This window comes from Streptomyces sp. NPDC002734 (assembly GCF_040295685.1).
GTDB lineage: Bacteria > Actinomycetota > Actinomycetes > Streptomycetales > Streptomycetaceae > Streptomyces.
In genome coordinates, this window is the sequence record NZ_JBEOVU010000002.1 from 55,137 (window position 1) to 168,790 (window position 113,654).

The window sequence follows — 113,654 nt, forward strand, 5'->3', positions numbered from 1 at the left end:
GACCATCTCGCCGAGCTTCAGCTTGTCGTCGTGACTACCGCCGCCGGCCTGCCGGTTGGCCTCGGCCAGGGAGCGCACCTCGGCGTCCTCGGCCATCACCACGTGCAGGACGGCCTCCTCGTCGTGGTTGGCCTTGACGTTGTACTCCGCCTTGCCGTCCAGGGCGCGCAGCCGCTCCCCGTAGTGGGCGGAGCGCTCCGACAGGACCCGCAGCACCGACTCGTCGTCGGGCGCGACGTTGCCGAACCGCATCGGCAGCACGCAGCCGCCCGCGCCGGCCTCGGCGAGGATCGTCTGGTGGGCCAGGAGGTCGCGGCGCTTGGGACGCAGGTCCTCCGGCGCTTCTCCGACCACGGCGATCAGGTCGCCCTCCTTCAGCAACCGCACCGGGTTCGGCGGGTCGCCGACGCCGCCCATACCCTCGGGCAGCGAAGGGTGGGACGCCGAGGCGATCCCGTAGACGTAGGTGCTCACTTCTCGTCCTCCTTACGTCGGGACGACGCGGGTTCCTTGCTTCCCTCGCGGCCCTGCCGGAAGGCGTCGGAGATGCTGTCGGCGGCCCCGGAGAGCGCGCCCTTGGTCTTGCCGTGGGCGCCCTTCTCGGTCATGTCGCCGACCAGGTCGGGCAGTCCGGGGTTCTTGCGCGGTCCGGACTCCAGGTCGAGGCGGTTGCACGCCTCGGCGAAACGCAGGTACGTGTCCACGCTCGCGACGACGACACGTACGTCGATCTTCAGGATTTCGATGCCGACCAGGGAGACGCGAACAAACGCGTCGATGACGAGGCCCCGGTCGAGGACGAGTTCAAGCACGTCGTAGAGGCCGCTGCTGCCGCCCCCACCACCGCTCTGCTGTGCCGGTACAACCGTCACGAGTGCTCCTCACTGTTTCCGGGCAGGGCTCCGCAAGGCATGCGGGCCCCTGCCCTGTCACGGGAAGTCGGGCGAACGTCCTGGGCTCGATGCGCCGCGGTCAGCGGCGGTTGCCGTCCGAACGTCCGCGTTCGTAGCGCCTGATGCGCTTGTAGCCGGTGAGCATGCCGTCCGGGTCGAGGTCGACCTGGTAGGTCCCCAGCAGGCTCATCGTGTCGGGGACGCGCTCCAGTTCGAGCACCTCCACCTGCAACGACCAGCCGTCCTCGGTCCTTTCGAAGGACGACACCGACTCGGCGGCCATCCCGGTCAGCTCCTCGAGCTGACCCCGCGCCTCACGGAGCACTTCCGTGGGTCGCGGCCGGCGCTGCTCCGGCTCCTTCTTCTCGGTCTTCTCGGTCTTCTCGGCCGATTCGGTGTCTTCGGCCTTTTCGGTGTCTTCGGTTTCCTGCTTGTTCGTCATGGCCACCTCTGTGAGTGCGGATGACCGGTGACCCTGACGGCAAACCTCCCGATGCACACCGACCGGACGCCGATGCGGACTTCCCGTGACAGCCCCCGTCGGGCCGCTTCACACATGGGTCGACCTCGTGTCGGTCCGACGGGGGCGGGTGGGCCTCAGCCCGTGACGCCCTGCTCGGTCAGCAGGCGCGCCGAGGCCGCTACGGAACTCGCGTCGATGCCCGCCTCGCGCAGCTGCTCCTCGGGGCTCGCGGAGCCGGGCATGGACCGCACGCCCAGCCGCACCAGCCGCGGCGGCGGGGCCCCGTCGTCGAACGCGGAGGCGACCGCGTCGCCGATGCCGCCCTCCTCGTGGTGGTCCTCCACGGTGAGCAGGCAGCCGGTCTCCGCGGCGGCCCTGCGCAGCGTCTCGCGGTCCACGGGCTTCACCGAGTACAGGTCGATCACCCGCACGGCGATGCCCTCGCCGGCCAGTTCGTCCGCGGCCTTGAGCGCCTCGTGGACGGTCACGCCGGCCGCGACCAGGGTGAGCCGGTCCTCGTCCGAGGAGCGCAGCACCTTGCTGCCGCCGACCGGGAACTCCTCGTCGGGGCCGTAGAGGACGGCGCCCTTGCCGCGCGAGGTGCGCAGGTAGCGGATGCCGGTGAGGTCCGCCATGGCGGCGACCAGCTTGGCGGTCTGGTTGGCGTCGCACGGGTAGAGCACGGTGGAGCCGTGCACCGCCCGGAACATCGCCAGGTCCTCCACCCCCATCTGCGAGGGGCCGTCCTGGCCGATGGACACGCCCGCGTGCGAGCCGACCACGTTGATGCCGGAGTCGCTGACCGCCGCCATCCGCACGAAGTCGTAGGCGCGGCTCAGGAACGCGGCGAAGGAGGACGCGAAGGGCACCCAGCCGCGCGCCGCCAGTCCCACGGCGGAGGCGACGAGCTGCTGCTCGGCGATGTAGCACTCGAAGAACCGCTCCGGGTGCTCCTTGGCGAAGGCCTCGGCCCGGGTGGAGTCGCTCACCTCGCCGTCCAGGGCGACGACGTCGCCCCGCGCGGTGCCGAGGGCGGCGAGCGCCGCTCCGTAGGCGTCCCGGGTGGCTGCCTCCTCGCCCTTGTCCCAGCGCGGCAGTTCGGGGGCGCCGGTGCGCGGGGCGGGCCTCGCGGCGGCCTTCCGGGGTGCCCCGACCTCGACCCGCAGGTCGCGTTCGCCGCCGAGCTCGGCGATGGCCGCCTCGGGGTCCTTCAGCGGCTTGCCGTGCAGTCCTTCCTTGTCCTCGGCCGCGGACACGCCGCGCCCCTTGAGGGTGCGGGCCAGCACGACGGCGGGCTGGCCGACGGTGGAGGAGGCCTCGCCCAGTGCCCGCTCGATCGCCTCGGCGTCGTGGCCGTCCACCTCGACGGTGTGCCAGCCGAAGGCCTTGAACCGGCGCGCGTAGGCGTCCAGGTCGTGGCCGTGGCGGGTCTCGCCGCGCTGGCCGAGCCGGTTGACGTCGACGATGGCGGTGAGGTTGTCCAGGTGCTCGAAGGACGCCTGCTCGGCGGCCTCCCACACCGAGCCCTCGGCCAGTTCGCTGTCCCCGCACAGCACCCACACCCGGTACGGGGCCTTCTCCAGCCGCTTTCCGGACAGGGCGATGCCCACGCCCACGGGCAGGCCCTGGCCCAGCGAGCCGGTGGCGGTCTCCACCCAGGGCAGCCGGCGCGGCGTGGGGTGACCCTCGAGGCGGCTGCCCTGCTTCCGGAAGGTGAGCAGTTCCTGGTCGTCGATGGCTCCAGCGGCCTTGTACGCGGCATACAGCAGCGGCGAGGCGTGGCCCTTGGACAGCACGAAGCGGTCGTTGCCGGGGTCGCCGGGGTTGGCGAAGTCGTAGCGCAGGTGGCGGGCCAGCAGCACGGCCATCAGGTCGGCGGCCGACATCGAGGAGGTCGGGTGGCCGGACCCGGCGGCCGCGGCGGCGCGCACGCTGTCCACCCGCAGCTGCTGTCCCAGCTCGGCGAGGTGGGCGGCTTCGGCGGGGTCGAAGGCGTCGGTGGGGGCGGGTGCTCGGTGGTCGGTGTGCATGGATCCCCTCGGATTCGGCGTTGCCGTGACCTCATCCGCGTCCCCCTGGCCGGGTGGCCGAAACGGCCGGGGCTCACTCCGGCGGGCGCATCCGGAAGTCGTGGCGGGCCGGCAGGGGCTCGTCCGTGCAGGCGGCCCACAGGCGGCTGACCGTCTCCGAGCCCTCGCGCAGGTCCGCCACCTCGAAGTCTTCCTCGAAGACGGCACGGGCGGCTTCCCGCCGTCCCTCGGCCAGCAGGAGCTCCACCTCCAGCAGCCGGAAGCGTCCCCGTTCCCGCGTCCGGGCGGGCAGCCGCTCCCAGACCTCGCGGGCCCCGGCCGTCCGGCCGACCCCGAGCAGTGCCTCGGCCGTCTCACGGCCCAGCGCCGCCAGGGCGGGCTCCCACCTGGCCGGGGCGGTCTCCTCGCCGCCCGCGGCCGCGCGGCACAGCGCCTCGAAGGCCTCGTCGTAGCGGTCCGCGGCCCGCTCGGGGTGGTTCTCCTCCTGGTCGGCGACCGCGGTGCAGCGCAGCAGGGCCCAGTGGTCGGGCGCCGCCTTCAGCCCGCGCTCCCAGCTCCGCACGGCCTGCGCGCGGTCCCCGGCGTGCCACTGGGCCAGGCCCAGGTGGTACTCGGCGGTGGCGGTCGCGGCGGCGGTCTCCAGCATGTCCCGCCAGTGCGGCGCGACCGGCGTCACGTACGGCGGGCCGGCCTCCGGGTCCTCCTCGGGGAGCGTGCCCTTGCGCAGCAGCTCGAGCCAGGGGCGCTGCTCCTCCCCCAGCGTCCCGGGAGCGAAGGGCGTCCCGGGCAGGGTGAAGCCGCCGCGCAGCACCTCCAGCGCGCCCCAGCCGGAGCCGGTGGCGAGCCGCTCGCCCGGTTCGGTGTCCGCGGCCGGCGCCCAGGCGGCGTAGGCGGCCTCCACGTCGGCGCGGGGCAGCACCGCCTCCAGCCGCTCCTCCGCCGAGGCCAGGGCCCGGCCCCAGTCGTCGCCGTGCGCGGCCGCCGGGTCCACGTCCAGCGGGCCGTACGCCTCCAGCCAGGACACCTCGCTCTCGGCGTCCAGTTTGACGTGCTCCAGCTGGGTGCGGGCGAGCCCGGCCTGGATCTCGCAGTAGCCGCCCGTGCCGGGCTCGGTCAGCCACTCCTGCCAGCGCCGCCCGCCCGGGCCGCTGCCCCAGACGAACAGCTTGCGTCCGCGCAGCGTGTCGGTGGAGGTCTGTACGAGTCCGCGCCCCGCGTCGTCGAGGGCGGCTATCCACCCGCGGCGCCCGTCGGGCACGTCGTAGAAGTAGTCGGCCGGGAAGACGCTGTTCAGTGGCCGGGTGCGGTCGACGCCGTCGTAGGCGGGCACCTCGACCCTGCGGAGCCGTCGCGTGTAGCCGAAGTGCCAGGCGGCGTCGGCGGGGGCGAGCACCCGGCGCTCCTCGGGCACGGCGATGTTGGACCACCAGTAGGTGGGGACCGGCCGCTCGTGCGGGTTGCGGATCCGCACGCCGACGTACAGGAAGTCGGAGCCGTCCGGCAGCCACAGGTCGACCTGGAACGGCAGGTCCCGCAGCCTCTCCCACTCCCACAGCCGCAGCATGACCCCGCCGTCGGGCGCGGTGACCCGGGCGGCGTGCAGCGGGGAGCAGGACAGGGCGGTGTGCCCGGTCGCGCCGATGTTCCACTCGATGCCGCCGGAGTACCAGGCGCCGTTCAGCGCGAAGCAGGCGGGCTGGAACACCGGGTTGCGGTACAGCAGTTCGCGGCCGGTGGGCTTGTGGACCAGGGAGGCGATCCGGCCGCCGAGCGTCGGCAGCACGGTGACGCGGAGCCGGTCGTTCTCCATGACGACCGCCTCGAAGGGGCGGGGCTCGCGGCGGCGGTCGTAGCCGTCGCGCACCCGCTCGGGGAGCAGTCCGGTCAGCGGGGCGTACCCCATCTGCCGGGCCATGTCCCGCGGCAGGCCCTGCCGGTCGCGGTCCTCGACCTGGTGGACCTCGTCCAGCGGCTTCAGCGGCGGCAGGGGGTTGTCGGGGCCCAACTCGGCGGCGGGCAGCGTCAGCACCTCACGGCGGATGGTCGTCACCCGACCATGGAAGCGGCCGGACGGCTCCGGCGCCAGAGGCCGGTCGGTCAGTCCTGGATCATCTCCGCGGTGATCGCCCAGCGTTCGTGGTCGCGCCAGGCGCCGTCGACGAACAGCATGCGGGGGGAGAACCCCTCCTTGGCGAAGCCGGCGCGGCGGGCCAGCGCGAGCGAACGGGTGTTGCCGGGCTGGGCGTTGATCTCCAGCCGGTGCAGGTTCAGCGGCGGCGCGAAGGCGTACCGCACGAGGGCCCGCAGCGCCTCGGTCATCAGGCCGCGGCCGGCGGACCGCGCGAACGCGCCGTAGCCGAGGGCGCCGGAGCGGAAGGCGCCGTGCACGATGTTGTTGACGGTCACGTACCCGGCGAGGGCGCCGTCCCGCGCGCGGTCGCAGACGAGGAAGCTCTCCTTGTCCGCGCTCTCGACGATCCGTTGCGCGTAGGCGCGGAACGCGTCGGGGGTGTCCGGCGGGAACAGCCACGGGTGGTGCAGCTCCCGGCTCTCCGCCGCCCGGGCGGTGAACTCGGCCTCGTCGGCCAGGGTGAGGGGGCGGAGGCCGATCCGGTCGGTGACGGCCACGTACGAGCTCTCGCGCATGTGGATCACCCTACCGAGGCCCGGGCTCCGCAGCGGCGTCGCCGGCGACCGTGCCGCTGGACGGCCGGCACGCGGCACGGCACGACGCTGCGGCCCCGAGCCCTGCGCCCTCCCGGGCCGCCCCCTGGGCGGCCCGGCCGCCCGCGGGAACGGCGGAGGCACGCCCCACCGCCCAGGGCGAAGGCCCGGGTCAGGCCAGGGCGGGCCGCTCCAGGGTCAGGGTGCGGGTCTCGGTGTCGAGGGTGGCGGCGACCCCGAAGGGGATGGTGAGGGCGCCGTCTCCGTGGCCGAAGCCGAACTCCTCGGCGACGGGGACGCCCAGTCCGCCGAGCCGGTCGGCGAAGAGCGTCCGCAGGTCCTCGTAGGGCCCGCAGCCCAGCCAGGAGCCGAGGACCACGCCGGCGACGCCGTCCAGCCACCCGGACCGCAGCAGCTGCGTGAGGATCCGGTCCAGCCGGTACCGCTCCTCCTCGACGTCCTCGATCATCAGCAGCCCGCCCCGCGCCCCGGCCCGCGCGTGCGGCGTGCCCAGGTCCGCGGCGAGCAGGCTGACGCAGCCGCCGAGGGTGACCCCGCGGGCCCGCCCGGGCACCAGGGTGCCGCCGGACCCGGTGATGACCTGGGTGGTCTCCGGCTCGAAGAGGGTGGCCCGCAGGTGCTCGCGGGCCTTCTCGTTCTTGAGGAAGTCGACGCCCGCGGCCATCGGCCCGTGCAGCGTGACCAGCCCCATGCGGGTGGCGAACGCCTCGTGCAGCGCGGTGATGTCGCTGAAGCCGACGAAGACCTTGGGCCCGGCGGCCCGCATCGCGGACCAGTCGAGCAGGTCGACCATGCGCTGCACGCCGTACCCGCCGCGCGCGCAGATGACCGCGTCGACGGACGGGTCGCACCAGGCCGCCTGGAGATCGGCCGCGCGGTCCGCGTCCGTCCCCGCCAGGTACTCGAACTCCTCGTGGCGGTCCCGTACGTGGGGCATCACGACGGGGTCGAGGCCCCAGCCGCGCAGCAGGTCGAGCCCGCCCTGCAGCCGCTCGTCGGGCACCGGCCCGCTGGTGGCCACGATCGCCACCCGCGCGCCCGGCGCCAGCCGCTTCGGTCTGGTCGACTCCCGCACGTTCCCCTACTTCCGCAGTTCCAGCGCCGGCACGTCCGGCGCCTCGAAGCCGAACACCTGGGCGTACAGCGACAGTTCCGCCTCCAGCGCCCGGACCATCGTGTCGGCGCGCCGGAACCCGTGGCCCTCGCCCTCGAAGGCGATGTAGGCGTGCGGGACGCCCCGCCCGCCGGCCCGGACCCGCTCGAGGAACCGCTCGCTCGCCGCGGGCGGGCAGATCGGGTCCTCCAGCCCCTGGAGCAGCAGGAACGGCGCCTCGATCCGCTCGGGGCTCTCGCCCGGCGAGCGCTCGCGGTACCGCTCGGGCACCTCGGCCAGCGGACCGACCAGGGACTCCAGGTAGCGCGACTCGAAGTCGTGGGTCTCGCCCGAGGCCCACGAGGTCAGGTCGAGCACCGGGTAGATGACGGTGCCGCAGGCGTAGACGTCGGTGAAGGCCAGCGAGGCGGCGGTGGTCCAGCCGCCCGCGCTGCCTCCGCGCACCGCCAGCCGGCCGCGGTCGGCGACGCCTTCCTCGGCGAGGGCGAGGGCGGCGGCGGCGCAGTCCTCGACGTCGACCACGCCCCACTGCTCGCGCAGCCGGTTGCGGTACTCCCGTCCGTAGCCGGTGGACCCGCCGTAGTTGACCTCGACGACGCCGATGCCGCGCGAGGTGAAGTAGGCGATCTCCAGGTCGAGCACCATGGGCGTCCGGCTGGTGGGGCCGCCGTGCGCCCAGACCACGTACGGCGGCAGCTCGCCGTCGGGGCCGGTGACCTCGGGGTGGTGCGGCGGGTAGACGTGCGCGTGCACCTCGCGGCCGTCGGCGGCGGTGAAGACCCGCGCCTCGGGCTCGGGCAGGTAGGCGGGGTCGACGCTGTCGTGGTGGGCGGAGCCGATGACGCGGGCGCTGCCGAGGCGGGTGTCCAGCTCGACGACCTCGAAGGAGCGCTTGGCGCCCGCGCCGACCGCGACGACGCGGTCGCCGTGCACCGCGAGCGCGGCGGCGAACTCGCTCCACGGCCCGGCCGCGTCGACGACCTCGCAGGACTCGGGGTCGAGCACGCCGAGCACCTGGGCGCCCTTGCCGTGGAGCACGGCGACCAGGCCGCACTCCAGCGGCGCGAACCAGCGGCTGCCCGGCGTCCACACCGGTCCGCCGAACTCCTCCTCGCGGGCGCAGACGGGCTCGCCCTCGCGGTAGAGGTTCCACCAGCCGGAGTGGTCGCTGCTCCACATCAGGCGGCCGTCGGCGGTCCACTCGACCTGGGCGACGGACTCCTCCTCGCCACCGGCCATCACCCGCGGCATGGTGAGCAGGCCGTCCTCGGTGATGTCGGCGACCACCAGTTCGGTGCCGTCCCACGGCATCCGGGGGTGGTCCCAGGCCAGCCAGGCGGCCCGGGCGCCGTCCGGGGAGACGCGCGCGCCGGTGACGAAGTGGTGGGTGGGGCGGGACAGTTCCCGCAGGGCGCCGCGGTCCTCGGCGGCGCTGCCGTCCAGCGGCACCGCCACGTGCAGGCGCCGCACGTCGGAGGGGCCGTCGCCGGTGTACTCCTCCAGCAGGCACCAGACCTCGGCCCGGCCGCCCGGCCCCTCGCGCACCTCGGGCTCGGCCCAGCGCAGGCCGCCGCCCACCGGGGAGAGGGGGGTGAGCGGCTGCGGTTCGCCGCCGCCCTCCCCCTCGTAGCGGTAGAGCCGCTGGTCGGCGAAGTTCACGAAGACGACGACCGCCCGTCCGTCCCGGACGGTCCCGGTCCAGGGGCGTCCGCCGTACTCCACCACCCGGCTGCGCACGTTCCACGGCGGGGGCAGCACCGATTCCTCGGTGCCGTCGGCGCGGCGGCGCACCAGGGCGCGGCGCCCGGCCTCGGCGGGCCGGGGCTCGGTCCACCAGACCTCGTCGCCGACGAAGCCCGGGTACTGCGGGGCACCGTCGTGGTCGGCGGCGAGCCCCGCCCCGATCGGCGAGGGCCACGTCCCGTGGGCCAGTTTCCGCACCTTGTCCCCCATCTCTGTCAGGCCGTCCGCAGGAAGCGGTCGAGTACACGGACGCCGAAGTGCAGTCCTTCGACGGGCACCCGCTCGTCCACGCCGTGGAAGAGCTGCTGGTAGGCGAAGCCTTCGGGCAGCCAGACGGGGGCGAAGCCGTAACCGGTGATGCCGAGCCGGGCGAACTGCTTGGCGTCGGTGCCGCCGGACATGCAGTACGGCACGGTGTGCGCCTCGGGGTCGTGCTCCTCGACGGCGGCGCGCAGCTTGGCGAAGGTCGGGGAGTCCACCGGGGCCTGGAGGGCTCCCTCGCGGTGGTAGTACTCCCAGTCGACGTCGGGGCCGGTCAGCTCGTCCAGGGTGCGCTCGAAGTCCTCCTCGCCGCCCGGCAGGAAACGCCCGTCGACGTGCGCGCCGGCCTCGCCGGGGATCACGTTGACCTTGTAACCGGCGTCCAGCATGGTCGGGTTGGTGCTGTTGCGCAGGGTGGGCTCCACCAGGGCGGCGGCGGGGCCGATCTTCACCAGCAGCTCGTCGACCTGGTCGGAGTCGTCGAGGTCGTAGCGCGTGGCGTCGATGCCGTAGACGGCGGCGAGTTCGGAGATCGCGGCGCGCACGGTCGGGGTGAGGTTCAGCGGCCAGCTGTGCTCGCCGAGCCGGGTGACCGCCGCGGTGAGGCGGGTGACGGCGTTGGCGCGGTTGACCTTGGAGCCGTGGCCGGCGCGTCCGCGCGCGGTGAGCCGCAGCCATCCGGTGCCGCGTTCGCCCGCGCCGATGGGGTAGATCCGGGCGCCGGAGCCGTCGTGGAAGGTGTAGGCGCCGGACTCGCTGACGCCCTCGGTGCAGCCCTCGAACAGCTCGGGGTGCTGGTCGGCGAGGAAGCCGGAGCCGTCGACGGCGCTGTCCTCCTCGTCGGCGGTGAAGGCGATCACGATGTCACGGCGGGGCCGCACGCCCTCGCGGGCCCAGGAGCGGACCACGGAGAGGATCATCGCGTCCATGTTCTTCATGTCCACGGCGCCGCGGCCCCAGAGCACGCCGTCGCGGATCTCCCCGGAGAAGGGGTGGACGGTCCACTCGGAGGCGTCGGCGGGCACCACGTCGAGGTGGCCGTGGACCAGGAGCGCGTCCGCCGAGGGGTCGGTGCCCTCGAGGCGGGCGACGACGTTGGTGCGTCCCTCGGTGCGCTCCAGGAGGGTGGGCTCCAGGCCCGCCTCGGCGAGCCTGGCCGCCGCGTACTCGGCGGCGGGGCGCTCGCGGCAGTCGCCGCCGCCCCGGTTGGTGGTGTCGATGCGGATCAGGTCGGACGCGAAGGTCACGACCTCTTCGAGGGCCTGCTGATCAGCCATACGTCTCCTCCACCGCGGCCGAGACGATCGTGGTGACCGCCTTGAAGGTGCGGATTGCGTCGTACATGTTTGCTTCGGTGTAGGCGACCTTGCGCTCGCCGACCCGGTCCACGCCCGGCACGACGGTTGCCGCGTCGGCCAGGTGTTCCGCGTCGAACTCCACGGCGACGGTACGCGGGCCGGCCGTCACGGGCTCGTGACGGACCGCCAGCGACACCGCCTCCCGGGCGGCCGCGCGGATGTCCGCGTGGGTCCGGGCGGGCGTGCGGCACACGGCCGCGTAGCGCGACACGTGGTCCTTCACCGCGACCTTCCGCGCCTCGGGTGCGTACCCGAGGGCGTCGTCGCACGCCACGTCGTCGCCGGTCACCAGAATGACCGGTACCCCGTATTCGGCCACCACATGGGCGTTGAGCAGGCCTTCGCTCGCGCGGACGTCGTCGAGCCAGACGCCGGTGAGCTGGTTGGCGAGGTAGGTGTGGGCGAGGACACCCTCCATCCCGGCGCCGCCGTGGTAGCCGATGAAGGCGATGCCGTCGACGTCGCCGTGCTGGACGCCCTCGACCATGGAGAGCGACTTGTGCCGGCCGGTGAGCATCTCGACCCGGTCGTCGAGCTGCTCGAGCAGCAGGTTGCGCATGCTCCAGTGGGCCTCGTTGACGAGCACCTGGTCGGCGCCGCCGTCGAAGAAGCCGAGCGCGGCGGCCTGGACGTCCGAGGTGAACATCGGGCGGCAGCGTTCCCACTGGGGGGTGCCCGGCAGCACGTCCGCCGGCCAGGTGACGCCGGTGGCGCCCTCCATGTCGGCGCTGATGAGGATCTTCATCGGTCGCTCCGTTCCTGCCGGTCACACGCGTGCATGGGCGTGAGTGTAGACCGAAGGGGTCACGGCGCGATCTTCCCCCGTGCCGGTCCGGCGGGGAAGCCCCCGCCGGACCGGAGCAGGTCAGTCCTGGTGCCCGAGCTGCAGGTCGCGCTCGGTGCGGCCGCCGCCGGCCACCTGGAGGACGGTGGCGACCGGGGGGTACCCGGCGGCGATCACGGTGTACTCGCCGGAGGACAGGTCGACGAAGCGGAAGGTGCCGTCGGATCCGGTGGTGAGGGTGTCGACGACGTTGCCCGCGGCGTCCAGCAGGGTGACCCGGGCCTCCTCCACCGGCCGCCCGCCGCCGCCCCGGACCACGCCGCGCAGCACCGCCCCGCCGGCCAGCTCGATGTCCTGCCGGGTCTCCCGGGACGCCTGCACGGTGACCGGCAGGGCGGTGGGCCGGTAGGCGTGGGCGCTGGCGGCCAGGGTGTACTCGCCGGCCACCAGGTCGCTGATGACGTAGCCGCCGTCGAAGCCGCTGCGGGAGGCGGAGACCACCTCGCCGTGGACGTTGGTGAGGGTGACGGTGGCGTCCCGCACCGGGGTGCCGTCGGCGGTGGTGACGGTCCCGGCGAGGCGTCCGGCGCCGCCGAGCACCACGTCCATCTCGACCGGCCGCTCCCCCACCGTGACCTGCACGGCCTGCGGCTGGTGCCCGCCGGCGGCGGCGATCAGCACGTAGGAGCCGGGGCCCGGGGTGGCCAGCGCGTAGCGTCCGTCCTCGCCGCTGGCGCCGCGCCCGACCTGCTGCCCGGCGCCGTCGATCAGGGTGAGCGCGGCGCGCGGCACCACCGTGCCGTCGGCGTGCCGGACCGCGCCGCAGACGGCGATCCCCCCGCCGTAGGGGGCCCGGGCGCCGGGCACCGAGGCGGTCACCTCGACGGTGAGCGGGACGGAGGCCGCCGCGTAGGGGGCTGCGGCGGCCGCGGCCGCCGGCTCGGCGCCCTGGGGGTCTGCGGCGGGGACGTTGTGGGACACCAGCGGTTTCTCCTTGAGGAAGCAGGCGATGATCAGGCCGAGCACGAGGACCGGCACCAGGTAGAGGAAGATCCGCGGCATGGCCTCGGCGTAGGCCGCGATGTACGCGTCGCGCTGCGGCGCGGGCAGCGCGTGCACCATCTCCGGGCTGACGGACTCGGTGTGCGGGGCGGCGGCCGCGCCGCCGGGCAGGCGGGGCAGCCGCTCGGCGAGGGCGTCGGTGAACCGGTCGGCGAAGAGGGTGCCGAAGACGGCGGCGCCGACGCTGCCGCCGATCTGCCGGAAGTAGTTGTTGGCGCTGGTGGCGGTGCCCAGGTCGGCGGGGCGCACCGAGTTCTGGACCGCGAGCACCAGCACCGGCATCACCAGGCCGATGCCCGCGCCCAGCACGAACATCCACACGCTGTAGGTGATCCGCTCGGTGCCGGTGTCCAGGAGCGACAGCAGCCACATGCCGGCGGCGGAGAGCGCGCCGCCGAGGATCGGGTAGATCCGGTAGCGGCCGGTGCGGCTGATCAGCTGCCCGGAGAGGACCGAGGCCCCGACCACCCCGCCCATCATGGGCAGCATCAGCAGGCCGGACTCGGTGGCGGTGGCCCCGTCGACCATCTGGAGGTAGCTGGGCAGGTAACTGGCCGCGCCGAACAGCGCGATGCCGACGACCAGGCCGACCAGGGCGGTGACGTTGAAGACGGAGTCGCGGAACAGCCGCAGCGGGATGAGGGGTTCGGCCGCGAACCGCTCGGCGACCACGAAGAGCGCCGAGGCGGCGACGGCGCCCCCGGCCAGGCCCAGGATCTCCGGGGAGTCCCAGGCGTACTCGGTGCCGCCCCAGCTGGTCAGCAGCACCAGGCAGGTCGACGCGGCGACCAGCAGGATCGTCCCCACGACGTCCAGGCGGGGCCGCACGGCGGGCTTGGGCAGCTTGAGCACGGCGGCCACCACGACCAGCGTGACCAGGCCGAAGGGCACGTTGAAGTAGAAGCACCAGCGCCAGGAGTGGTGGTCGGTGAAGTAGCCGCCGAGCAGCGGTCCGGCCACCGAGGCCAGGCCGAAGGAGGCGCCGATCAGGCCCATGAAGCGCCCGCGTTCGCGGGGCGGCACGATGTCCGCGATGATCGCCTGCACGCCGATCATCAGCCCGCCCGCGCCGATCCCCTGGACCGCGCGGAAGGCGATCAGCTGGTCCATGGTCTCCGCCCGTCCGCAGGCGGCGGAGCCGATGACGAAGACGACGATCGCGAAGAGGAAGACGCCCTTGCGGCCGAAGAGGTCGCCGAGCTTGCCGTAGACCGGGAGCACCACGGTCGAGGTCAGCAGGTAGGCGGTGATGGCCCAGGACATCTTGTCCATGCCCTGGAGGTCGCCGACGATCCTCGGCAGGGCGGTGGCGACGATCATCTGCTCCAGCGCCGCGAGCAGCAGCGCGAGCATCAGTCCGGCGAACACCAGCCGCACGCCGCGCGGGGTGAGCCGCGCGGGCGGGTCGGCGGACGCCTGCACGGCGGGGAGCGGAAGGGTGTCCTCGCCGCCCTGCGCCGGCGCCCCGGTCCGGTCCCGCGGCCCGGCCTCGTCCCGCAGCAGCGCGGTCCCGCCCGTCACGCCCACTTGCGCCCTCCCGTTCGTCGCACGTCACCAGGCGAACGGCAGCGAAGGATTCGGGTTACGCAAGTCACTCGAAACGGTGAGGGCAACGGGGCTTCGGGGCAGGGGTGTTGACCGTTCGGCCCGGCCGGGGTGATCCCGGCCGGGCCGACGAACGCATGGAGGAGGTCACTCCACCTCGGCGGCCAGCCGCGCGAGGACGGCGTCGTGGATGCGGGCCAGGCCCTTGGGCGCGAAGGTCTTCTCGAAGAAGCCGCCGATCCCGCCGGCCCCGTTCCAGACGGTGCTGACGACGACCCGCGAGCTGCCCTCGCCGGCCGGGGTGACCCGCCAGGTGGTGACCATGGAGGAGTTGCGGTCCGTCTCGGCGAGCTCCCCGGCGGACGGCTCGGTCACCTCCAGGAGGCAGTCCCGCACCCGCTTCTTCGTCGCCTGGAGCTTCCAGTGCACGAGGGTGCCCGCACCCTTGCCCCCCTCGCGCACCTCGTACTCGCTGTACTGCTCGGGCAGCAGCTTGGCGCGCGTGCCCTCGTAGTCCGCGAGAGCGGCGTACACCTCCTGCGCGTTCGCCGCGACGACCCGCTCGGTCGTGGCCTCCACCTGCGCCATCGCTTCCTCCAGCTCCTGGGGATCCAGCACGTCCGGCGCCAGCAAACCACCCCCGCGTACACCCGCCAAATCGGCGGCACGCCGCCCGCCGGACAGCTCGGCAGGTGCCGATCGCACGATCAAGGGAACACTTGTTCTATTATCGCTGTTCGACACGACCGAAGCGAGGCCTGCATGCGCTGGGAGAACCTCACGCCGGAGTCCGGGCAGACGGACCCCGCCCTGTTCGGGGCGGACTCGGTGACCACCCGGACCTTCGACACCCCCGAGTTCCGCGGCGTCACCTTCCACGAGATCAGGGCGCGCTCCATCGTGAACCGGGTTCCGGGCGCGTCCCGGATGCCGTTCGAGTGGACGGTGAACCCGTACCGCGGCTGCACCCACGCCTGCGTCTACTGCTTCGCCCGCAAGACGCACAGCTACCTGGACCTCGACACGGGCCTCGGCTTCGACTCGCAGACCGTGGTGAAGCTGAACGCCCCCGAGCTGGTGCGCGCCAAGCTGGCCTCCCGGTCCTGGCACGGCGAGCACATCGCGATGGGCACCAACGTCGACTGCTACCAGCGCGCCGAGGGCCGCTACCGCCTGATGCCGGGGATCATCGCGGCGCTGCGCGACCACGCGAACCCGTTCTCCATCCTGACCAAGGGCACGCTGATCCTGCGCGACCTCGAACTGCTGGAGCAGGCGGCCGAGGTCACCGACGTGGGCGTGAACGTCTCGGTCGGGTTCGTCGACCGGGAACTGTGGCGCACCGTCGAGCCCGGGACACCCGCGCCCGAGCGCCGGCTGGACGTGATCCGCACGCTCGCCGATCACGGCATCGACTGCGGGGTGCTGATGGCCCCGGTGATCCCCTTCCTCGGCGACCGGCCCGACCAGCTGCGCGCCACGGTGCGGGCGATCGCGGAGGCCGGCGCGAGTTCGGTGACCCCGCTGGTGCTGCACCTGCGGCCCGGGGCGCGCGAGTGGTACATGACCTGGCTGGCCGAGCACCACCCGGAGCTGGTGGGGCGCTACGAGCGGATGTACGGGGGCGGGGCGTACGCGCCGACCTGGTACCAGCGGCAGATCACCCGCCAGGTGCACGAGCTGGCCCGGGAGTACGGCATCGGCCCCGAGGGCGGAGCGGCCCGCCGTCGCATCCGTCCCGCACGGCCGGCCGCCGAGGACGCCGCCGACGCGGAGGGCCCGGTGCAGCTCTCGCTGCTCTGACCGGACGCGCCACGGGGCCCACGAACGCGGCGATCTCCGCACCCGACGGCCCTGCACCCCTGCGGGCCCGTCGCCCAGCGGCACGCCGGACCGCGGGCTCCGCGCCCGACGTGCAGCCGCGCGCCGCGGGACGCGCGACGGACTCCGCGTCGCCCTCCGGTGCCCCGCCCGGCGGCACGGTCGCGACCCGAAGGGGTCAATCTCCCCCGAAACGTGCTCTTCCTCCCCCCTTCCGGCGGCACGATGCGCCCTGGGCCGTGGCACGCACGGACCGCCGACCCCGGGGAGACTGATGAAGAAACGCGTCGCCGTCCTGTGCGGCACCGCCGTCGCGCTGGCCTCGGCCCTCACCGCCGTACCGCCGGCGCAGGCCGCTCCGGTGCCCGCCGCGCCGAGGCTGAGCTGGAAGAAGTGCGCCACCGAGGACGCGCCCCGGCTCCAGTGCGCCACCGTGAAGGTGCCGCTGAACCACGCCGCCCCGGGCGGCCGGAAGATCACCCTGGCCCTTTCCCGCGTCCCGCACACCGCGAAGAAGTCGCTCGGCCCGCTGCTGGTCAACCCCGGCGGCCCCGGCGGCGGCGGGGTGGACCTCGCCCGCTTCGTCGCCTCCGGGCTCCCCGCGTCCGTGGCCGCGCGCTACGACGTCATCGGCTTCGACCCCCGGGGCGTCGGGAAGTCGCGGCCCGCGCTCAACTGCGTGCCCGGCTACTCCGACCCGGTCCGCCCGGACCCGGTGCCGGCCACCGCCGCGCTGGAGAAGGTCAATCTCGACCGCGCACGGGCCTTCGCCGCCGCCTGCGGGAAGAAGCACGGGGACCTGCTGCCGTACATCGACACGGTGAGCGCGGCGAAGGACCTCGACGTGATCCGGCGCGCGCTCGGCGCGAAGAGGATCAACTACCTGGGCTATTCCTACGGCACCTACCTGGGCTCCGTGTACGCCAAGCTGCACCCCGACCGGGTGCGGCGGATGGTGCTGGACTCCGTGGTCGACCCCACCGGGATCTGGTACGAGAACAACCTCCAGCAGGACATCGCCTTCGAGGACCGGCACCGCGCCTTCATGACCTGGGTGGCGCGGCACGACGCCGTGTACGGGCTCGGCGCCGACGCCGCCCGGGTCGAGGCGAAGTGGTACGCGATGCGCGCGGCGGTCGCCGCGAAGCCCGCCCAGGGCGTGGTCGGCCCGGCGGAGCTGGAGGACCTCTTCCTCCCGGGCGGCTACCACAACGGCTACTGGCCGCTGCTGGCCCGGGTGTTCTCCGCCTACGCGGTGAAGAAGCAGGCCGCCCCGCTGGTGGAGGCCTACCGGACGGTCGGCGCGGTCGACGCCGCAGGGGACAACGGCTACAGCGTCTACACGGCGGTGATGTGCCGCGACGCCCGCTGGCCCCGGGAGTGGGGGCGGTGGCGCACCGACAACTGGGCGGTCCACGAGAAGGCGCGCTTCATGACCTGGAGCAACGCCTGGTACAACGCGCCGTGCGCCTTCTGGCCCACGCAGGGCCTGCGGCGGCCCGTGGACGTCACCAACCACAAGGCCCCACCGGTCCTGATCTTCCAGGCGACCGGGGACGCGGCGACGCCGTACGCCGGGGCCGTCCGCACGCACCGGCTGCTGCGCGGCTCCTCGCTGGTGGTCGAGGAGGGCGGCGGCAACCACGGCGTCACCCTCTCCGGCAACAAGTGCCTCGACCGGCACCTGGCGGCCTATCTCACCGACGGCACCGTCCCGCGCCGTCCGTCCGGCGAGGCCGACGCGACCTGCCCGGCCCTGCCCGACCCGAAGCCCGCCCAGGAGGCCACCCGGACCGTCGCCCCGCCCCACCCCTGGCCGCTCCCCCGCCCCTGACCGGACGGCATGAGCAGCGCGCGGGTGCGACCGGCCGGCCGCACCCGCGCGGCCCCGGGACGGGGCGAAAAGCCGAAGCAGGCCGCCCGGCGGGCGGGGCATCATGGCCGGATGATCAGAGAGATGACGGCCGACGACTGCGCTCGCGTCGCCGAGGTGCGGATAGCCGGATGGCGGCACGCCTACACGGGACTGATGCCGCAGGGGTACCTCGACCGGATGGACCCGGTCGCCGCCACCGAGCACCACCGCACGCTCCTGGAGGGCGCCCGCCCCGGCGTCGTCAACCTGGTCGCCGAGCGCGACGGGCAGGTCGCCGGCTGGGCCTGCCTCGGCCCGAACCGCGACCCCGAACCGGGCTGGGAGCTCTACACGCTCTACGTGGACCCGGCGCACCACCGCGCCGGGCTGGGCAGCGCCCTCCTGCGGGCGTGCCTGCCCGCCGAGGGCGACACCTACCTCTGGGTGGTGCGCGACAACGTCTCGGCCCGCGCCTTCTACGAGCGCCACGGCTTCGCGCCCGACGGAGCCGAGGAGCCCTACACGGTGGACGGCGTGGACGTCCCCGAGGTCCGCTACGTCCGGCCCGGGGCGGCCTCCGGCGGCTGAAGGGCGGCGCGGGCGGCCTCCGCCAACTCCTGCCGCTCGAGGGCCCGTTCCAGCACCGCCCGGCCGCGCGGGTCGCCGAGTTCGCCGAGTCCTTCGACGCAGGCCAGCGCCACCTCCCGGTGCGGGTCGCGCGCCGCGGACAGCCGCCGCTCCAGCACGGTCACCAGCGCGGGCACCGCCTCGGGCGCCCGCAGCGCGACCAACAGCCGCACCGGGTGGAGGGCGTAGCCGACGCGCAGTTCGTTGGTGGCGAGCGCGGCCGCCGCCCGCCCGGTGCGCGGGTCGCCCAGCCGGGCCAGCGCGTAGGCCGCCGAGGCGCAGCGCGGCGCGTCCCGGTGGTTCAGCAGCAGCACCAGCGGCTCGAACGCCCGGCCGTCACCGGCCAGCGAGAGCCGGAAGGCCGCCAGCTCCACCGCCCACAACGGGTGCCCGGGCTCGCTCAGCACCTCGGCGAGCTCCTCGGGCCCGGCGTCCGACACCAGCCGCCGGTGGGCGAACCCTCCTCCGGACTCGGCACGCAACCGGGTTTCCAACAGCGCGAGTTGACGCTCGTCGTCGTTCACGGCCCAACCCTACGCAAATCACCCGCCCCCATGGGAGCCGGATCACACACCCGAAGGCGCCGCACCCTCTGGCGCGCTCACTACCGGCCGGTTAAGCTCATTCGAGCGAGCTACCCCTCGCACCCCTCGCAGCGGCCTGGTGACGCAGCCGCCGCGAGCGCAGTCGGTTCGGTACCCCCGCGTACTTCTCGTACGGCGGTACCGCGGCAACGCCGCACGACCCGGTTCCGGGACAGGACCGGTCGGACACAGGCACGCCCGCACGACCCGGCAGGTCGCCGTCGACCTCGCCGACTCCTCATCCCCGCACGCCCCTCGGCCCTCGTCGCCGCCGGCGTCGCGTTCCAGCCGTCACCTCACGCCTTCCTGGAGTCCGTCATGGCCGCTCCCTCTTCCCTGTCCCCCTCCGACAGCGCCTCCACCCTGCGGACCGTCGCCGTGGTGGGCCTCGGCACCATGGGCTCGGGCATCGCCGAGATCCTCGCCCGGGCCGGCCGCGAGGTCGTCGGCATCGACGTCGACCCGCAGGCCGCCGCCCGCGCCACCGCCGCGCTGGAGACCTCCACCGCCCGCTCCGTCACCAAGGGCAGGCTCACCGAGGACGAGCGCGAGCAGGTCCTCGCCCGGCTGCGCACCTCCGCCGACCTGGCCGACGCCGCCCCCGCCGACCTGGTGATCGAGGTGGCCCCGGAGTCCTACGATGTCAAGCAGGGCATCTTCCGCGCCCTGGACGGCATCGTCCGCCCGGACACGATCCTGGCGACCGGCACCAACGCCCTCTCGGTGACCCGGCTCGCCGCCGACTCGGCCCGCCCCGAGCGGGTCCTGGGGCTGCACTTCTTCAACCCGGCGCCCGCGATGAAGCTGGTCGAGATCGTCTCCTCGGTGCTCACCGCGCCGGCCGCCGTCACCGCCGTGACCGACCTGGCCCTGGAGCTGGGCAAGGAGCCGGTGAAGGTCGGCGACCGGCCCGGATTCGTCGCCGACGGCCTGCTGTTCGGCTACCTCAACCAGGCCGCCGCGATGTACGAGTCCCGGTACGCCTCCCGCGAGGACATCGACGCGGCGATGCGTTTCGGCTGCGGCCTGCCGATGGGCCCGCTGGCGCTGCTGGACCTGATCGGCGTCGACACCGCCCGCACCGTGCTGGAGGCGATGTACCAGGAGTCCCGCGACCGGCTGCACGCCCCCGCGCCGATCCTGCGCCAGCTCAGCGACGCCGGGCTCAACGGCCGCAAGTCCGGCCGCGGTTTCTACACCTACGAGGCGCCCGGCTCCGCCACCGTCGTCGCGGACGCGCTCACCCCGCGCCAGGACGCCGAGGCCGGCGCGGGCCGTCCGGTGCGCTCGGTGGGCGTCGCGGGCTCCGGCACCATGGCCTCCGGCATCGCCGAGGTCTTCGCCAAGGCCGGCTACGACGTCGTCCTCGCCGCCCGCAGCGAGGAGAAGGCGACCGTCGCCAAGACGCGGATCGGCAAGTCGCTGGCCCGCTCGGTGGACCGCGGCCGGATGACGGCCGAGACCGCCGCGCAGATCCTGGACCGGATCACCCCGGCCGGCTCCTACGACGCCTTCGCCGACGTCGACCTGGCCGTGGAGGCCGTCGCCGAGGACCTCGAGGTCAAGCGGCAGCTGTTCGCCGCGCTGGACAAGGTCTGCAAGCCGGGCGCGGTCCTGGCCACGACCACCTCCTCGCTGCCGGTGGTCGCCTGCGCCCGGGCCACCTCCCGGCCGCGCGACGTGATCGGCATGCACTTCTTCAACCCGGCCCCGGCGATGAAGCTGGTCGAGGTCGTCCGCACGGTGCTCACCGACGACGACGTGCACGCCACCGTCCTCGAGGTCTGCCGCACGATCCGCAAGCACCCGGTGGACTGCGGCGACCGGGCCGGCTTCATCGTCAACGCGCTGCTGTTCCCGTACCTCAACAACGCGGTGAAGATGGTCCAGGAGCACTACGCGACGCTGGACGACATCGACGCCGCGATGAAGCTGGGCGGCGGCTACCCGATGGGCCCGTTCGAGCTGCTCGATGTGGTGGGGCTGGACGTCTCGCTGGCCATCGAGAAGGTTCTGCACCGCGAGTTCCGCGACCCGGGCCTGGCTCCGGCGCCGCTCCTGGAGCACCTGGTGGCCGCGGGCTGCCTGGGCCGGAAGACGGGCCGCGGCTTCCGCGAATATGCCCGGCGCTGAGCCCCGCCCGCGCACCGGCGGCGCCCCGGGGGACCCTGGGTCCCCCGGGGACTGGGGAGGCCTGCTGGAGCGGCCCGGCTTCCCCCTGTCGGACCCGGCGGCACCGCCCGTTCCGCCGGGCCCCGCTCCCGCTTCCCCGTCCGCCCCCGGCCGGGGAAGCGGGACGCGCGTACACCGGGCTGCCCGGATGCAGTACGTTCAGGGCATGTCCCACCCCGCCAAGTCGACACGTACCCCCGCCTCGGCCGACGCCCCGGAGAGCGCCGCGGGCAGCCGGGCAGCCGCCCAGCGGCTCAAGATGCGCCGAGAGCTGGCGGCGGCGGCCATGGAACTGTTCGCCACCAAGGGGTACGAGGCGACCACCGTCGACGAGATCGCGGCGGCGGCCGGCGTGGCCCGCCGCACCTTCTTCCGCCACTTCCGGTCGAAGGAGGAGGCGATCTTCCCCGACCACGACGACACGCTGGTCCGGGCGGAGGCGGTGCTGAAGGCGGCCCCCGCGCACGAGCATCCGCTGGACACGGTGTGCCGGGGCATCAAGGAGGTCATGCGGATGTACGCGGCCCACCCCGAGGTGTCGGTGGCCCGCTACAAGCTGACCCGTGAGGTGCCGACGCTGCGCGAGGCGGAGATCGCCTCGGTCGCCCGCTACGAGCGGCTGTTCACCCGCTACCTGCTGGGCCACTTCGACGAGAAGGCCCACGCGGACGACGCGAACGACGACCCGCTGCTGGCGGAGGTGGCGGCGTCCGCGGTCGTCACGGCCCACAACCACGTGCTGCGGCGGTGGCTGCGTGCCGACGGGCAGGGGGACGTGGAGCGGCAGCTGGACCACGCCTTCGCGATCGTGCGGCGGACGTTCGGGCGCGGCATCGGGGCGGGGCGGGACGGCGCGGGACAGGTCTCCCCCGACGCGGCCTCCGTCTCCGCCTCCGGCGAGGTCCTCGTCACCGTCGCCCGCGTCGACGCCCCCCTCGACGAGATCATGCACACCATCGAAAAGGCCCTCCGCGACCGCCCCTGACCCCCACCTCCCCTCCCCGGGGCCGGTCCCTTCTCCCCACACCCGCCCAATCCGCCGCTCCAACGGGCCCGCAGCCCTGCGGGCGGCACGGGCGGGCGCAGGCCCAGCCTCCGGTTCCACCGAGCGCAAGCCGACGGCACCGCACGCCCGGCACCCGCAGCGCAGGGCTGAGCCCTGGCGGACAGCACCCGTTCGGATCCCCCGACCCGCCCCCTTCCCGGAGGGGCTTACGTGGCGTGAAGCAAGCCGTCCCGCGAGGACGTGGGGCCCTGCGCCCACCCGTGCCGCCCCAGCGGCACGATTGCCCGCAGGGCGGGGGACACGTCAGCAGGCACCCCGCCGACCAAGGGTGGCACCGAGTGTCACGCGCGACGGCGAACGGGCCACCGCAGAGAGGGCCGCACGGCTCGCAGCCGCCCCGCGAAGAGGCATTCGGCACCGTCCCGCACCCGTACCGCTCCCCCGCCCCACCCCACAAACCCCCTTGTGAAAGCTGATCGATCATCGATCGAGGCGCCTCACCGAACCCCCTCTGATCGATCATCGCTCACCTGAACGGCAAAGTTTTCACCTGAGCGGAACTCCTGGCACTCAGTGCCTTGTCAACCGTCACGCCGTGCCATACGTTGTGGGTGTCCGGACGGCCGGCGCACCACACGAACCGTGCGCCGGGTGTCCCCGCACGGCTCCACGGCCACGCGCGTCCGGACGCCTGCGTCACAGGCATCCCCAGGCATCCCCGCGCCACCACGCGCTGCCGCACCACCCGCCGAACCGACGGCACCACACCCTCAGCACCGCACCACACCCGCAGCACCGACGTACCCTCTGCGCCCCTCAGGCGGGCGCCCGTCGCCGGAGGCAACACCGTGACCGTGAAGGACATCCTGGACGCGATCCAGTCGCAGAACGCCTCGTCGGAGGACTTCGCCGCCCTCCCGCTCCCCGAGTCGTACCGTGCGATCACCGTGCACAAGGACGAGACGGAGATGTTCGCGGGCCTCGCGACCCGCGACAAGGACCCGCGCAAGTCCCTGCACCTGGACGACGTCCCCCTGCCGGAACTCGGCCCGGGCGAGGCCCTGGTGGCCGTGATGGCCTCCTCGGTCAACTACAACTCGGTGTGGACGTCCATCTTCGAGCCGCTGTCGACCTTCGGCTTCCTGGAGCGTTACGGCAAGGTCAGTGAGCTGACCAAGCGCCACGACCTCCCGTACCACATCATCGGCTCCGACCTGGCCGGCGTCGTCCTGCGCACCGGCCCCGGCGTCAACGCCTGGCGGCCCGGCGACGAGGTCGTCGCGCACTGTCTGAGCGTCGAGCTGGAGTCCTCCGACGGTCACAACGACACGATGCTCGACCCCGAGCAGCGGATCTGGGGCTTCGAGACCAACTTCGGCGGCCTCGCCGAGATCGCGCTGGTCAAGTCCAACCAGCTGATGCCGAAGCCGGACCACCTGTCCTGGGAGGAGGCCGCCTCGCCGGGCCTGGTCAACTCCACCGCCTACCGGCAGCTGGTCTCCGCCAACGGCGCCAACATGAAGCAGGGCGACAACGTCCTGATCTGGGGCGCCAGCGGCGGCCTCGGCTCCTACGCGACCCAGTTCGCGCTGGCCGGCGGCGCCACCCCGATCTGCGTGGTCTCCTCGCCGGAGAAGGCCGAGATCTGCCGCGCCATGGGCGCCGAGCTGATCATCGACCGCGCGGCCGAGGACTACCGGTTCTGGAAGGACGAGAACACCCAGGACCCGAAGGAGTGGAAGCGCTTCGGCAAGCGCATCCGCGAGCTCACCGGCGGCGAGGACATCGACATCGTCTTCGAGCACCCCGGCAAGGAGACCTTCGGCGCCTCGGTCTTCGTCACCCGCAAGGGCGGCACCATCACCACCTGCGCCTCCACCTCCGGCTACATGCACCAGTACGACAACCGCTACCTGTGGATGTCGCTGAAGCGGATCATCGGCTCGCACTTCGCCAACTACCGCGAGGCGTGGGAGGCCAACCGCCTGATCGCCAAGGGCAAGATCCACCCGACACTGTCGAAGACGTACAGCCTGGAGGAGACCGGCCAGGCGACCTACGACGTCCACCGCAACCTGCACCAGGGCAAGGTCGGTGTGCTGTGCCTGGCTCCGGAGGAGGGCCTGGGCGTCCGCGACCACGAGATGCGCGCCCAGCACCTCGACGCGATCAACCGCTTCCGGAACGTCTGAGAAACGGCGGACGACAGATGTCAGAGCGTCAGAAGGACCGTCCGTGGCTGATGCGGACGTACGCCGGCCACTCGACGGCCGAGGCGTCCAACGAGCTGTACCGGCGCAACCTCGCCAAGGGGCAGACCGGCCTGTCGGTGGCGTTCGACCTGCCCACCCAGACCGGCTACGACTCCGACCACGTCCTCGCCCGCGGTGAGGTCGGCCGGGTCGGGGTCCCGATCGCGCACGTCGGCGACATGCGCCGTCTCTTCGAGGACATCCCCCTCGAGAAGATGAACACCTCGATGACCATCAACGCCACCGCCATGTGGCTGCTGGCGCTCTACCAGGTCGTCGCCGAGGAGCAGGGCGCGGACGTCGCGGCCCTCCAGGGCACCACCCAGAACGACATCGTCAAGGAGTACCTCTCCCGGGGGACGCACGTCTTCCCGCCCGGGCCCTCCCTCCGGCTGACCACGGACCTGATCACCTACACGGTCACCCACATGCCGAAGTGGAACCCGATCAACATCTGCAGCTACCACCTGCAGGAGGCGGGAGCCACTCCGGTCCAGGAGATCGCCTACGCGATGTCCACGGCGATCGCCGTCCTGGACGCGGTCCGCGACAGCGGCCAGGTGCCCGAGGAGAAGTTCGGCGACGTGGTCGCCCGGATCTCGTTCTTCGTGAACGCCGGTGTCCGCTTCGTCGAGGAGATGTGCAAGATGCGGGCCTTCACTCGCATCTGGGACCGCGTCACCCGGGAGCGGTACGGCATCGAGAACGCCAAGCAGCGCCGCTTCCGGTACGGCGTCCAGGTCAACTCGCTCGGTCTGACCGAGGCGCAGCCGGAGAACAACGTCCAGCGGATCGTGCTGGAGATGCTGGCCGTCACCCTCTCCAAGGACGCCCGGGCCCGCGCCGTGCAGCTGCCGGCCTGGAACGAGGCGCTGGGCCTGCCCCGGCCCTGGGACCAGCAGTGGTCGCTGCGCATCCAGCAGGTGCTCGCCTACGAGAGCGACCTGCTGGAGTACGGCGACATCTTCGAGGGCTCGACGGTGATCGAGGCCAAGGTCGCCGAGCTGGTCGAGGCGTCCTGGGCGGAGATGGACCGGATCCAGGAGATGGGCGGCGCGATGGCCGCCGTGGAGTCCGGCTACCTCAAGTCGCAGCTGGTCGCCTCGCACGCGGAGCGCCGTGCCCGGATCGAGGCGGGGCACGACAGGATCGTCGGCGTGAACGTCTTCGAGTCGACCGAGCCCAGCCCGCTCACCGCGGACCTGGACACGGCGATCCAGACGGTCGACCCGGCCGTCGAGGCCCGGGTGATCGCCTCGCTGCAGGCCTGGCGCGACACCCGCTACCAGCCGCCGTTCAACCACCCGCGTCCGTGCAAGGCGCTGGAGCGGCTGAAGCAGGCGGCGCGCGGCAAGGACAACCTCATGGAAGCCACCCTCGAATGCGCCCGTGCGGGGGCGACCACCGGGGAGTGGGCGGGAGCGCTGCGGGAGGTGTTCGGTGAGTACCGGGCGCCCACCGGCGTCTCGTCCGCCCCGGTGGCGGTGGCGGCCGAGGACGGCACCGGACTGGCCGAGGTCCGCCGCCGGGTCGAGGCCACCGCCCGCGACCTGGGCGCGGGCAAGCTGCGCTTCCTGGTCGGCAAGCCGGGCCTGGACGGGCACTCCAACGGCGCCGAGCAGATCGCCGTGCGGGCCCGCGACGCCGGGTTCGAGGTGGTCTACCAGGGCATCCGGCTCACGCCGGAGCAGATCGTGGACGCGGCCCTCGCCGAGGACGTGCACGCGGTCGGCCTGTCCATCCTGTCCGGCTCGCACGCCCAGCTGGTGCCGGACGTCCTGACCCGGCTGCGCACCGCCGGCGCCGACGACATCCCGGTGATCGCCGGCGGCATCATCCCGGGCGCGGACGCCGAGCAGCTCCGGTCCGCCGGGGTGGCCGCCGTGTTCACCCCGAAGGACTTCGACATCACCACGATCATCGGCCGTATCGTCGACGAGATCCGCAAGGCCAACAAGCTCGACCCCCTGGAGGTCCCCGCATGACCGCGCCCCAGCCCGTGAACCGCCTGCGTCCGCGGCGCTCCTGCCTGGCCGTTCCCGGCTCCAACCCGCGCTTCCTGGAGAAGGCCCAGGGGCTGCCCGCGGACCAGGTGTTCCTGGACCTGGAGGACGCCTGCGCGCCGCTGGCGAAGCCGGAGGCCCGGCACACCATCGTCAAGTTCCTCAACGAGGGCGACTGGACGGGCAAGACCCGCGTGGTGCGGGTCAACGACTGGACCACCGAGTGGACCTACCGCGACGTGGTGACGGTCGTCGAGGGCGCCGGCCCGAACCTGGACTGCATCATGCTGCCCAAGGTGCAGAACGCCGAGCAGGTCGTCGCGCTGGACCTCCTGCTGACCCAGATCGAGAAGACGATGGGCTTCGAGGTCGGCCGGATCGGCATCGAGGCGCAGATCGAGAACGCGCAGGGCCTGAACAACGTCAACGCGATCGCCGAGGCCTCGCCGCGCCTGGAGACCATCATCTTCGGCCCCGCCGACTTCATGGCCTCCATCAACATGAAGACCCTGGTGGTGGGCGAGCAGCCGCCCGGCTACGGCGCCGACGCGTACCACTACATCCTGATGAAGATCCTGATGGCGGCCCGCGCCAACGACCTTCAGGCGATCGACGGTCCCTACCTGCAGATCCGCAACGTGGACGGCTTCCGCGAGGTGGCCGGCCGGGCCGCGGCACTGGGCTTCGACGGCAAGTGGGTGCTGCACCCGGGCCAGGTGGACGCCGCCAACGAGGTCTTCTCCCCCTCGCAGGAGGACTACGACCACGCCGAGCTGATCCTGGACGCGTACGAGTACTGCACGTCCGAGGCCGGCGGCAAGAAGGGCTCGGCGATGCTCGGCGACGAGATGATCGACGAGGCGAGCCGGAAGATGGCGCTGGTCGTCGCGGGCAAGGGCCGCGCGGCCGGGCTCCAGCGCACCAGCAAGTTCGAGATCCCGGAGGGCTGAGCCATGCAGTTCGGGCGCACCTACGAGGAGTTCGAGGTCGGGGCGACGTACAAGCACTGGCCGGGCAAGACGGTCACCGAGTACGACGACCACCTGTTCTGTCTCCTCACCATGAACCACCACCCGCTCCACATGGACGTCAACTACGCCGAGAAGACGACCGACTTCGGCAAGAACGTCGTGGTGGGCAACTACATCTACTCGCTGCTGCTCGGCATGTCGGTGCCGGACGTCTCGGGCAAGGCGATCGCCAACCTGGAGATCGAGTCGCTCAAGCACGTGGCGCCCACCTTCCACGGCGACACGATCTACGGCCAGACCACCGTGCTCGACAAGTGGCCGTCGAAGTCCAAGGACGACCGCGGCATCGTGTACGTGGAGACCAAGGGCTACAAGCAGGACGGCACCCTGGTCTGCGTCTTCCGCCGCAAGGTGATGGTGCCGACCGAGACGTACATCAAGGAGCGCGGCGGCGAGCAGCCCGGCCGGCCCGAGCTGAAGGAGAAGGAGTCCAAGGGATGAGCCGCCTCGCCCGGACCCACGGTCTGACCGACGTCCAGCAGGAGATCCTGTCCACGGTCAGGGACTTCGTGGACAAGGAGATCATCCCGGTCGCCACGCAGCTGGAGCACCGCGACGAGTACCCGCAGGCGATCGTCGACGGTCTGAAGGAACTCGGCCTGTTCGGGCTGATGATCCCCGAGGAGTACGGGGGTCTGGGCGAGTCGCTCCTGACCTACGCGCTGTGCGTGGAGGAGATCGCCCGGGGCTGGATGTCCGTCTCCGGCATCATCAACACCCATTTCATCGTCGCCTACATGCTCAAGCAGCACGGCACCGAGGAGCAGAAGGACTACTTCCTTCCGCGGATGGCGGCCGGCGAGATCCGCGGCGCCTTCTCGATGTCGGAGCCGGCGCTCGGCTCGGACGTGTCGGCCATCACGTCCAAGGCGGTCCGGGACGGCGACGACTTCGTCCTCACCGGGCAGAAGATGTGGCTCACCAACGGCGGAACGTCCACGCTCGTCGCCGTGCTGGTGAAGAGTGACGAAGGACACCCCGAGGGCACCGCGGCGCACAAGTCGATGACGACCTTCCTCGTCGAGAAGCCGGCCGGCTTCGGCGAGGTCCTTCCCGGGCTCACCATCCCCGGGAAGATCGACAAGATGGGCTACAAGGGGGTCGACACCACCGAGCTCATCATGGATGGCCTGCGAATTCCGGCCAATCGGGTACTGGGTGGCAAAACCGGCCGCGGCTTCTACCAGATGATGGACGGCGTCGAGGTCGGGCGCGTGAACGTGGCGGCCCGTGGCTGCGGCGTCGCACAGCGTGCGTTCGAGCTCGGCGTGCAGTACGCGCAGCAGCGCCACACCTTCGGCAAGCCGATCGCCCAGCATCAGGCGATCCAGTTCAAATTGGCCGAAATGGCCACCAAGGTGGAAGCCGCTCATGCGATGATGGTTAATGCAGCCCGCAAAAAGGACTCCGGGGAACGAAACGACCTCGAGGCAGGCATGGCGAAATTCCTCGCCAGCGAGTACTGCAAGGAGGTCGTGGAAGATGCCTTCCGGATCCACGGCGGCTACGGCTTCTCCAAGGAGTACGAGATCGAGCGCCTCTACCGAGAGGCTCCGATGCTGCTCATCGGTGAAGGCACCGCAGAAATCCAGAAGATGATCATTGGTCGCAGGCTCCTCGAGGAGTACCGCTTCCAGGGCTGATTCCGGAGAGTTCCGGTCGCAGCCCGGTCGATTGTCCTGCTACGGGGTGTTTTCTTCGAGAAGAAGATCACACCCCGTCAGCGCTCCCGGCGCTCGACTCGGCTTCTGGCTTGCCCAGTTGCAGTGCCTGCCCGGTACGATTCCGGAAAGCCGCCGTCCCCAGAACTGCAGCGCGGCACCATCCCGCTACGAAGGTCTTCCATGCCCCACAGCCAAGACTCTGCACACCGCGACAGCATCGCCGGCACCCGGCTCGCGCGGGGAGCGTCGCCGTGGCTCGCGCCGACGGTCGCCACGGCCGCGCTCAGCCTGCTCCGGGCGCGCCGTTCCGGCGCGGCCAAGGCCGTCGCCGTGCCCGCCACCGCTCTCGCGGCGGGCATGCTGTGGTTCTTCCGGGACCCGGAGCGTGAGATCACGCAGGGCCGTGTGATCTCGCCCGCCGACGGCGTGGTGCAGAGCATCATGCCCTGGAAGGACGGCCGCACCCGCGTCGCCATCTTCATGAGCCCGCTCAACGTCCACGTCAACCGCGCGCCGCTGGCCGGCACCGTGACGTCGGTCGAGCACGTGCCGGGTGGGTTCGTCCCCGCTTTCAACAAGGAGAGCGAGAACAACGAGCGCGTCGTCTGGCACTTCGACACCGAGCTCGGCGACATCGAGATGATCCAGATCGCCGGCGCGGTGGCCCGCCGCATCGTGCCCTACATCCCGCAGGGGACCAAGGTCGAGCAGGGCGAGCGGATCGGTCTCATCCGGTTCGGCTCGCGCGTCGACCTGTACCTCCCGGCCGGGGTGGAGGTCGCGGTCGAGGTCGGCCAGAAGACCGTGGCTGGGGTGACTCGAATTGACCGTGACTGACCAAGATCCGAATGCCGGCTGGTCGCCTTCGGCGGACGGCCGCGCCGAGGAGTGCGACGAGGAGGAGATGCCTCTGTCGCTCCGCCTGTCGATAGCCGACACGCTCACCCTCGGCAACGCGACCTGTGGCTTCATGGCGGTGTACTTCACCACCACCGGCATCCTGATCCCGCACCTCACCGGCAGCCAGGAGACGGGCATGGCCCGTCACAGCGCGGCCACCGCGGTGATCCTGATGCTGGCCGCGGCGATCTTCGACCTGTTCGACGGCCAGGTCGCCCGCAAGCTGCGGTCCTCGCCGATGGGCGCGGAGCTGGACAACCTGTCCGACCTGATCAGCTTCGGGCTCGCGCCGGCGTACTTCGTGCTGGTGTACGGCATGGTCGCCGACGACGCCCATCAGCGGGTGGCGGCGCTGGCCGCGATCGTGGTGTTGCTGGCGGTGGTGCTGCGGCTTGCGCGGTTCTCCATCGTGACGGTGCCCAACGGCACGTTCCAGGGCATGCCGTCCCCGTTCGGGGCGCTGACGGTGGTCTCCATCGTGCTGCTCGAGCTGCCGTTCGTGGCGACGCTGCTGGCGGTGCTGGGCACGGCGTGGCTGATGGTGAGCCGCGTCGAGTACCCGAAGCCGCGGGGCAAGTCCGCGGTGGCGATGCTGATCTGGATCGTGGCCTCGATGGGCATGCTGGTCGCCTGGGCGGTCGGCGCTCCCGCCGGTGAGCTGCTGCTCCAGGCCGGCTGCGCGCTGCAGCTGGTGCTGGGCGCGGTGATCCCGCTGTTCGCCACGGCCCGCCGGGTGAACAACTTCCGCGACAACCGTCGCGAGGCCCGGGCGGCCCAGCTCCAGTAGCACCGCCCCTCGCCCGACGTACGGCCCCCCGAGCCTTCACGGCTCGGGGGGCCGTCGGCGTTTCCCGGGGCTTCCGGGACCCTCCGCCCGCTTCAGTGGCGGGCGGGGTGGCGCAGGGCCCCGTCGCGGACCTCGGCGACCCGGTCCGCGGCTGCGAGGTGGGTGGTGTCGTGGGTGACGAGGACGGTGGCGGTGCCCTGCCGGCGGGTGAGGCGGCTGATCAGGTCGACGACCGCGGCGCCCCGTTCGTGGTCGAGGGCGCTGGTGGGCTCGTCGACCAGGAGGACGGTGGGCTCGTTCATCAGGGCGCGGGCGATGTTGACGCGCTGGCGCTGGCCGCCGGAGAGCTGGTGGGGACGGCGGCCGGCCAGGTCGGCGAGGCCGACCGCGTCGAGGAGGTCGAGCGCGCGGGCACGGGCCTTCGTGGGGCTGCGGCCGTCGATGACGGCCATGACCTGGAGCTGCTCGGCGGCGGTGAGGGAGGGCAGCAGGTTGGGCTGCTGGAAGACGATGCCGATCTTTCGGCGCCGCAGGTCGGTGAGCTCGTCCCGGCCCATGCCGGTGGTGTCGTCACCGTCGACGGTGACGGTGCCGGAGTCGGCGGTGATCAGGGTGGCGGCCACGGCCAGCAGGCTGGACTTGCCGGAGCCGGAGGGCCCGACCACGGCGGTGAGGCTTCCCCCGGGGACGTCCAGGGTGACCCGGTCGAGGGCGGTGAGGCGCGTGTCGCCGTCGGGGTAGGTGAGGGTGACGTCGGTCAGGTTCAGGCTCATCGGGCACTTCCCAGGGCGGTCAGCGGGTCGACGGAGGTGATGCGGCGGACGGACAGGCCGGCCCCGGCGGCGCCGAGGAGGATCGTCACGGCGGCGGGCAGCAGGACGGTGGCAGGCGTCAGGAGGAAGGGCACGGCCCCGCCGGCGACCAGCACGCCGAGGGCGGCGGCGAGGCCGGTGCCGAGGGCGGTGCCGCCGGCGAGCAGGACGAGGGCCTGGCCGAGGGAGTCCCGCAGGAGCCCCGCCGTGGACGCTCCGAGGGCCTTGAGGACGGCGACGTCGCCGCTGCGCTGGATGGTCCAGACGGTGAAGAAGGCGCCGACGACGAGGGCGGAGATGGCGAACAGGAAGCCGCGCATCAGCTGCAGCGAGCCGTTCTCGGAGGTGTAGGAGCCGATCGCGGAGAGCGAGTCGTCCTTGGTGAGGGTCCTGGTGCCCACGGCCCGGTCGGTGGCCGCGGTGTCGACGCCGGGTCCGGTGTCCAGGGCGATCACGGTCGCGGTCCGGTTTTGGCCCGTGCCGTCGCCCGCGCCCCTGTCCGCTCCGGCGCCGGAGCGGGGGGCAGCCTTCCGCCAGACGTCGAGGGTGGTCCAGACGACCGGGGTGTGGCTGAAGGAGGCGTCGCCCTCGACGGCGGCCACGGTCAGCCGCTGCCCGGCCAGGGTGAGGGTGCTTCCCGGCCCGGCGCCGAGGTCCTCGGCGGCCGTGGCGGACAGCACGGCCGACCGTTCGTCCAGGCGGTCGCCGTCCGGGGCGAGACGGGATCCCGCGCGGACGCCGAAGGCGGAGACCGCGGCGCTCCTGTCCCCGGCGGTGGCCCTGGTGGTGGTGATGCCGAGCGGCTCCGCCCGACGGACGCCGGGGGTCCTGGCCCACCGCCGCCACTGCTCCTCGGTGACGGTGGAGTCGGAGTACGACAGGTCCGGTGCGCCGTCGGCTCCCTGGAAGGCGATCCGGTCGGCGGGCAGGCCGGTGATCGCGGAGGTGTTCTGCCGGCCCAGTCCGGCGGTGAGGCCGGACAGCAGGCCGACCAGCAGGGTGATGAGGACGATGACGGATCCCATCAGGGCGAAGCGCCCCTTGGCGAACCTGAGGTCTCTCCATGCGACGAACACGACTTCTGCCTGCCTCTTTCCTGCCGGGGGGAACGGGTGTGTCGGTGTGTCCCCACCCTCGCCGCGGACGCCCGGCGCGGGCATCCGGCTCAGGACGGCACTTGGCGGGCCGGAGGTCGGCGCCCGACTTGTAACTTTCGGCGGAGGCCGTCGGGTGGGACGTGTCCTTAGGCTGGAGGCACTGTGAACACCGCCGCTCCCGCCCTCACCCCGACCAGCCGGGCCCTCACCTGGTGCCTGCACCTGCTGGTCGTCGGCCTGCTCGTGCTGGCCGCCGGCCGGGCCGTGACCGACGGAGCACCCCACGCGGGGGCGACCGTGGCGGCGGCCGCGGGGTGCGCCGCGGTGTACGCGGCCGGTCCCGCCATGCCCCGCGTCCGCCGGTCACGGCGTGCCGCGGCCTGCTGGCTGACCGCCGTGGGCGCCTGCTGGCTGGTGCTGCTGGTGCTCACCGCCGACGCGGTGTGGCTGGCCTTCCCCCTGTACTTCCTGCAGACCCACCTGCTGCCGCGCCGTGCCGGCCTGGCCGCCGTCGGCGTGACCGCGCTCTGCGCCGTCACCGCCTTCGCAGCTCATCAGGGCTCCTTCACTCCCGCCATGGCGATCGGTCCCGTCCTGGGCGCCGCGGTCGCCGTCGCGGTGGTGTGGGGCTACCAGGCGCTGTACCGGGAGAGCGAGGAGCGGCGCAGACTGATCGAAGAACTGACCGCGACGCGGGCCGACCTTGCCCGGGCGGAGCACACCGCCGGTGTCCTGGCCGAACGCGAACGCCTGGCCCGCGAGATCCACGACACCCTCGCGCAGGGCTTCTCCAGCATCCAGCTGCTGCTGCGCGCCGCCGAGCGGGCCCTGCCAGAGGCCCCGGAGACCGCCGCACGCCACGTCGGCCAGGCCCGTCGGGCGGCGGTGGACAACCTTGCCGAGGCCCGGCGCTTCGTCTCCGCGCTCACCCCGCCCGCCCTGGAGGACACCACCCTGGCCGGGGCGCTGGAACGCCTGTGCTCCACCACGTCCGCCCGGCACCCGGTCACCGTGCGCTTCCGCCTCGCCGGCCGTGCCGTGCCGCTGCCGACCGCACTCGAGGTCGCGCTGCTGCGCGTCGCCCAGTCCGCGCTCGCCAACACCGTTCACCACGCCCATGCCACCACCGCCGAGGTCGCTCTGGGCCACCTCGGCGACCAGGTGACGGTCGAGGTCGTCGACGACGGCGTCGGATTCACCCCCGGTCGGCCGGCCGCCGCTCCGGGTCGCGGGAGCGGCGGCTTCGGCCTGGCCGCCATGCGGGCGCGCCTGGCCGACCTCGGCGGCACGCTCACCGTCGAGTCGGCTCCGGGCCGCGGCACCGCCCTGACCGCCCGGCTGCCCGTGGGCCCGGTGAGCCCGGAAGGCCTGGTCGGCCCGGTGACCCCCGCTTCCGACGACGAACACGAGGAGCACCGGTGACCGACGCACCCGTCCCACCCGTCCGACTGCTCCTGGCCGACGACCATCCGGTGGTGCGGGCCGGGCTCCGCGCCGTGCTGGAGACCGAGCCCGGCCTCACCGTCGTCGCGGAGGCGGCCACCGCCGAGGAGGCCGTCGCCCGCGCCGCGCGGGGCGACGTCGACGTCGTCCTGATGGATCTGCGGTTCGGCAGGGGCATGGGCGGGGCCGAGGCCACCGCCCGCATCACCGCCCGGCCCGGCGCCCCGCGGGTGCTGGTCGTCACCACCTACGACTCCGACGCGGACACCCTGCCCGCCATCGAGGCCGGCGCCACCGGCTACCTCCTCAAGGACGCGCCGCCCGAGGACCTCGCCGCCGCCGTCCGCGGCGCCGCCACGGGTCGCACCACCCTCGCGCCCACCGTCGCCGACCGCCTCATGGAGAGGCTCCGCACTCCCCACGCCGCCCTGACCCGCCGGGAGACCGAAGTCCTGTCCCTGGTCGCCGAAGGGCTGTCCAACCAGGCGATCGGCCGGCGGCTCCACCTCACGGAGGGCACCGTCAAGTCCCACCTGGCCCGTGTCTACGCCAAGCTCGGGACCAGCTCGCGCACCGCCGCCGTGGCCACCGCCGCCGACCTCGGCCTCATCCGCCGCTGAGTCCTCCCCCTCGCCTTCGCGGTGACCGCTCGGAGCGGACCGCGCTGGGCGAGCCGGTCCCGGGCCGGGGACTCCGCGACGCGCTCCGGCAGGGGCCCGGCGTTCGCGACGCCCGCCGGGGCCTGCCCCCGCGGCGTCTGCGCGTCCAGGGAGCCCTCCCCCGTGGTCACCGGGTCCGCCCGCTCCAGCTCCACGGCGAAGCCGACGACCTCCATCAGCACCTCGATGCCGGGCCGGAAGCGCGCGCGGCGACGCGCAGGGGGGTCAGGCGGGGTCGCCGCCCGCGGTCGCGCCGGCCCGGCCCGCCGCCCGGGCGGAGACCCACCAGCAGGCCACGGCGAGCACGACCGCCCCCGGCAGCGAGAGCAGCGGGAAGCGGACCTCGGCCGCGCCGGAGGCGAAGGCATCCCTCACCGCGGCGTTCGCCGGCGACCCCGTGAGCACCAGCAGCAGCACCGAACCGGCCACCAGCACCCCCGCCCCGCCCGCCGTGCTCCGTACCAGCGGCGGGCTGCCCACCGCCCCGAGGGCGCTGCCGGTCAGGGCGCACACCACGCCCGCCGCCGGCCCGCCCAGCAGCACCGCGCCCGCCTCGTCCGGCGCCGGACAGACCAGCACCGACGGCACCGCCGCGAGCAGCGCCAGAAGCAGCGCGAAGGCCAGCGGGACGGCGAGCGCCGCGTACTGCGGGCGGCGCACACCCTTCGCCGCGGCGAGACAGGCCCGGGCGGCCGGCGGCTCCGCGACCAGCAGGGAACGGGTCAGCCACGCAGCCGTGGGCACCAGCACCGCCGCGTTCCAGCCGAGCTGGCTGCCGAGCGACGACTGCCCGTCCAGGGAGATCGCCACCAGCCCCGCGTAGAGCAGCGACGGTGGCAGCCAGCGCTGGGAACGCAGCAGCAGGATCACGTGGTAACGCAGCAAGGCCCTCATCTCCCGCCCTCACCCCCGCCCCCGCCCACCGCACGGATGTGCACCCCCGGCCGGGCCAGCAGCACACGCAGCAGCGCGTCCGAGCACGCCTCGTCCGTCTCCAGCCGCACGCCCCCGTCGGCGAGGGAGGTGGCCGCGCGCACCCCGGGCAGCGCCGCCAGCGCCTGCGCCCCGCCCAGGTCGCCCGCGCAGTCGATCCGCACCGCCGCGGCGACGGCCCGGTGGGCCACCGCGACCCCGCCGTCGGCCACGGTCCACCGCAGGTGGGTGCGGTCCTCGAGCCGGGCCGGGTCGTGGTCGACGAAGACCGCGGTCGCGCCCCGGGCGACCCGCTCCTCCACCGCCTCCTCCAGGGCGGTCCGCGCCGCGGCGTCCAGGCCCGTCCACGCCTCGTCCAGGACGAGCAGGTCAGGTTCGGCGAGCAGCGCCTGGATCACCGCGATCTTCTGGCAGGTGCCCTTGGAGAGCCGGGCGAGCGGGCGGTGCGCGTGGCCCTCGGCTCCGAACCGTGCCAGCAGGCGTGTGCCGCGCCGTTCGGCCTCCGCACCCTGCAGGCCGTGCACCTGTCCCATGAGCCGCAGGTACTCCAGCGCGGTGAAGGGCAGCGCCGGCGGGAAGCGCTCCGGTACGTACGCGGTGCGCGCCGGGCGCCCGAGCACGCGCCCGCGGTCCGGCCGGGCGGCTCCCGCGATCACGCGCAGCAGGGTGGACTTCCCGCAGCCGTTGCCGCCGGTGGCCCTGATCGTCCGCCCGGGCGGCAGCTCCAGGTGCACGTCGCGCAGCACCCACGGACCACGCCGCCCGTACCTCAGGCCGACCTCTTGGAGTCTCATCGCCCTACACCAGCCAGTCCCGGGCCAGGGACTCCGCGACGCGCTCCAGCAGGGGCCCGGCGTTCGCGACGCTGCGGGTGACGTCCGGTTCCAACGCCGCCAGGGGGTAGGCGCGGGCGATGCCGGCGCCCCCGAGCTCCTCGGGGGTGAGGGCGAGGCGGCCGCAGACGGCGACCACGGGGACCCCCGCGGCGCCGGCCGCCGCCGCGACGCCCGCCGGGGCCTTCCCCCGCAGCGTCTGCGCGTCCAGGGACCCCTCTCCCGTGATCACCAGGTCCGCCCGCTCCAGCTCCGCGGCGAAGCCGACGACCTCCATCAGCACCTCGATGCCGGGCCGGAAGCGCGCCCCCAGCAGCAGCGCCGCGTAGCCGAGTCCGCCCGCGGCGCCCGCCCCCGGCGCCTGGGCGAGGCCCTTGGCCCGGGGACCCGCGGCCTCCTCCATCACCTCCGCGTAGCGTCCGAGCGCCGCGTCGAGCACCGCGACGTCCTCGGGTGAGGCGCCCTTCTGCGGCCCGTACACGGCGGCCGCCCCGAAGGGCCCGGTCAGCGGGTTGTCGACGTCGCTCGCGAGGACCAGCTCCACCGTCCCGTCGCCCACCCGGGGGTCCAGGCCGGAGAGGTCGACGGACGCCAGCGCCCCGAGGGCCCCTCCCCCGGGCGGCAGCTCCCGCCCGTCCGCGTCCAGGAAACGCGCTCCGAGCGCGGCCAGCATGCCGGCGCCGCCGTCCGTGGTGGCGCTCCCGCCCACGCCGAACACCACCGTCCGGGCCCCCGCGTCCAGCGCGGCCCGCAGCAGCTCCCCCGAGCCGCGGGTGGTCGCGGTGAGCGGTGCGAGGACGCCGCCCGGCAGCCGCTGGAGTCCGCTCGCCTCGGCCATCTCCACCACGGCGGTGTCGCCCCGCGCCGCGAAGGCCGCCCCGACCTGTTCCCCCACGGGCCCGGTCACCCGTGTCCGGTGCCGTGCGAACCCGGCGGCCACCGCCGCGTCCACCGTCCCGTCGCCGCCGTCGGCGACCGGCAGCGCGGCCACCTCGACGTCCGGCGCGACGCGCCGCAGCCCCGCCGCGACGCGTGCGGCCACCTCGACCGCGGTCAGCGATCCCTTGAACTTGTCCGCGGCGACCAGCACCCGCCGGGCCTTCTCCACCACAACGCCTCCGCTCTCCGGCCACCCGTCGCAGCGACCATAGGACGGGTGCGCCCGGGCCCGCCATGGCCCCGCGCCGCTCTCGCTAGGCTGAGTGCGTGACCTCCTCCGACGAGGCGTACGCCGCCTACATCGCCGGCCTGCCCCGCATCCTGTGTGGCGCGGCCACCCTTTTCCGCGACGCCGCGGGCCGGGTGCTGCTGGTCGAACCGAACTACCGCGACGGCTGGGTGCTGCCAGGCGGCACGGTGGAGTCCGACGAGGGCGAGACCCCGCGCCAGGGCGCCCGGCGGGAGACCGCCGAGGAGATCGGCCTGGACGTGCCCCCGGGGCGCCTGCTCGCCGTGGACTGGGTGCAGAGCACCACCCGCCCGCCGGTCGTGGTGTACCTGTACGACGGCGGCGTGCTGGGCGCGGAGTCCGTCGCCGCCGTGCGCCTCCAGGAGGAGGAGCTGCTGTCCTGGCGCTTCGTCCCCCGCGAGGAACTGCCCGAGTACCTGCTCGGCCCCCTCCTGGGCCGGGTGACGACCGCCCTGGACGTCCTGGCCGACGGCTCCGGCCCCGCCGAGCTGGAGAACGGCCACCGGGTCGACCGGCCGGCCTCGGCACCCGTGTCGGGCGCCTGACCGCCTTCCGCACCCCCGGGTGAGCCGTCGGCGAACACGGGGACGCCCGCCGGGAAAGCCGTGGAGGCTGGCGGCATGGACGTCATCGAGGTGCTGCCGTCGTTGCGCATGCTCCGCTTCCCCGTGGGGGCGGCCTACCTGTGGCGGGACGGCGACGGGCTGACCCTGGTCGACACCGGGACGGCGGACGGCGCCGCGCGGATCGAGAAGGCGCTGGACGGTGAGCTGCGGCGGATCGTGCTGACGCACTGGCACGAGGACCACGCCGGCTCGGCGGCCGAACTGGCCGCCCGGCACGGCGCGGAGGTGGTGGCCCATCGGCTGGAGGCACCGGTGATCCGCGGCGAGGCGGCCGGGGCGCCGGCGGTGCTCGAGGACTTCGAGCTGCCGATCCGCGCGTCCCTGCCGCCCCTGCCGCCGGCCCCGCCGTGCCGGGTGGATCGTGAGGTCGAGGACGGCGACGTGCTGGAGTTCGGCGGCGGGGCCGTGGTGGTGGCGGTGCCCGGGCACACGGACGGGTCCATCGCGCTCCACCTGCCCGGGCCGAGGGTGCTGTTCACCGGGGACGCGGTCGCCAACGTCGGCCGGACCCTGCTGGGCGTCTTCAACACCGACCGCGCCCGGGCCGTCGCGTCGCTGCACCGGCTCGCCGGGCTGGACGTCGACACGGCGGTCTTCGGGCACGGCGACCCGGTCCCGCACGGCGCCGCGGCCGCGCTGAGGGCGGCGGCCGCGGCGGTGTGACCCTGCGGGCGGCGTCCGCGGCGTCCGCGGCTCCTGCGGCTCCTGCGGCGGCAGCGGCAGCGTTAACCGTTCGCGGCGCCCCGCCGCCCGCACCTACTCTCGGGCGCATGACCACGCCCATCCCCACGTCCTCGCCCCGCCGTTCCTCCAGGCCGCTGGTCGCCGTCCTCAGCGGCGCCGGGATCTCCACCGACTCGGGCATCCCCGACTACCGGGGACCCAACGGCGTGTGGCGGCAGGACCCGGACGCCGAGAAGCTGGTCACCTACGAGTACTACGTCAACGATCCGGAGATCCGGCGCCGTTCCTGGCGGATGCGCCGCACGACGGGGCTGCTCGACGCCGAGCCGAACGCCGCCCACCGGGCGGTGGCCGAGCTGGAGCGGTCCGGCGTGCCGGTGCGCGTGCTCACCCAGAACATCGACGGGCTGCACCAGAAGGCCGGGATGCCGGACCGCAAGGTCCTCGAGCTCCACGGCTCGGTGCGCTCCGTGGTCTGCGTGCGCTGCCACGCGCGCGGCCCGATGTCCGAGGCGCTGGCCCGCCTGGACGCCGGCGAGGAGGACCCGCGCTGCCTGGCCTGCGGGGGCGTCCTGAAGCCGGCGACCGTGATGTTCGGCGAGCCCCTGGACACCGAGGTGCTGAGCCGGGCGCTGGCGATCACCAAGGCCTGCGAGGTCTTCGTCGCCGTGGGCACCAGCCTCCAGGTGCACCCCGCCGCCGGTTTCGCCGGGGTGGCCGCCGACCACGGGGCGCGGCTGGTGATCGTCAACGCGGAGGAGACGCCGTACGACGAGCTCGCCGACGAGGTCGTCCGCGACCCCATCGGAACCGCCCTCCCCCGCCTCCTGCGGGAGCTGGCCGCCTGACCTGGGCGGGCAGCCCCCGCGCGGGCTCGGGGGGGGTCGGTGGGTCAGTTGCCGCGGGTCCACTGCTGGTTGGAGCCGTTGTTGCAGGAGTAGGTGATCAGCGCCGCGGAGTTGGCGGTGGAGCCGCCGTTGACGTCCAGGCACTCGCCGGTCGCACGGGACTTCAGCTGCGCGTAGCCGCCGGAGGTGGTCACCGACCACTGCTGGGCGTTCTCCCCGGTGCAGGTCTCCTGGGTGACGCCGGAGGACTTCTCGGTCACGCAGAGCGCGCTGCCCCGGCCCGACAGCTGGTGGTAGCCGTTGCCGACGGACTTGAACCACCACTTCTGGTTGGCGCCGCCGTTGCAGGTGTACTGCTTGAGGGCGACGCCCCGCTGCAGCGACTGGTCCGGCACGTCCGCGCACTTGCCGCTGTGCCGGGCGGTCAGCGTCTCGTAGTTCGCCTGGACCCCGGAGACGGATCCGGCGGCGGCGTCGATCGTCAGCTCCGGCGTCCAGGACATCGACATGCTGGTCGAGGTCGGGAAGCTCAGCGGCAGCCACACGTAACGCGAGTCGTTGACCGTGCCGCCGAAGGAGTTGCCCCAGCGGTCGCCCAGGTAGAGGTGGGCGGTCCCGGAGCTGCCCTGCACCGGCAGCACCCACGCGGTCTGCGACCCGTAGGCGGTGGAGTCGCCGACGTTCTGCATGGACGTCCACGGGCCGGCCGGCGAGGAGGCGGTCGCGTACTTCTGCTGGTTGGGGCTCCAGCCGGTCGCGCCGGAGGTCAGCATGAAGTAGACGTTGCCCCGCTTGAACAGCGCGGGCGCCTCACGGTGGCCGCCGGGCCAGGGGTTGGCGACCAGGCTCTCGACGTTCGTGTACGCGGAGTTGAGCCGGTAGATGTGCAGGTCGTAGTTCTCGCGGGCGGCGGACACCATGTAGCCGGTCCCGTCGGTGTCGACGAAGACGGTGATGTCCCGCGACATGTGCTGGCCCAGCGGGCGGAAGCTGCCCTGGTAGCTGTAGGCGCCGTCGACGGTGTCGGAGACGGCGACGGCCGCGCGCGCCTCGCCGTAGTCGGAGCCGTTCTCCTTGTGCATCCACATCACGTACTTGCCGGTGGAGGCGTTGTACATGACCTTGGGCCGCTCGATGTTGGCGCTCGCCAGCTCGCCCGCGCTGGAACGGGTCAGGACGTGGTTGCGGAACTCCCAGTTCCTCAGGTCGGTGGAGCGGTAGGCGTCCACGTAGAGGAACCTGTTGGAGGAGTCCCGGTGCTCGCCGAACCAGTAGTAGTACGAGCCAACCTTCACGACCCCGCCGCCGTGCGCGTGCAGGGGGTTGCCGGAGGTGTCGGTGAACTGCTGGCCGTTGGCGACGGTCTGCGGGGCGGCCTGGGCGGGTCCGGCCAGCGCGAGCGCCGCGGACACCGCCAGGCATAACGCCGCGAGGATCGCGTACACACGTCTCATGGGGGTTGCCTCTCGTCGATGGGGGACACGGATGTGCCGTCGAGATGCGAGCAGAGGTGCGGGAGACGCGTGGGGCGTCCCCTCCCCCTGGCATACCGCCCCTGGAGCACCGGAAACCGGCCCGGCGCGCGACGAGGTCAACAGCTGCCGGCAGGCCCGGTCAGAACAGCACACCCGTGCCGGAGGGCTCCGCCGCGCCGGCCCCGGACCGCTCGAACGCGAGCAGCCGCTGCTTGCGCTCGAGGCCGCCGCCGTAACCGGTGAGCGAGCCGCCCGCCCCGATCACCCGGTGGCAGGGCACGATGATGCCGACCGGGTTGCGCCCGTTGGCGAGGCCGACGGCCCGCGAGGCGCCGGGGCTGCCCAGCTCGGCGGCGAGCTGCCCGTAGGAGCGGGTCTCGCCGTACGGGATGGCCCGCAGCCGCTCCCACACGGACCGCTGGAAGGCGGTCCCGTTCATCCGCAGCGGCAGGTCGAAGTCCCGCAGCTCGCCCGCGAAGTACGCCTCCAGTTGCTCGACCACCGCCGGGAAGGGCCCGTCGGCGGCGGTCACCCGCTCGCCGAAGGTCTCCTCGAGCGGCCGGTGCCGCTGTTGCGTCATGTAGAGCCCGCACAGGACGCCGTCCTCGGCGACCAGCGTCAGGACGCCGTAGGGACTCTCCACCACCGTGTGCTGCTTCATCACTCTCATCCCAGGAAGTCCTTCACACCGGAAGGAAGTTGATCGGGTGACTCTCGGTCGCCCAGAGGTACTGCACCGCGTACGCCCGCCACGGCCGCCACGCCTCGGCCCGCGCGGTGAGCGCGGCGGGGGTGGACGGCAGCCCGAGCTCCTGCGCCGCGCGGCGGATGCCGAGGTCGGTGGGCAGGAAGGCGTCGGGGTCGCCGAGCGCCCGCATCGCGATGACGTCGACCGTCCAGGGCCCGAAGCCCGGCAGCTCCAGCAGTCGCGCCCGCGTCTCGGGCCAGTCGCTGTCCACACCGAGCTTCAGCGTCTCGTCGGCCAGCCGTCCCACCAGGGTGGTCAGGGTCCCGCGCCGGCTGCGCGGCATGGCGAGCGACTCGGGGTCGAGGGCGGCCAGCGCCTCGGGCGACGGGAAGAGGTGGGTGAGCCCGCCCTCGGGGTCCTCGACCGGCTCCCCGTGCGCGGTCACCAGCCGGGCGGCGTGCGTGCGGGCCGCCGCGGTGGACACCTGCTGGCCCAGCACCGCGCGGACCGCGAACTCGGCCTCGTCCACCGTGCGCGGCACCCGCCGCCCGGGCGCCTTGTCGACGTAGGGCCGCAGCACCGGATCGGCGCGCAGCTGGTCGTCCACGGCGACGGGGTCGGCGTCGAGGTCCAGCAGGCGCCGGCAGCGGCTGATGGCGACGGTGAGGTCGCGCAGGTCGGTCAGGGTGAGCCGGCAGGCGACGTGGTCCGGCATCGGCGCGAGGGAGACGACGCCGTGCCCGTGCGGCAGCCGCAGCGTGCGGCGGTAGGCGCCGTCCCGCCACTCCTCCACGCCGGGCACGGCGGTGGCGGCGAGGTGCCCGAACAGGTTGTCCGGGTTGAGCGGCTCCCGGAACGGCAGCCGCAGCGACAGGGTGCCGCCGCTCGCGCCCTCGGCGGGGGCGGCCTTGTCCCGCAGCTGCCCCGGGGTGAGCGCGTACACCTCGCGCACGGTCTCGTTGAAGCTGCGCACCGAGGAGAAGCCGGCGGCGAAGGCGACGTCCGCCATGGTCAGCGCGGTCGTCTCGATCAGCATCCGCGCGGTCTGCGCCCGCTGGGCCCTTGCCAGGGCCAGCGGCCCCGCGCCGAGCGTGGCCAGCAGCTGCCGCTCGATCTGCCGCGTGCTGTACCCGAGCCGGGACGCCAGTCCCGGCACTCCCTCCCGGTCCACCACCCCGTCGGCGATCAGCCGCATGGCCCGGGCGACGACGTCGTCCCGCTCGTTCCACTCCGGCGACCCGGGCGTGGTGTCCGGCCGGCAGCGCTTGCAGGCGCGGAAGCCGGCCTGCTGGCAGGCGGCCGCGCTGGGGTGGAACACCATGTTCTCGGGTTTGGGCGTCATCGCCGGGCAGCTCGGCCGGCAGTAGATCCCGGTGCTGAGCACGGCCGTGTAGAACCACCCGTCGAACCGCGCGTCCCTCGACCGCACGGCCCGCACACAGTGCTCCACGTCCAGATGCATTCCGTTCCGCATGCCTCCAGCATCCGGCATCGAAGGACCCGAGGCTGGCAGGAATCCGACATGGCCTTCGGTCGGGGGCAGGCCGCGCCCCCGGCCGCTTCGGCCCTACGCGAACGGCTTGCGGTGGTCGAGGGAGATCGAGCGGCGGCCCGCCCAGCGCCAGACGCGGCCCGCGGCGTCGCGGTCCTCGTCGGTGACCAGGTTGCCCATCCACCGCAGCGCGAGCGTCATCAGGAGCTGGGAGCGCATGCCGACCGGGCCGAGGGCGGGGAGCAGGCGGGGGACGGTCACCAGGCCGGCCAGGCGGCGGGCGACGGAGAACGCCTCGCCGTAGTGGCCGCGCAGGACCTCGGGCCAGACCGTGGCGAGGTCGTCGTGCTCCTGGAGGATCTCGGCGACCAGCCGGCCCGTCTCCAGGCCGTAGTCGATGCCCTCGCCGTTGAGCGGGTTGACGCAGCCGGCCGCGTCGCCGATCAGCGCCCAGTTGGGCCCGGCGACGCCGGAGACCGCGCCGCCCATCGGCAGCAGGGCGGAGGTCTGGGCGCGCAGTTCGCCGCGCAGGGCGAAGTCGTCCCGGCACTGTTCGGCGTAGTGGCGCATCAGCGGCTTGATGGCGACGTCGGCGGGCCGCTTGGCGGTGGCGAGGGTGCCGGCGCCCAGGTTCACCTCGCCGTTGCCGAGGGGGAAGATCCACCCGTAGCCGGCGAGGGCCGCGCCCTTCTCGTCGCGCAGTTCGAGGTGGCTGCTGATCCACGGGTCGTCGGAGCGGTCGGAGGCGACGTAGGAGCGGCCCGCCACGCCGTACACGGTGTCGCGGTGCCACTCGCGGCCGAGGGCCTTGCCCAGCGGCGAGCGCACGCCGTCGGCGACGACCAGGCGGCGGCAGAGCACCGTCTCGACGGGCGCGTCGTCGCCCTTGCCGACGCGGAATCGCACGCCGCGCACGCGCCCGTCCTCCATCACGGCGTCCAGCGCGCGGACGCCGTCCTGGGCCGCGGCGCCGCTCTTCATGGCCACGGTGCGCAGGTGGTCGTCGAGCTCGGTGCGCGGGACCGCGGAGCCCCAGTCGGGCAGCGAGCCGCCGGGCCAGCGCAGGTGGAGCGTCCGGCCGAAGCCGTGCGCGCGCAGGCCCTGGTTGACGGTGTGGGTGCGCAGCCAGTCCTCCAGTCCGAGCCGGACCAGCTCGGCGACGGCCCGCGGGGTGAGGCCGTCGCCGCAGGTCTTGTCACGGGGGAAGGTCGCCGCGTCGGTGAGCAGGACGTCCTTGCCGGCGCGGGCCAGCCAGGCGGCGGCCGAGGAACCGGCCGGGCCGGCGCCGACGACGAGGACGTCCACGGAGGTCGGGAGAGTCACGGAGTCATCCTCCCATCCCCCCGTGTGACGGCCGAAGGGCCCCGGCGCGGCCGGTGCGGGAGCACTCCCGGCCCCTCCTCGCGCGTCTCACCCAGCGAGACGCCTTTGCCGGACTATGAGACGATCATGAAATGGTCTGAGGGCAGTGCGGAACGCGCCCTTCCACCGGAACGACGCGTTCCGTCGTGCGGGCCGCCGACACGGCGCCGGTGGCCCTCCCCCTCGCGCGAAAGAACGAACATGTCCGCAACACCAGCACCCGCATCCGCAGGCTCCGCGCCGGCACCGGTCAATCCGCGCTCGCGCGTCCTCGTGGCCAGCCTCATCGGCACCACGATCGAGTTCTACGACTTCTACATCTACGCCACGGCCGCCGTCCTGGTGTTCCCCGCGCTCTTCTTCCCGAGCGACGACCCGACGACTGCGCTGCTCTCCTCCTTCGCCGTCTTCGGTGCGGCGATGGTGGCCCGCCCGATCGGCGCGATGGTCTTCGGTCACCTCGGCGACCGGCTCGGCCGCAAGGGGACCCTGGTGGCCTCGCTGCTCACCATGGGCATCGCGACCTTCCTGATCGGTGTGCTGCCCACGTACGCGCAGGCCGGCTGGGTCGCCACCGCGCTCCTCGTGGTGATGCGGCTGGCCCAGGGCTTCGCGCTGGGCGGTGAGTGGAGCGGCGCCGCGCTGATCGCCACCGAGAACGCCCCCAAGGGCAAGCGCGCCCTCTTCGGCACCTTCCCGCAGCTGGGCGCCCCGCTGGGCTTCATCATCGGCAACGGCCTGTTCCTGATCATCGGCGCGCTGCTGCCGTCCGCGGCCGGGGCCGACCCCTCGCAGCCCTCCGAGGCGTTCCTCGACTGGGGCTGGCGGATCCCGTTCCTGTTCTCCGCGGTGATGGTCGCGATCGGCCTGTGGGTGCGGATGCGGCTGGTCGAGGCCCCGGTGTTCACCCGTACCCGTGAGGCCGGCCTGGTCCGCAAGCTGCCGCTGGCCACCGTCTTCCGGGGCCACTGGAAGCAGCTGGTGCTCGGCACCTTCTTCATGCTGGCGACGTACGTCCTCTTCTACCTGATGACGACCTTCTCGCTGAGCTTCGGCCGCACCCCGACGGACGCCGCCGTCCCGGGTCTCGGGTACGGCTACACCACCTTCGTGCTGATGCTGATCTTCGGCGTGCTCTTCTTCGCCGTCTTCACGCTGGTCTCCGGCCCGCTGGCCGACAGGTACGGACGGCGTCGCACGCTGATCGCCGTGACGGCCGGCATCATCGTCTTCGGCCTGGTGTGGGCGCCGCTGGTCGGGCTGGGCACCGTCGGCGTGGTGCTGTGGCTGGTGCTGGGCTTCGCGCTGATGGGCATGACCTTCGGCCCGATGGGCGCGCTGCTGCCCGAGCTGTTCCCGACCAGCGTGCGCTACACCGGCTCCGGCATCTCGTACAACGTGAGCTCGATCCTCGGCGCGGCGGTCGCACCGTTCATCGCCGTCGCCCTGTGGGAGGCCGGTGACGGCTCGCCGTGGCTGGTGGGCGTCTACCTGTCCGTCATGGGCCTGCTGACGCTGGTCGCGTTGCTCCTCGGCAAGGAGACCAAGGACGTCGCCCTGGACGAGGCCGAGGCCCCGGAGGCCGACGGCCGGACGGGCGAGGCGGCCCCGGCGGCCTCGTCCGCGTCGACCACGGTCTGACCTCGCTGTGGCCCGCACGTCACGACGGCGCCCGTCCCCCTCCCGAGCGGGGGCGGGCGCCGTCGCCGTGCCGGGGTCACTGAAGGGGCGAGCCGGGGTCGGGCAGGGTGACGGTGCGGTCGAGGTCGACCGCGAGCACGCCGTCGACTGCCGCCAGCGCGGGGAGCCGGTCCTCCGCGGCGGTCCCCGACAGCGAGCCGAGCAGCGGCTGCTCGGCCGCCACCCGCAGCCCGGCCCCTCGCAGGGCCTCCACCACCTCGTGGAACCGGTCGGGGTCGACCACGAGGACGACCCCGACCGTCCTGGGCGGGTCCGGCTCGCTCACGGGACCTGGAGCAGCCCGGCGCCGACGTCCTCGGCGAGCTGCGGCAGCGGATAGGCGCCGGCCAGCATCCGGTCGCGCAGGGCGTCCGCCGCCATCGCGGGGTCCGCCTCTGCGTACAGCGCCAGGGCTCCGGCGACGTGCGGCGTGGCCATGCTGGTGCCCATCAGCGACTGGTAGGAGCCGTCGGGGGCGGCCGAGAAGATGCCGACACCGGGTGCGGCGACGTTCACCTCGCCGCCTTCCCCGTTGATCGCTCCGCAGGAGAAGAACGCGGTCGCCAGGTCCTTGTTCAGCGCGGCGACGGCGAGGATCGAGGGGCAGTTGGCGGGCCGTCCGACCGGCCTGACCACTCCGGGGCGCCGGCTCTCGTTCCCGGCGGCGGCGACCATCACGGTGCCCAGGCGCAGGGCCCGCCGGGCGACCTGTTCGTAGGTCTGCGGGAAGAGCTCACCGGGCTCGACGGACGCGCCGAGCGACATGGAGATCACCTTGGCGCCCTGCGCCACGGCCCAGGACATCCCGGCGAGGATCTGGCCGTCGGTCCCCGAGCCGCGGTTGCTCAGGACCTTGCCCGCCAGCACGCGGGCGTCGCCGGCGACGCCGTAGCGGGGCGCGTTCGCCGGGTCGGCCGGGCCGGCGACGGTGCCGATGCAGTGCGTGCCGTGGCCGTTGCCGTCCTCGACGCTCTCGCCCTCGACGAAGGAGGCGGTCTCCTCCAGGCGGTCGGCGAGGTCCGGGTGGTCGGTGTCCACCCCGGTGTCCAGGACGCAGACCTTGACGTCGCGTCCGGTCAGGGTGGAGAAGTTGGCCCGGATCGCCTGGAGGCCCCAGGTGCAGTTCGTCTCGTCCCAGGTGGGCCCGCGGTGGGCGGTCACCTCCGCCCTGGCCTGACGGGCGATCTGGTCGTCGTCGCTGCGGTAGGCCGGGTAGGAGTGGGTCACCGTGCGCTCGGCCTCGGTGATCATCAGGGCGTACACGTACCGCTCGGGCTCGGCCGCGACGACCGAGGGGCTGGTCTCGGCGGCGGTGACCAGCGCGTGCCGCTGGTCGGGGTCGGTGTCGACGACCGCGACGCCGAGGTTGTCGAAGAGCACCGAGGTGTCGGACGCCGCCAGGACCTCCTTGGCCTCGTCGGGGTCCGCTCCCGACACCGTCTCGACGCTCTGCACGCCGACCGCGGAGCGCAGGCCCTCGATACCCTGCCGCGCCTCGGCCTGGTCCAGCAGGACCACGTAGCGGCCGGTGTACGTCGGCTCGTTCCGTCGTGCTTCGGCCCGCTCCGGCTGTCCTCCGAAGGGTCCGCTCACAGGGCCTTTCATCGCCTTCTCCACTCTGTGCGCTGTCCGATGTGCGGATGTGCGCCGTTCGTGCGGCAAGGCTCGGGATCGTGTCGGTCCTGGCGGGTCCGCCACGCGACGGCGCGATGCCGTGTTCCGGCTGCCGTCGGCCCCTCTTCCACGATCCTCCTGCGCCGGGGACCAGGCAAGGCACTCCGGGCGGGCCTGCCGTGGGCACGTGCGGTTATCAGTAGAGTGAGGCCAGGAAGCGAGGGAGGAGTAGTGAGAGCGCCGCGCGCACTGACAACGCTGGACGAGGTCGACACGAGCGATCACGTCTGCCAGGTGCTGGATCGCACCGAGGACGTCATCGACCGCAGCAGGGCCTTCGTCGCGGACGGAGCGCTGCACGGTGACAAGGTGCTGATCGTCGGGCCCGACCTCCAGGGCGGCAGCGAGTTCGCCCAGCTCGTCCTCGACCCGGCCCGGCTGGACGTCTCCCTGCTCGCCGCGGTGCGCCGCGAGGCGGCCACCGCCGGCCGCGAGGGCTTCCGCTCGCTGCGGGTGCTCCACCATGTCCGGCCCGCCTTCCCCACCAAACCGGCGGACGAGCTGCTGCGCAGCGAGCTGGAGCTGGAGGAGTTCGCGGCCGACACCGGGGCCATGGTGGTCTGCGCCTACAGCGGCGCGGGCTGGGATCCCTCCACGCTCGACCAGATCGCGTGCGTGCACCCCCACCATCTGGGCAGGCGTCCTGCGTCAACGGCATTCCGGGTGTATCGGGCGGGCCGGAAGGGATGGGCCGTGGACGGGATCGTCGACAGCGACGGCGCGCTGCTGTTCGGCACCGTCCTGTGCACCCTCCTCGCACGGGCGGCCACGGTGCGGCTGCTCTGTCACGCCCTGGAGTTCTTCGACGCCGCCGGGATGAGCGCCCTGGCCGACGCGGCCCGGCACCTTCCGGACCGCAAGGTGGTTCTGGAAGGGGCCAACGAGACCGTGCGACTAGCCTGGAAGCTGTCCGGCTTCGCGGTCCCCGACATTCCGGTGGTGATGGCGCCATGAACGCCTCACTCCAGCAGACCACCAACACGCCGGGCGGCGGTTACCGGCACGAGCTCTACCCGTACGCGGGAGGGGACGAATTCGTCCAGGGCACCCTGCGGTTCATCGAGGACGCGCTCGAGGGCGGCGAGGCCGTCGTGGTGGCCGTCCCGGAGGACAAGGCGTCCATGCTGCGCGCCGAGATCCGCGAGGACGAGGCGGTCCGCTACGTCGACACCAGCCGGGTGGCGCACCGGCCCGGCCGGCTCATCGACTCCTGGCAGGGCTGGATCGCGAAGCACGTCGAGGAGGGGCGGCCGGTCCGCGGGATCGGCGAATCCCCCTGGGACCAGGTCCGCAGCCCCGCCGAGGCCGCGGAGCTGCGCTATCACGAGTGGCTGCTGAACAAGGCCTTCGCCAAGGGCCCGGCCTGGTGGCTGCTGTGCCCCTACGACGTCGCCCACGACGACGGCGGGCTGAAGGTCATGTCCCGGTGCCATCCGGAGATGCGCAGGGACGGCAGGACGATGCCCTGCGAGGACTACGACGCGCAGGCTCCCTACGCCTTCGTCCCGCTCACCCACCCGTGCGACCCGTACGAGGAGTTCGCCTACACCAGCGGTGATCTGCCCGCCCTGCGCGGAAAGATCACCGCCTGCGCGGAGGAGCACGGCCTGAGCGGCCGGCGGCTGCGTGAGCTGCACCTGGCCGCGACGGAGGTGGCGACCAACAGCATCCGGCACGGCGGTGGCCAGGGGGTGCTGCGCACGTGGAGCGAGGACGATCGCCTCGTGTGCGAGTTCCGGGACGCCGGGTACATGGAGAATCCGCTGACGGGGCGGCTGCGGCCGAACGCCCGCCAGATCGGCGGCCGCGGGCTGTGGCTCGTCCACCAGCTCACGGACCTCGTGGAGATCCGCTCCTCGCCGGACGAGGGCACCACGGTGCGTCTCCACACCGAACTGCCGTGATGTAGTGCACACACGCACGGCGGGGGGGCTAGGTGTAGAGGCCTGCCGGGGGGAACACGTAGCAGCACGCCTCAGCGGTGACGCGACAGGGCGACCAGGAACAGACGGGAGTACCCGGTACCTCATGCTCACCGTGCGGACGCAGGGCGAGGACACGGCGGTCGTGCGGCTGCCGCCCCAGGTGGACTACGACAACGCCTCCGTCGTCGGCGCGCAGTGCGAGGACCTGATCAAGCGCGGTCTCACCACCCTGGTGATGGACGCCTCCGGGATGGAATACCTCGACTCCTCGGGCATCACCATGCTGATCACGCTCTCGCGGACGGCGGAGGCCCACTCCGGGGTGTTGCGCCTTGCCGCCTTCAACGACCACTACCAGCAGATATGGCACATGCTCGGCCTCGACGCCCTGTTCCCCCTCTCCCCCACCGTCCCCGACGCGCTCCCCGCCGCGGCGTCCGGACCGTCCCAGGCGGTGCCCGAGGCGCACATCCCCAGCCGGTCGTAGCCGCCGCGGCGTGCGGCACGGCGGGCCTATGCTGCGGGGATGGTCAAGCCCATCGAGCTCGTCATCTTCGACTGCGACGGCGTGCTGGTCGACAGCGAGCGCATCGCCGTCCGGGTCCAGGTCGCCCTCGGGACCGAGCTGGGCTGGCCGCTGACCGAGGACGAGGTCGTGGCCCGGTTCATCGGGCGCTCGCACGCCGCCATCGGTGAGCAGGTCGCCGCGCGGCTCGGCCCGGAGACGGCCGCGGTCTGGTCGGCGAGGTTCGAACAGCTCCACCGGGAGGCCGTCGACCTCGGCCTCGCCCCCGTCGACGGCCTGCCGGAGGCACTCGACGCGCTCACCGTACCGACGTGCGTCGCCTCCAGCGGCTCCCACGACAAGATGCGGCACACCCTGGGCCGCACGGGACTCTACGAGCGCTTCGCCGGCCGCATCTACAGCTCCACCGAGGTTCCCCGGGGCAAGCCCGCCCCCGATCTGTTCCTGCACGCCGCCCGGCGGATGGGCGTGGATCCTGAACGCTGCGTCGTGGTCGAGGACAGCCGGCCCGGCGTCGACGCGGCCCGCGCGGCCGGCATGCGGGCCTTCGGTTACGCCGGCGGCCCGACCCCGGCCGCACGCCTCGAAGGCTGCGACACCATCGTCTTCCACGACATGCGCGAACTTCCGGCCCTCGTCGCCGAGCGGCAGCCACCCCTCGACCAGGCGTTGCCCGTTCTGGAGAGGTGACGACGCCACCGTTCACGGGACCCCTCATTCGCTGCCCCCGGGCTTCGGTGCCGAGGGAAGCGATCAGGCTCGGCCGGCCGTGTGCTGCGGTGGCCGCCAGTCGGCGATGCCGTCGAGGGCGCGCGGGAAGAGTGCGGGGCCAGTACGAGAGAGGGCGGCGACCGCCGTGTTGCGCAGGGCGGCGGTAGGCCGGTTGCGGGTCATGGCGAGCCGTGACATGCGGACCGATCGGGTGACCAGCGCCGAGGTGCGGGACAGACGGGCCTCCGTGTAGGCGGGAAGATCCTCGGCATGGTGGGCGAGGACGACGGCGTCCTCGATCGCCTGGTTGCCGCCCTGCCCCAGCGTCGGCGGCATCGCGTGCGCCGCGTCGCCGACCAGGGCGACCCTCCCCCGGTGGTAGGCGGGCAGCGGCGGGGCGACGTGGTGGACGTCGTGCCGCAGGACGTCCTGCGGCCGGATCGCCGCGAGGACGGAGGGGACCGGTTCGTGCCAGTCGCCGAACAGGCGCAGCAGCTCGGCCCTTTCGTCGTCGGCGGCCCTCCCGCCCGGCGGGGTCGTGGCGGCGGCGTACGCGTAGATCCTGCCGTCCGTGAGGCGGTGCGTGCCCCACAGCCGCCCGGGCCCCCAGGTCTCGTGCGAGACGATCTCCGCGGCGGGCGCCGGGACCATGACCCGCCAGGTGGTGAAGCCGGAGTAGACGACGCCCGGGTGCTCGGGGAAGAGGACGCCGCGGGCCGGCGAGTGGATGCCGTCCGCGGCGACCACCAGGCCTGCGGTCAGCTCTCCGTCCGGGGTGGTGACCCTGGCGGGCTCGTCGGCGCCCCCCGGGTCGGTGACGGCGCCCCGGCAGCCGGTGCGGACGGCGCCCTCGGGGAGGCGGGCGGTGAGGACGTCGACCAGCGTGGAGCGCGGCAGCAGGAGCAGCGGGTCGCCGAACCGTGCGGCGATCCCGGCCGCGTCCGTCCGCGCCAGCCACCGCCCGGACGGGCTGCGCATCCCGCCCTCACCCACCCTGGCGGCCAGTGCGCGCACCTCGTCCCCCACCCCGATGACGTCGAGCGCGCGCAGGGCGTTGGGGGCCAGGGAGAGGGCCGCGCCGACCGGCTCCAGGGAGGGAGCGCGCTCCAGGACGACGACCTCCCGCCCGGCCTGCCGCAGCGCGACGGCCGCCGTCAGGCCCCCGATGCCGCCTCCCACGACGACGACCTGCGAGGACCACGAGGGGCGGGGCAAGGGCACGGCGGACATGCTTCTCCTCCTACCGGAGCCGGACACTACGCCTGTAGTGGCCGCGGAGTCGAAATTACTACAGCCGTAGTGCGAGCGATAGGTTGGGGGCATGCCCGCACCGACGTCCCGTTCCGTCCTCGTCGCCGACACCGCTCTCGCCCTGCTCGCCGGGCGCGGTATGCGCGGGCTGACCCACCGGGCGGTCGACGAGGCGGCCGGACTGCCGCACGGCTCCACCTCGAACGTCGCCCGGACCCGCCTGGCGCTGCTGGAGCTGGCGGTGCTGCGGCTGGCCGAGCGGGAGGCGCAGGTCCTCGCCGTGGAGGAGATGCCCGACCCCCGCGGCGGCCGGGACCAGCTGGTGGACGCCTTGGCGCTCGCCGTCCACCGTTCCCTGACCGGCAACCGCGACCTGCTGCTCGCGCGCTACGAACTGGCGCTGGAGGCGACCCGCCGGCCGGAGCTGCGCACCCACTTCGACGCGGCCGGCGCGCGGTTCCGGGAGATGGCCACCGTCCTTGTGGCGGGCCTCGGTTCGCCCGATCCGGCCCGCCACGCGCTGTCGCTGGTGGCCTGGGCGGACGGGGTGATGTTCTCCTGCGCGGCAGGGGCCCACCACGCCGATCCGCCCGGCCTGGACGACCTGCGCCAGGGCGTGCGGGAGCTGTTGCGGGGGATGTTCGGCGACTGACCGGGGCGCGTCACGGGCACGACACCTCGGCCCACACCGTCTTGCTGCAGACGTCGCGCACCTCGTGGCCCCACCGGTCGGCGCAGGCCGCGACCAGGAGGAGCCCTCGCCCTCCCGGAGCCGTCGGGGGCGTCAACCGGGGTGCCTGCGGCGGGCGTTCGGGACGGGCGTCGGTCACCTCGACGCGCACGCGCCCGGGCAGCCGGAGCAGCGACAGCCGGAAGTCCCGGCCGGGCACCAGCCCGTGCGTGACGGCGTTGGCCGCGAGCTCCGCCGTGACGAGACAGACGGCGTCGGATGCCTCGCTGCCGTACGGGACGCCCCAGGCCGCGAGTTGCTGCGCGGCGAGATGGCGGGCGAGGTGCGCGCCGCGCGGGGTCGCGCTGAGGCGGAGCGTGAACTGCGGGTCCGCGTGCGCGGTGCGGGTCGGTTCCATGGGCGTCACCGTGTCGCCGTGCGCACCGGCCGGGCCAGGTCGGGCGGCGGTACCGGCCGGAGTTGTACGGGCGCCGTCCGGGTCGGTACGGGTCCTGTACGGGCCGGGCTCCGGAACCGACCGGCCCGCGGGTCGTTGAGGACCATGGGGGCACGACGACCGGGCGGGCAGGGATGCGATGGGCACGCGTACACCGGACGACGAACGCCCCGCGGTGTGGGGCGCGTACGGGAAGCTGGTGCGGCTGTACCGGGAGCGGGCGGGGCTGACCCAGCAGGGGCTCGCGGAGGCGATCGGGTATTCGCTGGAACAGGTCGCCTCGGTCGAGCGGGGGCGGCGTCCGGCGAAGGGGGCCTTCACGGACGCGGCGGAACGGGTCCTCGGCGCGGAGGGGGCGCTGCGGGTGCTTCAGGAGGACGTGGACCGGGCGAAGTTGCCGTTGTTCTTCCGCGACTTCGCCGTGTTGGAGTCGGAGGCCGTCAGCCGCTTCTCCTACGACCCGATGCTCGTCCCGGGCCTGCTGCAGACCGAGGAGTACGCTCGCGCGCTGCTCGAGGCCCACTACCCGCCGCTCGAGGACGAGGCCATCGAACAGCACCTCTCCGCCCGGCTCGCCCGGCAGACGCTCCTGCACCGGACCAGGCCCCGCGTGGTGTTCGCCTTCATCCTGGAGGAGAGCTCGCTGTGCCGGCTGGTGGGCGGCACAGCCGTGATGCGTCGGCAGCTGGCCCAGCTCCAGGAGTGCGCCCGCCTGCGGAACGTGGAGATCCAGGTGATGCCGACCCGCCGGGCCGCCCACAGTGGGGTCAACGGCCAGATGGTCCTGCTGGAAACCGTCGAGCGGCGGCAGTTCGTTTGCATCGAGGCGCAAGGCATCGTGAACATCCGCTCCCATCGCGACGAGGTCAGCGAGTTCTGGCTGCGCTATGGAATGCTGCGGTCCCAGGCCCTCGACCTGGAGGAGTCCGGCCGTCTCGTCGAACGCTTGGCAGGGGAGCTATGAGCGTCGAACAGCACACCCGGCAACCCGATCGCCCCGTGTGGCTGAAGAGCAGCTACAGCGGAACGAACGGCGGTGACTGCGTGGAGGTCTCCGTGGACGCGCGGGCCGTGCGGGTGCGGGACTCGAAGCGGCGCGAGGGGCCGGTGCTGGCCTTCCCCCGGGCCCGGTGGACGGCGTTCACCGCGTACGTGGCCGAACGCCGCCCCTGAGGGCGTCGCCCTATTCCGCGCGGAGGGCGACCGCCGTCCGCGTACGGGCGTCCCAGCCCGCCGGCAGCAGCGCGCCGAGGACGGCGATGACCAGCCCGGCCGTCCCCAGCGCGGTCAACTCCGGCGCGGCGTACACGTCGAGGACGGAGGCGGGCAGACGCAGGCCCGCGCCGTGGCCCATGGCGGGCACGACCGCCCCGTGCAGGGCGAGCCCCAGCGGCACGCCGACGGTCCCGCCGGCCAGTCCCGTCACGAGGACGGACGCGACGACCGTGGTGACCGTCTGCCGGGGCGTCATGCCCAGCGCCTCTCGTCCTCGCCTACGAGACCGGGCTGGTCGGTCCCGCCGGGCCGCCTCCTGGTCCTTGAGCTCCCACGCGCCCTTCCGCCGCGTCCACGCGCCCGCCACACTGGTGCCGCTCGGCACGGCCCGCGCCTGCGACCGCGCGGGACCGGTTCGACCGGTTAGACCGGGGAGAGTGAGCGCCGCCTTGGCACTGAACGATCCGACCGACGACGAGGTGCGCGCGCGGCTGTGCGCGCACGTGGCGCGCTCCGGCCGCGGCAGGCGGCCGGCCCCGGCGCCGACCGACTTCGACCTGTCCCCCTCGCACCTCGTCGAGCTCACCGTCACCCGCCGCACGGAACGCCGCACCGAGACGACGCGGCACCTGCCGGGGGCCGTGGACCTGGCCTCACGGCCGACCTACGACGTGCTGGCGGACCACAAACTCGGCCCGCACGAGACGCCGCTCCACCGGCCGCTCGACCTGGTCAGGCGGGGCACCGTGCACCGGGGGGCGTGCGGCTGCGGCAACGGCCGCCGGACCTGCCCCGACTGTGACGGCAAGAGGTACCGCTCCTGCGACCCGGCCCAGGTGTGCCCGATGTGCCAGGGCGTCTCCGCGTGCACCCAGCACCTCAAGCACGGCGGCCTGGCCGACGCCCCGACCGGGCGGCTGCGGCCCGGCCGGACGGGCACGGTCGAGCAGCGGGTGACCTGCGAGGGCTGCCACACGCCCGCCGCCGCCTGCCCGGGCTGCCGGGGCTGGGGAAAAGTCAGGTGCAAGGACTGCGACACCAAGGGGCGCATCCCCTGCAAGCCGTGCGGCCACAGGGGCACCGTCGGGTGCACGGCCTGCGAGGGGAACGGGAACGTGACGACCTGGACGGCGGGACGGATCGCCTGGGATCCCGAGACCGAGGAACCGTCCCCTCCCACCCCGCGGCCCCGCCGGATCGCCGCCGAGCTGGACGGGGCGGGCTGGCGGGAGGACGTCCTGGACGACGACGCGCCGCTGCCCGACGACCTCTCCCCCGAGCACCGCGACTTCCTGGAGCGGCACCTGGGCCGACGGCCGGACGAGCGGGGACGGCACGTCGTCGTGCGGCGGCTGAAGGTGGTGCGGGCACAACTGCGGGGCGTGGGCCACCGCGAGTTCTACGCGTTCCTCTCCCCCGACGGTGACGTGCGGGTCGTGGGGCGCCTGTCCGAGGAGGGACGGTTCAGGTTCGCGGTGGGCGGGGCGGTGGTCGTCGCCGTGGCGGTCCTCGCGCTGCTCCTGCTGCGCTGACCGTCCGGTCCCTCGGCCGGCGGGAGATGCCGTGCCTTCCTCCGGTCGGTCATCCTTGGTGGATGCGTGCCGCCCGCCTGATCCGTATGGCTCTGCTGATCCAGTCGAACCCCGGCCTGACCGCGGCCGCTCTCGCCCGTGAGCTGGAGATCTCCGAGCGGACGGTGATCCGCGACGCCCAGGCGTTGCAGGAGGCCGGCGTCCCCGTCCGGTCGGAGCGGGGCCGGGTGGGCGGCTACTTCCTCGCCGCCGGATACCGGACCCGGCTCACCACGCTCCGTCCGAGCGAGGCGGAGACGCTCTTCCTGTCCGGTCTTCCCTCGGCGTTGCGGGATCTGGGGCTGTCGGACGCGGCGGAGGTCGCCAGGCTCAAGCTGACCGCGACGCTGCTTCCGTCGGTACGCCAGGCCGCCGAGTCCTCGGTGCGCCGCTTCCACCTCGACGCGCCGGCCTGGTTCCACGAACCCTCCACCCCGGAACTGCTGCCGGAGCTCGCCCGCGCGGTGTGGGCGGACCGGCCCGTCGAACTGTCCTACGCGCGACCGGGCCGGAACGGCGCACCGTCCTCCGTGGCGGCGCGGGTGGTGGAGCCGTACGGGCTCGTGCTGAAGGCCGGCACCTGGTACGCCGTGGCCCGCGTCCTGGGCGAGCGGGAGACCCGTGACGGTGGCTGGCGTACCTATCGCGTCGACCGGATCACCGCTCTGGGCCCGGCTCCCGGAGCTCAGGAGCCTTTCGTGCGCGACCCGGCCTTCGAGCTGGCCGCGCACTGGGAGGCCCGCTCGGCGGCCTTCGCCCGCGCCCTGCTGCGCACCACCGTCACGATCCGGCTGACCGGCCAGGGGCTGCGGCGGCTGCCCGCCGTCGTGGACGGGGCCGCCGTCGCCGACGCGCTCGCCTCCGCGAGCACCCCTGACCCCGCCGGCCTGGTCACCCTCGACCTGCCGGCGGAGTCGGAGGACGTCGCCTTCGACCAGCTGGTGCGGCTCGGGGCGGACGTCGAGGTGCTGGCCCCGGCCGGCCTGCGCGCCCGCTTCCGTGAGCACGCCTCAGCGCTGACCGCCCTCTACCGGTCCGATCCCCTGGAGGCGGAACCGGAGCAGGCGGAACCCCAGGAGGCGCGACGTCAGCGGTAGTCCTCGGCGGATCGCTCCTTGCCGCCGTAGGTGACGTCCTCGAAGTACGCCCAGGCGTCCGGCCGGCTGCCGTCCACGTCCGTCACCCCGTAGGCCTTGGCGAGCTCCCCGCTGGACGTGGACCTGCCGTTCCACCGCTGCCCACGGTCCGGGTCGGTGGCCAGTGCCACGACCGTCCGGGCCAGGTAGTGCGGGGACTCCGCGATCGCGAACGCCGGTTCCTGGGCGATCGCGTCACGCCAGTTCTCCTCACTCACACCGAAGTGGGACAGCATCTGTTCCGAGCGCAGGAAGCCCGGCGAGACCGCGACCGCCGTACCCCCGTATTCGGCCAGTTCCTGCCCCAGCCCGAACGCGAGGCGGATCGGAGCGTTCTTCGCCAGGTCGTAGTACATGTTCTCCCGGTAGCGGCGGTTGGAGTGCGCGGTGCCGTCGGTGACCTCGACGTGCAGCGGCGCGTCGGAGCGGATCAGCAGTGGAAGCAGCAACGCCGCAGTGATCACGTGCGAGCGCGCGCCGAGTTCCAGGATCCGCAGGCCGTCGGCGAGCGGTGTCTCCCAGCTCTTCCTGCCGAACACCGAGGTGGCCAGGAGGTGCTCGCCGCCCCACAGGTCGTTGACGAGGATGTCGAGGCGCCCGTGCTCCCGGTCGATCCGCTCGACAAGGGCACGTACCTGGCCTTCGTCGAGATGGTCGGTGGGGACCGCGATACCGACGCCGCCCGCGGCGGTGACCATCTCGGCGGTCTCCTCGATGGTCTCGGTGGTCCGGCCGACCTCGCTGACCCGGGCCCGGGTGGTACGGCCGGTCACGTACACGGTCGCACCGGCCCGGCCCAGCTCCACGGCCAGGGCCCGTCCCGCCCCGCGGGTGGCGCCCGCCACGAGCGCGATCCGCCCGGCGAGCGGACCGGCCGGGCCGGCCTGCGGGACGTTCTCGGTGTCGCGGGTGGTGGTGTTCCTGTTCTCGGTCTGCATGTCATCCATCGTTCACGCCTTACCTGACAGAACACGTCACCCTTTACGCCGGCACGCCCGTGCCGACCCGCTGCGGCGGGAAGAGGTTCGGGTCGACCGGGTGCCGGGGCCAGGACGCTTTAGGGAACCTTTACCCGGAGGCAGCCGTTGACCGGATGAACGCGCGAGCGGAATCGCGACCGATGACACAGAGGAACACCGAGGTGACGTCGATGGCCATGTGGGACCGACTCAAGGACCAGGCGAAGAACCTGCAGCAGGCCCAGCGCGGGGGCGGCGCGCCTCACGGGACGGCCCACGGGACGACCCACGGACCGCCTCGCGGCGCGGGGTCCGGCGGTGGCCCACGTGCTCAGCTGGTGAGTGCGTTGAAGACGCAGCTCGCCTCCCTCAAGACCGAGCTGAAGAGCGGCGCCTACCGGGACGCGAGCATGGCGATGTGCGCCCTGGTCGCGGCGGCGGACGGCCATGTGGACCCGTCGGAGCGACAGCACGTCGAGTCGATGATCCTCGGCAACGAGGTGCTGCAGAATTTCCCGCCGGAGCAGTTGCGCCAGCGCTTCAACAAGCACGTGGACCAGCTGACGCGCGACTTCCAGCAGGGCAAGGCCGAGGCGCTGCAGGACATCGCCAGGACCGCCAAGAAGCCGACCGAGGCGAGGGCGGTGATCCAGACCGGCATCGTCGTCGCCGGGGCCGACGGCGACTTCTCCCAGGCCGAGCACATGATCATCCGGGAAGCCTGCACGGCGCTGGGTTTGTCTCCCGCCGAGTTCCAGTTGTGATCTGCCCGCGGTCGGGCTGCCCGAGCGGCTGACGCGGGGTCACATCCGGGTGCGGTGAGTGACGCGGGGTCACATCCGGGTGCGGTGAGCACCACGGAACACGGTGCTCGGCCGGGCGCCCGTTTGCCCCGGGGCGAGACGGTGTCGTGGTCCTGCGGTGTCGTCTCCGGCAGGGAGACGACACCCTGGTCCCGGCCGCCGGAGTGGCGGCTCTTTCTGACGCCCGGCCGGCCCGCTGGGCCGAAGTCGGCACACCGGGCCGGTCGGGCGTCAGGGGCGCCTCAGGCCTCGCGGGCGTCGGCCGTGGAGGCCATGTTCGCGTAGCGGTCGCCCGTGACCTGGGCGGCGATCGGCTCCAGGAGGGCCAGTTCGCCCTCGGTCAGGGTGATGCGGGTGGCGGCCGCGTTCTCCAGGAGGCGGGCGCGCTTCCGGGTTCCCGGGATGGGCACCACGGACAGGCCGTGCACCTCGGCGCGCTGCTGCACCCAGGCCAGGGCGATCTGCGCCATGGTGGCCCCGCGGTCGGCGGCGATCTTCTGCAGCGGCGCCAGCAGCGCGGCGTTCGCCCTGGCGTTGTCCCCCGTGAAGCGGGGCTGGGAGCGGCGGAAGTCGTCGTCGGGGAGCTCCTTGCCCGCGTCGGTGAACGCCCCCGTGAGGAAGCCCCGGCCGAGCGGGGAGTAGGGCACGATGCCCACGCCGAGCTCGGCGGCGGCGCCCACCGCGCTGCGCTCCACGCTGCGGCTGAAGACGGACCACTCCGACTGCAGCGCGGTGATCGGGTGCACGGCGTGCGCCTCGCGCAGTTCGTCGCCGGTGACCTCGCTGAGCCCGAGGTACTTGACCTTGCCCTCGCGCACCAGGTCGCCCATGGCCCCGACCGACTCGGCGAACGGCACGGCCGGGTCCCGGCGGTGCATGTAGTACAGGTCGATGACGTCGACGTCCAGCCGCCGCAGACTGCCCTCGACGGCCTGCCGGATGTACGCGGGGTCGTTGCGGACGGCACGGCCGCCGTCGGGCAGCACCACGTTGGCGTACTTGGTGGCGATGGTGACCTCGTCGCGGTGCGCGGCGAGGAACGGGGCGAGGAACTCCTCGTTCCGGCCGTCCCCGTACATGTCGGCGGTGTCGATCAGGGTGACGCCCGCCTCGACGGCGGCCTCCAGGGTATCCCTGGCCGCCGCGTCGTCCGTCTGCCCGTAGGCGAAGCTGATGCCCATCGCGCCGAAGCCCTGCACCCCCACGAGGGGGCCTTCGGAGCCCAGCCGGGTATCCTGATCGCCTCGATCGCGTTGCTGTCGCCTGCGTCGCTCATGCGGCCCCCTCAGCCTCGTCGGCGCCCGGCGGGCGCTCGCCGCCGTCCACGCTAGTACTCCGAACCGCGCTTCGCGCAAGGACATTCCGCTCCCGCGCGGACCGTCGCCCGGGAGGCGTCGGCGCCCGCCGGACCCCGCGAAGAACTGAACCGGGCGGCGGACGCGAGCAGCACACCATCTGTGCGGTTGGCCGCCCCGCCGTCACCCCCTGAACCACCGGCGGCCCGCTCACCGGCCGACGCGCCTTACCGCCTTCACAACTTGCATCCGCGTCAGATCTCTTGACGCGACATGAACACGTCCGCTTCTGTATGGGCGGCATCGACGGGAGCGCTCCCATGCAGAGTGGCGTCCCCCGCGTCCACCCGCCAACCCGGCTCTCGACAAGGAGCGCACACACGATGATCGGACTCTTAGGCCGCGCGGGACGGGCCCTCCGGGCGACCCGGGCCGGACGCGCGCACCGCACCGGGCGACGGGCCGCGCTCGTCACCGCCCTCGCCGTGGCGCTGTTCGCGGCGCCGCTCACCGCCGCGGGCACCGCGCAGGCCGCCCCGGCGGCCGGAGCCGGCTACTGGCACACCAGCGGACGGCAGATCCTGGACGCGGCCGGCCAGCCGGTGCGCGTCGCGGGCGTCAACTGGTTCGGCTTCGAGACGTCCAACCTCGTGCCGCACGGCCTGTGGGCCCGTGACTACAAGAGCATGATCGACCAGATGAAGCAGCTGGGGTACAACACCATCCGGCTGCCGTACAGCGACGACGTGTTCAAGTCCGGCGCGACGCCGAGCGGGATCACGTACTACAACATGAACACCGACCTGCAGGGACTCAACTCCCTCCAGGTGATGGACAAGATCGTCGACTACGCCGGCACCGTCGGCCTGAAGATCATCCTCGACCGCCACCGGCCGGACTCCGCGGGCCAGTCGGCGCTCTGGTACACCAGCGCCGTCCCCGAGTCCACGTGGATCGCCGACCTCAAGTCGATCGCCGCGCGCTACGCGAACAACCCCACCGTGGTCGGCATCGACCTGCACAACGAGCCCCACGACCCGGCCTGCTGGGGCTGCGGCGACGCCGCCACCGACTGGCGCCTGGCAGCCCAGAAGGGCGGCAACGCCGTCCTCGCGGCCAACCCGGACATGCTGATCTTCGTCGAGGGCGTGCAGTCCTTCGAGGGCGGCACCACCTGGTGGGGCGGCAACCTGCAGGGTGTGCGGAAATACCCGGTGGAGCTGAGCACCCCCCACCGCGTCGTCTACTCGGCCCACGAGTACGCGACGAGCGTGGCGAACCAGCCCTGGTTCAGCGACCCGGCCTTCCCCGCCAACATGGCGGGCATCTGGGACAAGAACTGGGGCTACCTCTTCAAGGAGAACATCGCCCCGGTGTGGGTCGGCGAGTTCGGCAGCACCCTGACCGCGGCCACCGACCGGACCTGGCTGAAGACGCTGGCCGACTACCTGCGCCCCACCGCGCAGTACGGCGCCGACAGCTTCTCGTGGACGTACTGGTCCTGGAATCCCGACTCGGGCGACACCGGCGGCATCCTGAAGGACGACTGGACCTCGGTCGACACCACCAAGGACGGCTACCTCACGAGCATCAAGTCCCCCGGCTTCACCGGCGGCGGCAGCAGCGGGGGCGGCGACACCCAGGCCCCTACCGCGCCGACCGGTCTCAAGGTCACCGGGACGACCGCCTCCGGCGTCTCGCTCTCCTGGACGGCGTCCACCGACGACACGGCGGTGACCGGCTACGACGTCTACCGCGGTGCCACCAAGGTCGGTTCCGCGTCCGGCACGACGTTCACCGACACCGGTCTGACCGCTTCCACCGACTACAGCTACTCGGTGCGGGCCAAGGACGCCGCGGGCAACACCTCGTCCGCCTCTGCCTCGGTCACCGCCCGCACGGCGGCCTCGGGCGGAAGCGGCGACGGCGGCTGCACCGCGGCCCTGCGCGTCGACAGCAGCTGGAACACCGGTTTCCAGGCCACCGTCACGGTGACCAACCCGGGCGCCGCCGCCCTCAAGGGCTGGACGGTGACCTGGACCTGGCCCAGTGGCCAGACGGTCTCCAACTCCTGGAACGCCACGGTGACCCAGAGCGGCGCCGCCGTGACGGCGAAGAACGCCTCGCACAACGGCGCGGTGGCGGCGGGCGGCTCCACCACCTTCGGCCTCCAGGGCAACGGCACCTCCGCGGCGCCGACGGCGACCTGCACGGCCTCATGAGCTCCTGATCGGCGAGCGGGGAGCGTAGCCGAACGGGATGAAGGAGGGGGCGGCCGGACAACCGGCCGCCCCCTCCGGCGTTCCCGCGTCGGTGATCCCGCGCGGGCGGCCCCACGAACGGCGGTCCCGCGTCGGCGATCCCGTGCGTGGGCACACCGCCGTGTCAGCCCATCGTGTCGAGCTCGGCCTCGGCCCGCTGGGTCACCAGGGCGAGGACGCGGCCGGCGGCGGCCAGGTCCTCGGCGGGGATCCCTCCCCAGATGCGCGCGGAGACGGGGGCCACCTCCGCGGCGGTGGCGGCCAGCAGTTCACGCCCCGCGTCGGTGGGGCGCGGGTACGCGCCGTCGGCGACGAGCAGCCGCCGGGTCACCAGGTCACCGAGGGCGGCGCGGACATCGGCCTCGTCGGCCTTCAGGGAACCCTGGACCTGGGCGACCAGGTCGTCCGCCGTCGGCGGGCTGTCCGCGGTGACGGCGGCGCGCAGGACGACCTGCTGCTGGAAGGTGAGGCCGTGCCGGGCCAGGACCCGCTCCAGGACGCCGCGGGCGGCGTAGTGGGCCAGCCCGAGGACGCGGGCGTCGGCGGCGGGTGCGGTGGTGGTCATGGTGGGGTCCCCTCGTCGGTCTCGTCGCTGTTCTCGTGGTGCGCGGGTGGAGTGAGAGGTGCGTCGAGCAGAGTCCTCAGCTCGTCGGTGAACGCGCGGGTCCGCGGGGCGTCGAGGCCCCCCAGCGGCTCCAGCAACCGCTCGAGCAACTCCTGGACCACAGCGACCGCCCGCCGCGTGACGGCCTGCCCCTCCTCGGTGAGGGAGAGCTGGACGGCGCGCGGGTCACGTGGGTCGCGGGCGCGCTCCACCAGGCCTGCCGACTCCAGCGCCCGCGCCAGCTTGGAGACGTACAGGGCCTCCATGCCGAGGTGGTCGGCGAGCCGGCGCTGGCTGGGCCGCTCCCCGGCCCGCCGCATCCCGTGCAGAGACGCGACCAGCGTGTACTGCGCGTGGGTGAGTCCCAGCGGCGCCAGCGCGCGGTCCACCGCGACGCGCCACCGGTTGGCGAGCCGCCACACCAGGAAGCCGGGGGTGGGCCCCGGGGAACTCTTGCTCATGAAAAAAAGGTACATGGCTACTGTAGCCATGGCTACTGTTTTCCCGGAACCGCTCCGCAACGGCGGCCGCGGACGCCGGACTCTCGCCACGGCGATGCCGCCCAGGGTGACGGCGCGCCGTGCGCGACGCTGCTGTCGTCCACTGCCGTGCAGACGGCCTACCAGCGCGGGCCCTTGGTCCGACGAGCCTGCGGTTCCTGCGGCACCGGCCCTGGCTGCGTCATATGGCTACCCGTGTCCCGTGCAGGGCCGAAGTGCATGCTGCTGTCGGGGTACTCCGCGGTGAGCGGACGTCGGGTCGGGGAGGCGGTGGCTGCGGACTCCTGCGTCATGTGTGCGCCGAAGAGGATCAGCGCCCACAGCAGGCAGCCGAAGGCGGCGGTGTGGAGCAGAGCGCGGACGATGTTCCAGGCGACCCAGGTGCTCTCGAAGTTCTCGCGTACCGCTGCGGGGTCCTTCATGCGATCGGGGTTGCCGGCCTTGGCGAGTTGATCGTTGAGGGGGACGTTGAGGCCGCTGGTGACCACGAAGGCGAGCAGGTAGAGCACCAACGCGGCGATCAGCCACGGCAGCGCGGCCCGTCCGTGGCCGCGCCAGGCCAGCACGACGGCAAGACCGAGCAGTGGGATCGCGGCCATGAAGGGGAACATGAAGACCGGGTTGAGGATCGCCTTGTTGATGTTCTGCATTGCCTCGACAAAGGTGCGATCGGAGGAGCGCGCCAGACCTGGCATGACCGAGTAGGCGAAGGCCGCGAACAGCCCGGCCATCAAACCGGTGGCGAGGGTGGCCAGTATCAGGGTGGTCTGCTGGAGAGTTTTCACGCGCGTGTCGCCTTTCGTTCCAGATGCCCGCGGCGGCGGTGCTTGGGGCGAGTCAGTGAAGTCGCGCGGGGGCGTCCGGAGCGCGTGGGACGCCGTCCGCGTCCCGGGCGGTGCACGGCACGGCTCGCTCCGACTCCCCCGGCTGTCCGAGACGCCGCCGCCGGGGTACACGCCTCCACCGGAAAGCGCCTCAGCATCAGAAGTGATCTCAGGATGCCGTGGGCTCGAGGACCGAACAATGAGCGATCGCGCATGAGCTGATAAGCGGGAAGTTATCCACGATGTGACATCGGAGCCGTGTGTGACCTGCCCGAACTCGAGCGGCCCCTCTCCGTCGTTCAGCGCGGTCGGACGGGTGCCGCCACGAATCGACGGGCGTTCGTGGGTAAGTCAGCCGGTTCGTGGACCGGTATCCCGTGCCGCCCGTGCCAGTGCACGGATGGCATCGGTTTCCTGGGCCGTGGGCCAGATCAGGGCCCACTCCCCTGTCGGCGCATCGTGAGGGCGCAGATAGCGCAGGCCAGGCCAGCGGTAGTAGCGGGCGGCGTCGCCGTGGACGAGGCTGATGGCGTGGCCTGCGGCGACGGCCGCCGCGACTTCCTGGAAGGTGGTGACCTTCGGTCCGCGTCGGATGGGACGCCCACCGGGAGTACGGGTGGGGACGAGAGTCTGCAGCCAGTACTCGGGCGTGGGCGGTCCGGAGTAGGGGAGGACCCAGTCCGCGAGATCCTCCATGCCCACCTCGTCCCGAGCTGTCAGTGGATGATCGGTGGCCACCATGAGCAGCAGTGGTTCGGCGTCGATCACCGGGCCGACGGTGAGGTCGGGCTCCCGGACGGGCAGCCAGGCTGTTGCGATCTCGACGGTGCCGTCGCGCAGCGGGCCGAAGGGGTCGGTGAAGTTCATCTCCCGGATGCGCAGATCGATGTCGGGATGGCGGTTGCGGAACAGGTCCAAGAGGTCGGCCTGGTCGTGTGCTTGGGGACCGTGGAGGCCGAGAGTGAGCCTGCTCCTGGCGCCCCGGGCGGCAGTCGTCGCGTCATTGATGCCGTCACGTATCCGCTGGTAGCCGGCGCTGAGGTCTTCACGCAGTTGGACACCGATGGGCGTCAGTTCGACACGGCGGCTGCTTCGGACGAACAGGCGGGCCCCGATCTGCCGCTCCTGCTTGGCAATGGACTGGCTCACGCGCGCTTGGGACACATGGAGGCGCTCCGCGGTCCGACCGAAGTGCAGTTCCTCGGCCAGCGCCAGAAAGATCTCGATGTCGCGCAGCTCCACTGTTGTCCCCCAACGGCCGCCTCCGACAACTCCACGGTCATCCGATCACGGAAGAGGGCGACGGTGACACCATCATCAACCTGCTGGAGATCACCGCAGCGCCCGAGCTCGTCGCGCCCGCTCGCGTCACTCAGGCGGACACCGGCTCCCGTCTCCATGGCCTTGGGGCATTCGAACAGCCGGCTTCCGCGATCCCGGCGGCCCCATCGGGGAAATCGCCCGGTGACCGCCACGCCGGCCACCCCGATGCGGCGCCCAGCGGGCGGCCTGACCGCCACCGTCCGGCTGCCATGGCTCGCGTGTGCCTCAGCATCATCAGTACAGTCGCCGTCGTCGGTCGGCGTTGCTCGTAGGGGGAGTTGAAGTGCAGAACACAGGTGGAGGGGTTTCTCTCGTCATAGCCGTGGTGGTGGTCGGCCTGGTGGTGCGGCGGCAGCTGCGTACCCGTCCCGTTTCGCGTGTCGGCTCGCTGGCCGCTCCTGTGGCGATCGGTGTCTTCGGTGTCATCGGCATCGCCTTCGGTATCGCCTCGGTCGTCAAGTACCACCCGCTGACCATGCTGACGATGGCCCTCCTGGTGGCGAGCCTGGCCGTTGCGGCGTCGTTCGGCGTGGCGAGGGCCCGGACCGTAGAGATCTGGCGTGGGCCCCGGAGCGAGGTGCTGCGCAAGGGGACGGCAGCGGCGACCGGTCTGTGGCTGGCTTCGTGTGGGGTGCACATCGGGCTGGCGCTGTGGATCGACCACGCTGCCGGAACCGGACTGCTGGGGAGCGCATCCCTCTACGCGTACCTGGCGATAGGACTGGGGACACAGAACCTCCTGGTCCGTCGGCGCGCTGCCGCACTGTGAGCCCACTGCCGGAGCCAGTCACATCACCCGCCACGCGTACCGCTCCGCCAACACGCCAGCCGGCACCGAGCCCTCCGCCTGGTCATGCCCGTACTCTGGGCCGCACGGCTTGACCAAGGACATCGGGCCGCCGAAGCCCAAGGTCGCAGCGGCGGCATGCCGTTCCCACAGTTCCGGTCAGCCGGTGGCTTCGTAGACCGTCAGATCCTGGGCCAAGGCGCCATACGCGTTCACCAGGCTCAGGTGTCCGGCGGAGTAGGTTCCGTCATCCTTGCCGGTTCTCGCATCCAGAAGGACCCCGTCCCGCCCCGCGACGCCGGCGTAGACCACCCCGTGCCATGCGGTGGCCATCGACGGTACTTCCCGGGACGGATCATCTGCGGTGATCTGCCACAGCAGTTTGTGCGTGCGGGTGTCCAGCGCCGCAAGGCTGTGATCCGTCGATCCGCAGACAAGGACCGAGCGCTGGTCATAGACGCACGAGCGGCCCATGTAGGCAAAGTCGTCGATGCTGTCCTTCGTCATCCCGGAGGGCAGTTCGCCTGTGGCACCGTCGAGGAGTGCGTAGGTGCCGCGGTTCTCCTTGAACTCCAGAACCATGTCGACCGACATCAAGCCGGCGCCCATGCTTTCGATCTTCAGTCCGAACAGGTTGCGGGAGTCCTTCCAGCGTACCGATCCGTCGCTCACCGAGCGGCCCACGAGCCTCATGCCGCCCTCGCGCGCGGTCCATTTCTCCGTGCCGATCTCCGCGTACTCGGGAAGCTGCTCTCCGGCGATCACACCGCCGGTGAGCATGCGCGCCCCGAATCCGCCCTCCTGCCAAGTAACCCGGTGCGTGCGAAGGTCGACGCCGTACGTGACCGCGCTCCGCGGGTCGTCGTACGCATCGTCGAAGTCGGGCGTGGTGCGGGCGGTGACCACAACCATGTCGTCTTCGACGCCGACGACGGCCGGGCTGGTGTCATCGCCGAAGCTCATCCCCTTCGGAGTGGGCAGGGCGACGGTCCAGGCTTCCTTGCCGCTGTCCGCGTCCACGGCCCGCAGACTCACCGTCGACGTGTCCTTCTCCGTGCCCTGGCCTTGCGTGTAGGTGTGGTACGCGAACAGCACCAGGACCCGCCCGCCCTGCTTGACCACGCTCGGCTTCGTGCTCTCCCACACCCGGGCACGCTCGTCCACACCCGTCGACATGCCCTCGGGCTTCCGCACCGACCACGCAGGACCGCCGCTTCCCCGGGTGTCGTAGGCGGTCAGGCTGGTCTCGGTCAGGACGAACGCCTTCGTCCCCCACAGCACTGTCTCCGTGTGCTCGGCCTCCGTGACGGACAACCGCACCCCGCCCCCGGAGAATTTGCGCGGCGGATCGTACGCCCTGACCGCAGGAGGGGCCGAAGCCTTCTCCCGCACCGGCCGCTTGTCGAGCGCGGGGCCCGAGTGCTCGCCGGAACATCCGGCAAGCACCACCGTGCCGACCACTGCGGCGCAGATCCCCTTCATGACAGAACACCGCACGACACGCACGAAAGACCGCCCCCGATTTGGCTTCACACGCCACCAACTTCCGACGGCGAAACTGTAGTTGACGTCACCAGCACGCGCATCGTCGATTACCGGAGGGCACGGCAACGCTCCCACACGGCCGTCTCCCCTGTTCCTGGCAGTCCCGGAAGAAGGCCTCGACGCCCTCGCGTGTCCCGGGGCCGCCGTTGAGCCGGCGAACGAGGAGCTCACCCTCCCTGGTGAGGGCCGCCCCCGCATCCCTCAGGCTCAGCGGGGGACGGGGAACTCAGGCTGAGTAGACACTTCGTCACGGGGCCAACCTGCTCGCGAAGGCCGTGTACGCCTGGTCGTCGAAGAGGACGAACCTGACTTCCTCGACAGCGGTGTCCGCTTCCCGTACCGCCTCGACGGCGACTAGGGCCGCGTCGTCCATCGGCCAGCCGTAGACGCCGGTGGAGACGGCGGGGAACGCGACGGTGCGCGCGCCGAGTTCGTCGGCCACCCGCAGGGACTCGCGGTGGCAGGAGGCCAGCAGCTCCGAGCGGTCCTCGTGCGGGTCGAACACCGGCCCGACCGTGTGGATGACCCACCGGGCGTCCAGGTCGCCCGCGGTCGTGGCGACGGCCTGACCGGTGGGCAGCCCGCGGCCGTAGCGGGAGGCGCGCAGGGCGCGGCACTCGGCGAGGATCTCCGGGCCGCCCCGGCGGTGGATCGCGCCGTCGACGCCCCCGCCGCCCAGGAGCGAGGAGTTCGCCGCGTTGACGACGGCGTCGACGGACTGACGGGTGATGTCGCCCTGCACCAGGGTGATCCGAGTCGTCGCGGTCATCCCCGGTCCTCCCTGAGGGTGCGCCAGACGGCCTTGGCCGCGTTGTGGCCGGACATGCCGTGGACGCCGGGCCCGGGCGGGGTGGCGGAGGAGCACAGGAAGACCGCCGTGTGCCGGGTCCGGTACGGGTGGAGCGTGGGGCGGGGGCGCAGCAACAGGCGCAGGCCGGAGGCGGAGCCGCAGGCGATGTCGCCCCCGACGTAGTTGGCGTTGCGGGCGGCGAGCTCGGCGGGGCCGCTGATCGCGCGGGCGAGGACGCGGTCGCGGAAGCCGGGGGCGAACCGCTCCAGCTGGCGCTCGATCGCGTCGGTGAGGTCGCCGGTCCAGCCGTTGGGGACGTGACCGTAGGCCCAGAAGACCTCCTTGCCCTCCGGGGCGCGGCCGGGGTCGGCGAGACCGGGCTGGGTGGTGATCAGGAACGGGCGCTCCGGGGCGCGGCCCTGGCGGGAGGCGGCGTCGAGCGCGGTGCCGATCTCCGCGGCGCTCGCCCCGACCTGCACCGTGCCGGCCCGGCGCGCCTCGGGGGCGGTCCACGGCACGGGGCCGTCCAGCGCGTAGTCGATCTTGAAGGCTGCGGCGCCGTACCGGAAGTCCCGGTAGGCGTTGCCCAGCCCGGCGATGCGGGCGAGCGCGGTCGGCGAGGTGTCGAAGAGGTAGGCGCGGGCGGGCGGCAGGTCGTCGAGCCGCTTGACCTCGTACCCGGTGTGCACCGTCCCGCCGAGCTCGGCGAGGTAGGCCGCGAGCGCGTCGGAGATGGCCTGCGAGCCGCCGCGGGCGAACGGCCAGCCGCGGGCGTGCGCCGCGAGGGCGAAGACCAGGCCCACCGCGCCGGTGCCGAGACCGCCGAGCGGCGCCATCACATGGGCGACCAGGCCGGCGAAGAGCGCCTTGAACCGCTCGTCCCGGAAGCGCCGCATCAGCCAGGTGGACGGCGGCATCCCGGTGAGCCCGAACCGGGCCAGCGTGACGGGGTCGCGGGGCAGGGCGCTGAGCGGCAGCGACATGAAGTCGCGGACCAGCCCGTCCCAGTTCCGCAGCAGGGGCCCCACCAGCCGACGGTAGGCGCCCGCGTCACGGGCGCCGAAGGAGGCCGCCGTCTCGGCGACGGACCGGGAGAGCACGGCCGCGGTGCCGTCGAGGAAGGGGTGCGCCATCGGCAGCGGCGCGTGCACCCACTCAAGCCCGTACCTCTCCAGCGGCATGCCGCGGAACGCGGGTGAGCTGATCCCCAGCGGATGGGCCGCGGCACACGGGTCGTGCCGGAATCCGGGCAGCGTGAGCTCCTCGGTCCGCGCACCCCCGCCCACGGTGTCGCGCGCCTCGAACACGGCGACGGAGCACCCGCGCCGGGCCAGCTCCACGGCAGCCGTCAGCCCGTTCGGTCCCGCGCCCACCACGACCGCGTCGAGTATCGATGTCGACGGCACCTTGGACTCCTTCGTCGGCGGTGTCCTCCCGTGATCAGGATAGGCCGCCCCGCCGACAGGACCGGGCAGCGGGGCCACTGACTTCCCGTCACCGACGCCGGGTCGAGGCTTCGCCGCAGGTCCTCGGGGTGGTCCTGGGTCCGGTCCGCAGGAGAGGTCGTTTCCGCCGGAGGCAGGCACCATCCATGTCGCCGCTTCTTGCTGTTATCGAATTGTTCGACCGGGCCGGTCGGGCTGCGGCCCCCTGGCCGTGCCGTGAGCCCTGGCCGTGCCGTGAGCGGTGCCGCGCGCGTGCCGTGAGGGCGGTCAGCGTCCCACCGCGTACCCCTGCATCCCGCGCGGGTTGGCCGCCGCGGAGAGCAGGCCCGTCCCCGGGTCGCGGGCGACGACGCAGAGGCGGCCCTCGGACCACGCGTCGCCCACCTCGACGTCGTGGCCGCGGCGGCGCAGGTCCTCGACGACGGCGGGGTCGGTGCGGGACTCGACGACGACGCGGCCGGGCCGCATGCCGCGCGGGTAGAAGGAGCCGGGGAAGGACTCGTTGTGCCAGTTCGGGGCGTCGACGGCGCCCTGGAGATCGAGACCGCCGCGGACCTGGGCGCGCTCGGCGACAGCGAGGAAGAAGTGGAACTGCCACTGGTCCTGCTGGTCGCCGCCCGGGGTGCCGAAGGCGAGGACGGGTATGCCGTCGCGCAGCGCCAGGGAGGGCGTCAGGGTGGTGCGGGGACGGCGGCCGGGCGTGAGGGTGTTGGGGAGACCCTCCTCCAGCCAGGTCATCTGGAGGCGGGTGCCGAGCGGGAAGCCGAGCTCCGGGACGACCGGGTTGGACTGCAGCCACCCGCCGCTGGGAGTCGCGGCGATCATGTTGCCCCAGCGGTCGACGACGTCGAGGTGGCAGGTGTCGCCGCGGGTCCCGCCGTCGCGGGCGACGGTGGGTTCTCCGACGCCCAGGGCGTTGAACTCCGGTTCGTCGTCGGCTGTCAGGTGCGCCAGGGCGGCCAGCCGGGGGTCGCGTCCGCCCGGGCTGCCGGGGCGCAGCTCGAGTGACGCCTTGCCGGGGTCGATCAGGCGGCGGCGTTCGGCGTTGTAGTCGGCGGAGAGCAGGTCGGTGAGCGGGACGCCGCCGGGGTCGGCGTCGCCGTACCAGGCCTCGCGGTCGGCCATGGCGAGCTTGCAGCCCTCGATCAGCAGGTGCAGGTACTCGGCGGAGGCGTACGGCGGCAACTCGTCGGGGAGCAGCGCGAGTTGCTGAAGGAAGGCAGGGCCCTGGCTCCAGGGGCCCGCCTTGCAGAGGGTCCAGCCCCGCCAGTCGAAGGTGGCCGGGGCCTCGTACGTGGCGGACCAGGCGGCGAGGTCCTCGGCGGTGAGCACGCCGGTGTGGTGCTCACCGCTGGTGTCGAGGGTCGGGCGCGCGGACTGGCGGAGGAGCGCGCGGGCTATGAACCCCGAACGCCAGATCTCCCGGGCCCGCTCGATGCGGGCGACCCGGTCGCCGCCGGGGGCGTCGGCCTCGGCGAGCAGGCGCCGCCAGGTGGCGGCCAGTGCCGGGTTGCGGAACAGAGCCCCGGGGCGCGGGAGTTCACCGTCCGGGAGGTAGACGTCGGCGGAGGAGGTCCACTCGCTCTCGAACAACTCCCGCACGGTGGCCACGGTCCCGGCCATCCGCTCCACGGGCGGGTGCCCGTCCTCGGCGTACCCGACGGCGTACTGGAGCACGTCCGCGAGCTCCTTGGTGCCGTGGTCGCGCAACAACACCATCCACGCGTCGAAGGCGCCAGGCACGGCCGCGGCCAACGGGCCGGTTCCGGGGACCAGTTCGAGGCCGAGCCCGCGGTAGTGGGCGACCGTCGCGGCGGCGGGGGCCACGCCCTGCCCGCACAGCACCCGCACCTCTCCCCCGGCGGGCGCCAGCAGGATCGGCACCTCGCCTGCGGGACCGTTGAGGTGGGGTTCGACGACGTGCAGCACGAACCCGGCCGCGACCGCCGCGTCGAAGGCGTTGCCGCCGTCCTCCAGGACGGCCATCGCCGACTGCGAGGCGAGCCAGTGCGTGGACGACACCATGCCGAAGGTGCCCTGGAGCGTGGGCCGGGTCGTGAACATGGGGCTCTCACCTCGTGGTTTCCGTGCGACGGTCCGGCGGACGACGAGCGTTCAGGCGAGTGTAGTGATCGCCCGGCTCGGCGACGAGGGAGCGGAACGGGCGCCGCAGCCGCGGTTCGCGAGGCGGTCGTGGGCGGGCCCTGCCCCCACCGCGGACCCGTCCGCACTGAGGGTCCGTCCGCACTGAGGGTCCGCCGCACCAGAGACCCGTCCGCACGACGGACCCGTCTACACGAGGGTCTGCGCCGCGTAGAGCCCGCCGACCACGGCGACCAGCGAGCCCAGCAGGACGCGGAGGAGGCGTTCGGGCAGGCGGGGCTGGAGACGGGCGCCGAGGTAACCGCCGGTCAGCCCGCCCAGTCCGCAGGACAGACCGAGGAGGACGTCGGGAGCGATGTGCCCCTTGCCGGTGAGGGACAGCACGCCGTACGTGCCGGCGCCCACCACCGAGGTCAGGAAGGTGGTGGCGAGGGCGGCCGGCGCGACCCGGGAGACCGGCATGCCCCGCCCGACCAGGATGGGCCCGAGGAGGGAGCCGCCGCCGATTCCGTAGATTCCCCCGACCGTTCCGACCACCAAGGCCAGCAGGGTGACGGTCCGGGGTGACGGATCGCCCTGCGCGCGGCCGGGAGCCGGTTCTGGTGCGGTGACGGGCCGCAGGGTCCGAGTGACGAGCCACAGGCCCAGGGGCAGGAGGAGGGCGGCCACCAAGATCCGGAACACGGCGGGGCCGGGGACGGCGAAGACCCGGACGAGTGCCCCGAGCACCACCCCGGGCAGGGTCCCGACGACGAGGAGACGCGTCAGCGGGCCGTACAGGCGTCCGTCCCGCCGGTAGCGCAGCAGGGCGCCGGGGCCGGCGACGACGTTGTAGAGGAGGTTGGTCGGAGTGACGGCCGGACTGGGCACGCCCAGCACGCTCAGCTGGACCGGCAGCAGGAGGACCGCGCCGGACACGCCCACGGGCGCGGTCACCGCCGCGATCAGCAGACCCGCGGCGAACCCGAGAAGTCCTGTCGACCAGTCCACCGCTCCCCCGTCCACGCCGTGAGCCCAGTATCGACGCCGAGGGCGGCGGACCGCTCCGGCCCCCTGGGCATGCACGGTGACCTGCTGTGCGCCGCTGGAGGAGTCACTGCCCGAGGATGTCCTTCAGCACCTGCGCCGTCGCACGGGGGAACGCGGTGTTGCCGTTGTGTCCGCCCGGGAACCGGACCGGCTCCGTGCCCAGTCGCGCCGCCAGCGCCAGCGCGCAGCGGTAGGTGTGCACCGTCGGCTGCGTGGTCCGGCCTGTCGCCGGAATGACGCGCGTACCGGCAACCGCCGCGGGCGGCACCGGCTCGGCCCGGTAGAGGTCGTCCGTGGTGACGGCCGTGAACTCCGTTCCGATGAAGAACGCGAAGTTGGCCATTCGGCGGACCGTCAGCGGCTGGGGGGTGAGTCCTTCCTCGGTCTCTTCGTGCGCCGGGTCGATGCCGAGGTGCCGGGCGATCGCGGGAAGAGCCGCCTCGAGACCCCCGGTCGTATATGCGTGCTGAACAGCCGCCAGCTCCGCCACGTGCTCCGCACGATCCGCCTCGGGCAGCAGGTTCGGCATCACGGGCTCGTGCGCGATCAGTGTGCTCACCACGCCCGGGTGGCGGACCACGGTCTGCAGGCCGATGGCGCCACCCATGCTGAACCCGGCCATCAGGGCCGGCCCGTCACCGACCTCGGCGAGCAGCCGGGCCACGTCGTCCGCATGGTCGGCCATGGTGACGGGGCGGGAAGGGTCGTCGAGAGTGCTGCGCGACAGACCGCGACGGTCGTAGGTGACGACGGTGAAGGTGTCGGCCAAGTGCGGGACGAGGTCGACCGTGCGGTCCGCGTCACCCTCACCGCTCTGCGAGAGAAGGAGGACGGGGCCGTCACCCTCGGTCCGGAAGTGGAGGGTGGCGCCCGGGACGGAGAGCGTGCGCGTGATGGCGGTCGTCGTCATGGCGGGTCCCCCTCGTCGGCTGTCGTCGACATCTGTCGACCGACACCACGACGATAACGCATCGAAATCGATGCATCAAGATTGATGCATCGATTTCGATGTACCATGCGAGCATGAACGGAGTCGAACTGTTCCTCCTGGGCCGCACCCTCATGAAGATCGGCGAACAGGCGATGCCACCGGCGACATCGGGTACGCCGAGGTCGTCCCGCTCGGTGCTCGTCGTCCTGGGTGATCTCCTCTCCCACCCCGGGACCACAGTCGGCGAAATCGCCGCACGAACGGGCCTGCCGCAGAGCCAGGTCTCCACCGCCGTCGCCCGGCTGGAGCAGGCCGGCTCGGTCGACACGGAGCTCGATCCGGCCGACCGGCGCCGCCGACTCGTTCGCCCCACCGCGACGCCCTCCGCACGTGTCACCGAAGTCCGCGGCACCACCGTCGAGAACACTCTCGCCGCTGCCCTGACCGGCCCGAACGGCGTCACCCCGCACCCGGACACCGTCCGCGAGGTCACCCAGGCCCTGGATCTGCTGGCCCGACGACTGACCCCGTCCGTCGCCGCCCGGGCACGCGACCTCGACGCCGCCGCAGAGCACACCACGCCCGAGCAACACCGTGACCACCCTTCAGGCTGACCAGCGGCAACCGCCCCCGGCCGCTCCGCACTGGACCCGTCGTCCGTCGCCGCGGCGGCCGGTGTCATGTACCTCGACGCTGCCGCCGGCGGGGACGTGAAGCCCGGGCCGAGCGCTTCGACGACGCCGCGCCCGTCCCCAGGTCGGACCGAGGACGGGACCGAGCGCGCGTGACTCGCCGGGTTCAGGCGGTGCGGTCAGTGACCTCCTCCAGTACCTCGGCGGGGTCGTCCTCCTTGCGGCCGCGGAGGGGAGAGCGGATGAGCCGAGCACGGTGTCGGGGCGAAGGCGGTGGCGCTTTCGGGCGGTCCATCTCCCGCCATTCGGGCCGCAGTCCGGCGAGGCTGGTGGTGAGGAGGTACAGCACACCGCTGACCAGCAGCGTCGGGGCGAGCCCCACCAGCCCCACCGCCGCTCCGGCCAGCAGCCCGCCGAACGGGATGCCGGCGAAGGCGACCGAGTCGGCGAGGGCGTTGGCGCGGCCGAGCATCTCCCGGGGCACGCGCTCGACGAAGACGGCCCCCAGCACCGGGTTGAGGAACCCCGCGCCGAATCCCGCGACGACGAACACCGCCACGATCAGCGGCACGGGCGTGTCACCGAGGAGGATCAGCCGCATCGGAGCGCCGACCAGGGTGAACCCGGCGAAGAACACCAACCGCCGGTTGAGCCGCTGCGCGAAGACCGCGGCCAGCAGGCTGCCCGCCACGGCCGCCGCGCTGAAGACCGCCATGAGCGACCCCAGCAGGGCGGCGTCATGACCGGACGCCTTGACCCACACGGGCAGCAGGACGGCGATGAGGGCGCTGTCGAAGAGATTGGTGACAGCGATCATCACCACGACGGTCAGGAAGAGCTTGTCCCCCCGCATCATGCGCACGGTCTCGCCGAAGCTGCGCCAGTAACCGGGGCGTTCGTCCTCGCCGGCGGCCTCCTCCCGGACCGCCGGACGGCCCACCGCCTGCGGCAGCGTCAGGGCGATGAGGGCCGAACCGAGGGCGAACGAGGCGGCGTTGACCAGGAGCACGGTGATCGGTCCGAGCAGCGCGACCAGCAGGCCGCCGACGGCCGGGCCGACGGTGCCGGCGAGCCGCTCGACGATGCCGGAGAAGGCCATGGCCCGCTCCATCGGAACCCGGCTGCGGTCCGCCGCGTCGGGGACCATGACCTCCTTGGCCAGGTCGCCCGGGCCTCGGGCGGCGCCGATGAGCGCCACCAGCACCAGCAGAACGGGCAGCGACAGCAGACCTGTCCCGTGCAGGGCGGGTACCGCCAGGGCGGCCGCGCAGCTCACCAGGTCGGTGGTCCAGGAGACGACGCGCGGGCCCACCCGGTCCACGACCGGCCCGCTGAGCGCCTTCGTCACCACGAACGGCGCCATCTCGCAGAACGCGACCAGACCGGTCTGCGTGGCACTGCCCGTGGTGACGAGGACGAACCACGGGACGGCCACGGCGGCCATCCGGGTGCCGGTCAGTGACACCGTCATCGCGGTCAGGACGCCGGCCAGCGGTTTCAGGTCACGCCGAGCGGCCGGCCGTTCCCCGGTTCGGTCCTTCATACGGTCTCTCCCCTATGACCGACGGCGTTAGCGCTGCCGTCCTCTTCGCCTCTCCGGACTGTTCGCCTCGCTGAACTGTTCGCGCTCCGAGGGTTGTTCGCGTTCTCGGCGTTCTCAGCGCGCTCCGGGCGCTCCGGGCGCTCCGGAGCCCTCGGCGGCCCCGGGCCCTTCCGGCTCCGGCTCCGGCTCCGGCTCGGGGTCCGGGTCCGGGTCCGGGAACGCGTCCGTGTCCTGGAGGTCGGGCAAGATCTGGAGGATCACCGACACCGCCCCCGCCCCGGCGGGCCCAGGTCCCCCGGCAGCCTCCGCATCCCCGGCGGCCTCCGCGCCCCCGGCGCCCTCCTGCCGGTACCGCTGGACCACGGCGGTGAGCTCCTCGCGCAGGGCGATCGCCTCCGCCGGCGTGATCCGCAGGCCCCAGTCGCTCAGCTCGAAGGCCCCCCGCCAGGCGACCGGCAGGGTCTCCACCTCGTCGACCGCCTGCCGCGCCCGCAGGGCGTAGGTGTCGACGACCGACTGCAGATAGACGCGGGTGGCCTCCGGTTCGCGGTCCGCGAGCTCGCGGTCGGAGAACCGGGTCATCCGGTGCGCGGCCCTCCACCACCGCTCCCGCGCGTTCCCGCGGTCGGTGAGTTCCTCCACGAAGCCGGCATCGGCCAGTTTCCGCAGGTGGTAGCTGGCGCTGCCCGAGTTGATGCCGAGCCGCTCCGCCAGCCGGGTCGCCGTGGAGGGACCGTGCCGCCGCAGCAGCCCCACCAGACGCACCCGCAGTGGATGCGCCAACGCCCGTAGCCCCGATGCGTCCAGCCGTACCTCGTCGTTCTTCGCCATGCCGTCACCGTAGACCGCCAACACTCGTTTGCAAAGACTTCTTCGCGAACAAGTGTTGGCGATCGCGGCGGCCGAAGCTCCCGCTGCGTCCACGTCCGCGGCGAGCGATCATGGGGTGGAGTGGGCCACGCGCGAGGCGGACCCGGGACCGGAGGGAGCCGGAGCTGTGCATGGCGAGTACAAGGTGCCCGGCGGCAAGCTGGTCGTCGTGGACCTGGACGTCAGGGGCGACGTGCTCCGCGACGTGCGGGTGGCCGGTGACTTCTTCCTGGAGCCCGACGAGGCCCTGCCGGCGATCAACGGCGCCCTCGAGGGCGCCCCGGCCACGACGGACGCCGCGGGGCTGGCCACGAGGATCACCGCGGCCCTGCCGGAGTCCACGGTGATGCTGGGACTGACCGCCGAGGGCATCGGCATCGCCGTGCGGCGCGCGCTGGCCCGTGCGACCGAGTGGGGCGACTACGACTGGCAGCTGATCCACACCGGTCCGCAGCCGCCCGCCCTGCACATGGCGCTGGACGAGGTGATCACCGCAGAGGTGGCCGCCGGCCGGCGGCCGCCGACCCTGCGGGTGTGGGAGTGGGCATCGCCGGCCGTGATCATCGGCAGCTTCCAGTCGCTGCGCAACGAGGTGGACCCCCAGGGCGCGGCCCGCCACGGCATCACGGTGGTGCGGCGGATCTCGGGCGGCGGGGCGATGTTCGTGGAGCCGATGAGCACGATCACGTACTCCCTGTCGGTCCCGGAGTCCCTGGTGTCCGGCCTCTCCTTCGCCGACAGCTACGCCTACCTCGACGACTGGGTGCTGGACGCTCTGGGCGACATGGGCATCAAGGCCTGGTACCAGCCGCTCAACGACATCGCCACCGAGGCGGGCAAGATCGCCGGCGCGGCGCAGAAGCGGGTGGTGGGCCCGGACGGCGGCCCCGGCGCCGTCCTGCACCACGTGACGATGTCCTACGACATCGACGCCGACAAGATGCTCGAGGTGCTCCGCATCGGCAAGGAGAAGATGTCGGACAAGGGGACCAGGAGCGCCAAGAAGCGGGTGGACCCGCTGCGGCGGCAGACCGGTCTGGCCCGCGAGCAGGTGATCGAGAACATGATCGCCTCCTTCCGCGACCGCCACGGGCTGACGGCCGGCGAGGTCACTGCCGAGGAGATGGCCCGCGCCGAGGAGCTGGTGCGGTCGAAGTTCGCCACGGAGGAGTGGACCGCGCGCGTGCCCTGACGGCGGGCGGCCGAGACGGCTGTCGGCAGCCGGCCGGGTGCCGACGACCGACGACCGACGGCTCCGCGTAGCCGCTCCACCCACCGGAGGGCGCCGTCCCACCGCCTCACGGGCGAGCCGTCTCATGGGTACGCCCACATGTCGAGACGACGCTGGATTCATGCACAGTGCACGTATAGCGTCGTCCGCATGTCCGCACCCGCCTCCTTTCTGTGCCTGGCACTCTTCGCGTGCTCGGCCTGGTGCGTCGACGACGCTCTCTGTCGCCGCTGATCCGCGTCCGTCGTCCGCGCCGTACACGCCGCCGACGACACCCGACGCCCTCAGCCCTTTCCGTCCCCCACGCGACCGAGAGGCCACGCGCCCCGCGCGTCCCCGCGTCCCCGCGATCCTGGAGCCCTTTCTTGACCACCGCGCCTCCCGCCGAGGTGACGGCCGCGCCGCCGCGCGCCCGGTCCGCCGCCTTCCTCCCACCCTCCCCCACGTCCCGTCCGGCGCCCGCCGCGCCGCCGCTCGAGCCGGTCCGCAAGGGGCCCCTGGCCGTCTCCTCGCTGCTCGCCGTCGCGCTCACCGCCTACGTGTGGTCGGCCCACGGGGCGAAGCCGGGCGTGCTGCTCCTGCTGGGCCTCGGTCTCGGGGTGGGCCTGTTCCACTCCCGGTTCGGTTTCACCTCCGCCTGGCGGCAGCTGGTCGCCGTCGGCAACGGGACCGGTCTGCGCGCCCATGCCCTGCTCCTCGGCACCACCGCCACCCTCTTCGCCCTCGTCCTGGGCACCGGGACCGGCCTGTTCGGCTCGGCCCCCGCCCCCTCGGCGGGCCCGCTGGGCCTGGGCCTGCTGCTCGGCTCGGTGCTGTTCGCCATCGGCATGCAGCTGGGCGGCGCCTGCGCCTCCGGCACGCTCTACGTGGTCGGGTCCGGGCAGTCCACGCTGGTGCTGACCCTCGGCGGGTTCATCGCCGGAGCGACCCTCGCCGCCTGGCAGTTCGACCTCTGGAAGGACCTGCCCGCGTTCGAGCCGGTGGTCCTCGCGGACCACGTCGGCTGGTTCGGCTCCTGGGCGGTGACGATCGCCGCGCTGGTCCTGGTGGCGCTGATCAGCCGACGGGTGCAGGCCCGCCGCAACCCGCCTCCGGTGGACGCCGTGCCCTCGGCGCGCGGCGCCCTGGCCCGCGCGGTGCGCGGCTCCTGGCCGCTGGCGGCCGGCGCCCTGGTGCTGGCCGCCCTGGGCGGCGCGGTACTGCTGGTCTCCGGCGGCGCGTGGGGCATCACCAGCGCCTTCAGCCTCTGGGGCTCCGAGCTGGTCGGCGCGCTGGGTGGACACCCGGAGAACTGGACCTGGTGGCAGCGCCCCGGCAACGCGGAGATGCTCGCCGGTCCGGTGCTGGCCGACAAGACCAGCCTGACGGACATCGGCATCATGGTCGGCGCCGCCCTCGCCGCCTCCCTCGGCGGCACCTGGGCCCTGCACCGGAACATCCCCTGGCGCACGGCCGTGGCGGCGGTGCTGGGCGGCGTGCTGATGGGCATCGGCGCACGCCTGGCGGGCGGCTGCAACATCGGCGCCTACCTGGCCGGCATCGCCTCCGGCAGCCTGCACGGCTGGCTGTGGGGAGCGTTCGCGCTCGGCGGCACGTGGGTCGGCCTCAAGCTCCGCCCGCTGTTCGGCCTCGGCAACCCCAAGCCGGGCGACGGCGTCTGCTGACCCTCCGACGGGCCCCTCGGCCATCCCACTCCATGAAGTCTCCGCGCGGTCTCCGCGTGTGGGCGGGGCGGGGTGGCCGAGGGGCGTCCGGGGAGGGCTGCATGGGGTCTCCCCCGGGGCCTGCATGGGGTCTCCCCCGGGTCTCCGTGGAGTGGCCGGTTCCGCCCGCGCGGGGGCGTGACCGGTCGGCCACGGAGCGAGTTCAGGCTTCCGTCGCGACGGAAACACGTGTTTGACTGGCGTTCGCCTGCCCCGGCAGGCTCCGCCGTCGTCTCCCAGAGAAGTGCGCCGTGCCTTTCAATCTGCCGCTCGCTCTCACTGTGCGCCTGATGCCGGTCGTCGTGCTCGCCTCCGCCGGCTGGGCGATGTCCGTCGGCCCCCTCGCCGACCCGCCCGAAGCCGCCGCGAGCGGCCAGGAGTCCACCTCCTCGGGCTCGTCCTCGGACTCCGGCGACCCGGGTGAGGAGTCCGCGAAGGACGACGAGGAGCCGGGGAAGACGACGGACAAGGCGGAGAAGACGTACGAGAAGGCCCCGGACCCCTGCAAAGCGGTGTCCAAGAAGACCGTCACCTCCCTGGTGCCCGGGAAGCTGACCACCGGTGAACTCGCGTCCACGGACAAGGACGTGCGCAGGATGTGTCAGTGGCATGCGTTGAAGGGGTACTCCTACCGCTGGCTGGACGTCTCGTTCGAGATCCGCCGCTCCACCGAGGACGCGGAGAAGGCCTTCGACCGCGTCGCGGACGGCAAGGGCGGCCCGTTCAAGGGACTCGGCGACGAGGCGTACTCGCTGAGCGCGGTCACCAGCGACAAGGGCAACAAGGTCCAGGAGACGGAACTGACCGTCCGTTCGGGCAACGCCATCGTCGTGGTGACGTACAACGGCGGCGACTTCGTCGAGAAGACGACCCCGAGCGCGGACAAGATCCGCGACGGCGCGGCGAAGGCGGCCGGCGAAGCCCTGGCCGCCCTGGAGAAGCAAGCACCCTGACCCCACGTCGGAAGCGTCCTCGAGGTGAGCCGTGGAGGTGCTGCCAGGGCAGCACCTCCACGGCTCACCTTCGCGTTACGCCTTCTCCCTCCGATGGGCGGCCACGGGGAGCATGAGGAGGAGGTAGAGGAGCATCGCCGTGCCCAGGCCGACCGCCCAGCCGTAGTCGGCGAGGCCGGACAGCGCCGGGAGGGGGCGGCCCTCGACCAGGGGCGCGAAGTCGGCGCCGCCGACCGCCAGGACGCCGCCGGTCAGGAAGGCCACCACGGCCCGCCAGTTCCAGCCCCGGCTGTACCAGTAGGGTCCGCCCTCCCGGTACAGCCCCGGCAGGTCGAGCCGGGTGCGGCGCAGGATCCAGTAGTCGGCGATCAGGATGCCCGCCACCGTGCCGAGGAGTCCGGCCACCAGGCCCAGCCAGGTGAAGATGTAGCCCTGCGGGTCCTGGTACAGCCTCCACGGCATGATCAGCACCGCGATCACCGCCGTGGCCAGCGCCCCGGTGCGGAAACTGACGCGGCGGGGAGCGACGTTGGAGAAGTCGAAGGACGGTGAGACCAGATTGGCCGCGATGTTGACCGAGAGGGTCGCCACCAGCACCGTCACCAGCGCGAAGAGCAGTCCGACCACGCTGTCCACCTTGGCGGCGAGTCGCACCGGGTCCCAGATCGCCTCGCCGTAGACGGCCTGGGAGCCGGAGGTGACCATCACCGACAGGAAGGCGAACAGGGTCATCGTGGTCGGCAGGCCCAGCGCCTGGCCCCAGGTCTGCGCCCGCTGGCTCTTCCCGTAGCGGGTGAAGTCGGGGATGTTGAGGGAGAGCGTCGACCAGAACCCGATCATGCCCATCAGGGCGGGCCCGAACAGTTTCCAGAAGTCGGCGTCCCAGCCCAGCCTCGACGGCTGGTCGAGCAGCGGCCCGAAGCCGCCCGCCTTGTCGCTCATCCACCACAGCATCACGAAGGCGCCGACCAGCACGAAGGGCGCGGCCCAGTTCTCGAAGCGGCGGACGGTCTCCATCCCGCGGAAGATGATCGCCACCTGGAGCGCCCAGAACAGCGCGAACGACAGCCAGAGCGTCCAGGGGTGGCCGCCGACGGAGGCGGTGTCGGTCCAGCCCTCGCCGATCAGCTTCCCGGCGAGGAAGTAGATCGCCTCGCCGCCGATCCAGGTCTGGATGCCGAACCAGCCGCAGGCCACCAACGCCCGCACCACGGCGGGCAGGTTGGCGCCGCGGATGCCGAACGAGGAGCGGGCGAAGACCGGGAACGGGATGCCGTACTTGGGGCCGGCGTGACCGGTGAGCAGCATCGGCGCCAGGACGATCAGGTTGGCCAGGGCGATGGTGAACACCGCCTGCTTCCAGTCCATCCCGACCGCGATCAGTCCGGAGGCGAGGGTCCACGAGGCGGTGTTGTGGGCCATGCCGACCCACAGGGCGGAGAAGTTGTAGGTGGTCCAGGTCCGTCCGGCGGCCGGCACCGGCAACAGGTCGGCGTTGGCGTACCGGCCGTCCGGGGGTGGCGCGTCGGGGCCGAGCTCCACCCTTCCGTCGGGCAGCGTGACCTGTCCGGCGGTGGGCGGTCTCGGGGGCGTGGCGGCGGGAGGCGCGGTGTCGGTCATGTGGCAGGCCATTCCAGGAGACGTGTCGGGTCGGGTGGCCGTGCGGTGGAACCGAGGGGGGTGGGTGGGCGCCGTACTCGGAGGGCCGGGGCAGGGGGCAGGCAGTAGCCGGGGCCGGGTGTGGGCGGATGGGAGCGGACGGGGGGCGGACGGCGGCGGGCGTGCTGGTGCGGGAAGGCGCGGCGGTGTGCGCCCCGCATCCGGCGTACCCGGACGGCGACGCCCCGTCAAGCGCCGTCGCGGACGGCGCCCTCGCCCCGGTCGCCGCCGAGGGCGGGGATGACGTGCGCCCCGTACACGTCGACGACCTTCTCCTGCGCGTCGTGCATGTCGTACACGGCGAACTGGTCGACGCCGAGGTCGCGCAGCGCGGTCAGCTTCTCGACGTGCCGTTCGACGGGGCCGAGGACGCAGAACCGGTCGACGATCTCGTCGGGGACGAAGGCGGTGTCCGGGTTCCCGGTGCGGCCGTGGTGGGCGTAGTCGTAGCCCTGGCGGGAGCGGACGTAGTCGGTGAGTTCGTGCGGCACCATCGAGCCGTCCGCGCCGTACCGGGAGACCAGGTCGGCCACGTGGTTGCCGACCATGCCGCCGAACCACCGGCACTGTTCGCGGGCGTGGGCCAGCGCCTCGGGCGAGTCGTCGTCGGTGACGTACGCGGGCGCGGCGACGCAGACGGTGATCTCCGCGGGGTCGCGCCCGGCCTCCCTGGCGGCCTGCCGGACGGCGTCGACCATGTACTCGGTGAGGTACAGGTCGGCGAGCTGGAGGATGAAGCCGTCGGCCTTCTCGCCGGCCATACGCAGCGCCTTCGGGCCGTAGGCGGCCATCCAGACGGGCAGCCGGGAGCCGGGCCGCACCCACGGGATGCGGATGACGGTGCCGTCGCCGAGGTCGGTCTCCTCGCCGGAGGCGAGGGAGCGGATCACCCGCATCGCCTCGGCCACGGCGGCCAGGGTGTTGGGCCGGCGGCCGGCCACCCGCATCGCCGAGTCGCCGCGTCCGATGCCGCAGACCGTGCGGTCGCCGTACATGTCGTTGAGGGTGGCGAAGGTGGAGGCGGTGACCTCCCAGGTGCGGGTGCCGGGGTTGGTGACCATCGGGCCGACGACCAGCCGCTCGGTCCACGCCAGGATCTGGCTGTGGATCACGAACGGTTCCTGCCACAGGACGGCTGAGTCGAAGGTCCAGCCGTGGGTGAAGCCGTTGCGCTCGGCGCGGCGCATCAGGTCGATGACGCGGTCGGCCGGGGGGTCGGTCTGCAGGACCAGTCCGAAGTCCATGGGGGCTCCTGGGGGACGAGGCGTGGCCGAAAGGGGAAGGCAGTGGCGTGCTCACGTCGACCAGGTATGCGCGAAGTCTGGTTACCGGCCCGTAGGGCCATTACCTTACCCCCGGTAACAGCAACCCGGAGGAACAACCCGGTCCCGAGAGACAGGAGCACAGCGTGAGACTCAAGGTCGGACGCGGACGCATGTTCTCCACCCTGGCGGCCGCGACGGTGCTGGCCGTCACCGGTGCGGGGCAGGCAGGCGCCCAGGACGCGGACGCGCAGCAGCGCGAGGTGCTGTTCGTCGCGAACAACTGGGACGGCACCGCGAGCGTGCTGTCCTCCGACGCCCAGCTGTCGCCGGTCGGGAAGGTCAACCTGATCCCGGACAAGGACGAGCGGCTGCGCGAGATCTACCTCAACCCGGTTCGCCTGGCCGGCTTCCTGGTCATCAGGGAGACCGCCGGTGAGGGCCACGACCAGTTCGCCGACGACATGTACTCCACGCCGGACGGTTCCGCGGTGGTGGTCTCCCGGCCGAGTTTCGCCGACGTCGTCTCCGTCTCGCTGACCACCGGAAAGATCAACTGGCGTTTCCAGGTGGACGGTTTCCGCGCGGACCACATGGCGGTCTCGCCGGACGGCAACCGGGTGGCGGTGTCCGCCTCCACCGGCAACAAGGTGCACGTGCTGGACATCTCCACCGGCCGGCAGATCGGCAACTTCGCCACCGGGGACAAGCCGCACGAGAACGTCTTCACCCGCGACGGCAAGATCTGGAACATGTCCATCGGCGAGGTCAACAACGACCTGGACGCGCCCTGGATGGACTTCCTCAAGGGTGACCGGAAGATCACGATCGCGGACGCAGAGACCCTCAAGGTGGTCCGCACCATCGACATGCGCCAGCGGCTGGACGCGGCCGGCTACGGCTCCTACTCGGACGCGGTCCGCCCTGCGGCCTTCAGCCCGGACGAGTCCAAGCTCTACTTCCAGGTGTCGTTCTTCAACGGCTTCTTCGAGTACGACGTGGCCACCGACAAGATCACCCGGATGAAGACGCTGCCGAAGAACCCGGCGACCTCCGACGAGCGGACCTCGTTCGTCAACGACTCCCGGCACCACGGGCTGACCATGCAGCCGAGCGGTCAGAACCTGTGCGTCGCGGGCACGATGGACGACTACGCGACGATCGTGAACCGCACGACCCTTCAGGAGGGGCCGCTGGTCCCGGTCTCCAAGCCGTACTGGTCCACCGTCACGGGCGACGGCGCGGCGTGCGTGGTCTCCGAGTCGGGCGCCGACAAGGTCACCTCGATCTCGTTCGCCACCGGCCAGAAGGTCACGTCCACCCCGGTGGGCGACCACCCGCAGCGGGTCCGGCTCGGCACCGTCCCGCAGGGCTGGACAGGCGTCGGCTGACCCTCGCGCCCTCGGCTCTCCGCCCGGCGCCGTCCGCCGCCCGGCCCGCACCTGCGCGCGGGGCGGGTCCGGGCGGCCGCCGGGCGGGGCGGCGTATCCCTCGGGTGCCGCCGGGTGCGCGCGGGGCGAGGCGGTGCATCCGTCGGGTGCGGCCTGCTGCGCGCGGGGCGGGTCCGTGGGGGCGTGCCGGGGTGGTCGCCGCGTGCGCATGCCGCCTCCCGTCGGGGTGCTCGCCGGGCCATGCCGTGCGGACCATCGTGAACCCGTCCCCCTGCCTTGTGAAGGGCGCCTCGCTTGCCGTGTCGCCCGTCGGGAGGAAGGATTCGGCGCACGGTCCGCGTCCCGACGGGGGAAGGTGAGGCGTGTCCATGACCGACGACAGCGCATCCGAGGCAGGCGGGCCGGACGGCGGAGAGGCCGGAGCGGCCACCACGGGGGAAGGCGTCGGAGCCGTCCCCGACGCCCCGGGGGATGAGGGGAAGGCCGCCTCGGACGCCCCGGCCGCCGCGTTCGACGCGGCGTACGACGAGCTGTTGCGCCGCTGGCCCGAGGGGACGCGGGCCCTGGACGTGCCCACACGGTTCGGCTCCACACGGGTCCACGCCTGCGGCCCTGAGGACGCCCCGCCCCTGGTGCTGCTGCCGGGCGGCGGCGCCACGTCCATGGCCTGGTACTCCGTCGCCCCGGAGCTCGCCCGCACGCACCGCCTGTACGCCGTCGACCTGCTCGGCGACTTCGGCCGCACCGTCCCCGCCGGCGATCCGCTGCGCGACGCGGACGACCTGGCGGCCTGGCTGACCGCCGTCCTCGACGGCCTCGGCCTGGAGCGCACCGCCCTGTGCGGGCACTCCTACGGCGCGTGGATCGCCCTGAACCAGGCCCTCCGCGAACCCGGGCGGTTCAGCCGCCTCACACTCCTCGACCCGATCGGCTGCTTCGCCGGCCTGCGTCTGCCGTACGTCCTGCGGGCGCTGCCGATGCTGGTGCGCCCCACCCCGGAGCGGGTGCTGTCCTTCCACCGCTGGGAGACCGGCCGCCCGCCCGGCAACCCCGCCTGGGCCGCCTTCCTCGGCGCGACGGCGCGTGCCCGCCGCACCAAGGTGCTGCCCGCCCGCCGCCCCGACGCGTCCGCGCTGCGCGGGTGCGCGGTGCCGACGCTCGTCCTCCTCGCCGCACGGAGCCGGGCCCACGACGCACGGAAGGTCGCCGGGCGGGCGCGTGCGCTGCTGCCCGGCGCGACGGTGGTCACCGTGGAGGGGGCGGGGCACCACGCGCTGCCGACGGAGCGCGCGGCGGACGTGGTGGCCGCGCTGCGCCACTCACCGGAGTGACACCGGGGCGAGAACGATCGCGGTCGGCCGACACACCGGCTCGGTGCGGCTCGCGCGCCGGGGGACGTGTGCGTCAGCTGGTGCGGGCGGGTTCATCAGCGGTGGCTTCGCCGCTGCGGGGGTAGCGGGCCCGCATGGCGGGGCTGGCGGCGGGGCCGGCGGCGAACACGTAGGCACGGCTGTCGTCGAGGCGGCGGCCCGTTGCGGCGTCGACGACCACGGGGTCGACCTCCTCGCCGCTCGTGGTGTCGATCAGGATCATGCTGCGCTGCTCGGGGGTGAGGCGGGAGTTGCCCCACGCCGCCAACGTGACGATCACGGGGCGCAGGGAGCGCCCCAGGTCGGTCAGGACGTACTCGTTGCGGACGGGGTTGGTCTGGTAGGGGCGGCGCTCCAGCAGGCCGTCCGCGACCAGCGTCTTGAGGCGTGCGGTGAGCATGCTGGTGGAGATGCCGAGGTTCTCCTGGAACTGGTCGAAGCGGGTGTACCCGTCGAAGGCGTCGTGGAGGATCAGCAGCGTCCACCATTCACCGACGTGCTGCACGGTCGTGGACAGCGGGCATTCGAAGTCTTCCGCCCTGATCCCGCTTGCCAAGTTGACCACCTCCGCAGAGTGACTGCTAAAGTCGAAGTTACTGGCTTCTATTTTAGCAGTCACGAATCCCTCGACGGAATCCCGCCGGGCAGCCCCGCCCACCCCGAGGAAGTCGCCGAACCGGTCGCCTTCCTCGCCCCAACCGCGCCTCCGTCGTCGCCGCCGCCGAGCACGTCATCGACGGCGGCACCATCCCCACCGTCCGATCCCCCCAGGAGTACTCATGTCCACCGACCAGCCCCGGACCATCGCTCCCGAGGCCCTGCCCGAGGTCGTCACCGGCTTCCTGAAGGCCCACCGCGCCCACGACGCCGCCACAGCACTCAGCTTCCTCCGTCCGGACGCCACCGTGACCGACGAGGGCAGGACCCATCAGGGAGCCCCGGCGATCGAAGCCTGGATGACCCGCACTTCCGGCGAGTACACGTACACGATCGAACTCACCGGCGCGCAGAAGGTCGATGCGGACCGCTATGTCGCCACCCACCACCTGGAGGGCGACTTCCCGGGCGGCGTGGTGGACCTGCACTACCGCTTCCGCCTCGACAACGGCCTCATCCAGGATCTGCGCATCGAGCCCTGACCCCCGCACAGCGCACCCGGCGACCTCACGCGGCCGGGCGGCATCCATGGAGACACCCGCGCGGCGGGCACAAGCCACGAGTTCCGCCGTCCGTCCCGGTGCCGGTCTCAGACTTCCCCGCAGCCGCACGGGCCCGTGGAACCCGTGGCGTCGGGGCGCGTCACCACCACCGCGGTGGTGACGAAGCCCCGGGTCACGCACCAGCGGCCGTCGAAGGCGACCGGTCCGCCGGGCACCACCGCTTCCGGCAGGACGCGGGCGCGGAAGGAGCCGGCGGGGTCGAAGGTGAGGACCGCCTGCTCGAACCCGAGCCAGGCGCCGGTGATCGGGTACCAGGCCTTGTAGACCGACTCCTTCGCCGAGAACAGGATCCGGTCCCAGCTGAACTGCGGGTGCAGCGAACCCAGTTGGGCGAGCTGTTCGCGCTCCTCGGGCAGCGTGACCCCGCCCAGCGTGTCCTCCGGCAGGGCCTCGTGGGGTTCCGCGTCGATGCCGACGGCGGCCAGGACGGCGGCGTCCGCGACGGCCGCCGCGCGGTAGCCGTCGCAGTGCGTGAGCGCGCCCACCACGCCCGCGGGCCAGCGCGGCGCGCGGTCCGCGCCGGGGGGCAGGGCCGCCGCACCGTGCCCGAGGCAGCGCAGCGCCCGCCGGGCCAGGTGCCGCACGGTGGTGTACTCGCGGCGGCGCTTGTCCACGGCGCGCGCGACGGCCGGCTCCTCCTCGGGCAGCAGCACGGCGTCGGGCGGGTCGCCGAAGGACTCACTCACGTGCACGCCGGGCGGCAGCAGGTCGCGCATCATCGCCCGTCCCGCCCTTCCTGACCCGTCTCCTTGAGGTCGCCGTACCGCTCCCGGCTCCGGTGCAGTCCGACGTAGTGCCGCCGGCGCCCGGCGTCGGCGGCGAGGTCGATGCCGGTGCGGGCCAGCAGGGTGGCCGCGTCGAGCAGGGCGGCGTCGGCGGCCGGGGTGGTCATCTCGTCGGCGAACTCGGCGTTGTGCGGGGTGGCTTCGCATCCCAGGACACCGATGTGCGGGTGGATCGACGGCAGCGCGTGACTGACGTTGCCCATGTCTGTGGAGGCGGTCACGCTGCCCGGCGGCAGGGGCTCGGCGGTGCGGCCGACGTCGGCGAGGTGCCCCTCGTACGTCCGCAGCAGCCACGGGTCCTGGCGCAGGTCGAGGTAGTCGGGCTGGGTGCGCCCGATCCCGACGTCGGTGCCGGTGGCGAGGGCGGCCCCGCGGAAGCAGTCCGTCACGCGGTCGGTCAGCGGGGCGAGCTCCTCCGCGGTGGCGGCGCGGACCTCGTACTCCAGGACGGCGAGGTCCGGGATCATGTTGGTGCGTCGCCCCGCCTCGCGGACGAAGCCGGATATCCGGGCGTCCGGGGTGGTCTGCTGCCGCAGCAGCCCGACGGCGACCTGGGCGACCACCGCGGCGTCACCGGCGTTGAGGGCGAGGTGCGGGGACTTCGCCGAGTGCGCGGTGCGGCCCGTGAACCGGGCCTCGAACCTGGCGGCGGCGGTGGTGCGGTCGCCGCCGAAGGTGAGGTCGGCGGGACCGGGGTGGACCATCATCGCCACGGTGACGTCGTCGAAGGCGCCGCGCTCCAGCATCAGCACCTTGCCGCCGCCCTGTTCCTCGGCGGGGGTGCCGAGGAGCTTGACGCGGAACCCGAGTTCGCCGGCGACGGAGGCCAGCGCGATCGCGGCGCCGACGGCGGACGCGGCGATCAGGTTGTGGCCGCAGGCGTGGCCGACCTCGGGGAGGGCGTCGTACTCGGCGCACAGCCCGATGGTGAGGTCGCCCTCGCCGTGGGCGGCGGTCAGCGCGGTGGGCAGCTCGCACACCCCGCGCTCGACCGCGAACCCGGCGTCCGTCAGCAGGTCGGCGACGTGCGTGGAGGCGGCGTGTTCGGCGAACGCGGTCTCGGGTTCGGCGTGGATGGCCCGGCTGAGGGCGAGCAGGCGGTCCCGCCAGCGTGCGGTCGCCTCGTCGGCCCGCGCGTACGGGGTCCCGCCCATCATCGCTCCCTGCACGTCACGTCACGCCCCTCCGTCAGCACTCCCCGGACGGTACCTCCCCGGCCCTCCGCGCCGGACCGCTGCCCCGGAGTCGAGCCGCGGCCCTGTCGCCCCAGGGACACGCCGCGGCATCACGCAGCACGCCCATCCCTCCCGCGGGCGGGCTCACGGACGTCAAGCCGGGGCGATCTCCGCGACGAGGGCCTCGACCAGGACGCGGATCTCGTCGCGGATCGGGCGGACCGCCTCGACCCCCTGACCCGCCGGGTCGTCGAGCTGCCAGTCGAGGTACCGCTTCCCGGGGAAGACCGGGCACGTGTCGCCGCACCCCATCGTGACGCAGACGTCGGACTCCCGCACCGCGTCGACCGTGAGCCGCTTCGGCACCGCGGCGGCGATGTCGATGCCCACCTCACGCATCGCCTCCACCGCGGCGGGGTTGACCCGCTCACCGGGGGCGGAGCCGGCGGAGCGCACCTCGACGCGGTCGCCGGCCAGGTGGCGCAGCCATGCGGCGGCCATCTGGGACCGGCCGGCGTTGTGCACGCAGACGAAGAGCACGGACGGCTTCTCGGACATCAGGAGGTCACACCTGTCTCTCGGTACCCGGGGGTGTCGGCTTCAGGACCGGTGTGACAGTATCAGCGCATGCTGACGTCAGTCGATGCTGATCTGTTGAGGGTGCTGGCCGACCCGCTGAGGCTCCGGATCGTGACCCTGCTGGCCCGGGAGACCCTCTGCACCACCCACCTGGTGGAGGAGACGGGCGCCCGGCAGACCAACCTCTCCAACCACCTGAAGGTGCTGCGGGAGGCCGGGGTCGTGGAGACCGAGCCGTGCGGGCGGTTCACGTACTACCGGCTGAGGCCCGACGTCCTGGAGGCGCTGTCCGGCGGACTCGCCGGCCTCGCCGCCTCCGCCCGCACCCACGCCGACTCGAAGAGGGCCTGCCCGTGACCCGCCCCACGACCCGCCCCGCGAATCGACCTGAGCGCCGTCCGGCACCCGGCGGGGAACGCGGGGAGGGACACGACGCCTCGGTCGTCGCCCGGCTCTCCACCCTGGACCGCTACCTGGCGGTGTGGATCCTGGCCGCGATGGCCGTGGGCCTGGGCCTCGGCCGGCTGGTCCCGGCCATGGACGACGCCCTCGCCGCCGTCGAGATCGGCGGCGTCTCGCTGCCCATCGCCCTCGGCCTGCTGGTGATGATGTACCCGGTCCTCGCCAAGGTCCGCTACGACCGGCTGGACGCCGTCACCGGCGACCGGCGCCTGATGGTCTCCTCGCTGGTGATCAACTGGGTCGTCGGTCCCGCCGTGATGTTCGCGCTGGCCTGGATCTTCCTGCCCGACCTGCCGGAGTACCGGACCGGTCTGATCATCGTCGGCCTGGCCCGCTGCATCGCCATGGTGGTGATCTGGAACGACCTGGCCTGCGGCGATCGCGAGGCCGGCGCCGTCCTGGTCGCGCTGAACTCCGTCTTCCAGGTGCTGGCCTTCGGTCTGCTCGGCTGGTTCTACCTCGACGTCCTGCCCGGTCTGCTCGGCCTGGACGGCGCGGCGCTGGACGTCTCGACGGCGGAGATCGCGCTCAACGTCGTCATCTTCCTCGGCGTCCCGCTGGCCGCCGGGTTCCTCACCCGCCGGGTCGGCGAGCGCCGGCTGGGCCGGGAGCGGTACGAGAGCGCCTTCCTGCCGAGGATCGGCCCGTGGGCGCTGTACGGCCTGCTCTTCACCATCGTGGTCCTGTTCGCGCTCCAGGGCGGGACGATCACCTCGCGTCCGCTGGACGTGGTCCGGATCGCGCTGCCGCTGCTGGTGTACTTCGCGGTGATGTGGTTCGGCTCGTTCTTCCTCGGCCGGGCGATCGGCCTGCCCTACGACCGCACCGCCACCCTCGCGTTCACCGCGGCCGGCAACAACTTCGAGCTGGCCATCGCCGTGGCCGTGGCCACCTTCGGCGTCACCTCGGGCCAGGCGCTGTCCGGGGTGGTGGGGCCGCTGATCGAGGTCCCGGTGCTCGTCGCGCTGGTCCACGTCTCCCTGGCGTGGCGGAGCCGCTTCGCCGCCGCGAGCAACCGGTGAACAACGGGGCCACGGTGCCCGTGGTGGTGATCGGCGGCGGCCAGACCGGGCTGGCCGCCGGGTACCACCTGCGGCGTCTGGACGTGGAGTTCGTCGTCCTGGACGCAGGCGCCGCGCCCGGCGGCGCCTGGCGGCACGCCTGGGACTCGCTGCGGCTCTTCTCCCCCGCCGCGTACTCCTCGCTGCCGGGGCGGCCGATGCCGCCGCAGCGGGGCGAGACCTACCCGGACGCCCGCCACGTCGTGGACTACCTCGCCGACTACGAGCGGCGCTACGACCTGCCCGTGGTGCGGCCGGTGCGCGTGCTGGGGGTGCACCGGGAGGAGGCCGGGGCACTCCGGGTCGAGACCGACGGCGGGACCTGGCGTGCCCGCGCGGTGCTGAGCGCCACCGGCACCTGGGAGCGCCCGTTCCTCCCGGCGGTGCCCGGCCGCGAGGAGTTCCGGGGCCGGCAGCTGCACACGGTCGGCTACCGCGATCCGGCCGAGTTCGCCGGGCGGCGGGTGGTGGTCGTCGGCGGGGGCAACTCCGGGGCGCAGATCGCCGCCGACCTGGCCCCGCACAGCGACCTGACCTGGGTCACCCGGCGGCCGCCGCGGTTCCTGCCCGACGAGGTGGACGGCCGGACCCTGTTCGACGTGGCCACGGCGCGCCGCCGCGCCCTGGACGAGGGCCGCGCCGACACCGGCGGGGTGGCCTCGCTGGGCGACGTCGTCGCCGTGCCCCCGGTACGGGCGGCACGGGACGCCGGACTGCTGCGGGCCCGGCCGATGTTCGCCCGCCTCGACCGGGACGGAGTCGTATGGGCGGACGGCAGCCGGGCCGACGTGGACGTCGTCGTCTGGTGCACGGGGTTCCGCCCCGCCCTGTCCCCGCTCGCCCCCCTCGGCCTGCGGGGCGGCGGTGGCCGCGTCCCGGTCGACGGGACCCGCGCGGTGGCCGACCCCCGCGTCCACCTGCTCGGCTACGGCGACTGGACCGGCCCCGCCTCGGCGACCCTGATCGGCACCGGACGCCCCGCCCGCGACGCCGCCAGGGCCGTCGCGGACCTGCTGGGCTGAGCCGGGACGCGGTCGAGGCGGGCGCCGCGGCGGTCCCCTCAGCCCGCGTCGAACCACTCCTTGCCCGCCGCCCAGTGGGCCACCCAGCCGGCGAACCCCGACTCGGCCGTGGTGTGTCCGAACTCCGCCCCGAACGGCAGGGCGCCCACGTCGGTGACGTTCCATATGTGGCCGCGGTGCGGGCCCGTGACCACCAGATGCCAGTACATCCCGCACCCGTCGGTGCCGAGCACGACCGTGCCGTGGTCGAAGACCGGGCCGAACAGCGCGTCCAGCTCCTCCTGCGGCCGGTCGTCCTCCTCCCACAGCCACGCCTCGGTGAGCGGGAACGGCTGGGCGAGGTCCCTCGGCGGCCGGCCCTCGCCCCAGTCCGCGGGCAGCTCGGCCAGGGGCACCAGCCCGTAGTCCGGCGGCCCCTGCGCGGACCCGTCCGTCACCTCCGCCACGAACGACCGGTACGGCTCCGGCAGCACAACGCCGTGCTCCGCCTCGAAGGCCCGCACGGCCTCCCACCCCAGGGCCGGGCTCCCACCGTCGTCCACGGCGAAGGCTTCCCGCAGCGCGGCCAGTTGCGCGGCCAGACCCGCGGGGGCCGCATTCTCCGTCTCCATGACCTCAGGAATAACACGCCCCACCGACAGGCCAGCCCCCACAGGCGATCTTGACAGCCCCCGACGGCGGCCACCATCGTCGGCACCCGACATCACGGAAGCCGAAGCCACGTAACCCGCACCCCACGGAGGCACGCATGGACGCCGACCCCGGCCTGACCCTGGGACAGAAGGTCCTCGCCGCCCAGCCCTTCAACGCGCTGGTCGGCGCACGCCTGACCGCCTTCGCGGACGGGCGGGCGACCCTGGAGGTGGACGTGCGCGACGAGTTGCGCCAGCAGAACGGCATCCTGCACGGCGGTGTGCTGGCCTACGCGGCGGACAACGCCCTCACCTTCGCCGCGGGCGCCGCGGTGGGGATCGGGGTGCTGACCGCCGGGTTCACCATCGACTACCTGCGCCCCGCGGACGGCGTCCTGCTGCGGGCCGAGGCCGAGGTGGTGCGCGCCGGCCGCAGCCGGGTGGTCACCCGGTGCGACCTGATCGTCGTGGCGGCCGACGGCACGGAGTCCCTGTGCGCCGTCGCCCAGGGCTCGGTCTCGGTGACGGCGCCCCGCGTGGAGGGCTGACCGCTCCGAGCGGGCGGGGCGCCCGCCCGCTCGCGGGCACCCGCGCCGCTCAGCCGGCCAACTGGCAGAGTCCACGCGGCAGATACGCCCCGTGCCCGGCACGCCCCACGTACGCGCGGTCCTGGATCACGGGCACCCCGCGGGAGAGCACCGTCTCGACGCGTCCGGTGATCCGCCGTCCCTCGTAGGCCGAGTAGTCGACGTTCATGTGGTGCGTGTCCGCCGAGAGGACCTGCTCGGCGTGCGGGTCGTAGATCACGACGTCCGCGTCCGCGCCGGGCGCCAGGGTGCCCTTCCTCGGGTAGAGGCCGAACATCCGCGCCGGGGTGGCGCAGGCGATCTCGATCCAGCGGCGGCGTGTGAGGTGGCCGTCGACGACGGCCTGGTGAAGCAGGTCCATGCGGTGCTCGACGCCGGGCATGCCGTTGGGGATCTTGCTGAAGTCGCCGCGCCCCATGTCCTTCTGGCCCGTGAAGCAGAACGGGCAGTGGTCGGTGGAGACGACCTGCAGGTCGTCGGTGCGCAGTGCGCGCCACAGCGCCGCCTGGTGCTCGCGGGGGCGCAGCGGCGTGGAGCAGACGTACTTGGCGCCCTCGAAGCCGGGCTCGGCCAGGTTGTCGGTGGACAGGAACAGGTACTGCGGGCAGGTCTCGCCGAAGACGGGCAGGCCCTCGTCGCGCGCGCGGGCCAGCTCGGCCACCGCCTTCGCGGCGGAGACGTGCACGACGTACAGCGGGGCCCCGGCCACCTCGGCCAGACGGACGGCCCGGTGGGTGGCCTCGGCCTCCAGCAGTTCCTTGCGGACCTCGCCGTGGAAACGGGGGTCGGTCTCGCCCCGGGCGAGAGCCTGTTCGACCAGGACGTCGATGGCGATGCCGTTCTCGGCGTGCATCATGATCAGTCCGCCGTTGGCGGCGGCCCGCTGCATGGCGCGCAGGATCTGACCGTCGTCGGAGTAGAAGACGCCGGGGTAGGCCATGAACTGCTTGAAGGAGGTGACCCCCTCCTCCACCAGGCGGTCCATCTCCTTGAGCGTTCGGTCGTTGACGTCCGAGACGATCATGTGGAAGCCGTAGTCGACGGCGCACCGCGACTCCGCCTTGGCGTGCCAGGTGTCGAGCCCTTCGCGCAGGGTGTGGCCGACGGTCTGGACGGCGAAATCCACGATGGTGGTGGTGCCGCCCCAGGCGGCGGCGCGGGTGCCGGTCTCGAAGGTGTCGGAGGAGTAGGTGCCGCCGAACGGCATCTCCATGTGGGTGTGGGCGTCGACCCCGCCCGGGAGCACGTACCGGTCGGTGGCGTCCAGGGTGCGGTCGGCGGTCCAGGACTCGGCGGCGGAGGTGCCGGTGGCGGCGAGGGCGGCGACGCGGCCGTCCTCGATCAGGACGTCGGCGTGCATCTCGTCGGAGGCGGTGACGACGAGGCCGCCGCGGATCACGGTGCGGGACATGGCTGTGCCTCTCCTTCCGTGGGGCACCCCCTGCTCGAGCGCGGCCGGGGCGCCGGTCGGTGACCGTGCGGAGCGCGGCGGGGCGCGAGGCCCCGGATGTCACCCCGCGACCCGGCGCAGGACCCGCTCGAGGATCGCCGCTCCCTCCTCCGCCTCGGCGGCCGTGAGGGACAGCGGCGGGGCGATGCGCAGCGCGCTGGTGTCGTGACCGCCGCCCTTGCCGATGAGGAGGCCTTCCGCGCGGGCGCCCTCCAGGACGGCCGCGGCGGCCTCGGGGTCGGCCAGGTCGGTGCCGGGCCGGACGAGTTCGATGCCGATCATCAGTCCGCGCCCCCGGACCTCACGCACGCCGGGCAGCGCGGAGCAGGCGGTCCGCAGCCGCTCCAGGAGGGGGCCGCCGACCCGGCGGGCGTTGCCCTGGAGGTCGTGCTGGAGCAGGTGGTCGAGGTTGGCGAGGGCGGCGGCCATGGTGATCTGGGTGCCGCCGAAGGTGGAGATGGAGTTCGCGTCGAGGCAGTTCATGATCTCGGCGCGGGCGATCACGCCGCCGACCGACATGCCGTTGCCGATGCCCTTGGCGAAGGTGACGATGTCGGGCGGGCCGTTGCGGTCGTGTGCCTGCCAGCCCCAGAAGTGGTCGCCGGTGCGGCCCCAGCCGGTCTGCACCTCGTCGGCGATCCACAACACGCCTTGTTCGGCGAGGACTTCGCGGAACGCGGCGTACAGCCCGTCCGGCGGGGAGGTGAACCCGCCGACGCCCTGCACGGGTTCGGCGATCAGCGCGGCGGGGGCGCGGACGTGGCCGAGCAGGTCGCGCAGGTCGGCGACGCAGGCGGCGGTGAACGCCTCGTCGTCCAGGTGCGCGTAGGGCCCGCGGTGGCGGACGCCGCCGTGGACGTAGAGGGTCTGCAGCGGGGACAGCGAGGTCGGCGACCAGCCGCGGTTGCCGGTGACGGAGACGGTGGAGAAGGACCGGCCGTGGTAGCTGTTGCGCATGGCCAGGATCTGGTTGCTGCGCCGGTGGGTGGTGGCGAGGAGCAGCGCGGTGTCGTTGGCCTCGGTGCCGGAGGTGGTGAAGAAGACCCGGGCGTCGGGGATGCCGGACAACCGGGCGATGCGCTCGGCGAGTTCGACCATCGGCCGGTTCAGGTAGAGCGTGGAGGAGTGCAGCAGCCGGCCGGCCTGTTCGGTGACCGCCTTGGCGACCTCGGGGAGGGCGTGGGCGGTCATCGTGGTGAGGATGCCGCCGAAGAAGTCGAGGTACTCGCGGCCCTGGGCGTCCCGGACGCGGCGTCCCTCGCCCTGGACGATCTCCAGCGGGTCGTCGTAGTAGAGGGCCAGCCAGTCGGGGAGCACGGCCCGGTGCCGGCCGAGCAGTCCGGCCGGACCCTGGTCCTCGCCGGCGGTGGCCGGGGCCGTCCCGTCGGCCGTCGTCCCGTCCGTCGTCGCCCCGTCCGCCGTCGTCTCGTCCGTCGCCGTCACGGCTGCACCAGTCCCTGGTAGGCGTCGGGCCGCCGGTCGCGGTAGAAGGCCCACTGCTGCCGGACCTCCTCGATGAGGCCGAGGTCGAGGTCGCGCACGACGAGTTCCTCCTCCTTGTCGCTGGCCACGTCGCCGACGAACTGGCCGCGCGGGTCGACGAAGTAGCTGGTGCCGTAGAAGTCGTTGTCGCCGTAGGGCTCCCGGCCGACCCGGTTGATGGCGGCGACGAAGTACTCGTTGGCGACCGCGGCGGCGGGCTGTTCCAGCTGCCACAGGTAGGCGGAGAGCCCGCGTGAGGTGGCGGAAGGGTTGTAGACGAGCTGGGCGCCGTTGAGGCCGAGCTGGCGCCAGCCCTCGGGGAAGTGCCGGTCGTAGCAGATGTAGACGCCGACCTTGCCGACCGCGGTGTCGAAGACCGGCCATCCCAGGTTGCCCGGCTTGAAGTAGTACTTCTCCCAGAATCCCTTGACCTGCGGGATGTGGTGTTTGCGGTACTTGCCCAGGACCGTCCCGTCCGCGTCGACGACGACCGCGGTGTTGTAGTAGAAGCCGCTCTGCTCGACCTCGAAGACCGGCACCACGACGACCATGCCGGTCTCGCGGGCGAGGGCCCGCATGCGGGTCACGGTGGGGCCGTCGGGGACGGGTTCGGCCCACCGGTAGTGCTCCGGGTCCTGGACCTGGCAGAAGTAGGGGGCGTTGAAGACTTCCTGGAAGCCGATGACCTGGGCGCCCTGCCGGGCCGCCTCACGGGCGTGCTCCTCGTGCTTGGCGATCATGGACTCGGTGTCGCCGGTCCAGGTGGCCTGGACCAGGGCTGCGCGTACGACGTGGGCCACGAGCTGCTCCTTCGACGGAACGTCAGAGGGCCTCTGGTGCGGGGACTCACCGCTGGGCGGGAGCAAGGCGGACGGGGTCGGGCTGCCGGGGCGGACGCGACCGCCGGAATCTCGAACTTAGGACGCCCCGGGGGCGTTGCCAAGACCATCCCGGCAAAGCCGTCGAGTCACCGCACATCACCACCCTTGCGGGCCAGCCTCCGAGGGGCCCGCCGGGCGCGGAACGGCCGGATCAGGTACCCGTGCGCTCTTCCCACCAGAACATTGGTTAGCCTAACCTTACTTTCGTTGCGCTGCCCGCAGCGGTGGTGACCCCTGCGCACGCTCCACCGGGGACAACTGCCGTCCGGGCGGCCCGTCCCCGGGAAGAAGGAAGCCTCCAGTGTCCCACCCGTCCGCCGCCCCCCACGTACCCGCTCTCCCGGATGCCGGAGCCCCAGGCGCGCGGGAGTTCGCCGGACGGACCGCGCTGGTGACCGGGGCGGCACGGGGCATCGGCAAGGCCGTGGTGCGGGCGTTGGCCGCCCGGGGCGCCCGGGTGCTGGCCACCGACCTCAAGGCTCCGAAGGTGAAGAAGCTCGCCGCCGCGCACGACGGCCGGGTCACCTCGCTGGCGCTGGACGTCCGGGACGCCGCGGCCGTGGACGCCGCCGTCGCGCACGCCGAGGACACCCTGGGCCCGCTGGACGTCGTGGTGAACGTCGCCGGGGTGCTGTGGTCCTCCCCCGTGGTCGATCTGACGGACGAGAAGTGGGACGCCCACTTCGCCGTGAACACCACGGGCGTCTTCCACGTCTCGCGGGCCGCCGCCCGGCGGATGACGGGGCGCGGCCGCGGCAGCATCGTCACCGTCGCCTCCAACGCGGCCGGCATACCGCGCGCCGGGCTCGCCGCCTACGCCGCCTCCAAGGCGGCCACGGTGATGTTCACCAAGTGCCTGGGCCTGGAGGTCGCCGCGCGGGGGGTGCGCTGCAACACCGTCTCCCCCGGCTCCACCATGACCGACATGCAGCGCGGGATGTGGGCCGGCGGCGATGCCGAGGCCGCCGCGCGCCGGGTGGTGGAGGGCGACCTCGCCGCCCACCGCACCGGGATACCGCTGGGACGGATCGCCGACCCCGAGGACGTCGCCGAGGCCGTCGTGTTCCTCGCCTCCGACCGCGCCCGGCACATCACGATGCACGACCTGTACGTCGACGGCGGAGCCACCCTGCGCGCCTAGGCCCCGACCGCCCTCCCCCACACGCCCGGGGGCCCAGCGAGGGCTCGCCCGCCCCCGTCCGACGAACTGGAGAAGTGATGACCGCCCCCCTGCGAGAGTCCACGGTCCTTCCCGCTCCGCCCGCCGCCCTCGGCGCGGCGACCGCGCTGCTGGACGCCTACCGTCCCGGCGACCGCTTCCTCGCCACCCCGCACCGCACCCTGCTCGGCGAGGGCGTCGCGGCCCGCGTCCCGCACGACGCACGCCCGCTGACCGAGCGGGTGCGCGAGGTCCTCGCCGACGCCCCGGAGCGCACCGGGGACCCCGGCGCGGTGGTCATGGGATCGGTGCCGTTCTCCCCGGACGCGCCGCCCGCCCTGGCGGTGCCCGCCTCGCTGCGCACCGCGCCCGCGCTGGTCGAGGACCCGCTGATCGCCCTGCCGGTGGCCGACGGCCCGCGCCGGGACTGGCAGGTGCGCGAGGTGCCCTCGGGTGCCGCGTACGGCCGTGCGGTCGCCGACGCCGCGGCCCGCATCCGCGCCGGGGAGTTCGACAAGGTGGTGCTGGCCCGCACCCTGGAGCTGACCTGCGGTCAGGAGCCGGACCTCCCGCTGATGCTGCGCCGGCTGGCCCGCCGCGACCCCGGCGGCTACACCTTCGCGGTGCCCACCGGCCCGCGCCGCACCCTGATCGGCGCCAGCCCCGAGCTGCTGGTCTCCCGCCGCGGGGCCACCCTGACCGCGAACCCGCTGGCCGGTTCGCTGCCGCGCTCCACCGATCTCGCCGAGGACGTGCGGCGCGCCCACAGTCTGCTGGAGTCCCCGAAGGACCTGCACGAGCACGCGGTGGTGGTGGAGGCGGTGCGTGAGGCGCTGGCCCCGTTCTGCTCCCGCATCGAGGTGCCCGAGCGCCCCACCCTGGTCAACACCGCGGCCATGTGGCACCTGTCCACCACCGTCACCGGCGAGCTGGCCGACCCGGGGACCACCGCCCTCGACCTGGCCTCCGCCCTGCACCCGACGCCCGCGGTCTGCGGCACCCCCACCGGCCTGGCCCGCGCGGTCATCGCCGGTTACGAGCCCTTCGACCGTGGCGCCTACACCGGGATGGTCGGCTGGCAGGACGCCTCCGGCGACGGCGAGTGGGTGGTCACCATCCGCTGCGCGGAGGCCGAGGGCGCGCTGCTGCGCCTGTTCGCCGGGGCGGGCATCGTGGGGGCGTCCTCCGCCGAGGCGGAGACCGCCGAGACCGCCGCCAAGTTCCGTACCTTCCTGAACGCCGTGGGAGCCGCTCTGTGAGCACCGAGACCGACGCCCGTCAGCCCGCCACCGCGCGGTCCGCCACCACGCCCGGCGTCGACGCGCCGACTTGGCCGGCGGAGTTCGCCGACCGCTACCGCGCCGCCGGCTACTGGCGGGGCGAGACCATCGGCGGCGTGCTGCGCGAGCGCGCGGAGCGACTCCCGGACCACGAGGCGCTGGTGGACCCGGCCCCCGCCCGCCGGTCCTGGACGTACCGCGAGCTGGACGAGGCGGTCGACCGAATGGCCGCCGGATTCGCCGGCCGCGGGATCGCCAAGGGCGACCGGGTGGTCGTGCAGCTGCCGAACACCGCCGAGTTCATCCAGGTGATCATGGCCCTGTTCCGGATCGGCGCCCTGCCGGTGTTCGCGCTGCCCGCGCACCGCGAGAGCGAGATCCGTTACTTCTGCTCCTTCACTGAGGCCGTCGCCTACGTCACCGCCGACCGGCACGCCGGTTTCGACCACGCGGCGCTCGCCACCCTGGTGAAGAGCGAAGTGCCCACGCTGCGTGAGGTGTTCGTCGTCGGCGAGGCCGGGGAGCACACGCCGCTGGCCGAGGTGGACGGCGATCCGGCCGGCCTGCCGGAGGGCCCCGAGCCGCACGAGCTGGCCTTCCTTCAGCTGTCCGGCGGCACCACCGGCGTGCCCAAGCTGATCCCCCGCACCCACGACGACTACCTGTACTCGGTGTGGGGCTCCAACGAGATCTGCGCCGTGGACACCGGCACCCGGTTCCTGGTGGTGCTGCCCGCCGCCCACAACTTCCCGGTCAGCTCGCCGGGTTGGCTGGGCGTGTTCTACGCCGGCGGCACCGTGGTGCTGTCCCCGAACACCGACCCGGCCACCACCTTCCCGCTGGTCGAGCGGGAACGGATCACCATGACCGGTCTGGTCCCGCCGCTGGCGATCGTCTGGACCGACGCCGCAGCGGCCGCCTCGCACGACCTCTCCAGCCTGCGGTCGGTGCTGGTGGGCGGCGCCAAGTTCAGTGAGGCGGCGGCCCGCCGCTTCGAGCCGGCCCTCGGCTGCCGCCTTCAGCAGGTCTTCGGCATGGCCGAGGGGCTGGTCAACTACACGCGTCTCGACGACCCGCTGGAGACGATCGTCTCCACCCAGGGGCTGCCCATCTCCCCCGCCGACGAGATCCGCATCGTCGACGACCACGACCAGGACGTCGCCGAGGGCGAGTTCGGGCACCTGCTGACCCGCGGCCCGTACACCATCCGCGGCTACTGGCGGGCGCCCGAGCACAACCGGCGGTCCTTCACCGAGGACGGCTTCTACCGCACCGGCGACATCGTGCGCCGTACCCCGACCGGCCACCTGGTCGTCGAGGGCCGTGCCAAGGACCAGATCAACCGCGGCGGCGAGAAGATCGCCCCGGAGGAGGTGGAGAACGTCATCCTGCGCCACCCGTCGGTCCACGACGTCTCCGTGGTCGCCGTTCCCGACGAGTACCTCGGCGAGCGCAGCCTCGCCTACGTCGTCCTGCGCAAGGACGCCGAGCCGCTGAAGTCCGTCGCGGTCAAGCGCTTCGTGCGCGAGCAGGGCATCGCCGCCTTCAAGGTGCCCGACCTCGTCGAGTTCGTCGACGAGTTCCCGCAGACCGGCGTCGGCAAGGTCAGCAAGAAGGGGCTGCGGGCAGCCGCGGACTCCGCCCAGGATCAGTGAAAGGCCCTCGACGTCCCATGGCACTTCCCGCCATCGCCCCCTACCCGCTGCCCGCACCGGACGAGCTGCCCGCCAACCGCGTCTCCTGGACGGCGGACCCCCGGCGCGCCGTGCTGCTCGTGCACGACCTGCAGAACCACTTCCTCGGGTCCTTCCCGGCCGGTGAGCAGCCGCTGACCGGCATGCTCGCCAACACGGCCCGGCTGATCGCCGCCGCCCGCGCGGCGGGCGTCCCGGTCGTGTACTCCGCGCAGAAGGGCGGCCAGACGCCCGAGGAGCGCGGCCTCCAGCTGGACTTCTGGGGGCCGGGCGTCGCCGACGACCCCGAGAGGCTGACCACCCCGGAGATCGTGGCCCCGGCGCCGGGCGACACGCTGCTGCGCAAGTGGAAGTACAGCGCCTTCGTCCGCACCGAACTGGCCGAGCTGATGGCCGGGTGGGGCCGCGACGAGCTGATCGTCACCGGCGTCTACGCCCACATCGGCGTGCTGATGAGCGCGGCCGACGCCTGGCAGCGCGACATCCGCGCCTACCTGGTCGCCGACGCCGTCGCCGACTTCAGCCGCGCCGACCACGACATGGCCCTGCGCTGGGCCGCCGGCCGCTGCGCGGCCGTCACCACCACCGACGCGCTGCTGGGCGCGCTGACCGAGAAGGACTGATCCGCGCGATGGCCCTCACCCTGCACCAGATCCACGCCGACGTCGCCGACTGCCTCGGCGAGGACCCCGCCGAGATCCCGGTGGACGAGAACCTCGTGGACTACGGCCTCGACTCGGTCCGCATCATGACGCTGCTCGAGGGCTGGCGCCGCGACCACGGCGTCGGCGCCGACTTCGCCGACCTCGCGGAGCAGCCCGCCGTCGAGGCCTGGGCGCGACTGCTGGGGGCGGCCTCATGACCGTCGCCACGCCCACCCCCACCGGGGCGCACACCGGGGACTCCCCGCCCGAACTCCCGCTCACCGCCGCGCAGTCGGGCATGTGGTACGCGCAGGCGCTGGATCCCGCCGGCCCGGCGCTGAACACGGCCGAGTGCGCCGAGATCGACGGCCCGCTGGACCCGGACCTCTTCGCCCGTGCCCTGCGGCTGGTGGTGCGGGAGGCGGACGCGTTGCGCGTGCGTCTGGTGGAGACGCCGCAGGGGCCGCGCCAGCGCGTCCTGGAGGAGGTCGAGCTGCCCTTCCAGGTGCTCGACCTCAGGGACGCCGACGACCCGGCCGCGCGCGCCGAGGAGTGGATGCGCGCCGACCTGGCGCGGCCGTTCGACCTCGGCGGCACGGAGCCGCTGTTCGCCCAGGCACTGCTGCGCACCGGGGACGAACGCTGGCTGTGGTACCAGCGCATCCACCACCTGGTCATGGACGGCTACGGCTACACCCTGCTGGGCCGCCGCACCGCGGAGGCGTACAGCGCCTTCGCCCGTGGCGAGGAGCCGCCCGCGACGGCCTTCCGGCCGTTGGCCGAGCTGGTCGCCGCCGACCTGGAGTACCGCTCCGGCGAGGCGCTGGAGACCGACCGCGCGCACTGGTCGCAGCTGCTGGCCGACCGTCCCGAGGCCCCGCACCTGGCCGGACGCGGCGCGCAGCCCTCGCGGACCTTCCTGCGCCGCACCGCCCACCTCTCCCCCGAGGCCACCGGCCGGCTGCGGGAGACCGCGTCCGCGCTGAAGGCCACCTGGCCCGAGGTGATGATCGCCGCGCAGGCGCTCTACACCGCCCGCGCCACCCACCGGCAGGAGGTGGTGCTCGGCGTGCCGCTGATGGGCCGCATGGGCTCCGTCGCGCTGCGGGTGCCCGGCATGGTGATGAACGTGCTGCCGCTGCGGGTGTCCGTGGAGCCGCGGCAGACCTTCGCCGCGCTGGTGCGCCAGGTGGTGCTGGCGCTGCGCGCGGCCCGCCGCCACCAGCGGTACCGCTACGAGGACATCCGCCGCGACCTGGGGCTGCTGGGCGAACAGCGCGCGCTGGTGGGGCCGATGGTCAACACCATGCCCTTCGACTACGCGGTGGACTTCGCGGGCTCCCCGGCACGGCTGCGCAGCCTGTCCGCCGGGCCGGTGGAGGACCTGACGGTCAACGTCTACGACCGCGCCGACGGGCACGGCCTGGAGATCGACCACGACGCCAACCCGGCGCTCTACTCCGAGGACGAGGTCGCCCTCCACCAGGACCGCTTCCTGGCGCTGCTCGACCGCCTGGTGGCCGCCGACCCCATGCTGCCGCTGGCCGCGCACCCGGTGGCCCTGCCGCACGAACTCGACCTGGTGGTAAGGGACTTCAACGACACCGCACAGGAGCTCCCGCCGACCACGCTGATCGGCCCGATCGAGGCGCAGGCCGCCCGCACCCCGGACGCCCCCGCCCTGGTCTTCGACGGCACGACGCTCACCTACGCCGAGCTCAACGCCCGCGCCAACCGGCTGGCCCGCCACCTGATCGAGCGGGGCGCGGGCCCCGGCAAGGTGGTCGGGGTGGCGCTCCCCCGCTCGCTGGAGCTGGTGACCGCGCTGCTGGCCGTGGTGAAGGCGGGCGCCGCCTACCTGCCGCTGGACCCCGACCACCCGGCCCGGCGGCTGACCGACATGCTCGAGGACGCCGCGCCGGTGTGCGCGGTGACCGACCACGACCGGCGGCTGCTCTCCGACGTGGCCACCCCGCTGGTGGTGCTCGACGGCCTGGACCTGTCCGCCCACCCGGCCTGCGACCCGGCCCGGGCGCTGACGCCCTCGCACCCGGCCTACGTCATCTACACCTCCGGCTCCACCGGCCGTCCCAAGGGCGTCGTGGTGCCGCACTCGGCGATCGACAACCGCCTGCGGTGGATGCAGCACGCGTACCCGCTGGGCCCCGGCGACAGGGTGCTGCAGAAGACGCCCGCCTCCTTCGACGTGTCGGTGTGGGAGTTCTTCTGGCCGCTGCGGGTGGGCGCGACGCTGGTGGTGGCCGAGCCCGGCGGTCACCGGGACCCGGCCTACCTGACCTGGCTGATCAACGAGGAGAAGGTCACCACCTGCCACTTCGTGCCCTCGATGCTCCAGCTGTTCCTGGCCGAGCCGTCGGCCGCCACGGTGGGCTCCACGCTGCGCCAGGTGTTCTGCAGCGGCGAGGCGCTCCCGAGGGACACCGCGCGCGCCTTCGCCGGCCGGCTGCCCGGGGTGCGGCTGCACAACCTGTACGGCCCCACCGAGGCCGCGGTGGACGTCTCGTACCACGAGGTGCTGCCGGGCGACGAGGGGCCGGTGCCGATCGGCGCCCCGGTGTGGAACACCCGGCTGTACGTCCTGGACGCGGCGCTCCAGCCCTGCCCGCCCGGCGTTCCCGGCGAGCTCTACCTGGCCGGCGCCCAGCTGGCCGACGGCTACCTGGGACGCCCGGAGCTGACGGCCTCACGGTTCGTCGCCGACCCGTTCGGCCCGCCCGGCGAGCGGATGTACCGCACCGGCGACCTGGCGCGGTGGCGCGCGGACGGCGGGGTCGAGTACCTGGGCCGCACCGACCACCAGGTGAAGCTGCGCGGCCAGCGCATCGAACTGGGCGAGATCGAGGCCGCGTTGGCCGCCCAGGACGGGGTGGACGGCGCCTGCGCGCTGGTCCGCGAGGACCGCCCGGGCGACCAGCGCCTGGTCGGCTACGTCACCGGCGCGGCCGACCCGCTCGCGGTGCGCGAGGCGGTGGCGCTGACGCTGCCGGAGCACATGGTGCCGACGGCCGTGGTGGCGCTGGAGGAGTTCCCGCTGTCGCCCAACGGCAAGCTGGACCGCCGCGCCCTGCCGGTCCCGGTCCATGAGCCTTCCGGTGGCCGCCGGCCGACGGTGGCCCGCGAGGAGGCGATGGCCCGGATCTTCGCCGAGGTGCTGGGGCTGGGCGAGGTGGGCGCCGACGACACCTTCTTCGACCTGGGCGGCTCCTCGCTGCTGGCGATCCGTCTGGTGGGGCGGATCCGCGAGGAGTTCGGCGCGGAGCTCACCCTCGGCTCGCTGTTCGCCTCGCCGACGCCCGCGGCGCTCGCCGCCCGGCTGGACAGCGCCCGTCCGGCCTCCTCGGACGCGCTGGACGTGGTGCTGCCGCTGCGCCCCGACGGTGACCTGCCGCCGCTGTTCGTGGTGCATCCCGCGGGCGGCATCGCCTGGTGCTACGCGGGGCTTCCCGCGCGGCTGGGCCCCGACCGGCCGGTGTACGGCGTGCAGGCGCCCGGGCTGCTGGAGGGCGGCCCGCTGCCCGCGTCGCTGGAGGAACTGGCCGCCGAGTACGTCGGCCGGATCCGCGCGGTGCGGCCGCACGGGCCGTACCGGCTGATGGGCTGGTCGGTCGGCGGCGCGCTGGCGCAGACCATGGCGGTGCTGCTTCAGGAGGCCGGCGAGGAGGTCGACCTGCTGGCGCTGCTCGACGCGTTCCCCGCCGAGCAGTGGCGGGAGCGGCCCGCGCCGGAGGAGGGCGACGCGCTCACCGCGGTGCTGCGGATGGCGGGCCTGGAGCGGACCGTGGAGGCCACCAAGGACGACGTGGTCGCCACGCTGGCCCGGCTCGGCAGCCCGCTGGGCGGCCTCTCCGACGTCACGCTGAACCGGATCGTCGACATCGTGCCGCACAACGCGCGGCTGATGCGCGAGCACGTCCACCGGCGGTACGAGGGCGACCTGCTGTTCTTCACCGCCGCGGCCCCGCGCGCGGAGGACTGGCTGACCTGGGAGTCCTGGCGTCCGCACGTCGGCGGCGAGGTCCGCAACCTGGACCTCGACTGCACCCACCCGCTGATCACCCAGGGCCGCCACCTGGACGCGGTGGCCGCGGTGGTCTCCGCCCGGCTGAAGGAGCTCGACGCGTGAGCGCGACCGACATCCCCTCCCCGTTCGACGCCCCGACGCCGTTCTGGGTCCTGGTCAACGACCGCGGGGAACGCTCGCTGTGGCCGGACTGGCGTGAGGTCCCGGCCGGCTGGACCCGGGTGTTCGGCCCCGCGTCACGGGAGGAGTGCGAGGCCTCCCTCCACCGGCCGTGACCCGCGCGGGCCGCGTCCCCAGCCGGGGGCGCGGCCCGCGCCGTCACCCGGGCTGTCGCGGGCAGCGAGTGCCGATGGGCCTGCGGCGCTCGGGCGACGGATCCCGCGCGCCTGCGGCTCGGGCGACGGTGCCGCGCGGCACCGACGGTAAGCCGGGCGACGGGTCCCGTCCGCCGCCGGCACGGCATCCGCCCCGCACCCCGCCGCACCGGAAACGGGCGCCCGTGCGCCCCCGTGAGGGGCCGGCCCGGGGGCTACGCGCCCCCTACCCCCGCGACCCGCAGCGCGTGGACGACGTCCCAGTAGCGGTCCTGCGACACCCCGCGCGCCGCCTCCAGCAGCAACGGGACCATCCGCGCCGGATTCCCCGCCGCGCAGCGCGCCGCCTCGGCGGGCACCCGGGTGCGCACGTACGCGTCCATCAGCAGCCGCACCTCCCTGTCGCGCCGCGCGTCGCACAGGGCCGCCACCGCGTCCGCCATCTCCTCGGCGGGACGGGCCACGCCCTGCCGCAGCACCCGCTCCCCGTCGTCCGGCCGGCCCGCCGCCGCGAGCGCGTCGGCGACCGGCACCAGGCGCGGCACGGGCAGGGACGACGCCTCCCACAGCAGCGTGGCCCACTCGGCCTCGCCGCCCGACCCCTCCAGCCATTCGGCGGCCAGGGGGAGGCGGGAGACCGGCCACCGCGCCATCTCCGCCAGCAGCGCGTGCGCCTCCCCCGAACGGCCCTGACCGCGCAACCGCAGCAGTCGCGCCACGCCCTCGGTCACCGCCGCCCGGTCCTCGGCGTCCGGTTCCGCGGGCTCGCGCCGGGCGCCTCCCGGCTGGTCGGCCGCGCCCGCGAACCGCGCGCCCCGCGGCACCGCGTCGGGGGCCGGTTCCGGCACGGGCGCGAGGACGCCGGGGAGAGCCGGCGCCGCGGAGCCGGTGGGCGCTTCCGGTTCCGTCGGCATCCCGGCGAACCGGGCACTGCCACGAGGACGCTTCCTCTTCTGCCGCTTGCCGGCCGTGGCATCCTCGCCGGACCCGTCACCACCGGCCGCCGGGCCGTACGCCGCCCCGGGTTCCGGCCGCCGTTCGGGCTTCGCGCCGTGCCCGGTCACCCCCGGTTCCGGCCGCCGCACGGGCTCCGCGCCGTGCCCGGCCGCTCCGGGTTCCGGCCGCGGTCCGGACTCCTCCGTCCGCGCCCGGTACCGCCCCTGCGCGGGCAGGCCCCGCAGCGGAAGGCCCTGCGGCGCGAGCCCCTGGGCGCGGTGCCCCTGCGCAGGCGGCTCCTGCGCGGGGCGGCCCCGCGGGCCGCCGGTCTCCCACGAGGCGCGCCGCGCCGCGGCCAGGGCCTCCAGCCGGTCCCGTAACTCCGCGGCCCTGGCGACGGCCCGCTCGTGATCGGCCCGCGCCCACGCGAGGTCCGCGCGCAGCGCCTCCGCGGCCCGCGCGTCCCCGGCCGGCGCGACGGGACGCCGGAGCGTCTCCAGCCGCTCTGCGGCCTCCCGTTCCTCGCGCAGGGTGGTCTCCAGCCGGTCCCGCAGGGCCTCCCGTCCTCCGGGCCGCGCATCGTACGCGGCCGCGGCCCGCGCGTGCAGGGCGCGGGCGGTGCCGCGCTCCCGGTCCGCGGCCGGGGCCCCGTGGGCGGCGGCGAGGTCGTGCAGCAGGTCCTCGACGACGTCCCAGGGCGGCACCTCACGCCCCTCGACGCACGCGCGCATACCGTCCGGATCGCGCCGCCAGAAGACGCCGCACCAACCGGCCCGCGGGTCGACGCGGCCCAGGAGTCCGCCCAGGTATCCGGCGAAGTCCCCGACCGGCACCGGGAGTTCTTGCACCACCATGCCGCGATCCCCTCACCGCCGTGGGTCCGGAACTGTCCGGTCCGAAGCGAACACCAGCCGTGTTACGCCCGGGCTACGCCGAGTTTTCCGCCGCGAGCCACGTGATCCTCCGGTCGCGGGCGGTGACGGCCCCGGAGCAGCCGGTCGCCCGCGCGCCCCGTGCGGCCGGCACCGTCCGGCCGAGGTGTAGCCACCTGCCCCAGGGGCACCCGGCGGGCGCACGGACTGTCGACCTCGTGCGCCCGCGCGGTACAGGGGGCGCGCCGAAACGGATGGCTGATGACCAGCGGATTCCCGGGTCCGCAGGGCTACGGCTCGGACCCCTTCGCAGAGTTCTTCGCACGCCTGTTCAGCAGCGGACTCTTCGGTCCCGCTCCGTCGGCCAGGGGGTCCGGCGGCGGCTCCCCGGGCCAGGGCGGCGGCGAGGGCGCCCCGCCACGGCGCGTGGACATCGGCCGTCTGATGAGCCGCCCCGCCCAGGACCTGGTCCGCGCCGCGGCCGCCTACGCCGCCGAGCACGGCAGCCGCGACCTGGAGACCGAGCACCTGCTGCGCGCCGCCCTGGCCATCGAGCCGACCCGCAGCCTGATCGCCCGCGCGGGCGCGGACCCCGACGAGCTGGCGGCGGACATCGACAGCCGCGCCGCCGCGCCCGTGGGCGACGAGACCCCGCCGGCGTCGGTGGCGATGACCCCGGCCGTCAAGCGCGCCCTGCTGGACGCGCACGAGCTGGCCCGCAGCCGCGGCGACGGCTACATCGGCCCCGAGCACGTCCTGAGCGCGCTGGCCGAGAACCCCGACTCGGCGGCCGGCCACATCCTCGGCACGGCCCGCTTCGCGCCCACTCCCCCGCCGGAGGGCCAGGAGTCGTCGGCCGCCGCGGGAGGCCGGGTCCCGGCCGGCTCCACCGCCGTGCGGCGCCATCCCGAGCAGCCGCAGCACGGCATGAACACTCCGAACCTGGACCGTTACGGCCGCGACCTCACCGAGCTCGCCCGGCAGGGCCGGATCGACCCGGTGATCGGGCGGGAGGAGGAGATCGAGCAGACCGTCGAGGTCCTCTCCCGGCGCGGCAAGAACAACCCGGTGCTGATCGGCGACGCCGGCGTCGGCAAGACCGCGATCGTGGAGGGTCTCGCCCAGCGGATCGCGGACGACGACGTCCCCGACGTGCTCGCCGGACGCCGGGTGGTCGCCCTGGACGTGTCCGGCGTGGTGGCGGGCACCCGCTACCGCGGCGACTTCGAGGAGCGGCTCAACGGGATCATCGACGAGATCCGCTCCCACCCGAACGAACTGGTCGTCTTCATCGACGAGCTGCACACGGTGGTCGGCGCGGGAGGCGGCGGTGAGAGCGGCGGGATGGACGCGGGCAACATCCTCAAGCCCGCCCTGGCCCGCGGCGAGCTGCACGTGGTGGGCGCCACCACGCTGGAGGAGTACCGGAGGATCGAGAAGGACGCGGCGCTGGCCCGCCGCTTCCAGCCGGTGATGGTGCCCGAGCCGTCGGTGGCCGACGCGATCGAGATCCTGCGCGGCCTCGCCGACCGCTACGAGGCGCACCACCAGGTGCGGTACACCGACGAGGCGCTGGTGGCGGCGGTGGAGCTCTCCGACCGCTACCTCACCGAGCGGTTCCTGCCCGACAAGGCGATCGACCTGATGGACCAGGCCGGGGCCCGGGTCCGGCTGCGTTCGCGGGGCCGGGGCACCGACGTGCGGGCGCTCCAGCGGGAGGCGGAGCAGCTGACCCGCGACAAGGACCAGGCGGTCGCCGCCGAGCAGTACGAGGAGGCGACGCGGCTGCGCGACCGGATCGAGGAGGTCCGCGCGCGCATCGAGGCGGCCGGCCAGGACGAGCAGCCCGACGAGGGGCAGAACCTGGTGGTCACCGTGGAGTCGATCGCCGAGGTCGTCTCCCGGCAGACGGGCATCCCGGTGGCCAGCCTGACGGCCGAGGAGAAGGACCGGCTGCTGCACCTGGAGGAGCACCTGCACGAGCGCGTGGTGGGCCAGGACGAGGCCGTGAAGGTGGTCGCGGACGCCGTGCTGCGGGCCCGCGCCGGGCTGGCCGGCCCGGACCGGCCGATCGGCAGCTTCCTCTTCCTCGGCCCGACCGGCGTCGGCAAGACGGAGCTGGCGCGGGCGCTGGCGGAGGCACTGTTCGGCAGCGAGGAGCGGATGGTCCGGCTGGACATGAGCGAGTACCAGGAGCGCCACACGGTGAGCCGTCTGGTCGGCGCCCCGCCCGGCTACGTCGGGCACGAGGAGGCGGGTCAGCTCACCGAGGTGGTGCGGCGGCACCCGTACTCGCTGCTGCTGCTCGACGAGGTGGAGAAGGCCCATCCGGACGTCTTCAACATCCTGCTCCAGGTCCTGGACGACGGCCGGCTGACGGATTCGCAGGGCCGCACCGTCGACTTCACCAACACGGTGATCGTGATGACCTCGAACCTGGGTTCCGAGGCGATCGTCCGGGGCGGCGGCGCCCTGGGCTTCACCGCCGCGGACGCCGCCGTGGACGAGGAGGCGCGACGGGAGCGGGTGCTGCGGCCGCTGCGGCAGCACTTCCGGCCGGAGTTCCTCAACCGGATCGACGAGATCGTGGTGTTCCGTCAGCTCACCGACGTGCAGCTGCGGCAGATCACCGATCTGATGCTGGAGCGCACCCGCCGGCGGCTGCACGCGCAGGACGTCACGGTGCGGTTCACCGACCAGGCGGTGGACTGGCTGGCGCGCCACGGCCACCAGCCGGAGTACGGCGCGCGTCCGCTGCGCCGCACCATCCAGCGCGAGGTGGACAACGAGCTGTCCCGGATGCTGCTGGACGGCCGACTGTCCGGCGGTGGGCGGGTCGTGGTGGAGGTCGGTGAGAACGACCGCCTGGCGTTCACGGTGGAGAGCGCCGGTTCGACCGCCGCGGACGGCGACGCCCCGCCGGAGCCTCCCTTCGGCGGCTCCGGCGGAACGGGTTCCTGACCGCGGCAGGCCCTCGGACCGCAGGCGCCGCCCGGCTGCAGCCGGGCGGCGCCTGTCGTGTGCCGGGCGGCGCGTGCGGTGTGCGCCCGGTGGGTCCGCCGGGGTCCGGCCGCGGCCGTCGGGCGCGGCCGGACCCCGTTCGCGGCAGTGGTCAGCGGTCAGCCGGCCGGGCGCACCACCATGGCCGAGCCGCCTCCCCGGCGGACGGTCTCCGCGGCCGCGGTCCAGCGGCCGTCGGGCAGCCGCTGCACGCCGGTGGCCGCGCCGATCTCCGGGTTGCGGCTGAACACGTGGCCGATGGCCTCGAGTTCGGCGCGCAGCGCGCTGTCGTACAGGCCGGGTTCGAGTTCGGTGCGGGCCGCGTTGCGCTGGCTGGCGCGGGGGGCCGCGATGGCGTCCACCAGCGGCAGTCCCCGGTCGACGACGCCGGTGAGGGTCTGCAGGACGGTGGTGATGATGGTCGCGCCGCCCGGCGAGCCGAGCGCCAGCACCGGCCTGCCCTTGCCGTCGAGCACGATCGTCGGGGACATCGAGGAGCGGGGCCGCTTGCCCGGGCCGGGCAGGTTCGGGTCGTGCACGGCCGGGTTGGCCGGGGCGAAGGAGAAGTCGGTCAGCTCGTTGTTCAGCAGGAAGCCGCGCCCCGGCACGGTGATGCCGCTGCCGCCGGTCTGCTCGATGGTGAGCGTGTAGGCGACGACGTTGCCCCACTTGTCGGCGACCGTCAGGTGGGTGGTGCTCTCGCCCTCGTAGGTGGTGGGGGCGGCCTGCCCGCCCGCGGCGCAGGCCGCGGGGTGACGCGGGTCGCCGGGGGCGACGGGGCTGGTGAGCACCGCGTCGTCCTTGATCAGGCAGGCGCGGGAGTCGGCGAACTCCTGGGAGAGCAGTTCACGGGTCGGCACGTCTTCGAAGGCGGGGTCGCCGACCCAGCGGCCGCGGTCGGCGAAGGCGATGCGGCTCGCCTCGACGAAGCGGTGCAGGTACTGCGCCTGGCTCGCGCGGGAGAGGT

At 73.4% G+C, this 113,654-nt stretch carries 102 protein-coding genes and 1 pseudogene (2 of these 103 cut by a window edge); 49 read left to right on the plus strand and 54 right to left on the minus strand.

What is annotated here, in order from left to right:
- From ABT026_RS01950 to ABT026_RS02005, 12 genes are all read right to left on the minus strand, one after another.
- On the minus strand, positions 1-474 hold the 5' portion of the coding sequence (locus ABT026_RS01950; RefSeq protein WP_351111135.1) for a GvpL/GvpF family gas vesicle protein. It extends 303 nt beyond the left edge of the window; 474 of the gene's 777 nt are visible here — the first part of the coding sequence; the start codon lies at positions 472-474; its stop codon lies beyond the left edge, outside the window.
- Positions 471-872, minus strand: a complete 402-nt coding sequence (locus ABT026_RS01955) for a gas vesicle structural protein GvpA (protein WP_351111137.1) — start codon at positions 870-872, stop codon at positions 471-473. Before ABT026_RS01955 ends, ABT026_RS01950 begins: the two co-directional genes overlap by 4 nt.
- Positions 873-972: 100 nt before the next feature.
- Positions 973-1,335, minus strand: coding sequence for a gas vesicle protein GvpO (locus tag ABT026_RS01960; RefSeq protein ID WP_351111620.1), 363 nt, complete (start codon positions 1,333-1,335; stop codon positions 973-975).
- A 155-nt stretch (positions 1,336-1,490) separates the two neighbouring features.
- On the minus strand, positions 1,491-3,386 hold the full coding sequence (locus tag ABT026_RS01965) for a transketolase (RefSeq protein ID WP_351111139.1): 1,896 nt from the start codon (positions 3,384-3,386) through the stop codon (positions 1,491-1,493).
- Positions 3,387-3,459: 73 nt separating this feature from the next.
- Positions 3,460-5,436, minus strand: a complete 1,977-nt coding sequence (locus ABT026_RS01970; RefSeq protein ID WP_351111141.1) for a DUF5107 domain-containing protein — start codon at positions 5,434-5,436, stop codon at positions 3,460-3,462.
- Positions 5,437-5,483: 47 nt separating this feature from the next.
- Positions 5,484-6,032: a GNAT family N-acetyltransferase gene (locus ABT026_RS01975; protein ID WP_351111143.1), complete on the minus strand. Its 549-nt coding sequence runs from the start codon at positions 6,030-6,032 to the stop codon at positions 5,484-5,486.
- A gap of 190 nt (positions 6,033-6,222) precedes the next feature.
- Positions 6,223-7,146: a S66 peptidase family protein gene (locus tag ABT026_RS01980; RefSeq protein ID WP_351111145.1), complete on the minus strand. Its 924-nt coding sequence runs from the start codon at positions 7,144-7,146 to the stop codon at positions 6,223-6,225.
- Between the two features lie 6 nt (positions 7,147-7,152).
- A complete protein-coding gene (locus ABT026_RS01985) occupies positions 7,153-9,138 on the minus strand; it encodes a prolyl oligopeptidase family serine peptidase (protein ID WP_351111147.1) in 1,986 nt (661 codons plus the stop codon).
- Positions 9,139-9,143: 5 nt separating this feature from the next.
- Entirely contained in the window at positions 9,144-10,466 is a 1,323-nt protein-coding gene (locus ABT026_RS01990) for a M20/M25/M40 family metallo-hydrolase (RefSeq protein WP_351111149.1), read from the minus strand.
- Positions 10,459-11,292 (minus strand): M55 family metallopeptidase, encoded by an 834-nt coding sequence (locus tag ABT026_RS01995; RefSeq protein WP_351111151.1) that lies wholly within the window; start codon positions 11,290-11,292, stop codon positions 10,459-10,461. Before ABT026_RS01995 ends, ABT026_RS01990 begins: the two co-directional genes overlap by 8 nt.
- Before the next feature lie 120 nt (positions 11,293-11,412).
- Positions 11,413-13,746 (minus strand): MFS transporter, encoded by a 2,334-nt coding sequence (locus ABT026_RS02000; RefSeq protein WP_502967885.1) that lies wholly within the window; start codon positions 13,744-13,746, stop codon positions 11,413-11,415.
- Between the two features lie 339 nt (positions 13,747-14,085).
- Positions 14,086-14,526 (minus strand): SRPBCC family protein, encoded by a 441-nt coding sequence (locus tag ABT026_RS02005; protein ID WP_351111623.1) that lies wholly within the window; start codon positions 14,524-14,526, stop codon positions 14,086-14,088.
- A gap of 174 nt (positions 14,527-14,700) precedes the next feature.
- On the opposite strand from ABT026_RS02005, the gene ABT026_RS02010 reads away from it, so the two are divergent.
- The 3 genes from ABT026_RS02010 to ABT026_RS02020 all read left to right on the plus strand — a co-directional run bounded on the left by ABT026_RS02010 (position 14,701) and on the right by ABT026_RS02020 (position 18,202).
- Positions 14,701-15,741 carry an Rv2578c family radical SAM protein gene (locus tag ABT026_RS02010; protein WP_351111153.1) on the plus strand — a complete coding sequence of 347 codons (1,041 nt, stop codon included), beginning with the start codon at positions 14,701-14,703 and terminating at the stop codon, positions 15,739-15,741.
- A gap of 292 nt (positions 15,742-16,033) precedes the next feature.
- Positions 16,034-17,593: an alpha/beta hydrolase gene (locus ABT026_RS02015; RefSeq protein ID WP_351111155.1), complete on the plus strand. Its 1,560-nt coding sequence runs from the start codon at positions 16,034-16,036 to the stop codon at positions 17,591-17,593.
- Between the two features lie 111 nt (positions 17,594-17,704).
- On the plus strand, positions 17,705-18,202 hold the full coding sequence (locus ABT026_RS02020) for a GNAT family N-acetyltransferase (protein WP_351111157.1): 498 nt from the start codon (positions 17,705-17,707) through the stop codon (positions 18,200-18,202).
- Here the strand turns inward: ABT026_RS02020 and ABT026_RS02025 are convergent.
- On the minus strand, positions 18,169-18,765 hold the full coding sequence (locus tag ABT026_RS02025) for a HEAT repeat domain-containing protein (protein WP_351111159.1): 597 nt from the start codon (positions 18,763-18,765) through the stop codon (positions 18,169-18,171). The genes ABT026_RS02020 and ABT026_RS02025 overlap by 34 nt on opposite strands.
- 378 nt (positions 18,766-19,143) lie before the next feature.
- Here ABT026_RS02025 and ABT026_RS02030 point away from each other — a divergent pair, with 378 nt between their 5' ends.
- From ABT026_RS02030 to pssA, 9 genes are all read left to right on the plus strand, one after another.
- Positions 19,144-20,958: a 3-hydroxyacyl-CoA dehydrogenase family protein gene (locus ABT026_RS02030; protein ID WP_351111161.1), complete on the plus strand. Its 1,815-nt coding sequence runs from the start codon at positions 19,144-19,146 to the stop codon at positions 20,956-20,958.
- Between the two features lie 205 nt (positions 20,959-21,163).
- Positions 21,164-21,982, plus strand: coding sequence for a TetR family transcriptional regulator (locus tag ABT026_RS02035; protein ID WP_351111162.1), 819 nt, complete (start codon positions 21,164-21,166; stop codon positions 21,980-21,982).
- A gap of 875 nt (positions 21,983-22,857) precedes the next feature.
- On the plus strand, positions 22,858-24,195 hold the full coding sequence (ccrA, locus tag ABT026_RS02040) for a crotonyl-CoA carboxylase/reductase (RefSeq protein WP_174721559.1): 1,338 nt from the start codon (positions 22,858-22,860) through the stop codon (positions 24,193-24,195).
- A 17-nt stretch (positions 24,196-24,212) separates the two neighbouring features.
- Positions 24,213-26,240, plus strand: a complete 2,028-nt coding sequence (locus tag ABT026_RS02045) for an ethylmalonyl-CoA mutase (RefSeq protein ID WP_351111164.1) — start codon at positions 24,213-24,215, stop codon at positions 26,238-26,240.
- Entirely contained in the window at positions 26,237-27,208 is a 972-nt protein-coding gene (locus ABT026_RS02050; protein WP_351111166.1) for an HpcH/HpaI aldolase/citrate lyase family protein, read from the plus strand. Before ABT026_RS02045 ends, ABT026_RS02050 begins: the two co-directional genes overlap by 4 nt.
- A 3-nt stretch (positions 27,209-27,211) precedes the next feature.
- Positions 27,212-27,730 carry a MaoC family dehydratase gene (locus ABT026_RS02055; protein ID WP_351111168.1) on the plus strand — a complete coding sequence of 173 codons (519 nt, stop codon included), beginning with the start codon at positions 27,212-27,214 and terminating at the stop codon, positions 27,728-27,730.
- Entirely contained in the window at positions 27,727-28,932 is a 1,206-nt protein-coding gene (locus ABT026_RS02060; RefSeq protein WP_351111170.1) for an acyl-CoA dehydrogenase family protein, read from the plus strand. The genes ABT026_RS02055 and ABT026_RS02060 overlap by 4 nt, the downstream gene beginning before the upstream one ends.
- 201 nt (positions 28,933-29,133) lie before the next feature.
- Complete coding sequence (locus ABT026_RS02065) at positions 29,134-29,790, plus strand: phosphatidylserine decarboxylase (protein WP_351111172.1); 657 nt, start codon at positions 29,134-29,136, stop codon at positions 29,788-29,790.
- Positions 29,777-30,640, plus strand: a complete 864-nt coding sequence (gene pssA / locus ABT026_RS02070; RefSeq protein ID WP_351111173.1) for a CDP-diacylglycerol--serine O-phosphatidyltransferase — start codon at positions 29,777-29,779, stop codon at positions 30,638-30,640. The genes ABT026_RS02065 and pssA overlap by 14 nt, the downstream gene beginning before the upstream one ends.
- Positions 30,641-30,732: 92 nt before the next feature.
- On the opposite strand, the gene ABT026_RS02075 is transcribed toward pssA, so the two are convergent.
- On the minus strand, positions 30,733-31,413 hold the full coding sequence (locus ABT026_RS02075; RefSeq protein ID WP_351111175.1) for an ABC transporter ATP-binding protein: 681 nt from the start codon (positions 31,411-31,413) through the stop codon (positions 30,733-30,735).
- Positions 31,410-32,528: an ABC transporter permease gene (locus ABT026_RS02080; RefSeq protein ID WP_351111177.1), complete on the minus strand. Its 1,119-nt coding sequence runs from the start codon at positions 32,526-32,528 to the stop codon at positions 31,410-31,412. The genes ABT026_RS02075 and ABT026_RS02080 overlap by 4 nt, the downstream gene beginning before the upstream one ends.
- A gap of 183 nt (positions 32,529-32,711) precedes the next feature.
- Between ABT026_RS02080 and ABT026_RS02085 the strand changes: the two genes are divergently transcribed.
- Together ABT026_RS02085 and ABT026_RS02090 are read left to right on the plus strand one after the other, a co-directional pair.
- Entirely contained in the window at positions 32,712-33,971 is a 1,260-nt protein-coding gene (locus ABT026_RS02085; protein WP_351111179.1) for a sensor histidine kinase, read from the plus strand.
- The gene (locus ABT026_RS02090; protein WP_351111181.1) at positions 33,968-34,612 is read left to right on the plus strand and encodes a response regulator; all 645 of its coding nucleotides are present in this window, start codon (positions 33,968-33,970) and stop codon (positions 34,610-34,612) included. The genes ABT026_RS02085 and ABT026_RS02090 overlap by 4 nt, the downstream gene beginning before the upstream one ends.
- Here ABT026_RS02090 and ABT026_RS02095 read toward each other — a convergent pair.
- From ABT026_RS02095 to ABT026_RS02110, 4 genes and pseudogenes are all read right to left on the minus strand, one after another.
- A pseudogene (locus tag ABT026_RS02095) lies at positions 34,537-34,857 on the minus strand (glycerate kinase); the annotation flags it as partial. The gene ABT026_RS02090 and the pseudogene ABT026_RS02095 sit on opposite strands and share 76 nt — an antisense overlap.
- Before the next feature lie 19 nt (positions 34,858-34,876).
- Positions 34,877-35,545, minus strand: coding sequence for a hypothetical protein (locus tag ABT026_RS02100; protein WP_351111183.1), 669 nt, complete (start codon positions 35,543-35,545; stop codon positions 34,877-34,879).
- Complete coding sequence (locus ABT026_RS02105; protein WP_351111185.1) at positions 35,542-36,378, minus strand: ABC transporter ATP-binding protein; 837 nt, start codon at positions 36,376-36,378, stop codon at positions 35,542-35,544. Before ABT026_RS02105 ends, ABT026_RS02100 begins: the two co-directional genes overlap by 4 nt.
- Positions 36,379-36,382: 4 nt before the next feature.
- Positions 36,383-37,525 (minus strand): glycerate kinase, encoded by a 1,143-nt coding sequence (locus ABT026_RS02110; protein WP_351111626.1) that lies wholly within the window; start codon positions 37,523-37,525, stop codon positions 36,383-36,385.
- Positions 37,526-37,623: 98 nt separating this feature from the next.
- On the opposite strand from ABT026_RS02110, the gene ABT026_RS02115 reads away from it, so the two are divergent.
- From ABT026_RS02115 to ABT026_RS02125, 3 genes are all read left to right on the plus strand, one after another.
- Positions 37,624-38,151, plus strand: a complete 528-nt coding sequence (locus tag ABT026_RS02115) for an NUDIX domain-containing protein (protein ID WP_351111187.1) — start codon at positions 37,624-37,626, stop codon at positions 38,149-38,151.
- Between the two features lie 75 nt (positions 38,152-38,226).
- A complete protein-coding gene (locus ABT026_RS02120; RefSeq protein ID WP_351111189.1) occupies positions 38,227-38,895 on the plus strand; it encodes an MBL fold metallo-hydrolase in 669 nt (222 codons plus the stop codon).
- A 107-nt stretch (positions 38,896-39,002) separates the two neighbouring features.
- Entirely contained in the window at positions 39,003-39,764 is a 762-nt protein-coding gene (locus tag ABT026_RS02125; protein ID WP_351111191.1) for an SIR2 family NAD-dependent protein deacylase, read from the plus strand.
- Positions 39,765-39,808: 44 nt separating this feature from the next.
- Here ABT026_RS02125 and ABT026_RS02130 read toward each other — a convergent pair whose 3' ends face one another.
- The 4 genes from ABT026_RS02130 to ABT026_RS02145 all read right to left on the minus strand — a co-directional run bounded on the left by ABT026_RS02130 (position 39,809) and on the right by ABT026_RS02145 (position 44,742).
- Complete coding sequence (locus tag ABT026_RS02130) at positions 39,809-41,218, minus strand: RICIN domain-containing protein (RefSeq protein ID WP_351111193.1); 1,410 nt, start codon at positions 41,216-41,218, stop codon at positions 39,809-39,811.
- Positions 41,219-41,378: 160 nt separating this feature from the next.
- On the minus strand, positions 41,379-41,900 hold the full coding sequence (locus ABT026_RS02135) for a methylated-DNA--[protein]-cysteine S-methyltransferase (protein WP_351111628.1): 522 nt from the start codon (positions 41,898-41,900) through the stop codon (positions 41,379-41,381).
- Between the two features lie 22 nt (positions 41,901-41,922).
- Positions 41,923-43,401, minus strand: a complete 1,479-nt coding sequence (locus ABT026_RS02140; RefSeq protein WP_351111195.1) for an AlkA N-terminal domain-containing protein — start codon at positions 43,399-43,401, stop codon at positions 41,923-41,925.
- Between the two features lie 93 nt (positions 43,402-43,494).
- Positions 43,495-44,742 (minus strand): geranylgeranyl reductase family protein, encoded by a 1,248-nt coding sequence (locus ABT026_RS02145; RefSeq protein WP_351111197.1) that lies wholly within the window; start codon positions 44,740-44,742, stop codon positions 43,495-43,497.
- Between the two features lie 240 nt (positions 44,743-44,982).
- Here ABT026_RS02145 and ABT026_RS02150 point away from each other — a divergent pair, with 240 nt between their 5' ends.
- Positions 44,983-46,422 (plus strand): MFS transporter, encoded by a 1,440-nt coding sequence (locus tag ABT026_RS02150; RefSeq protein WP_351111199.1) that lies wholly within the window; start codon positions 44,983-44,985, stop codon positions 46,420-46,422.
- Between the two features lie 76 nt (positions 46,423-46,498).
- On the opposite strand, the gene ABT026_RS02155 is transcribed toward ABT026_RS02150, so the two are convergent.
- Both ABT026_RS02155 and ABT026_RS02160 read right to left on the minus strand, forming a co-directional pair.
- Positions 46,499-46,747 (minus strand): hypothetical protein, encoded by a 249-nt coding sequence (locus ABT026_RS02155; protein ID WP_351111201.1) that lies wholly within the window; start codon positions 46,745-46,747, stop codon positions 46,499-46,501.
- Complete coding sequence (locus ABT026_RS02160) at positions 46,744-48,054, minus strand: S8 family peptidase (RefSeq protein WP_351111203.1); 1,311 nt, start codon at positions 48,052-48,054, stop codon at positions 46,744-46,746. Before ABT026_RS02160 ends, ABT026_RS02155 begins: the two co-directional genes overlap by 4 nt.
- A 252-nt stretch (positions 48,055-48,306) precedes the next feature.
- Between ABT026_RS02160 and ABT026_RS02165 the strand changes: the two genes are divergently transcribed.
- The 4 genes from ABT026_RS02165 to ABT026_RS02180 all read left to right on the plus strand — a co-directional run bounded on the left by ABT026_RS02165 (position 48,307) and on the right by ABT026_RS02180 (position 51,276).
- A complete protein-coding gene (locus ABT026_RS02165; protein ID WP_351111205.1) occupies positions 48,307-49,089 on the plus strand; it encodes an MEDS domain-containing protein in 783 nt (260 codons plus the stop codon).
- On the plus strand, positions 49,086-50,039 hold the full coding sequence (locus ABT026_RS02170) for an anti-sigma factor RsbA family regulatory protein (protein WP_351111207.1): 954 nt from the start codon (positions 49,086-49,088) through the stop codon (positions 50,037-50,039). The genes ABT026_RS02165 and ABT026_RS02170 overlap by 4 nt, the downstream gene beginning before the upstream one ends.
- Positions 50,040-50,163: 124 nt before the next feature.
- Entirely contained in the window at positions 50,164-50,547 is a 384-nt protein-coding gene (locus ABT026_RS02175) for an STAS domain-containing protein (RefSeq protein ID WP_351111209.1), read from the plus strand.
- A 39-nt stretch (positions 50,548-50,586) separates the two neighbouring features.
- Positions 50,587-51,276, plus strand: a complete 690-nt coding sequence (locus tag ABT026_RS02180) for an HAD family hydrolase (protein WP_351111211.1) — start codon at positions 50,587-50,589, stop codon at positions 51,274-51,276.
- A gap of 63 nt (positions 51,277-51,339) precedes the next feature.
- Here the strand turns inward: ABT026_RS02180 and ABT026_RS02185 are convergent, their stop codons facing one another.
- Positions 51,340-52,527, minus strand: coding sequence for an FAD-dependent monooxygenase (locus ABT026_RS02185; protein ID WP_351111212.1), 1,188 nt, complete (start codon positions 52,525-52,527; stop codon positions 51,340-51,342).
- A 91-nt stretch (positions 52,528-52,618) separates the two neighbouring features.
- Between ABT026_RS02185 and ABT026_RS02190 the strand changes: the two genes are divergently transcribed.
- On the plus strand, positions 52,619-53,200 hold the full coding sequence (locus ABT026_RS02190) for a TetR/AcrR family transcriptional regulator (protein WP_351111214.1): 582 nt from the start codon (positions 52,619-52,621) through the stop codon (positions 53,198-53,200).
- A 10-nt stretch (positions 53,201-53,210) separates the two neighbouring features.
- Here the strand turns inward: ABT026_RS02190 and ABT026_RS02195 are convergent, their stop codons facing one another.
- Positions 53,211-53,636: an ATP-binding protein gene (locus tag ABT026_RS02195; protein WP_351111216.1), complete on the minus strand. Its 426-nt coding sequence runs from the start codon at positions 53,634-53,636 to the stop codon at positions 53,211-53,213.
- A gap of 178 nt (positions 53,637-53,814) precedes the next feature.
- Between ABT026_RS02195 and ABT026_RS02200 the strand changes: the two genes are divergently transcribed.
- Complete coding sequence (locus tag ABT026_RS02200; protein WP_351111218.1) at positions 53,815-54,639, plus strand: helix-turn-helix domain-containing protein; 825 nt, start codon at positions 53,815-53,817, stop codon at positions 54,637-54,639.
- Positions 54,636-54,848: a DUF397 domain-containing protein gene (locus ABT026_RS02205; RefSeq protein WP_351111220.1), complete on the plus strand. Its 213-nt coding sequence runs from the start codon at positions 54,636-54,638 to the stop codon at positions 54,846-54,848. The genes ABT026_RS02200 and ABT026_RS02205 overlap by 4 nt, the downstream gene beginning before the upstream one ends.
- A 10-nt stretch (positions 54,849-54,858) precedes the next feature.
- Here ABT026_RS02205 and ABT026_RS02210 read toward each other — a convergent pair whose 3' ends face one another.
- Positions 54,859-55,146, minus strand: coding sequence for an ABC transporter permease family protein (locus tag ABT026_RS02210; RefSeq protein ID WP_351111222.1), 288 nt, complete (start codon positions 55,144-55,146; stop codon positions 54,859-54,861).
- A 193-nt stretch (positions 55,147-55,339) separates the two neighbouring features.
- Between ABT026_RS02210 and ABT026_RS02215 the strand changes: the two genes are divergently transcribed.
- Both ABT026_RS02215 and ABT026_RS02220 read left to right on the plus strand, forming a co-directional pair.
- Positions 55,340-56,422 (plus strand): hypothetical protein, encoded by a 1,083-nt coding sequence (locus ABT026_RS02215; RefSeq protein WP_351111224.1) that lies wholly within the window; start codon positions 55,340-55,342, stop codon positions 56,420-56,422.
- A gap of 62 nt (positions 56,423-56,484) precedes the next feature.
- The gene (locus ABT026_RS02220) at positions 56,485-57,558 is read left to right on the plus strand and encodes a helix-turn-helix transcriptional regulator (RefSeq protein WP_351111226.1); all 1,074 of its coding nucleotides are present in this window, start codon (positions 56,485-56,487) and stop codon (positions 57,556-57,558) included.
- On the opposite strand, the gene ABT026_RS02225 is transcribed toward ABT026_RS02220, so the two are convergent.
- A complete protein-coding gene (locus ABT026_RS02225; RefSeq protein ID WP_351111228.1) occupies positions 57,549-58,535 on the minus strand; it encodes an SDR family oxidoreductase in 987 nt (328 codons plus the stop codon). The two genes, ABT026_RS02220 and ABT026_RS02225, sit on opposite strands and share 10 nt — an antisense overlap.
- A gap of 212 nt (positions 58,536-58,747) precedes the next feature.
- Here ABT026_RS02225 and ABT026_RS02230 point away from each other — a divergent pair, with 212 nt between their 5' ends.
- The gene (locus ABT026_RS02230) at positions 58,748-59,320 is read left to right on the plus strand and encodes a tellurite resistance TerB family protein (protein WP_351111630.1); all 573 of its coding nucleotides are present in this window, start codon (positions 58,748-58,750) and stop codon (positions 59,318-59,320) included.
- Between the two features lie 281 nt (positions 59,321-59,601).
- On the opposite strand, the gene ABT026_RS02235 is transcribed toward ABT026_RS02230, so the two are convergent.
- Positions 59,602-60,540 (minus strand): aldo/keto reductase, encoded by a 939-nt coding sequence (locus ABT026_RS02235; RefSeq protein WP_351111632.1) that lies wholly within the window; start codon positions 60,538-60,540, stop codon positions 59,602-59,604.
- Positions 60,541-61,037: 497 nt separating this feature from the next.
- Between ABT026_RS02235 and ABT026_RS02240 the strand changes: the two genes are divergently transcribed.
- Positions 61,038-62,876, plus strand: a complete 1,839-nt coding sequence (locus ABT026_RS02240) for a cellulase family glycosylhydrolase (protein ID WP_351111230.1) — start codon at positions 61,038-61,040, stop codon at positions 62,874-62,876.
- A gap of 163 nt (positions 62,877-63,039) precedes the next feature.
- Here the strand turns inward: ABT026_RS02240 and ABT026_RS02245 are convergent, their stop codons facing one another.
- The 4 genes from ABT026_RS02245 to ABT026_RS02260 form a co-directional block, all read right to left on the minus strand.
- Entirely contained in the window at positions 63,040-63,480 is a 441-nt protein-coding gene (locus ABT026_RS02245; RefSeq protein ID WP_351111232.1) for a winged helix DNA-binding protein, read from the minus strand.
- Entirely contained in the window at positions 63,477-63,980 is a 504-nt protein-coding gene (locus tag ABT026_RS02250; RefSeq protein ID WP_351111234.1) for a MarR family winged helix-turn-helix transcriptional regulator, read from the minus strand. Before ABT026_RS02250 ends, ABT026_RS02245 begins: the two co-directional genes overlap by 4 nt.
- Before the next feature lie 158 nt (positions 63,981-64,138).
- On the minus strand, positions 64,139-64,804 hold the full coding sequence (locus ABT026_RS02255; RefSeq protein ID WP_351111236.1) for an anthrone oxygenase family protein: 666 nt from the start codon (positions 64,802-64,804) through the stop codon (positions 64,139-64,141).
- 390 nt (positions 64,805-65,194) lie between these two features.
- Positions 65,195-66,085, minus strand: coding sequence for a LysR family transcriptional regulator (locus tag ABT026_RS02260; protein WP_351111238.1), 891 nt, complete (start codon positions 66,083-66,085; stop codon positions 65,195-65,197).
- 364 nt (positions 66,086-66,449) lie between these two features.
- Here ABT026_RS02260 and ABT026_RS02265 point away from each other — a divergent pair, with 364 nt between their 5' ends.
- Positions 66,450-66,935, plus strand: a complete 486-nt coding sequence (locus tag ABT026_RS02265; RefSeq protein WP_351111240.1) for a hypothetical protein — start codon at positions 66,450-66,452, stop codon at positions 66,933-66,935.
- A 177-nt stretch (positions 66,936-67,112) separates the two neighbouring features.
- Here the strand turns inward: ABT026_RS02265 and ABT026_RS02270 are convergent, their stop codons facing one another.
- The 6 genes from ABT026_RS02270 to ABT026_RS02295 all read right to left on the minus strand — a co-directional run bounded on the left by ABT026_RS02270 (position 67,113) and on the right by ABT026_RS02295 (position 74,775).
- The gene (locus ABT026_RS02270) at positions 67,113-68,435 is read right to left on the minus strand and encodes a hypothetical protein (protein ID WP_351111242.1); all 1,323 of its coding nucleotides are present in this window, start codon (positions 68,433-68,435) and stop codon (positions 67,113-67,115) included.
- 310 nt (positions 68,436-68,745) lie between these two features.
- Positions 68,746-69,267 carry an O-acetyl-ADP-ribose deacetylase gene (locus ABT026_RS02275; protein ID WP_351111244.1) on the minus strand — a complete coding sequence of 174 codons (522 nt, stop codon included), beginning with the start codon at positions 69,265-69,267 and terminating at the stop codon, positions 68,746-68,748.
- Positions 69,264-70,679: a phytoene desaturase family protein gene (locus tag ABT026_RS02280; RefSeq protein WP_351111634.1), complete on the minus strand. Its 1,416-nt coding sequence runs from the start codon at positions 70,677-70,679 to the stop codon at positions 69,264-69,266. The genes ABT026_RS02275 and ABT026_RS02280 overlap by 4 nt, the downstream gene beginning before the upstream one ends.
- Positions 70,680-71,000: 321 nt before the next feature.
- On the minus strand, positions 71,001-72,797 hold the full coding sequence (locus tag ABT026_RS02285) for a gamma-glutamyltransferase family protein (RefSeq protein WP_351111246.1): 1,797 nt from the start codon (positions 72,795-72,797) through the stop codon (positions 71,001-71,003).
- Between the two features lie 228 nt (positions 72,798-73,025).
- Positions 73,026-73,826 carry a sulfite exporter TauE/SafE family protein gene (locus ABT026_RS02290; RefSeq protein WP_351111248.1) on the minus strand — a complete coding sequence of 267 codons (801 nt, stop codon included), beginning with the start codon at positions 73,824-73,826 and terminating at the stop codon, positions 73,026-73,028.
- Positions 73,827-73,929: 103 nt separating this feature from the next.
- Complete coding sequence (locus ABT026_RS02295) at positions 73,930-74,775, minus strand: alpha/beta fold hydrolase (RefSeq protein WP_351111250.1); 846 nt, start codon at positions 74,773-74,775, stop codon at positions 73,930-73,932.
- A gap of 113 nt (positions 74,776-74,888) precedes the next feature.
- On the opposite strand from ABT026_RS02295, the gene ABT026_RS02300 reads away from it, so the two are divergent.
- Positions 74,889-75,410: a MarR family winged helix-turn-helix transcriptional regulator gene (locus tag ABT026_RS02300; protein ID WP_351111252.1), complete on the plus strand. Its 522-nt coding sequence runs from the start codon at positions 74,889-74,891 to the stop codon at positions 75,408-75,410.
- Positions 75,411-75,594: 184 nt separating this feature from the next.
- On the opposite strand, the gene ABT026_RS02305 is transcribed toward ABT026_RS02300, so the two are convergent.
- A complete protein-coding gene (locus tag ABT026_RS02305; protein ID WP_351111254.1) occupies positions 75,595-76,971 on the minus strand; it encodes an MFS transporter in 1,377 nt (458 codons plus the stop codon).
- 114 nt (positions 76,972-77,085) lie between these two features.
- A complete protein-coding gene (locus tag ABT026_RS02310; RefSeq protein ID WP_351111256.1) occupies positions 77,086-77,802 on the minus strand; it encodes an ArsR/SmtB family transcription factor in 717 nt (238 codons plus the stop codon).
- Between the two features lie 166 nt (positions 77,803-77,968).
- On the opposite strand from ABT026_RS02310, the gene lplAB reads away from it, so the two are divergent.
- From lplAB to ABT026_RS02325, 3 genes are all read left to right on the plus strand, one after another.
- Positions 77,969-79,033 (plus strand): lipoate-protein ligase LplAB, encoded by a 1,065-nt coding sequence (gene lplAB, locus ABT026_RS02315; RefSeq protein ID WP_351111258.1) that lies wholly within the window; start codon positions 77,969-77,971, stop codon positions 79,031-79,033.
- 404 nt (positions 79,034-79,437) lie between these two features.
- Entirely contained in the window at positions 79,438-80,736 is a 1,299-nt protein-coding gene (locus tag ABT026_RS02320; protein ID WP_351111260.1) for a YeeE/YedE family protein, read from the plus strand.
- Between the two features lie 290 nt (positions 80,737-81,026).
- Positions 81,027-81,728 (plus strand): hypothetical protein, encoded by a 702-nt coding sequence (locus ABT026_RS02325; RefSeq protein ID WP_351111262.1) that lies wholly within the window; start codon positions 81,027-81,029, stop codon positions 81,726-81,728.
- A gap of 75 nt (positions 81,729-81,803) precedes the next feature.
- Here the strand turns inward: ABT026_RS02325 and ABT026_RS02330 are convergent, their stop codons facing one another.
- Positions 81,804-83,348, minus strand: a complete 1,545-nt coding sequence (locus ABT026_RS02330; RefSeq protein WP_351111263.1) for an NCS1 family nucleobase:cation symporter-1 — start codon at positions 83,346-83,348, stop codon at positions 81,804-81,806.
- 227 nt (positions 83,349-83,575) lie between these two features.
- Complete coding sequence (locus ABT026_RS02335) at positions 83,576-84,631, minus strand: TIGR03842 family LLM class F420-dependent oxidoreductase (protein ID WP_351111265.1); 1,056 nt, start codon at positions 84,629-84,631, stop codon at positions 83,576-83,578.
- A gap of 191 nt (positions 84,632-84,822) precedes the next feature.
- Between ABT026_RS02335 and ABT026_RS02340 the strand changes: the two genes are divergently transcribed.
- Entirely contained in the window at positions 84,823-86,040 is a 1,218-nt protein-coding gene (locus ABT026_RS02340; protein ID WP_502967886.1) for a YncE family protein, read from the plus strand.
- Between the two features lie 368 nt (positions 86,041-86,408).
- A complete protein-coding gene (locus ABT026_RS02345) occupies positions 86,409-87,371 on the plus strand; it encodes an alpha/beta fold hydrolase (protein WP_351111269.1) in 963 nt (320 codons plus the stop codon).
- A 73-nt stretch (positions 87,372-87,444) separates the two neighbouring features.
- Here the strand turns inward: ABT026_RS02345 and ABT026_RS02350 are convergent, their stop codons facing one another.
- Positions 87,445-87,966 carry a winged helix-turn-helix transcriptional regulator gene (locus ABT026_RS02350; protein ID WP_351111271.1) on the minus strand — a complete coding sequence of 174 codons (522 nt, stop codon included), beginning with the start codon at positions 87,964-87,966 and terminating at the stop codon, positions 87,445-87,447.
- A gap of 223 nt (positions 87,967-88,189) precedes the next feature.
- On the opposite strand from ABT026_RS02350, the gene ABT026_RS02355 reads away from it, so the two are divergent.
- Positions 88,190-88,549: a nuclear transport factor 2 family protein gene (locus tag ABT026_RS02355; RefSeq protein ID WP_351111273.1), complete on the plus strand. Its 360-nt coding sequence runs from the start codon at positions 88,190-88,192 to the stop codon at positions 88,547-88,549.
- Positions 88,550-88,656: 107 nt separating this feature from the next.
- On the opposite strand, the gene ABT026_RS02360 is transcribed toward ABT026_RS02355, so the two are convergent.
- From ABT026_RS02360 to ABT026_RS02370, 3 genes are all read right to left on the minus strand, one after another.
- Entirely contained in the window at positions 88,657-89,349 is a 693-nt protein-coding gene (locus tag ABT026_RS02360) for a 4'-phosphopantetheinyl transferase family protein (protein WP_351111275.1), read from the minus strand.
- A complete protein-coding gene (locus ABT026_RS02365; protein WP_351111277.1) occupies positions 89,346-90,569 on the minus strand; it encodes an amidohydrolase in 1,224 nt (407 codons plus the stop codon). The genes ABT026_RS02360 and ABT026_RS02365 overlap by 4 nt, the downstream gene beginning before the upstream one ends.
- A 174-nt stretch (positions 90,570-90,743) precedes the next feature.
- Positions 90,744-91,148, minus strand: coding sequence for an arsenate reductase ArsC (locus ABT026_RS02370; RefSeq protein WP_351111279.1), 405 nt, complete (start codon positions 91,146-91,148; stop codon positions 90,744-90,746).
- 69 nt (positions 91,149-91,217) lie between these two features.
- Here ABT026_RS02370 and ABT026_RS02375 point away from each other — a divergent pair, with 69 nt between their 5' ends.
- Genes ABT026_RS02375 through ABT026_RS02385 form a run of 3 tightly spaced genes read left to right on the plus strand, consistent with a single transcriptional unit; the run spans position 91,218 to position 93,714 of the window.
- Complete coding sequence (locus tag ABT026_RS02375) at positions 91,218-91,526, plus strand: ArsR/SmtB family transcription factor (protein WP_351111281.1); 309 nt, start codon at positions 91,218-91,220, stop codon at positions 91,524-91,526.
- A complete protein-coding gene (gene arsB / locus ABT026_RS02380) occupies positions 91,517-92,653 on the plus strand; it encodes an ACR3 family arsenite efflux transporter (protein ID WP_502967887.1) in 1,137 nt (378 codons plus the stop codon). Before ABT026_RS02375 ends, arsB begins: the two co-directional genes overlap by 10 nt.
- Positions 92,617-93,714, plus strand: a complete 1,098-nt coding sequence (locus ABT026_RS02385) for an ArsO family NAD(P)H-dependent flavin-containing monooxygenase (RefSeq protein WP_351111285.1) — start codon at positions 92,617-92,619, stop codon at positions 93,712-93,714. Before arsB ends, ABT026_RS02385 begins: the two co-directional genes overlap by 37 nt.
- A gap of 38 nt (positions 93,715-93,752) precedes the next feature.
- Here ABT026_RS02385 and ABT026_RS02390 read toward each other — a convergent pair whose 3' ends face one another.
- On the minus strand, positions 93,753-94,325 hold the full coding sequence (locus ABT026_RS02390) for an SMI1/KNR4 family protein (RefSeq protein ID WP_351111287.1): 573 nt from the start codon (positions 94,323-94,325) through the stop codon (positions 93,753-93,755).
- Positions 94,326-94,462: 137 nt separating this feature from the next.
- Here ABT026_RS02390 and ABT026_RS02395 point away from each other — a divergent pair, with 137 nt between their 5' ends.
- Entirely contained in the window at positions 94,463-94,894 is a 432-nt protein-coding gene (locus tag ABT026_RS02395) for a PaaI family thioesterase (protein WP_351111289.1), read from the plus strand.
- A gap of 49 nt (positions 94,895-94,943) precedes the next feature.
- Here the strand turns inward: ABT026_RS02395 and hydA are convergent, their stop codons facing one another.
- From hydA to ABT026_RS02410, 3 genes are all read right to left on the minus strand, one after another.
- On the minus strand, positions 94,944-96,344 hold the full coding sequence (hydA, locus tag ABT026_RS02400; RefSeq protein WP_351111291.1) for a dihydropyrimidinase: 1,401 nt from the start codon (positions 96,342-96,344) through the stop codon (positions 94,944-94,946).
- 99 nt (positions 96,345-96,443) lie between these two features.
- Positions 96,444-97,721: an aspartate aminotransferase family protein gene (locus ABT026_RS02405; RefSeq protein WP_351111636.1), complete on the minus strand. Its 1,278-nt coding sequence runs from the start codon at positions 97,719-97,721 to the stop codon at positions 96,444-96,446.
- Positions 97,722-97,822: 101 nt separating this feature from the next.
- Positions 97,823-98,665: a nitrilase-related carbon-nitrogen hydrolase gene (locus tag ABT026_RS02410; protein WP_351111293.1), complete on the minus strand. Its 843-nt coding sequence runs from the start codon at positions 98,663-98,665 to the stop codon at positions 97,823-97,825.
- Positions 98,666-99,047: 382 nt separating this feature from the next.
- Here ABT026_RS02410 and ABT026_RS02415 point away from each other — a divergent pair, with 382 nt between their 5' ends.
- The 7 genes from ABT026_RS02415 to ABT026_RS02445 all read left to right on the plus strand — a co-directional run bounded on the left by ABT026_RS02415 (position 99,048) and on the right by ABT026_RS02445 (position 107,840).
- Complete coding sequence (locus ABT026_RS02415; RefSeq protein WP_351111295.1) at positions 99,048-99,887, plus strand: 2,3-dihydro-2,3-dihydroxybenzoate dehydrogenase; 840 nt, start codon at positions 99,048-99,050, stop codon at positions 99,885-99,887.
- A 77-nt stretch (positions 99,888-99,964) separates the two neighbouring features.
- Complete coding sequence (locus ABT026_RS02420; protein ID WP_351111297.1) at positions 99,965-101,164, plus strand: isochorismate synthase; 1,200 nt, start codon at positions 99,965-99,967, stop codon at positions 101,162-101,164.
- A complete protein-coding gene (locus ABT026_RS02425) occupies positions 101,161-102,840 on the plus strand; it encodes a (2,3-dihydroxybenzoyl)adenylate synthase (protein ID WP_351111299.1) in 1,680 nt (559 codons plus the stop codon). Before ABT026_RS02420 ends, ABT026_RS02425 begins: the two co-directional genes overlap by 4 nt.
- A 17-nt stretch (positions 102,841-102,857) precedes the next feature.
- Positions 102,858-103,502 (plus strand): isochorismatase family protein, encoded by a 645-nt coding sequence (locus ABT026_RS02430; RefSeq protein ID WP_351111301.1) that lies wholly within the window; start codon positions 102,858-102,860, stop codon positions 103,500-103,502.
- A gap of 8 nt (positions 103,503-103,510) precedes the next feature.
- Positions 103,511-103,741: a phosphopantetheine-binding protein gene (locus tag ABT026_RS02435; RefSeq protein WP_351111302.1), complete on the plus strand. Its 231-nt coding sequence runs from the start codon at positions 103,511-103,513 to the stop codon at positions 103,739-103,741.
- Complete coding sequence (locus ABT026_RS02440) at positions 103,738-107,667, plus strand: non-ribosomal peptide synthetase (RefSeq protein WP_351111304.1); 3,930 nt, start codon at positions 103,738-103,740, stop codon at positions 107,665-107,667. The genes ABT026_RS02435 and ABT026_RS02440 overlap by 4 nt, the downstream gene beginning before the upstream one ends.
- Positions 107,664-107,840 (plus strand): MbtH family NRPS accessory protein, encoded by a 177-nt coding sequence (locus ABT026_RS02445; RefSeq protein WP_351111306.1) that lies wholly within the window; start codon positions 107,664-107,666, stop codon positions 107,838-107,840. Before ABT026_RS02440 ends, ABT026_RS02445 begins: the two co-directional genes overlap by 4 nt.
- 254 nt (positions 107,841-108,094) lie before the next feature.
- Here ABT026_RS02445 and ABT026_RS02450 read toward each other — a convergent pair whose 3' ends face one another.
- Positions 108,095-109,669: a hypothetical protein gene (locus tag ABT026_RS02450; RefSeq protein ID WP_351111308.1), complete on the minus strand. Its 1,575-nt coding sequence runs from the start codon at positions 109,667-109,669 to the stop codon at positions 108,095-108,097.
- A gap of 279 nt (positions 109,670-109,948) precedes the next feature.
- Here ABT026_RS02450 and ABT026_RS02455 point away from each other — a divergent pair, with 279 nt between their 5' ends.
- Positions 109,949-112,648 carry an ATP-dependent Clp protease ATP-binding subunit gene (locus tag ABT026_RS02455; protein ID WP_351111310.1) on the plus strand — a complete coding sequence of 900 codons (2,700 nt, stop codon included), beginning with the start codon at positions 109,949-109,951 and terminating at the stop codon, positions 112,646-112,648.
- A 158-nt stretch (positions 112,649-112,806) separates the two neighbouring features.
- Here ABT026_RS02455 and ggt read toward each other — a convergent pair whose 3' ends face one another.
- Positions 112,807-113,654 carry the 3' end of a gamma-glutamyltransferase gene (gene ggt / locus ABT026_RS02460; protein ID WP_502967888.1) on the minus strand. 940 nt of this gene lie beyond the right edge of the window, so the window shows 848 of its 1,788 coding nt (coding positions 941-1,788); its start codon lies off the right edge, out of view — the gene reads right to left on this strand; the stop codon is at positions 112,807-112,809.

Coding starts and splice junctions, on each gene's coding strand:
- ABT026_RS01960 (WP_351111620.1), bottom strand. CDS start 1,335: ATGACGAACAAGCAGGAAACCGAAGACACCGAAAAGGCCGAAGACACC.
- ABT026_RS01965 (WP_351111139.1), bottom strand. CDS start 3,386: ATGCACACCGACCACCGAGCACCCGCCCCCACCGACGCCTTCGACCCC.
- ABT026_RS01975 (WP_351111143.1), bottom strand. CDS start 6,032: ATGCGCGAGAGCTCGTACGTGGCCGTCACCGACCGGATCGGCCTCCGC.
- ABT026_RS01985 (WP_351111147.1), bottom strand. CDS start 9,138: ATGGGGGACAAGGTGCGGAAACTGGCCCACGGGACGTGGCCCTCGCCG.
- ABT026_RS01990 (WP_351111149.1), bottom strand. CDS start 10,466: ATGGCTGATCAGCAGGCCCTCGAAGAGGTCGTGACCTTCGCGTCCGAC.
- ABT026_RS01995 (WP_351111151.1), bottom strand. CDS start 11,292: ATGAAGATCCTCATCAGCGCCGACATGGAGGGCGCCACCGGCGTCACC.
- ABT026_RS02000 (WP_502967885.1), bottom strand. CDS start 13,746: ATGCTCGCGCTGCTGCTCGCGGCGCTGGAGCAGATGATCGTCGCCACC.
- ABT026_RS02005 (WP_351111623.1), bottom strand. CDS start 14,526: ATGGCGCAGGTGGAGGCCACGACCGAGCGGGTCGTCGCGGCGAACGCG.
- ABT026_RS02010 (WP_351111153.1), top strand. CDS start 14,701: ATGCGCTGGGAGAACCTCACGCCGGAGTCCGGGCAGACGGACCCCGCC.
- ABT026_RS02015 (WP_351111155.1), top strand. CDS start 16,034: ATGAAGAAACGCGTCGCCGTCCTGTGCGGCACCGCCGTCGCGCTGGCC.
- ABT026_RS02020 (WP_351111157.1), top strand. CDS start 17,705: ATGATCAGAGAGATGACGGCCGACGACTGCGCTCGCGTCGCCGAGGTG.
- ABT026_RS02030 (WP_351111161.1), top strand. CDS start 19,144: ATGGCCGCTCCCTCTTCCCTGTCCCCCTCCGACAGCGCCTCCACCCTG.
- ABT026_RS02035 (WP_351111162.1), top strand. CDS start 21,164: ATGTCCCACCCCGCCAAGTCGACACGTACCCCCGCCTCGGCCGACGCC.
- ABT026_RS02045 (WP_351111164.1), top strand. CDS start 24,213: ATGTCAGAGCGTCAGAAGGACCGTCCGTGGCTGATGCGGACGTACGCC.
- ABT026_RS02050 (WP_351111166.1), top strand. CDS start 26,237: ATGACCGCGCCCCAGCCCGTGAACCGCCTGCGTCCGCGGCGCTCCTGC.
- ABT026_RS02055 (WP_351111168.1), top strand. CDS start 27,212: ATGCAGTTCGGGCGCACCTACGAGGAGTTCGAGGTCGGGGCGACGTAC.
- ABT026_RS02060 (WP_351111170.1), top strand. CDS start 27,727: ATGAGCCGCCTCGCCCGGACCCACGGTCTGACCGACGTCCAGCAGGAG.
- ABT026_RS02065 (WP_351111172.1), top strand. CDS start 29,134: ATGCCCCACAGCCAAGACTCTGCACACCGCGACAGCATCGCCGGCACC.
- ABT026_RS02075 (WP_351111175.1), bottom strand. CDS start 31,413: ATGAGCCTGAACCTGACCGACGTCACCCTCACCTACCCCGACGGCGAC.
- ABT026_RS02100 (WP_351111183.1), bottom strand. CDS start 35,545: ATGAGGGCCTTGCTGCGTTACCACGTGATCCTGCTGCTGCGTTCCCAG.
- ABT026_RS02105 (WP_351111185.1), bottom strand. CDS start 36,378: ATGAGACTCCAAGAGGTCGGCCTGAGGTACGGGCGGCGTGGTCCGTGG.
- ABT026_RS02120 (WP_351111189.1), top strand. CDS start 38,227: ATGGACGTCATCGAGGTGCTGCCGTCGTTGCGCATGCTCCGCTTCCCC.
- ABT026_RS02125 (WP_351111191.1), top strand. CDS start 39,003: ATGACCACGCCCATCCCCACGTCCTCGCCCCGCCGTTCCTCCAGGCCG.
- ABT026_RS02130 (WP_351111193.1), bottom strand. CDS start 41,218: ATGAGACGTGTGTACGCGATCCTCGCGGCGTTATGCCTGGCGGTGTCC.
- ABT026_RS02135 (WP_351111628.1), bottom strand. CDS start 41,900: ATGAAGCAGCACACGGTGGTGGAGAGTCCCTACGGCGTCCTGACGCTG.
- ABT026_RS02140 (WP_351111195.1), bottom strand. CDS start 43,401: ATGCGGAACGGAATGCATCTGGACGTGGAGCACTGTGTGCGGGCCGTG.
- ABT026_RS02150 (WP_351111199.1), top strand. CDS start 44,983: ATGTCCGCAACACCAGCACCCGCATCCGCAGGCTCCGCGCCGGCACCG.
- ABT026_RS02170 (WP_351111207.1), top strand. CDS start 49,086: ATGAACGCCTCACTCCAGCAGACCACCAACACGCCGGGCGGCGGTTAC.
- ABT026_RS02175 (WP_351111209.1), top strand. CDS start 50,164: ATGCTCACCGTGCGGACGCAGGGCGAGGACACGGCGGTCGTGCGGCTG.
- ABT026_RS02180 (WP_351111211.1), top strand. CDS start 50,587: ATGGTCAAGCCCATCGAGCTCGTCATCTTCGACTGCGACGGCGTGCTG.
- ABT026_RS02185 (WP_351111212.1), bottom strand. CDS start 52,527: ATGTCCGCCGTGCCCTTGCCCCGCCCCTCGTGGTCCTCGCAGGTCGTC.
- ABT026_RS02190 (WP_351111214.1), top strand. CDS start 52,619: ATGCCCGCACCGACGTCCCGTTCCGTCCTCGTCGCCGACACCGCTCTC.
- ABT026_RS02195 (WP_351111216.1), bottom strand. CDS start 53,636: ATGGAACCGACCCGCACCGCGCACGCGGACCCGCAGTTCACGCTCCGC.
- ABT026_RS02200 (WP_351111218.1), top strand. CDS start 53,815: ATGGGCACGCGTACACCGGACGACGAACGCCCCGCGGTGTGGGGCGCG.
- ABT026_RS02205 (WP_351111220.1), top strand. CDS start 54,636: ATGAGCGTCGAACAGCACACCCGGCAACCCGATCGCCCCGTGTGGCTG.
- ABT026_RS02210 (WP_351111222.1), bottom strand. CDS start 55,146: ATGACGCCCCGGCAGACGGTCACCACGGTCGTCGCGTCCGTCCTCGTG.
- ABT026_RS02220 (WP_351111226.1), top strand. CDS start 56,485: ATGCGTGCCGCCCGCCTGATCCGTATGGCTCTGCTGATCCAGTCGAAC.
- ABT026_RS02225 (WP_351111228.1), bottom strand. CDS start 58,535: ATGCAGACCGAGAACAGGAACACCACCACCCGCGACACCGAGAACGTC.
- ABT026_RS02230 (WP_351111630.1), top strand. CDS start 58,748: ATGGCCATGTGGGACCGACTCAAGGACCAGGCGAAGAACCTGCAGCAG.
- ABT026_RS02235 (WP_351111632.1), bottom strand. CDS start 60,540: ATGGGCATCAGCTTCGCCTACGGGCAGACGGACGACGCGGCGGCCAGG.
- ABT026_RS02240 (WP_351111230.1), top strand. CDS start 61,038: ATGATCGGACTCTTAGGCCGCGCGGGACGGGCCCTCCGGGCGACCCGG.
- ABT026_RS02245 (WP_351111232.1), bottom strand. CDS start 63,480: ATGACCACCACCGCACCCGCCGCCGACGCCCGCGTCCTCGGGCTGGCC.
- ABT026_RS02250 (WP_351111234.1), bottom strand. CDS start 63,980: ATGAGCAAGAGTTCCCCGGGGCCCACCCCCGGCTTCCTGGTGTGGCGG.
- ABT026_RS02270 (WP_351111242.1), bottom strand. CDS start 68,435: ATGAAGGGGATCTGCGCCGCAGTGGTCGGCACGGTGGTGCTTGCCGGA.
- ABT026_RS02275 (WP_351111244.1), bottom strand. CDS start 69,267: ATGACCGCGACGACTCGGATCACCCTGGTGCAGGGCGACATCACCCGT.
- ABT026_RS02285 (WP_351111246.1), bottom strand. CDS start 72,797: ATGTTCACGACCCGGCCCACGCTCCAGGGCACCTTCGGCATGGTGTCG.
- ABT026_RS02295 (WP_351111250.1), bottom strand. CDS start 74,775: ATGACGACGACCGCCATCACGCGCACGCTCTCCGTCCCGGGCGCCACC.
- ABT026_RS02300 (WP_351111252.1), top strand. CDS start 74,889: ATGAACGGAGTCGAACTGTTCCTCCTGGGCCGCACCCTCATGAAGATC.
- ABT026_RS02305 (WP_351111254.1), bottom strand. CDS start 76,971: ATGAAGGACCGAACCGGGGAACGGCCGGCCGCTCGGCGTGACCTGAAA.
- ABT026_RS02310 (WP_351111256.1), bottom strand. CDS start 77,802: ATGGCGAAGAACGACGAGGTACGGCTGGACGCATCGGGGCTACGGGCG.
- ABT026_RS02330 (WP_351111263.1), bottom strand. CDS start 83,348: ATGACCGACACCGCGCCTCCCGCCGCCACGCCCCCGAGACCGCCCACC.
- ABT026_RS02335 (WP_351111265.1), bottom strand. CDS start 84,631: ATGGACTTCGGACTGGTCCTGCAGACCGACCCCCCGGCCGACCGCGTC.
- ABT026_RS02340 (WP_502967886.1), top strand. CDS start 84,823: ATGTTCTCCACCCTGGCGGCCGCGACGGTGCTGGCCGTCACCGGTGCG.
- ABT026_RS02345 (WP_351111269.1), top strand. CDS start 86,409: ATGACCGACGACAGCGCATCCGAGGCAGGCGGGCCGGACGGCGGAGAG.
- ABT026_RS02355 (WP_351111273.1), top strand. CDS start 88,190: ATGTCCACCGACCAGCCCCGGACCATCGCTCCCGAGGCCCTGCCCGAG.
- ABT026_RS02360 (WP_351111275.1), bottom strand. CDS start 89,349: ATGATGCGCGACCTGCTGCCGCCCGGCGTGCACGTGAGTGAGTCCTTC.
- ABT026_RS02365 (WP_351111277.1), bottom strand. CDS start 90,569: ATGGGCGGGACCCCGTACGCGCGGGCCGACGAGGCGACCGCACGCTGG.
- ABT026_RS02370 (WP_351111279.1), bottom strand. CDS start 91,148: ATGTCCGAGAAGCCGTCCGTGCTCTTCGTCTGCGTGCACAACGCCGGC.
- ABT026_RS02375 (WP_351111281.1), top strand. CDS start 91,218: ATGCTGACGTCAGTCGATGCTGATCTGTTGAGGGTGCTGGCCGACCCG.
- ABT026_RS02390 (WP_351111287.1), bottom strand. CDS start 94,325: ATGGAGACGGAGAATGCGGCCCCCGCGGGTCTGGCCGCGCAACTGGCC.
- ABT026_RS02395 (WP_351111289.1), top strand. CDS start 94,463: ATGGACGCCGACCCCGGCCTGACCCTGGGACAGAAGGTCCTCGCCGCC.
- hydA (WP_351111291.1), bottom strand. CDS start 96,344: ATGTCCCGCACCGTGATCCGCGGCGGCCTCGTCGTCACCGCCTCCGAC.
- ABT026_RS02420 (WP_351111297.1), top strand. CDS start 99,965: ATGACCGCCCCCCTGCGAGAGTCCACGGTCCTTCCCGCTCCGCCCGCC.
- ABT026_RS02430 (WP_351111301.1), top strand. CDS start 102,858: ATGGCACTTCCCGCCATCGCCCCCTACCCGCTGCCCGCACCGGACGAG.
- ABT026_RS02435 (WP_351111302.1), top strand. CDS start 103,511: ATGGCCCTCACCCTGCACCAGATCCACGCCGACGTCGCCGACTGCCTC.
- ABT026_RS02440 (WP_351111304.1), top strand. CDS start 103,738: ATGACCGTCGCCACGCCCACCCCCACCGGGGCGCACACCGGGGACTCC.
- ABT026_RS02450 (WP_351111308.1), bottom strand. CDS start 109,669: ATGGTGGTGCAAGAACTCCCGGTGCCGGTCGGGGACTTCGCCGGATAC.
- ABT026_RS02455 (WP_351111310.1), top strand. CDS start 109,949: ATGACCAGCGGATTCCCGGGTCCGCAGGGCTACGGCTCGGACCCCTTC.